The following is a 115,343-nucleotide window of genomic DNA, read 5'->3' on the forward strand; positions in this document are numbered from 1 at the left end:
ACTGTCAGGACGTTACCCACCAGGGTGCCACCCACCGCAGTGGCCCCCTCCGGCAAGTTGTCGAAGGTGTACACCAGGCTGGTCCAGGTCTCTGAACCATCGCCATCACTGATACTCACCGTGTTGGTCAGCAACACCTGTACCGTGCCATCCGTTTCGGTCGCACCCGCATTCAGGGCCTCAGCGTTGAAATCGATGTCACCTTGTGGAGTCACTATCAGCGTCAAGGTTGACGTGACGATATCAGTGCCATCGGTAACCACATAACTCACGGTAGGTACGGCTCCGGAATAATCAGGAGCCGGGGTAAAGGTGAAAGAACCATCACTATTGATGATCAGCGTGCCAATTCCTGTCAGAGTCGACGACACGCCAGCAGGTACGTCTATGTTGCTCCCCCAGCTGTAACTGATGATAGAGGCAGCCTGCGGACCATCGGGGTTGGAACTGTTTGCCAGTAGATTACCGCTTGTAGAGCTATCTTCATCAAGCGAAATGACCTCGCTTTCATCTAGCAGGATATTCTCCAGCGGCTCTGGCTCAAGCAGCGGTTCAGCTGCTTGTTCAGTGTTGATAAACGGCTCGGACTGATAGGTGGTATCAAACCCTGCAGCCGCTATCGTGGCATCGCCAGTTCGATCAATTGTGACGAAACCACCATTACCACTGGCCCCCGCAACCCCACCAATACCGCCACCACCACCGGCCGCTGGAGCTCCACCAGCAGCAGAAGCCTCAAAGTTTTGAGTCGGGTCAACACCTTGCAGAATCGATTCTTGCAATGCGGCAATATCTGAAGGTGCGCCTTCCTGGCTGGCCGCCACTTGCGGTTGAGCAGGTTCAGCGGACTCGGAACCGGCCGGAACATCCGATGCTGGAGTATCGTCATAAGGGGAAAGAGCCAGCTTGGCGTCATCAGCTATGGCCAATTTTGCTCCGGGTTGGAGAATTTCCCCTTTTTGCAGAGGGCGGCTGCTTCCATCAGCCAGCACAATCTCCACATTGCCTTCTATAGCTGAGACAACCACGGACTTGTCGATGATTTGGGTACGCATATCCATTGCTCCAAGGTGACAGATCTTGATGTCTACACCGTAGAAGGAGATAGCGCGCTGTTCCGTTGCAAAAAAGCGTACGTTCGAGAGGAATTCAACAAATAAACGGAAAAAAATCGAAGAGTTGGAATTTATTAATACAAATCAGAACTCTAGGTACAGCCCCATTCAAGACCGACCTTGAGTTGGTTATAGAAAAATGGCGAAAAGAGAAGTGACTGGTATAAAAAAGGCCCCTATCGGGGCCATTTCCAGCATTTAATTCAAGACAATGGGAAGGCGGGATGAACAAATCCCTGGTAACCATCGATATGCAACTTGGAAAGCAGTTCCACTTGATGTTGATCCTCGACACGGGTCGCAATGGTGGTCACACCGGCATTGTGTGCGGCGCGACACACTGCAGCCAGGAATGAGGTGTCAGCCCCCGGCTCCATAACCTGACTGGTATAACCGTGATCAACCTTGACATAAGCCGGCGACAACTCCTCCAGATAGCCCAGAGACTGGAAGTGACGACCATAGTGGTCAACCCCCCACTGGAAACCATGAGCTTGCAAGGTGCCAACCAACGCAGCCACGTTGTCTTTATGTTTCATGATGGCAGCTTCAGGTATTTCAAATAACAACCGCTCTTTGAGCTCTGCATGCTCGGTCAGATAGCGCGTCAGCCAGGTTAAAAACTCATCCGAGCAGAGCGAGCCAGCAGTGATGTTAATCGCCAGTACCAGATCAGACTGTTTTTGCAGTAATGGAACGCAAGCATCAAGCACCGCTTGGTCAAACTCGCCCCCCAATTTGAACTGTTCAATCGCGGGCAAGAACTGACCGGCAAAATAATCAGTACCATCCCGAGAGATAGAAGCAAACAGCTCGGCATGCAACCTTGCTCCATTATCAAACCGGCAAGCTGGTTGGGCTTTGAAGCGCCAAAGTTGTCGTGAAATTGCATCTTGTACCAGATCTCGCCAGGCCAAACGCCCCATCAAACCTTGCTCGGTACCCCCTTCCATCACCACAGCACCACGGCGTTCATTGCGCGCCTTGCCAAGCGCATTATCGGCTTTGGTCAACAAGGCAGAGAGATCATCATTGCCATCACGACCGGCAATACCAATGACGGAGAGCGCATCCCCTTCGCCCATTGGATTCACCACCAGATCGGCAATGCGGCTATTAATCACTTCAGCCAGCTCTTTTAGCTGAGTCAGATCGTCAGTTGGACAGAGCAGCGCATATTCCGTCGCGGAGATCCGTGCCAAGGCTGCGCCATCCCACCCTTTTAATTGCTCTTTCAAAGCCTGAGCTATCGATTTGACCATGTTGTCGCGGGCAGCAAAGCCTTCATCGCGATAGATATCATCCAGCATGTCGACCGCAACCAGCATGACGCCACCTTGGCCTGCCTCCGCTATCCATGCGTTTACCTGACCCACAAAATAGGCTCGGTTGCCAAGCCCCGACACGGCATCGACATAAACCCGCTCACGCAATTTCTCGGCCTCATCGGCTTGCTCTTTAAACTGCAACGCCAACTTGCTTGAGAGGGTGTTGATTGCCTGAACGACCTGCTTCAATTCATGGGTTTTAGGCTCCGGGATTGTATGACCGAAATGGTGCAGCTCAATCTCGACGGCTTGATCACAGATCTGTTTGAGTGGCTTGAGCAAGTAGTTGAGTGCTCTCATCAACAAAATTGTGGTGATCAAAAAGCCGACCAGAAACCAGCTCGCCAGCTCGCTCATCCCCCGCCACAACTCGTAATAAGCCTGGCCGGGGTGACCCACTACTTTTAATTTTCCAAGCTGCAACCAGCCAGATGTCAGAATTGATTCGTTGGATACCTCAGGAAAAAGTCCCAAATTTACAAACCACCGCGGTACCCCCTGAATATTGTTGGTATTTTCCTGCTCGATGACATCCTTTGATGCCAGCAGATCAAGGCGAACCAATCGATAATAGCCGCCATCAAAAATGGCCTGGATCACCGACTCGGCACCGACCTTGTCACCATTTTCCAGATAGGGGGTGAGCGCAAGCCCCAGCGAGGTTGCCGTATTGATGACCGTTGTTTCCTGTTGCTGCGCCAGATAAGTGCGGGTTGAATTGAATTGCACCCAGTATGTGGCCGCAAATAACAATCCAAACAGCAGCAGCATGGTGGCTAATAACTGTCGATAGAGCGTCATAGGTTAATCATCCAAATTCACCACTGGCCGAGCCAATCGCCCCGAGGTCATGCGATTGCGTAAATCATTCCATAATCCCAAGCGGGATGATTGACCAGCCAGTTCCCCTTGGCCTCGTGCCTTCATCAACCACAAGTGACTACCGTTAAAACTGTAAATAGGCACCAGATCACGCCGCTGTGTGGCTGGGCGAATCGAGCCTATCAAATTATCCAAAATAACCGGAACGGAAGAGGGTGTCTCATAATATGCCACCACCATGTGAAACTGGTTGTAATCAAGAGCCTTGACGTACACCATCCGCATTTTATCATCAGGGATCCCAAGCTCGAGCAGCGTAGAGTATTTGGCGATACTGAAATCTTCACAGTCTCCCCCGGCGGCTCCCAAAAATTCCAGCGGGGTTGCCCAATAATCCTTTTTGCGCCACAACTTGATATCGTCAATAAAACGCATCCGATTGAAAAAATTATTAACCCGCTCAAGCTTTTTTTCTTCGCTCAGGGCCCTGCCCTTCGTCTCCATGACCAACATACGCCAACTGGTTACACGCTTGCCAGCTCTGGCGCCATAGGTCTGCTCCGCCCGCTTGATCAAGTTGAGATCTTCCTGTGGCAGAGGCTGGCTGGCACAGAGCAGAAGTGAGAAGGGTAACAGCAGGATCCATAAGGAGTGGCGCAAAGCGCGTAGCGATCGGTATCTCCATTCATTGAGAAGATAACACCATCTGCTACCGGTACCACGCTGGAGTGTCACGTCATATTCCTGCTGCATTATTACTGCTGCACTCCTCAAAGCCCGTACAACAACCTGCGTTAGCCAAACATGGTGACTGCCAGCAGCAGTCACCATGTTGGCGTTCATGATCCCTGCGGGATCATGAACAAACGGTTATTGCCTGGCCTGCCATTCAGCGGGTTGTTTGACGCTAAATGCATTGAGCAGGCTGCCTGTCGCGTTGAGAATGCGATAGTCCGCCAGCAGTGCATCATACTCGGCAGTGATATAGCTGCGACGCGCCTCAAACAGTTCGTTCTCGGTGTTCAATACGTCCAGCAATGTCCGTTGACCCAACCCAAACTGCTTCTTGTACGCCTGTACGGTGTCATAGCTGGCGTCAACATGCTCTTTCAGGAAGGTCTTTTGCTTGGCCAACGACTCTTTCGCGTTCCAGGCCAGACGAGTGCCTTCCTCCACTTGGCGGAACGCATTCAAATGAATGTCTTTCGCCTGAGAGTAGAGCGCCGATGTTGCATTGCTCTCTGCCACATCAGAACCGCCACGGAACAGGTTGTAACGCATCCGCACCATTGCGGTCAGATCATCGTTGCGCCCTTTTACCGCATCGATATCCTCATTCCAGTTCTGATCGACCTCGAATGTTACATTCGGGTAGAAACCGGATTTGGCGCCTTCATGTTGATACTTGGCCGCTTCGATATCCTGCAGGGAAGAGAGCAGGGTCGGGTGGACTTCGGTCGCCGTTTTCAGCGCACTATCGAGGCTGGTCGGGATAAGCTCGGTATTGGGAACCGGCTGAACCAGATCTTTGGGCACCTCGTTCACGACACGAATAAATTCACTCTCTGCGTCGCGATAGTTGTTTTCAGCCGCAGCCTGATTTGAATAGGCCCTGGCAACACGACCTTCAATCTGGGTCTGATCCGCAGTAGAGCCAAGCCCTGAATCAGTCCGCTTGCTGATGTCGCTGCGGATTTGTTCGTGGGTTTCCAGGTTCTGTTTGGAGAGTTCCAAAATCTCCTGCTGACGCAGCATATTGAGGTAGACCTCAGCTACTCGCAGCGCGGTATTTTCAGCTTCGGAGATCATCGCCAGACGCTGGGCATTGGCTTCAGCTTCGGTTCTGGAGACGTTGTTGCTGACATCAAAGCCATCAAACAACATTTGCCGCAGACTGAGTCCAGCCTCTTTGCGAGTCATGGAATCATCAATATTGCTGTTGGCGCTGGCAGCGCGGGTAGAAGGGCTGTCAGTTTTTTCATAGCCTACGCCGCCACGCAGATCGATCGTAGGATAATAGCCCCCCTTGGCTCCATCATGCTGATAGAGTCGTGCCTGATACAGATCAAACGCTTCCTTGATCTTGGGATGCGTAGCAAGTGTCTGTGCCACCGACTCTTCCAGAGTCTGGGCCTGACCCAAACTCGGGATCAGGATGCAGCCACTGACCAGCATGGCAACAATCGTTTTTTTCATGTTATCTCCAGTCATGTTTTGTTTTTAGATTGTTGGCTTATCGTTCTCTCAGTGCCGACTGCTTTGCCCGTAAAATCGGCTTAAGCAAATAGTCTAGGACACTTTTTTTACCAGTAATGATATCAGCACTGGCTAACATACCGGGGATGATGGGAAGTGCGTTAAGCTCATCGCCCAAGTAACTCTTCTCTGTTCGAACCCGAACCAGATAAAAGGAGTTCCCCTCCTCATCCTGGATCGAATCCGCACTTATCTGTTCAACCTTGCCATGCAATCCTCCATAGATTGTAAAGTCATAGGCAGTAATTTTGACGATGGCATCCAGCCCCGGTCGCAGGAAGGCGATATCTTTCGGTGACACCTTGGCTTCTACCAGCAAGGTATCCTCCAACGGCACAATCTCCATCAAATCCATGCCGGGCTGAACCACGCCACCCAGGGTGTTGATCTTGAGTTTCTTGATGGTGCCCTTGAGCGGAGCAATCACGCTGGTCCGGTCAACCCTGTCTCGCAAGCCAACCTGCCCTTCTGATAACTGGCCAAGCCGCCCCTGTTTCTCATTCAGTTCAGTCTGGGAGTCTGCTCTGAACTTCAGCGCAATATCATTACGCTTGGAGATGGTCTCACGCAGTACCGAATTGAGTTTTGGGATCAGCAGACGGTTGCTCTCCAGCTCCCCCTGCATCTCGTTGACCTGCCGCTCCAGCTTGATTAGCTCCACTTGAGGCACTATACCCTCTTTCGCCAACGGACGGCTAATATTCAGTTCCTGTCTGGCCAAATCCACACTGCGATTCACGGTGCGGATCTTGGCATTCAGTTCAATCAGCTCCTGCTCTTTCTGTTCGATTTGCTGACCAAGAATATAGAGCTGGTTCTTCAGGTTATTGAGGCGATCCCGCTGTACAGAGCGCTCACGGTGCGCATATTCGGCAAAGACGGTTTCATAACCATCGGGGAACTGGATTGGCGCTTCGCCTACCACGACCTGCTCACGCCACCCCAGTGCCGGGTCGTTTTTCACCTCGACGCTGGCCATCTCGGCGCGCAGACGGGCCACATCCCCCTTGAGGGTGACCACCTCTTGCTCCCGTTCTCTAAAGTCGGAGCGGAAACGGGTGTCATCAATACGAAGCAGCGGCTGCCCCTTTTCGACGATATCCCCCTCTTTGACGAAGATCTCTTTGACGATCCCCCCTTCCAGGTTCTGGATCACCTGCAGCTGACGGGACGGAATAACCTTGCCCTGACCCACGGTGACTTCATCCAGTTCGGCCCAGGCCGCCCAGACGATGGCACTCATGAAAAAGAGGAAACAGCACCACAACAGGATGCGAGCTCCGGTCGGCGTGGTCAGCAGCACAGCTGCCGCGCCGTCATCGACAAATTCCAGATGCTCGGGTGCTGGCAATACCTCGCCGGAAGGCGTCTTTTTGCTGCGCTTGAACCAGTCCATGAGCCCCTTAACCATGGGACACCTCCTGCACGCGCACCTTGCCTTCCTTCAACTGCTGCAACACCACCTCTTTGGGGCCATCAGCAACGATCTGCCCCTGCTCGATGACGATCACTCGCGATGCCACGTCCAGCATCGAGGTTTTGTGAGTGATGAGGATCAATGTGGTTTCCGGGCCCAGTCTGGCGAGCTCTTGCTTAACCTGCATCTCGGACTGGTTGTCCATGTTGGAGGTCGGCTCATCCATCACCAGAATGGGGGGATCATTGAGCAGGGCGCGTGCCAGCAGGATCGACTGACGCTGACCACCGGAGAGCTGACGGCCACCCTCACCTATCTGCCGATCCAGCCCGTTGGGATCCCGGTTGGTAAAGTTGGTGACACCCGCCCGCTTGGCGGCGCGCAAGACTCTCACATCATCCACCAGCGGATTACCCAGCATGATGTTGTCCCGCACCGAGCCAAAGAAAAGAATGACATCTTGCGGGACACAACCAATATTGCGGCGGATCACCGCAGGTGGCAGTTGATCGAGTTCAAAACCGTCGATACGTACCGAGCCATCGGTCGGTCGATACAACCCCATCAACAGCTTCTCGAGGGTCGTTTTACCCGCCCCAATCCGGCCGATAATCGCCACCTTTTCGCCCGGCTGAATGCGCAAATTGATATTGTGCAGGGTGCTGGTTTCCATTCCCGGATATTTGAAGGAGACATTCTCGAATTCAATTCGACCGGCAATCACCGGATGATGAATATATTGCTTGCCCTCCTCCTGCTCACCCGGGGTTTGCATGATTTTTTCCAGAATATCCAGTGCTGACTTGGCCTGGTTATAACGGGTCGACAACACGGAGAGTTGTACCATGGGCGCAATGGCGCGACTGGAGAGCATCACGGCGGCAATCATGCCCCCCATGGTGACCAAACCTTCGGAGATCTGATAAACACCGACGATCACCAGACCGACCGTCACCACCTGCTGGATATAACTGGCCAGCGAGGACATGGAGTTGGTAATGCGGCGGGTCTGTACACCCCAGGTGGAAATATGGGAGACGGCCTGTTCCCAGCGATGCTGGAACATGCTCTCGGCGCCGAAAATCTTGACGGTTTCCAGCCCGGAAATACTTTCAATCAGGTTGGCGTTCTTCTGGGACGCAAGGCGTGAGCCCTCTTCGATGGACTGCTTGAGGGGCTCTTGAATATAGAAGCTGTAGGCGATGAGGATCAGCATGGCGACGATGGGAACCACCACCATTACGCCTGCAAACATCCAGATAATAAAAAGGAAGAAGACGGCAAAGGGGAGATCGATAAGAGTAGAAACCGTTGCGGAGGTGAAAAACTCCCGCACCGACTCAAATTCCTGCAGATGTTTGGCGAAAGCACCGGTGGAAGCGGGACGAGACTCCATCCTCATGCCCATCACCTTGGCGAAAATCTTGGCGGACAGCAGCACATCAGACTTTTTACCGGCAATGTCGATAAAGTAACTACGCAACTGCCGCATCACAAAATCGAAGGTAAAGACCACCATGGCCCCGACCGCCAGCACCCAGAGCGAATCAAACGCCAGATTGGGCACAATCTTGTCATAAACGTTCATGGTAAAGAGCGGACTGGCGATGGCAAACAGGTTGATCAGAATGGAGGCGATCAGCACATCGCGATAGATGCCGCGGGATTCGAACAAGGTGCTCCAGAACCAGTGTCCATCACGGGTTTCAAGCACCTTGGGCGAGCGTTCGTCAAACTTGAACTGCTTCTTTACATAGAAGAGTCGCCCCAGATATTCATCACCCAACTGGGCTGCGGTCAGCCATTGCGCGGCATCACCGGCCTGCGGGAAAATCACTTTCCCCTGGCTGCGATCTTCGTTCCACTCCAGCAATATGCAGGCGCCACCACTGCGCATCTGCAATACACAAGGCAGCAGCAAGGGAGAGATATCAGCCAGTGGCTGTATCACTTCACGGGCGGATAACCCGCCCCGCTCGGCAGCACGGCAAAAGAGTGCGGTAGTCAGGCGTCCGGAGACCAGTGGCAACCCGGTCGTCAGGGCATCCTGACTGTTGGGCACACCATAAAAACGGGTCAAGAAGACCAGACACTCCAATAACTCATCAATACGACTTGTTTCTGCTTGCATAGCATCCTGTCACTGCATAAATGAGGTAGATAAGAGCGTTCATCGCTCCTATTTCCCTGCTATAGCCACGCTAAAACCGAGTGGCCTTCCCGCTGATGAGACTGATCAGGGGATAAACCTGTCCAGATAGATCGCGACACTCATCCCCAATTTCCCGGCACAGCAGCAATGGCGGCATGATTCGTTATTGGTAAAAATAATCGGCTCATCAACACCATGCTAACACTGCAATCAGGGTGAATGTCGGAGTTAATTGATAATGAAATTTATTATGGCGCACCACTATATCAACCGGCACGTACCAAAACTATAGTTTAGGGTATGAAGTTTTTTATATAACCCTATGTTTTACGTGAAAATAATAATCTGGCGCTCAATTATAGGTCAGGAAGTATGAAGGGTCTGCCCAACGCGTGACCTTGCGGGCCGCTCAATGAGAGTGCTTTGGCAATGTCCGCCATGGCCGTCCAGCGGTTTTCACACCAGGCTGGCGCCAACAGGGTTGGACGGCGCGCGGAGGCCGAAATCCGGTGATACACCACTTCGGGCGGCGTGTGCTGGATCATGGCGACAGCGGCTTCCACATACTGCTCCAGCGTCAATACCTCAAGCCGCCCCGCCTGCCACGCTTTGCCAAGAGTACTGCCCTCTACTACATGAAGCGGATGGAGCTTGATCCCCTCAACACCGGTCTCCACGATGCGATGCAGGGTATCGAGGCTGTCCATCGGCACCTCGCCCGGCAGGCCGACGATCAGATGGGCACATACCTTGATGCCGCGCTGATGGGCACGTCTTACCGCATCCTCATAGGCGGCATAACCATGGCCGCGGTTGATCCGTTGCAGGGTCTTGTCGTTGGCACTTTGCAGCCCGAGCTCCAGCCACACCTCGTAACCCCGGGCCTGATAGCCCGCCAACAGATCCAGCACCGCATCCGGTACGCAATCGGGGCGAGTGCCCACGCAAAGCCCCACCATATCGCTCACCGACAGCGCCTCTTCATACATCCGCTGCAGATATTCGACCTCGGCATAGGTACTGGTATAGGCCTGAAAGTAGGCAAGATAGCGCTTGGCACGGGTGACTTCGTCCCGGCGAGCCAGCAGTTGTTGCACCACTGAGAGTTGCTGAGCCGACTCGTCGGCAAAAGAGGATACATTGCAGAAGGTGCAGCCACCGCGGCCCAGGGTGCCGTCACGGTTCGGGCAGGTGAAGGCCCCATGGATGGAGAGTTTGTGGATCTTCTGACCATGACGCTGCTTGAGATCCTGACCGAATGTATTGACGAGTTCGTGTAACTGCATGACACCTCCGCTAAAGGAGCGCCATTGTACGAGCTTGCGCAAAACAGGGGCTGAGCTGGATCAAGCTAGCGGAGAGGGTAAAACATATAAATACCCGACCAATTTTGAATAAATATAGAGAAAAAGCGCAAAAAAAGGATTTTTACAGTTCTTTGATGATTCAAACAGTAAACATCCATATGAAAATGAGACCTGATAACCCACTGTTGAACAATGAAAAATTCAAAGAGACCCGACAACACACAATTGCAAGCATGGGATATTGAAAATGTGATCCCTTCCGCTGTCGGCCACATCGGGTTGGTAAAATTACTACATTCGCCCATCGTCGCCGAGCGCACCATTGAGCTCGTCAATGGCGATATATTTAACCAACAAAATAAAACAAAACAGAATAAAAACTCCATAACTGCGAGCGAATCCCCCCAATCCGACATTTTGTTATGCGAATGTAACTATGAAGACAAACCTGACCTGCGATTGACCTCGCCAGAAAATCCCATTAGTTTGGAGATTCGCCACGTCAGGCAGACGGAACCACAAGAGCCAATCGCAATTTATGCAGTCAGGTGATGACTGTGCGATGCAAGGCCGAGCAAGGGAGAAATGCAATGTCACTATATGATCCAAAGCTGGAGAGGGATAACTGTGGCTTCGGCCTGTTGGCCCACATGGAAGGGGAAGCCAGCCACAAGCTTGTCCGTCTCGCGATGTCAGCATTGGCTCGCATGCAGCACCGCGGCGGGATCTCCGCCGATGGCAAGACCGGCGATGGTTGCGGTCTGCTGCTGCAAAAACCGGACAGCTTCTTCAGAGCTGTCGCCGAGGAGAAGGGATGGCACCTTGGCCGCAACTATGCGGTCGGCATGCTGTTTCTCAACCCTGACCCCGTATTGGCCCAGCAGACTCGCGACATCATCGACGAAGAGCTGGAAAAAGAGACCCTGAGTCTGGTCGGTTGGCGCAAGGTGCCCGTCGATACCAACGTACTCGGTACCATCGCCAAAGCCTCCCTGCCCAGCATTGAACAGGTCTTTGTCAACGCCCCGCCCGGCTGGGTCGACAAGGATCTCGAGCGCCGTCTCTATATCGTGCGCCGCCGCATCGAAAAGCGCGTCAACGACGACTACTTCTATGTGGTCAGCCTCTCCAACCTGGTCACCGTCTATAAAGGGCTGTGCATGCCGGTGGACTTGCCGCGCTTCTATCTGGATCTCGCCGACATCCGTATGCAGGCGGCCATCTGCGTCTTCCACCAGCGCTTCTCCACCAACACCAGCCCGCGCTGGCCGCTGGCGCAGCCGTTTCGCTATCTGGCCCACAACGGCGAGATCAACACCATCGCCGGCAACCGCCAGTGGGCCAAGGCGCGCAGCTACAAATTTGCGACGCCGCTGATCCCCGATTTGCAGGAAGCGGCTCCCTTCGTCAACACCACCGGCTCTGACTCCTCCAGCCTCGACAATATGCTGGATCTCTTCCTCGCCGGTGGCATGGACCTGTTCCGCGCCATGCGCCTGTTGATCCCGCCTGCATGGCAAAAACACCCGAACATGGATGACGACCTGCGCGCCTTCTACGACTTCAACTCCATGCATATGGAGCCGTGGGATGGCCCAGCCGGTATCGTCATGACCGACGGTCGCTACGCCACCTGCGCACTTGATCGCAACGGTCTGCGTCCGGCCCGTTACGTCATCACCAAGGACAAGTTCATCACCCTCGCCTCCGAGGTCGGCACCTGGGACTACACCCCGGACGAAGTGCTGGAGAAGGGCCGGGTCGGCCCGGGCGAGCTGTTCGTGGTCGATACCAGCAACGGCAAGGTGTGGACCAGCTTCGAGATCGATGACGACCTCAAGAACCGCCACACCTACAAGCAGTGGATGGATAAACATTGCCGCCGACTGGTCCCCTTCGAGCAGATGGACGACAGCCAGACCGGTAGCCGCGAGCTCTCCGACGACCAGCTGAAAACCTATCAGAAGCTGTTTGGCTACTCCTTCGAGGAGCTGGATCAGATCATCCGGGTACTGGGTGAGAACGGTCAGGAAGCGGTCGGCTCCATGGGGGATGATACCCCGATGGCGGTGCTCTCCTCCGGCCCGCGTACCCTCTATGACTACTTCCGCCAGATGTTTGCCCAGGTGACCAACCCGCCCATCGATCCGCTGCGGGAAAACCACGTGATGTCGCTGGCCACCTGTATCGGCCGCGAGCAGAACGTCTTCAACGAGACCTTCGGCCACGCCCACCGGGTGCTGTTCCAGTCACCGATCCTGCTCTACTCCGACTTCCACCAGCTGCTGGCACTGGAAGGTGAGTACTACCGTCATCAGGTGATCAGCCTCAACTTCAAGCCAGAAGAGGGGCTGGAAGCGGCGATCTTGCGCATCTGCGAGGAGGCCAAAACTGCTGCCAGGAGTGGCACCGTGCTGCTGGTGCTGTCGGATCGCGATATCAGCGCCGACACCCTGCCGATCCCGGCCGCCATGGCGGTGGGTGCAGTGCAGCGCACCCTGGTGGACAACAACCTGCGTTGCGACGCCAACATTCTGGTGGAGACCGCAAGCTGCCGCGATCCGCACCACTTCTCGGTGCTGCTGGGCTTTGGCGCGACCGCCATCTACCCCTATCTCGCCTACGAAACCCTGGCCAAACAGGTTGAAGAGGGCGTGCTCACCATGTCCCTGCGCCAGGCCATGGTCAACTACCGCAACGGCATCAACAAGGGGCTCTACAAGGTGATGTCCAAGATGGGCATCAGCACGGTCGCCAGCTACCGCTGCTCCCAGCTGTTTGAAGCAGTGGGTCTGGCCAAATCGGTGGTCGATACCTGCTTCCGCGGCGTATCGAGCCGTATTCAGGGTGCCGATTTTGCCGACATCCAGCAGGATCAGCACAATCTGGCCCGTCAGGCATGGCTGGTGCGCAAGCCCCTCCCCCATGGCGGCCTGCTCAAGTTCGTCCACGGCGGCGAGTACCACACCTACAACCCGGATGTGGTGCAGACCCTGCAAACCGCGGTGCGCTCCGGCAACTATGCCGATTACAAGGAGTACGCCCGTCTGGTGAACGAGCGCCCGGTTGCCACCCTGCGCGATCTGCTGGCACTGAAGAAGGTCGACAATCCGGTCGCGCTGGATCAGGTGGAGCCGGCCGACAAGCTGTTCCCCCGCTTCGACTCCGCCGCCATGTCCATCGGCGCCCTCGGCCCTGAGGCCCACGAGGCACTGGCTGTCGCCATGAACCGCCTCGGCGGTCAGAGCAACTCCGGCGAAGGTGGCGAAGATCCCAAGCGTTTCGGGACAGAGAAGAACTCCCGCATCAAGCAGGTGGCTTCCGGTCGCTTTGGCGTCACCCCCCACTACCTAATGAACGCCGATGTGGTGCAAATCAAGGTGGCTCAGGGGGCCAAGCCCGGCGAGGGTGGCCAACTGCCCGGTGACAAGGTGACTGCCCAGATCGCCCAGCTGCGCTATTCCGTGCCCGGCGTGACCCTGATCTCGCCACCGCCGCACCACGACATCTACTCCATCGAGGATCTGGCCCAGCTCATCTTCGACATCAAGCAGATCAACCCGAGCTGTCTGGTGTCGGTGAAACTGGTCTCCGAGCCCGGTGTGGGCACCATCGCTTGCGGCGTGGCCAAGGCCTATGCCGACTTTATCACCATCTCCGGTTATGACGGCGGCACTGGCGCGAGCCCCCTCACCTCGGTCAAATATGCCGGCTCCCCGTGGGAACTGGGTCTGGCCGAGACCCAGCAGGCGCTGGTCGCCAACGGTCTGCGCCACAAGGTGCGGCTGCAGGTGGATGGTGGTCTCAAGACCGGTCTCGACATCATCAAGGCGGCCATCCTCGGCGCCGAGAGCTTCGGTTTTGGCACAGGCCCCATGGTGGCACTCGGTTGCAAATACCTGCGGATCTGCCACCTGAACAACTGCGCCACCGGCGTTGCCACTCAGGATGAGAAGCTGCGTCGCGAGCACTTTACCGGTCTGCCGGAGATGGTGATGAACTACTTCAAGTTCATCGCCGAAGAGACCCGCGAGCTGATGGCCCAGCTCGGCGTCACCCAGCTGACCGACCTGATTGGCCGCACCGATCTGCTGGAAGCCCTGCCCGGCCTCACCGCCCGTCAGGCCAAGCTGGATCTCTCCGGCATTCTGGCCCGTCCGGTTGCTCCGGCAGGCTCCAGCCTGTTCAGCCAGCAGCACAACCCCACCTTCGACAAGGGGCCGCTCAACCTGAAAATGGTGGAGGATCTGCTGGAAGCGGTGGAAACCTCAAGCGGTGGCGAGTTCCGCTACGACATTCGCAACACCGACCGCTCGGTGGGTGCGCGCCTCTCGGGCGAGATCGTCAAACGTCACGGCAATCAGGGAATGGCGGCGGATCCGGTCAAGGTGCACTTCAACGGCACCGCAGGCCAGAGCTTCGGCGTCTGGAACGCGGGTGGCCTTGAGATGATCCTCACCGGTGACGCCAACGACTACGTGGGCAAGGGGATGACCGGCGGCAAGCTGGTGATCAAGCCCCATGTCGGTGTGGCGTTCAAATCCCATGAAGCGGCCATCATCGGCAACACCTGCCTCTACGGCGCCACCGGCGGCAAACTCTACGCCGCAGGCACTGCCGGCGAGCGTTTCGCGGTGCGCAACTCCGGCGCCCTGGCGGTGGTCGAGGGAATTGGCGACAACGGTTGTGAATACATGACCGGCGGCATCGTCACCGTGCTCGGTCAGACCGGCGTCAACTTCGCGGCGGGTATGACCGGCGGCTTTGCCTACGTGCTCGACGAGTGCGGCAACTTCGCCAAGCGCACCAACCCCGAGCTGGTGGAACTGCTGGACGTGGCGGATCTCGCCATCCATCAGGAGCACCTGCGCGGCATCATCACGGCGCACCTCAATGAGACCGGCAGCTCGCGCGCCGAGGAGATCCTGGCCAACTTCGACTCCTATGTGCCCAAGTTCAGGCTGATCAAACCCAAGTCCAGCGACGTGAAATCGCTGCTGGGTCACACCAGCCGTTCCAGTGCAGAACTCAGAATCCAGGCGCAATAAGGAGGGAACCCTATGAGCCAGAACGTATTTCAGTTTATCGATGTCCAGCGGGTCGACCCGCCCAAGAAGCCACTCAAGATCCGCAAAATCCAGTTTGTGGAGATCTACGAGTCCTTCAATCAGCCGCAGGTACAGATGCAGGCGGATCGCTGCCTCGAGTGCGGCAACCCCTACTGCGAGTGGAAGTGTCCGGTCCACAACTACATCCCCAACTGGCTGAAACTGGCCAAAGAGGGGCGCATTCTGGAGGCGGTGGAGCTCTCCCACCAGACCAACAGCCTGCCGGAAGTGTGCGGTCGGGTCTGCCCGCAGGATCGCCTTTGCGAGGGCTCCTGCACCCTCAACGATCGCTTCGGCGCGGTGACCATCGGCAACATCGAAAAATACATCACCGACAAGGCGTTCGAGATGGGCTGGAAGCCCGATCTCTCGAACGTGGTCAAGACCGGCAAGCGGGTCGCCGTTATTGGCGCGGGCCCGGCGGGTCTTGCCTGCGCCGACGTACTGGCACGCAACGGCGTCACCCCGGTGGTGTTTGACAAGTATCCGGAAATTGGCGGCCTGCTCACCTTCGGCATCCCCTCCTTCAAGCTGGAAAAAGAGGTGATGCAGCGTCGCCGCGAGATATTCCAGGGGATGGGCGTGGAGTTTCGTCTCGAGACCGAGGTGGGCCGTGATGTCACCTTCGCCGATCTGCTCGGCGAGTTCGATGCGGTCTTCCTCGGGGTAGGCACCTACAAGTACATGAAGGGCGGCTTTGCCAACGAAGAGGCGCCGGGCGTCTATGATGCCCTGCCCTACCTCATCGCCAACGCCAACCGGTTGCTGGGCTTTGAGAAGGCGCAAGCCGACTATATCGACTTCGCCGGCAAGCAGGTGGTGGTGCTGGGCGGTGGCGATACCGCCATGGACTGTGTACGTACCGCCATCCGTCAGGGGGCCGCCAAGGTGATCTGTGCCTATCGCCGCGACGAGGAGAACATGCCGGGTTCCAAGCGGGAGGTGAAAAACGCCCGCGAGGAGGGGGTTGAATTCATGTTCAACCTGCAACCGGTAGCTGTCGAGCTGGATGCCCATGGTCGCACCGTCGGCATCAAGGTGGTGAGCACCGAGCTGGGTGAACCCGACGCCAATGGCCGCCGCAATCCGGTGATCATCGAGGGCTCCGAGCAGGTGCTGGCTGCCGATGCGGTGGTGATGGCGTTTGGCTTCCAGCCCAACCCCCAGCCCTGGATGGCGGAGTTCGGCATCGAGCTCGACAACCGGGATCGCATCAAGGCCCGCGAGCAGGCGGAGTATGCCTTCCAGACCAGCAACCCCAAGGTGTTCGCCGGTGGCGACGCGGTACGTGGCTCCGATCTGGTGGTGACCGCCATCTACGAAGGGCGCAAGGCGGCCGAAGGGATCATGGACTATCTGGCGGTCTGATCCGACCGGCCAAGACCCTGATGCACTTTCACTATCAGCCCCGCCAATGCGGGGCTGATTTCTTTGACATGCCGCCAGTGAATAGCGATGGCTAACTCTTTGGCATCGGACAAACCCAAGAACTGCGCCATTCTGGCGCGGCATACTCATCGGGCCAATACTCGGTCTGCTGTTGAATTTTACCTTCCGCAACATGGTGAAATGTGATGGCGCGAGCATTTACGACCCCATCGCTGACCAGCACCTCACTGACCACCTCACTCCCTTGTGCCAGAAGACGGACAATCTCGAAGCGCCACAGGCCAGCTGCGGGGTAGCGACGATTGATCTCAATAAAATTCTCTCGCCCCACAATCCGTTCTCCCGATTGGGGCCAGTCACAGAAAAAATCATCTCCCAGCCAGCTTGCCGCCTTCGCAAAGTCATTGCTCTGCATCTCCTGCCAATAGGCCTCTACCACTGCTTTTGGCTCCATGGTGTTCAATTCCATACTCACTCTCCCTACAAACGCACCACCAGCCACTCCCCCTTGCCGACCGGCACCAGCGAGGTGGCAAAGGCCGGGTCCTGCCCGACCTCGTTCATCCACTCCACCATCTCGCGGTGATGGGAGATGGCGTTATCAACCACCAGCAGGCCACGGGGTGCCAGCAGGCGGCGGATCTGCGGCCACCATGCCCGGTAGTGCTGACGATCCGAATCGAGGAAGATGAGCTGATAGCCGGCTTGCGGCAAGGTCGGTAACAGCTCGCCTGCATCCCCTGCCAGCAAGGTTACCCAGGGGGCCAGCCCTGCCCTCTGAAAGTTGTCATGGGCCAGCACGCGCTTATCCTCATCCAGCTCAATGGTGGTCACGTGCCCCTCCAGCCGACGCACCGCTTCTGCCAGCCAGAGTGTGGAGTAACCATTGGAGGTGCCGATCTCCAGCACCGCCTGCGCCCCACGGGTCTGCACCAATACTGAAAGCAACTCCCCCGTGTCGCGGGTGATATTGAGCAACTTGCGGTGGCGTGCCTGCTGCATGCTGTCATTGCGCTCGCCAAGCTGCTCCAGCTGGCGTTTTAACTGTTCCAGTTCCATCGATATCCCTTTCGTCCTTGCCCAAAACCATTATCCCACACCCTTGGCTTGGTCTTTGGGAGTCAAATGATTGCTTTCAACCACCATTCACACCACAAAGGATGAGAAAAGGACAACCATTTGAGGCAGAATTTGTGACGTCTATCTGTTACACTTCGCGCCCGCCATTTTCCGGCTCACTCTCTGACTTGATGTCAGGCGCAGCCGTCGGTGGTTACAACCTCCGTCTCGCTCATGCCGAGCTAACCAAGCCAAACACAGCCCAGCTGGAACACAGGAACCCATTATGAGATTTGAATCGTTCGATTTTGCCCCCGAGATTTTGCGTGCTGTCTCAGATTGCGGTTATCAGGAGATGACCCCTGTGCAGCAACAGGCGATCCCGGCCATTCGCCGTGGCCGCGATGTGCTGGCCAGCGCCCAGACCGGTACCGGCAAGACCGCCGCCTTCGCCCTGCCCATCTTGCAGCGTCTGGTAGACAATCCGGCTCCGGTCCAGCCTTCCAACGCCCGTGTGCTGATCCTGACCCCGACCCGCGAGCTGGCGGCTCAGGTGGCGAGCAACATCAATGACTTCGCCAAGTATCTCGATATCACCACCATCACCATCGTCGGCGGTGGCAAGCAGGACGTGCAGGCCAAGAAGCTCAAAGCGGGCGCTCACATCATTGTGGCCACCCCGGGCCGTCTGCTGGAGCACCTCACCGCCTGCAACCTCAGCCTCTCTGGCGTCGAGTGTCTGGTGATGGATGAAGCGGATCGCATCCTCGACATGGGCTTCAGTGCCGATGTGCAGAAGATCCTGCAAGCGGTCAACAAGACCCGTCAGAACCTGCTCTTCTCCGCCACCTTCTCCGATGCGGTGAAGAAGCTGGCCAACCTGATGCTGGACAGACCGCAGATTGTCAGCGTCAACAAGCAGAACTCCACCGCCGACACCGTCAGCCACACCGTCTATCCGGTCGAGCAGAAGCGCAAGCGCGAGCTGCTCTCAGAGCTGATTGGCAAGCAGAACTGGCAGCAGGTGCTGGTGTTCGCCAGTACCCGCGAGAGCTGTGATGTGCTGGTCGAGGAGCTGAACCTCGACGGCATCAAGTCCGCCGTTGTCCATGGCGAGAAGGCCCAGGGCAACCGTCGCCGCGCCCTGCGCGAATTCATGGAAGGCAAGGTACGGGTACTGGTCGCCACCGAAGTGGCCGCCCGTGGTCTGGACATTCCGGATCTGGAATACGTGGTCAACTATGATCTGCCGTTCCTGGCGGAAGATTACGTGCACCGCATCGGCCGTACCGGTCGTGCCGGCAAGCGCGGCATGGCCATCTCCTTCGTCAGCCGTGAAGAGGAGCGCACCCTGCTGGAGATCGAGGCCCTGATCGGCCAGAAGATCCGCCGCATCATGGTGCCTGGCTATGAGGTGAGCAGCCGTGACGAGCTGATCAAACAGCTGCAGGAGCGTCGCCGCTTCGGCAAGCGCCCGCAGCGTGAAGATAACGCCGTAGCCCAGGTGATGGCCGAAGCCAAGCTGCAGGGTCAGCGCCTCAAGCGTCTGGCCGCCGCCAAGAAGCCCCGTCAGCCGAAATAAGGCGGGCAGTTGCTCTATTGAACCGCAAAGGCGCCACTGGCGCCTTTGCCATCTCTGTCATCGGTGTTGGCCCCTGGTGGTCAACTCAAGGATTGCTTATGACCTCTCCGACCTACAATCAGGCCCTGCTCGAGATGGCCACCCAGAGCCTGGCCGAACTGGCCCGCACCGCCGAGCAAAAGGCGGGCAAGCGCACTCCGGCGCAAGAGAGCCACTTTCTCTGCACCTGGATGGCCGACTCCCTCAAGGAGAAGCGCTTCTCCCGTCTGGTGATGGAAGATTTGAAAGCTTGGGTGCAGCTTGGCCGCACCCTGGGCGCGGGTGCCGATCTCAAGGGATTGCTGGAGCGCATCGCCTTCCAATACCAGTGCGCCATGACCAATCCGCAGCAATTGGGAGCCAAGCTGGCTGCCCTGCTGGAGGAGCTCTCAGCGGCAGGCTGGCTGGTGCTGACCGAGAGCGAGGTGAACGCCAAGCTGCGCCTGCAATCGGGCGGTCAGGCGAGTCTGGTGGTAAGCCATAGCGAATATGCAGGCCATATCGAGGACGGTGAGCTTGTCAAACCCCTCACCCTCTATGTGCGCGGTGACGAGAAGGTGCTGGCCGAGGCGGCCTTCAAGCACGGCCTGCTGCTGAGCCAGGGCAACAAGAAGACCACCCTGGTCAAACATCACAAGGCCTACCGGCTGATGCCAGACAACGCCCAACCGGCGCTGGCACTGCTGAGCGAGGCTCGCCAGAGCGCCTGATCCCGCCTGTTTTCAGCAATAAAAACGGCAGACCCTTGAGCAGGATCTGCCGTTTTTTATTGTTCGATCTTTGGTGATGAGGTTGGGTAGTCGTTTAGCGGATCTTGATGCCAATCTGGCCCGCGTCACACCACTCGAACATCACCTCCTCGCTCTTGCCGCAGCAACTGCCACCACAGACCCGACTCTCGCGCTTGATGACCCGCCCCTTGCGCATCCAGACGCCGAGCATGGCCTCCACCGCATCTTCCGAGGTGTGGAAATGGCGAGCCAGATCGCGCCGGCTCACCTTCTGCTGCGCGGCGAGGTAATCCCCCAGCTCGCGCAGGATCATAAGGTCACCACCTTGCGGGCGACGATGTCACCGTGACGGCGACCGGCCCACCAGAGCAGTACCAGAGAGAGGCCGTAGCTGGCGATCCAGAACAGGCTCTTCTCCGGATGAGCGGCAAAGGTCGCGACCTGATAGAAGAGGGTCGCGCACATAAAGGCCATATAGTTGCACCAAGCGGCGGTAAAGAGCGCCCACTGACGACCGGTTTCCCGCACCAGCGCGCCCATGGCGGCGGCGCAAGGCATGTAGAGCAACACGAACAATAGGTAGGCAAAGGCACCGGCCGCCCCGTCGAAGTGGGTCTGCATGTTGCCGTAGGTGGAGACATCCACCTCCTGCGCCTCGGCGGCAGCTTTCTGGTCGTCGAGGTTGCCAACATCAAGCCCCATGGGGTCGCTCGGGTTGATCTCCGCCAGATTGGCCGCCACGGCATCGATCGCCTCGTGGAAACTGGCCACCAGCGAGAACTCGCTCTCCTCCTCTTCACCACCACCACCGGCGTAGAGGCTGTTGAGGGTACCGACCACTGCCTCTTTGGCGAAGATACCGGTGACGATACCGACCGTGGCCTGCCAGTTGTCATCGCGTACACCTATGGGGTGCAGCACCGGGGTCACCGCCTGGCTGATTTTGCTCAGCACCGAACTCTCCTGCTCCTGATGGCCAAAGCTGCCATCGGTACCCAGGGAGTTAAGCACGCTCAGCACGGCGACCACCAGTACGATGGTTTTACCGGCGCCAAAGACGAAGGATTTGAGCTTCTGCCAGGTCTTGATGGCAACGTTGACCGGACGCGGCCACTCGTAATCCGGCATCTCCATCAGCATGGAGTCGCTCTTGCCCGGCAGCAGGGTGCTGCGCAGCAACAGGCCGGTGAGCACCGCCACCAGAATGCCGATGAGGTAGAGACCGAACACCAGGTTCTGACCTGACTCGGGGAAGAAAGCCACCGCAAACAGGGCGTAAACCGGCAGACGGGCACCGCACGACATGAAGGGGGCCATGGCGGAGGTCATCAGCCGCTCCCGCTCGGAGTTGAGTGTGCGGGTCGCCATCACCGAGGGGACGGTACAACCAAAGCCCATCAGCATCGGTACGAACGCCTTGCCCGGCAGGCCGAGGCGGCGCATCAGGGCATCAACCACGAAGGCGGCACGGGCCAGATAGCCGGAGCTCTCCAGCACCGCGAGGAAGAGATAGAGGCAGCCAATCACCGGAATAAAGGTGGCCACGGTCTGCAAACCAACGCCAAAGCCGTCTGCCAGAATGGCGCCCAGCCACTCGGGGGCATTGACCAGTCCCAGCAGGTGGTGCACCCCATCGACAAACAGGGCGCCGCCCATGATGTCAAAGAAGTCGATAAAGGCGCTGCCAACGTTGATGGCAAACAGGAACATCAGGTACATGACAAACAGGAAGAAGGGGATGCCAATCCAGCGATTGAGCAGCACCCGATCCAGCCACTCGCTCTGGGCCTCGGTGAGCTTGCCCTTCTGCTGACGAGCCTGTTGTACCCACTGGTGGATATGGCCGTAGCGAATATCCGCCAGCTGCAGGTCGATATCCTGTCCCTGATGGGCGCGAGCCACTACATTGGCGGCGGCCGCCTGCTGACCGGGCAGCAGGGTCTCCTGCATCACCGCATCCTCTTCCAGCAGGCGCAGGGCGCGGCCACGGGTAGTGAGGTGATGCGGGGCGAGCAGGGTCTCCAGCTCCGCCAGATCGGTTTCAAGCGCGTGGCCGTAATCGAGCTGCAAGGCGGCTTGCGGCTGACCGATAAACTGGCGGATCTGCTGCTTGAAGGCGGCAACCTGCTTGCTGTTGTGGGCAGAGAGGGCCACCACCGGGCAACCGAGGGATTTGCCGAGCTTGCTCTCGTCGATGACGATGCGGCGCTTTTGCAGGATATCCAGCTTGTTGAGCACCACCACCATGGGCAGGCCCAGTTCGCGCAGTTGCAGCGTGAGGTAGAGGGAGCGCTCCAGATTGGCGGCGTCGATGACGTTGAGCAGCAGGTCGGGTTGTTGGCCCTGGGCAAAGCGGCTGGCGATCTGCTCGTCCAGACTGCCATCCTGACTGGCCAGGCTATAGATGCCGGGCAGATCCATCAGCTTGAAGTGATGTTCACCCGCGCTGAACTCACCCATCTTCTTGTCGACGGTGACACCACTCCAGTTGCCTACCTGCTGGCGGGCGCCGGTCAGGGCGTTGAACAGGGAGGTCTTGCCGCTATTGGGGTTACCTACCGTTACCAGGGAATAATTCATACCAGCTCTACCTCTATTTTCTTCTGAACCCGCCGCGTGCGTGTGGCAAGCCGCTTTGCAGGTTCGACTTCTTGTCTCTGAACCGCTCCCGGTGACTTTCTTGACCGGAGCGGCAGCCGAACAGGGGGTTATACCGGCTCGACTTCTATTTGCTGGGCCAGACTCTTTTGCATGGAGAGACAGATCCCCTGGCACTGGATCTGGAGCGGGTCCCCCAAGGGGGCGGAGCGCAGATAGATGACTTCAGTCTGGGGCAACAGGCCCATCACCATCAGTTTGCGGCGCAGCGGCCGGGCGAGCTGATTCATATTCTTGATGCGAGCACTCTGTCCCGGTGACAACTGCGTAAGTACCATGACTGACCCCTGAAGTTAAACAATAATAATTCGCTTTTACTTGGGGCATTATAAGCTGTGTCTTCAACTTTTATTTGAGTAAAATCAAACTCCGCTTAGCTAACCCATAAAGTAATGCCATGAGTCACGACAACAACAGCCGCCTCGTTTACAGCACAGATGGCGGCATGATCAAGGAGCAGAGCGCTCCCCAATCCGCCTCCCCCTTCCCCACCGACGGCACCGTGCGCATTCGCCGCGAGACCAAGGGGCGCAAGGGTGCCGGTGTGATCACCATTCATGGCGTACCCGCCGATCAGCAAAAATCCTTGGCCACACTGCTCAAGAAAAAGTGCGGCACCGGTGGCGGTATCAAGAAAGGGGTAATCGAGATCCAGGGGGATAAACGGGACCTGATCAAAACCGAGCTGGAGAAAGCCGGTTTCAGCGTCAAGCTGGTGGGTGGCTGATCCCCTTGTCACTCATGCGGTTTTTCCCTAGAATGCCCGCTCCCATCGAGGGGGAGTAGTCTCGCACGCCGGTGCCATCCATTGCATGAATACCGGTTTGCGACCCTGATCAACATACTTGGTGCCAAATCACCATGGTCAGGGTGATCCATGCCAGCCATGGATTTGACAAGACCTTTGACGGGCCAGTGCCAATACCGGGGACGGATGGCGCAGGCTTGTCTTTGGTTTATAACAATTCCGTCCCCCGGTCATTTTTATGGAAGCCTTGTTAACCTCAACCCTCAGCGTCGCCATTGCCGAAATCGGCGATAAAACCCAGCTGTTGGCGTTGCTGCTCATCTGCCGTTTTCGCAAGCCCTGGCCCATCATCGCCGGCATGCTGGCGGCTACCTTGCTCAACCATGCGGGCGCTGCCTGGATTGGTGAGTTCATCAGCCGCTGGCTCGATCCCAAGATAATGACCTGGCTGGTCGCCATCGCCTTTATCGCCATGGCTATCTGGATTTTGGTGCCGGACAAGATGGATGACGAGGAGAGCTCGCTGGATAAATACGGCCCCTTTATGGCCACCTTCGTGCTCTTCTTCATCGCCGAAATTGGCGACAAGACCCAGATTGCCACCGTGCTGCTGGCCGCCAAATATGACTCTCTGGTGCAGGTCATTACCGGGACGACCCTCGGCATGATGCTGGCCAACGTGCCTGTGGTGCTGATCGGCAAGCTGGGGGCAGACAAGCTGCCGCTCAAGGGGATCCGCATCGCCTGCGCCATCCTCTTCGTCGGCCTCGGGGTGAGCACCCTGATCTTTGCCTGATCGCCTTTTCCGCTGACCAAGCCCTCCCCTGTGGAGGGCTTTTTGTTTGCTGTTTTGTCTATTGCGTAACCCGCTGTCGCAACCACCAGCCGCAGAGCCAAGGGGCAGTGCACGGTTGCGGGTGCCTCATGCCATAATGGGGCAAACCTCGTGGAGTCCCCCCATGCACAACGTATCAAGAGAGACGCTTCTCGAATGGGTCAAACAGGGACGGCTGGCGCCAGAGAAGCTGGCGGACGCCCTGACCCTCGCCGATCTTCCCCCCCATCCGGCGCGCTGGCAGTGGCTGTTTGACCGGCTGCTGCTCTGGCTCGGTGCCCTCTGCATCGGGGCTGGCCTCATCTTCTTCGTCGCCTTCAACTGGCAAGAGCTGGGCCGGGTCTCCCGCCTCGCCCTGCTGGAGGCGCCGCTGCTCGCCATGCTGCTTCTGCTGTGGCGCAAACCGCTGGGGGATACCCCCCGTCAGGCGCTGCTGCTCGCTATCGCCCTCAATATCGGCGCCCTGCTGGCGCTGGTGGGTCAAACCTACCAGACCGGCGCCGATCCCTGGCAGCTGTTCGCCACCTGGGCGCTGATGCTGGTGCCGCTGGCGGCATTTGGCCAAAGCCCCCTGCTCTGGACCTTAAGCTGGCTGCTCGGCCAGCTGGCGCTGGTGCTCTACTGGCGGCTCGGTTTGTTCACGTTCTTCTTTACCTTCGATGAAGAGGGATTGGGCTGGTGCCTTACCCTGCTCAACGCCGCCCTCTGGGGTCTGCTTCTGCTGGCGCCAAACCGCTGGCGCCTGATGCCAAGCTGGCTGGCGGGCCTGGCCGCCGGTCTGGGAGCCACCCTGCTCACACTGCTGGCGCTGTTTGATGCCGCCTCCCCGCTGGTGTGGCCGCTCTGGCTTGGCTGGCTCGCTGCGGCCTATGCCCTGTGGCACCACAGATTTATCGCCGGACTCGCCATGGGGTGCCTCAGTCTGATTGCCGTCATCCTCGCGGCGCTGGGCAAGTGGATGGAGCCCGACATCAACGGCTTCTTGCTGCTGAGCCTGATTGCCATCGGCCTTTCTGTCACCGCCGCCCGCTGGCTGCAACAACAACGGAGGTCTCATGAGTGATCTGACCCTTTGGCAAGCACTGCAACAGGCCAATCTGGTGGAAGGAGATCAGCCCCGTGATACCCACCCCCACTGGTCAAGCCGCTTTCTGCTCGGGCTGGTGGGCTGGATTGCCGCCCTGTTCCTGCTCTTTTTCCTGTTTCTCACCTTCGAGCAGCTGACCCGCGAGGCCAACAGCGCCCTGCTGCTCGGGGCCGTTCTGCTGGCGGGGGCCTACGCCCTCAATCGCAGCCAAAGCGGCGATCTCTGGGATCAGTTCGTGCTGGCCCTCACCCTGGCGGCCGATGCCTGGCTGCTCTATGGCCTGCTCGATCAGCTGGACCTTCATCACGCCCTGCTCTGGTTTGGGTTGTGCCTGCTCTCCCTTGCCATCGCCGTGCTGTTCGATCACTGGCTGGTGCGGCTGTTTCACAGCGTGGCGGCGGCCCTGCTGCTCACCCTTGGCCTCGCTTGCCTCGGGCTGCAACTGCTGGCCCTGCCGCTGGTGATGGCGGCCATCACCTTCTGCTGGCTGCGGGCAGATAGGGATCCAGAGCGTCACCAGCTCTACCACTCCATCACGCTGGGGCTCGCCCTCTCGCTGCTGGTGCTGGGCCGTCTGCACCAACCGCTGTGGGATGGCGGCAGCAGCGTGCTGGACGAACTGGGGCTTTCCCGCCTGCCGATCTGGCTCAATCCCCTGACCTGCGCCGCCCTGCTGCTGGCGGTGATGGTGAAGCTGAGGCTCCCCCTGCTGTTTGGCCTGCCGCTGGTGCTGATCAGCGCCATCATCCCCGGCATGGGGGCGGGCGCACTGGTGCTGATCCTCGGCTTCTATGCCAGCAGTCTGGGGCTGATGACCCTCTCGGCCCTGCTGCTGCTCGGTTATGGCTCGCTCTATTACTACGATCTGGGGCTCACCCTGATGACCAAATCCTGGCTGCTGCTGGGCTCCGGCATCCTGCTGCTGGGGGCCCGCCAGCTGCTCACCACCTTCGCGGCAAGGAGCGACTCATGAAACCTGTGACCCGACAACTCGCCCTGTTGCTGAGCGGCCTCGCCATCCTGGCGGGCATCAATGCCACCGTCTGGCGCTATGAGCACGCCATGAGCAGCGGCGAAGTGGTGCTGCTGCGGCTCGCTCCGGTCGATCCCCGCTCCCTGATGCAGGGGGATTACATGCGCCTCAACTACGAAATTGCCCGCGAGCTGACCAGCCGCGACGCCCAAACTACTCAAAACAAGGGCAGCGACACCCTGGTGATCCGCCTCGATGCCCATCAGGTGGCCACTCTGGTGGCCGATGGCAAACCGGATCGACTCGCCAGCGATGAGCGGCTATTGCAGGTGCACCAGAGTGAGCGGCAGTGGCAGATCGGCCCCGATGCCTACTTCTTTGAAGAGGGCACGGGGGAGCAGTACGAAGCGGCCCGCTACGGCGAGTTCCGGCTGCAGGCGGATGGCAAGACCCTGCTGGTGGGGCTGCGGGATGAGGCCTACCAACCCATCGGGCAGATCCGCGCCCGCTGGTAACGGCAGTGAGTGGCTATTTACGCTGTTCATGGTCACACTCAAGAGAAGGTTGATCGCTAAGGATGTTCCCAATGAGGATATGGCTGATCTGTCATCTGTTGCTGCTCTGCTGGGCCTCGACGGCCCGGGCTGATCTGGGCAAGCTCGAGTACCTCACCGAAGAGTACCCCCCCTACAACTTCAGCGATCCGCAAGGCCAGCCCACCGGCCTTGCGGTCGATCTGCTGCAGATGATCTGGCAACACAGCGGCATGACACCCCAGCCGGTGCGCATCCTGCCCTGGGCGCGAGGTTATTACTTGCTAACCCAGAAGCCCAACGTGGTGCTCTTCTCCACCGCCCGCACCCAGGCGCGGGAGGATCTCTTCAAGTGGGTCTGCCCCATCGGCTACTCGGAGTACATACTGCTCGGCCGCAAAGCGCAGAACATCACCCTGACCGCCTTCGAACAGATGAGCCAGTACAAGATCAGCGCCGTGCGCTCGGATGCCGCCGAGCAGTTGCTGCTCAACAACGGCATGGATGACAACAACATCATCCCGGCCAACCGCCTGTCGCAAGGGTTGAAGATGCTGCTCTCCGGCCGCGCAGACCTGCTCGCCACCAGCAAGCTGGCGGGATATGACGCCATCCGCGAATTGAAGCTCAATAGCGACGACTTCAATGTGGCCATGGTGCTGAGCGCAGAGCAGCTCTGCTACGCCTTCAGCCGTCAGGTGCCCGACAGCGAGATCACCCTCTTTCAGCAGGGCCTGACCCGCGCCCTCGCCTCGGAAGAGTTTCGCAAATTGCAGGCCAAATACCTGCCGGTGCGCTGAGCACTCACTCACCCGACGGGCAGCGGTTCGCTGCCCATTTTATTGATGAAAGATGCAATAGAGGTGGCTAGCTATTCCCGCCGCAAGCAGTCAAACTGGGCTACATAGTTGATTGCGAAGGATCTTTCCCGTGCGGACATGGCACCTACCTCATCTGCTACTGCTCTTGTGGGCCACCTTCGCGCAGGCCGATCCGGGCAAACTCGAGTATCTGAGCGAAATCTCTCCCCCGTTTAATTTCAGCGACCAGCAAGGGATGCCGACCGGATTGTCGGTAGAGCTGATGCAGCTTATCTGGAAAGCGCGGGGCGTGTCGCCCCAGCCAATCCGCATTCTGCCTTGGGCCCGGGGCTACAACCTGCTGCAACAAAAACCCAATGTGGTGCTGTTTGCCACCGCCCGCACCCCGCAGCGGGAAGCGCTCTTCAAGTGGGCATGCCCCATCGATCACTCGGAGTTTGTGCTGCTGGGGCGCAAGGCGGACAACATCACCCTAGGCTCGGAGGCCGAGATCAGCCGCTACAAGGTCGGCGTGGTGCGCTCTACCGTCTCCAAGCAGCTGCTGCTCGAACGCGGTATCGATGAGCGCCAGCTGATGCTGGCCAACCGCCTCACCCAGGCGGCCAAAATGCTCACCTCAGGTCGCGCCGATCTGTTTGCGACCAACAAGCTCGCGGGCTATCAAACCCTGCAGCAGCTTGGCTTCAAGCCGGATGACTTTCATGTCGCCTTCGTGCTGGATGCCAGACCGCTCTGCTACGCCTTCAGCCGTCAGGTGCCCGACAGCGAGGTCGCCCTCTTTCAGCAGGCGCTGACCCAGGTTGTCGCCTCGGCGGATTTCTCGGCCCTGCAAGCCAAATACCTGCCGCTGCGCTAACGCCCTGATCGCCGCCGACATTGGGCGCGGGATGGGACTGTGCACCCGCGCTTTTTTGCCAAACATGCTCCGTCGCCTTGGCGAAATCGGCCAGCTTGGTCACACTTGAGCAGATATTCCCTTGATCAGGATGGCAAAAATGAAACCATGGATTGGATTGGCCGGGGCGCTGCTGGCCACCCTCGCACAGGCGAGTCCTGAGCTCGGCAAACTGCACTACATCACCGAAGAGTACAAACCCTACAACTACGCCGATGCCAGCGGCGCCCCCACCGGCCTCGCAGTCGAGCTGCTGCAACTGGTATGGAAAAAGACCAATACACCGGCGCAGCCCATCACCATCATGCCATGGGCGCGCGGTTACTACCTGCTGACCCAAAAGCCCAATGCGGTGCTCTTCTCCACCGCCCGCACCCAGGCGCGCGACCCCCTGTTCAAGTGGGCCTGCCCTATCGGGTATGCCGAGATCGTGCTGGTGGGGCTAGCCGATCGCAATATCACCATCACCAAGCTCGACGATGCCAAGGCATTCAATATCGGGGCGGTACGAGCCGATGTGGGGGAGCAACTGCTGCTCAACAACGGCTTTGACGAGACCAAACTGATGGCCGCCAACCGGCTGGCACAGGCGCTCAAGATGCTCACCTCAGGCCGGGTCGATCTGGTCTCCACCAACAAGACCACCATGGAGCAGCTGATCGTCGAGCAAAAACTCGACCCCGCCCGCTTCAAGGAGCAGTGGGTGCTGAGCTCGGAGCAGTTCTGCTTCGCCTTCAGCCATCCGGTGAGCGACGAGCTGGTCAAGGAGTTCCAGACCGGCTTGACCCAGGTGCTGGCGAGCAGCGAATACCCGCTGCTGCACAGCAAATACTTCCCTACCCCCGCCACCAAATAGCGGCGTCGAGCGCCAACAACAAGGGGCCCACAGTGGGCCCCTTCGCTTTTTCCGTTTGCGCCCCCCTCTTTTTACCGTTTGCACGCCGCTCGCGGCGTCACCCCACCGCCCTGCCACTGCCAAGCCCCGACAACCAACAACTAATCACCAATTAATAAAAGTTTGTGCCAGCGCAAAAATTCACTCTTTTCTGATAGTTAGTCCATCAAAACCATAGATAAGACCACTCTGGCTCCGTAATATGGCGACGGGCGTCTGTTGACCCCTTTTCCGAGATTAATGGTCAACGGCGCAATCTGGTAGCGAGAGTCAGGGGCGGTAGCCACTTTAGCGTAGGGTCGATTAGCGAAGCGTAATCGTCCGCGGTAACCGTCCCCTCTCCCCTTGCGGGAGAGGGCTAGGGTGAGGGGGGTCGGTAACGTCATTACATGGCGGAATATCGCCAGCCTAAATGGCATGGCTTCGCCATGCAGGACACGAGGACTCCGTCCTCGACGGGGTTTCGCCGCCGCTGCGCGGCTTGGCGAGTGACTTTGGAAAGACCCGCTCTCTTTGGCAAATAACACCAAAAGTCTTATCCCCCACTTGTTCGCCCTCCTGCTTCGGGTTCCCTCGGTTCACCCGTTTGTCCCAGGGCACGCGGCCTGGACAAACGGACTCACCTCGGCGAACAACAGGGGGCAACACCCGACCCATAGCCCCGAGGAAAATATCAGATACAGGATTCATGCCGATCTGAGATAGAGGTGTAATTCACTTCGTTCATTACATCCTACGATATACACCGATTTCCATTGCATTATTTCCTATCAGACAAGATACATTTTCGAGATTTATATGAGCGACACCCTAATTGATAATTTGAAATCGTTTAACCGAAAAGAGCGGTTTTACCTAATTGGTCAAATGCTGGGAAACCCAGAATTTCGCATGGATGACAACCAGCTTGATAAGATATCAAACCTAATCGGTCTCACTATCCCCAGAAAATACTTTGCTGCAATGGATTACCACCTTGACTGGATCTATGCCAGCTTGTACCTCACTAAAAAAAACACTGCGAGCTGCGTAAAACGCAATTTCATAGAAGAAAATGGAATTGCAATTGACTATCAAATATCAGGCACTCAAGAGGATGTCGATTTTCTTATTGCCTTCGTTGATCACGAAAACACAACCCATATAGTGATGATTGAAGCTAAAGGTGATAGCACCTTTAGTAACGCTCAATTACAGAGTAAAAATGAGCGTTTTAGGGCCATCTTCTATGAGCCAGAGGTTTCAGCTACGCACAGTCATACAAAGTGGAAAAGTGTCAAAGCACACTTTTTACTCTGTAGTCCCAAAAAACCTAGAAAAATTGAGATAACAAATCCAGTTTCATTTATGAAAAGTGATAAATTAATGAATTCTTGGTTAAAGCTGGATATGGGTGAAGATAAAATTAAAGTAACGCGGTGCGGTAAAAATGATAGTGGTTCATACTCCCGCTGGGTGATTGAGAAACGAACAATATCCAAGTGATATCAATTCTAAATAAGGATATACAACATGAATGCTACCATTAATTTCAGTAAAAGTGCTTTTTTTGAATTATTAATGTCTGCTGTTGAAGCATACACAATAAAACATAATGAGAGTAAGGTTATCGCAGTTGAGACATATGCTCACCTTTGGGGTAAAATAAATAAAAGAATGCCATTAACATGTACTGTTAATCACGTGTCAATAGAGACATCAGCAATAAGAAGCAGAAGTTCCGTAAGCACTTACCGTAAGTCTCTAGAAATAAAAAAAGAAATATCAAATATATTTGGTGATGACTACGCCCATATTGGAAGTATGCATACACACCCGTGGATAAAAGGTGAGGAGTATGGAAATGAAATTATCGAAGGCCCAGAATGCATACGAAAAAACAAACTTTTCCATTTAAGTAGCACTGACCATGAATCAGAGTATGGAAGCTATTTTGAAGTTAACGGCAAGAAATTTTCTGTTGCTGTAGTGATGACTCTATTCTCAACGCAGAAAGCTAATGATAAGAAAGATAATTACGTCTGCAATGATGGAACTATAGAGTTTTCTATTGGTAATCTTAAGATTTGGCTGTTCGCTCAAGCATTTCAACACATAGAAAAATCACGTCTTACTCAGCAACAAATTCAGGATTCTTATCGCTTTTATTTAAAACTATCCAACTACACTGACGATGATTTAATTCCAATCCCAATAACTACAGACCTTAATGGTTTAGATATAATGGACTGGGTGCTTTTTAAGCCATTTGGTAGAATTAAAATTGAAGATAATGATGCTGAATATGTTGAAAGAAAATCATCTGAGAAAAGATATTATTATTAACTGACAATATTCACTGAACAAAAACCGCAGCCCAAGGGCTGCGGTTTTTTATTGGCTCAACCTGTTGGCACCAGACGCCAACAAGGCCCACCGACCTTAGGCACGGCGCCAGCTGGTCTTACCAGCGCTGTCTTCCAGCACTATGCCCATCTCGGTGAGACGGTTGCGGGCGGCGTCAGCGGCGGCCCAGTTCTTGTCGGCGCGGGCCTGATTGCGCTCGGCGATCAGGCGTTCGATTTCGGCAACCTCTTCATCCGCTTCGTCACCCTTGAGGAAAGCCTCGGGGTCTTGCTGCAGGATGCCGAGCACGGCGCCCAGCTCGCGCAGACGGGCGCCCAGCGCGGCGGCAACATTGATGTCTTCACCCTTCTGGCGGTTGATCTCGCGCACCAGATCAAACAGGGCGGAGTAGGCTTCCGGGGTGTTGAAGTCGTCGTCCATCGCTTCCTTGAAGCGAGCCACCTGCTCGTCGCCACCGGCAGCAGCGGCCACAGGCAGATCGCGCAGAGCGGTGTACATGCGCTCCAGCGCGGCGCGGGCTTGCTTGAGGTTATCTTCCGAGTAGTTGAGCTGGCTGCGGTAGTGGCCAGACATCAGGAAGTAACGGACGGTTTCGGCGTCGTAGTGAGCCAGCACATCGCGGATGGTGAAGAAGTTGCCAAGGGATTTGGACATCTTCTCTTTATCCACCATCACCATGCCGCTGTGCATCCAGGTGTTGACATAGTCGCCACCGTGGGCGCAGCAGGACTGGGCGATCTCGTTCTCGTGGTGCGGGAACTGCAGATCGGAGCCACCGCCGTGGATGTCGAAGTGGTTGCCAAGGTGCTTGGAGTTCATGGCGGAGCACTCGATGTGCCAGCCAGGACGGCCCGGGCCCCAGGGGCTTTCCCAGGTCGGTTCGCCCGGTTTGGACATCTTCCACAGCACGAAGTCGAGCGGATTGCGCTTGGCATCGACCACGTCAACGCGGGCACCGGCTTGCAGCTGCTCCAGATCCTGACCGGAGAGCTTGCCGTAGTCGGCGTAGGATTCGACGATAAACATCACATCGCCGTTATCCGCCACGTAGGCGTGCTCTTTTTCCAGCAGGGATTGCACCAGCTCGATGATCTCTTCGATGTGCTGGGTGGCGCGCGGTTCGATATCCGGGCGCACCATGCCGAGGGCGTCGAAGTCGGCGTGCATGTCGCCAATCAGACGCTCGGTCAGCTCGTCGCAGGTGACGCGGGTTTCAGCGGCACGCTTGATGATCTTGTCATCCACATCGGTGATGTTGCGCACGTAGGTGAGGTCATAACCGGCGTAACGCAGGTAGCGAGCGACCACATCAAAGGCGACGAAGGTGCGGCCGTGGCCGATATGGCAGTGATCGTAGATGGTGACACCACACACATACATGCCCACCTTGCCCGGGTGGATAGGTTTGAATTCTTCTTTTTGACGAGTGAGTGTGTTGTATATCTTCAGCATCTTCTAACCACTGCCTGTGAGTAAAATGGTTGGTCATAATACCCCGTTCGGGGGCAGAAAACGAGGCAGAAAAGCGGGCCAATCCCGCCTGCCAGCACGGTTACGGCGCCAGAGAGACTATGCCGCCAGCCCCTGATGGGCTAGAATTGCCACCACTTTATGCCATACACCTGCGGGCACTTCGTCGTCCGCATCAAATGAAAGGACATATCATGGTCACTCTGCACACCAATCACGGCGACATCACCCTCACCCTGAATGCTGAAAAAGCCCCGGAAACCGTGGCCAACTTCCTGCAATACTGCCGTGACGGTCACTACGACAACACCATCTTCCACCGCGTCATCGACGGCTTCATGATCCAGGGCGGCGGCTATGCCCCGGGCTTTGAAGAGAAAGACACCCGCGCCCCCATCAAGAACGAAGCGGCCAATGGTCTCTCCAACAAGATCGGCACCATCGCCATGGCCCGCACCATGGAGCCGCACTCTGCCAGCGCCCAGTTCTTCATCAACGTGAACAACAACGACTTCCTCGACTTCAAATCCGCCACCACTCAGGGCTTCGGCTACTGCGTATTCGGTGAAGTGACCGCCGGTATGGACGTGGTCAACAAGATCAAGGGCGTCAAGACCGGTAACTACGGCCGCATCCACCAGGACGTGCCGGTAGAAGATGTAGTGATCACCAAGGTGACCCTTGCTGACTGATCTCTGCCGACTCGGCACTGACAAAACTGCGGCCCCGGCCGCAGTTTTTCCATCTGCCTCCCCCACTGCCAGCCCAAACTGGCGCCGCCTCGACTATCTGGCCCACGGCAACCCGCGTCAGCGCTCGGCCCATACCCTGCTCACCGCCGGTGTGTGGGATGAGCTGGCCGCACAGTGCGCCGATCTGGCGCTGGTGAGCACGCTCGCCATCGGCCTCGATCGGCCGGGCAGCGATCTCGATATCCTCTGCCAGCATCCAGATCCCGCCGAGTTTGCCGCTATTTTTGCAGAGCAAGGCTGGCAGGCGAGCCCCAAGGGCGACAATATCTGGTTGCTGGAGCGCATCTTTGCCTGCCTCGACCAGCACAGTGTCGATAGCAGTTGCGACAAGAGCGAGGCCAGCTGGCCAGTGGAGCTGTACGTCACCGCCGCCCCCATCGAGACGCTGAATGGCTGGCGCCACCTCACCCTGATGGCCGCGTTGCTCAAGCGGTTTGGCGATGCTTTCTACCGCGAAGTGCTGCGTCTGCGCCTTGAGGAGGGATTGAAAGGGGAAGCGGCCATGTGCCGGTTGCTGGGGCTGGCGGGCGATCCTTACGCCGCCCTGCTGACGCTGGAGGGACGCAATCTGGCCGAGCTGTCATGGCAGCCGCCATCCCGTGACGATATCCATACCTCAACTGGCGCGGCGGCGCCCGCAGCGCACTATTCGTCCCCAGTTGTTTCTACTATCTCTGCCACCCCTGTTTGCCCTGTTTCGACCGAGAGCCCGACCCCCACATCATGAGCACCCTCTTTATCAGTGACATTCACCTCTCTGCCCAGCGGCCCGATATGACCGCGGCACTGGTGCGCTTTCTCGAGCACGACGCCCCCGGCGCCGATGCCCTCTATGTGCTGGGGGATCTCTTCGAATTCTGGATTGGCGACGATGATCCAAATCCGCTTCATCAACAGATGGCCGATGCCTTTTTGGCCCTGAGCCAGCAGAACGTGCCCATCTACTTTATCCACGGCAACCGTGACTTTCTGCTGGGGCAACAGTTTGCCAAGCGCGCGGGGATGACATTGCTGGGTGACCCCTGCGTCATCGACCTCTATGGGGAGCGGGTAGTGCTGAGCCACGGCGATCTGCTCTGTACCCTGGATGAGGGGTATCAGAAGTTTCGCCGCATCACCCAGCTCAAGTGGCTGCGCTGGCTCTTTTTGCGGCTGCCGCTCGCCCGCCGTCAGGCCATCGCCTGCAAGATGCGCGGCCAAAGCCAGATGGAAAATGCCCACAAGAGCCAGATCATCATGGATGTGACGCCCGCGGCGGTGGACGACACCTTGCGCGCCCACGACTGCCGAATGATGATCCACGGCCACACCCACAGACCCGCCATCCACGACTTCACCCTCGATGGCCACCCCGCCCGCCGCATCGTGCTGGGAGACTGGTTCGAGCAAGGCTCGGTGCTGATCTGCCGCCCCGGCGAGCAGCGGCTGGAAATGCGGGCGCTGGCAACGATCGACCCCGCCGCTCATCCATCCGTCTGACATCCCCCCTGTGCGGGTTGCAGGCAAAACCTGCGGCCCAGCATCCCCTGTTAACCCGGTGAAGCGACTCATTACAGTGAGCTCAGGCTGGTATGGCCTGTGCTGATGGGGTGCTCGCCCCATCCCTATCGGTTCTGCTGCGCCAGCAACACCAAATACGGCAAAAGCCGGCCAAAAAAACATCCAAGATGCTGAAAATAAAGCAAAATGACCATTCAATCAGCGTTGAAATAAGCAAGGCAGCTCATTAGACTACCGACTCCCCTACCCGTCGTAACACAAGGAACGTATCAAACAATGAAAAAGACGGTTCTCACCCCCTTACTGGCGCTGTTGATCACAGGCTGTGGCGGCGGTGATGGCGAACAGGAAGAGACCCCTATCCGCCCCCCTGTCACCCCCAACTATTTCGAGGCATCCAGCCAGAGCAGCGCGGGCGGACAGTTGAACCCCACCAGCCTGCGGTTGGCGGCGGGTGAACAGGGGCGCTTCTCGGTACAGACTGACAGCGGTTACCTCCTGACCGAGATAAGCGGATGTGATGGCTCCCTGGACGGCCTCACCTATACCACTGGCCCCATGCGCAGCGATTGCCAAATCTCGGCCAGCTTCACGCAGGAGATTGCCGCCGTCTATTTCAACGCCACCTCTCAAGCTTCTCAGGGGGGCGCACTCAGCCCCGACGCACTGCGTCTGAACGTCGGTGAACAGGGCCGTTTCACCGTGCAGCCCGAGAGTGGCTTCGTACTGGCGCAGATCGCTGGGTGTGAGGGCACCCTGACGGGTAATACCTACACCACAGCCCCCATGCGCGCCGATTGTCAGATCTCGGCCCGCTTTATCAGCGATGCCGCCAATGCGATTGCCCGGGAAGATCATACCCTTGCCAGCGAGCAATCCCTGATCGCCCATGCCCGTGCGACGATTGCCGACAGTGAGGCGCACCGCACCGAACTGGTTCGCAGCCTCTATCAGGGAATGGCACAGATCAGCTGGAACCCGAGCCACGACTCCATCACCTTTTCTAGCTTCCAGCCGGAGAGCACGGTGACCCTGCTCCCCTCCAACATCAATGGCAAGGGGGAGAGCGAGATCCGGGGTCTGGTGATGCTCTCCGAGCAAGCCGATTACCGTCAGGCCGCCATGGGGGCGAACCTGTTTTCCGTTGACCGCACAGCACAGAGCGAGGCGCTGCTCAAGGGGCTGATTGGCTGGCTGACCCGGGGCAAGGATAGCGATGGCCTGCGCATCATTACCACCCAGATGCCCAGCCGCGCCGATAGCGTCTATTTTCCCCATAACGAAGGCGTGCGGGACTGGCTCAAGGCGATCTATCCCGACAAGCACAGCATCAACCCGGCCAATACCTGCGATTATCAGGCGCTGAGCGACTGCATCGACACCATGGCGCCGGAGCTTATCGTGATCAGCGATATCGACCGCCAGGGGCTGGGGTATCAGGGGATCGCACAGGGGATCGCCAAGGCCAAAGCGGCCGGGATCCCGCTGCTGCTCTCCAACTATCGACGCGATGCCAGCCCGCTGCTAAGCCCCCTCTATCTCGATATGGGGCTGGTCACCTGGGGCAACTACTGGCCAAAACTCAGAGCCAGCGATCTGGCAGTGAACACCATCATGGCACCCGACACCCAGCTGATGGCGGTCGATACCCTGCTTGGCAACCTTCAGGATCGCAACTTCACTACCCAGTGGCTCGATAGCTGCGGCGGCAACTTTATCAATTGCGGTGGCTCGGAGAGCTTCAACCAGCAGTTCAAGCTGGGGGCCGACTGGCTGAGAAATGCGGCCATCACCCTCGACAAGGCCGGGATCAGTCCCTTTGCCCGTGACGGCATGACACTGTTGCCCGCCACCCTGCTGCTGGCCGACAAATACAGGGCCGCCATCGACTACCCGATTGCCTGGGATGAACATCAATCCTGGCAGCAGGCGATGTTTGCCGACTGGCTGGTGAGCTATGCCCGCACCCGTACCCCGGCCCAGCCCGATCTGGGGGAGTACGTCACCGATCGCAACAAGGTGGTGAAGGGACAAGCAGCTCACTACGCCTATCCCGCGACGCTCACCGACAGTCGGCGCATTGTGGTTCCCTACAGCGGGCAGTGGACCACCACCGGCTGGTATGCCCTGCCGGGACAGACCATCACCCTGAGACGCACCGATAACGCCGATGTGTCTGCTACCGTCCGACTCAACTACCACAGGCCCAACACCAATCGCGCCTATGAGCAGAAGATCTATCGAGCCCCGCTGGAGCTGACCACCGGGCGACTGATCTTGGCCAAGGGGGGCGGTGTCACCTTCACCTCTCCTTATGGCGGCCCTATCTACCTCTATCTGGAAGGGGGGGCAGCATCGCTGGCCGTCCAGGTAAGCGCCACGGGCGTCACCCGTCATCCGGCCATCATGGATTTCAGTGATGAGCAGCAGATACGCGAGTTCAACGAGCGGCTGGAACAAACCGAGCTGCCCCATATCGATCTGCGGGCCGATGGCGCCGAACAGCATCTGCGCCGGGATCGCTTCACCAAGGCGGTGGGTGGCGTCATCCCCGACACCAATGCCCTGCTCGACAGCATCGCCCGGGATCACATCAATGGCGTCTACACCCTGGCGGGCCTGAAAATTCAGGGCAAGGGGCTCGAAGAGTCGCTGCCGGCAGATGTTAAAAACGCCTGCGTGGCACTGCTGGGGGAGGGTTGTCTCGATGAGTCGATTCATACCCGCACCATCATCCAGCATGCCAACTATGACCAGAATGCCCATTGCGGCAGCGGTTGCAGTGGCAACCCGTGGGACTCTTCCGGCAGCATCAGCCCGACCGGCTGGCTCGACAATCACGAACTGGGCCACAACCTGCAGACCAACCGGTTGAACGTGCAGTACGCTGCGGCAGGCGATGCCGACAACTGGAGTGGCTACGGCAGCCGGGCGGGGGAAAACTCCAACAACATCTTCCCTTATGTGGTGAAGTGGCGCGCCCATTATCTGAGGGATGGCAACACGGCCCCCATCAAGGATGGGCACATGAATCACAAGGATCTCTTCTATGTGTTCATGTCTGATGCGGCGCAGGTACGGGACAGGAGTGGCAACCGCGTCGTGCTCGGGGCCAACTGCCAGGTGCTCGATACCGGCGAGAGTCGCTACGAAGCCCCATGGAAGAGCAATGCCTACGCCGTCCACAACGGCTATCGCATGGCGTTTTATATCCAGATGGCATTACGCGCCCACGGTATGATCCTGACTGATGGCACCCGTCTGAACGATGGCTTCACTATCTTCACTCTGCTCTATCAGCATTCACGGATCTTCGGCGCGGCAGCCGACAGTGAAGCGCAGTGGAATGCCAACAAGGATACGCTCGGCTTTAGCCTGTTCCCCTACTCGGGGCATGCGGTCTATGGCGGCAAACGGGTGCGCGACATACCGGGCAATGACTTTATGCTGGTTGCACTCAGTCGGCTCACCGGTTGGGACTGGCGCAATCACTTCGATCTGCTTGGCCTGCGTTACTCCAGCCTCGCGGTCGCTCAGGTGCAGGCCAACCAGCGTTATGGCAGCCTGCCGATGGGGATGTATGTGCTGGAGGATGACCTGCCCCCTGCCAACATGAGCGAAGGCGTCACATTCCTGCCGCTCTCTGAAAGCGACGGATCCACCCTCTGGCCCCGCAACAGCGGCTCGCCAAGCGCCTGCCCAACACCCTGAATAGGGTCATCGCGATAACCACAACAAGCGCCCGGCTGGGCGCTTGTTGTTTATCCGGCCTCTGGCCCCGTTGTTGATGATGTAAAGAGGGTGGGATAAGTGGCGATTGCTCACAGATCAGCAAAGCAAACCTGCACACCTCCCTCAGTCCCCAGGTTGTGTGAACCCCGTCACCTTGCCCCTTGCCAATTGAGAGGATGATGGCGCTCAGGCAGAAATGTCTTTCTCGCCAGCTATTTCAACAAGTTGAGGTTTATATGCCTGACAGCAATGCGGTCGCTCACCCGTTCGATGCCAAGAAGATCAATGTCAACGATCCCTATGAGATGAAGCAGTGGATCAAAATGTTCGAGTGCACCGAAGTCCAGCTGAAACGGGCGGTCAAGGCAGTCGGCACCTCAGGCAAGGCGATCCGAAAACACCTCAAGAAGTGAGGGCACCACCCCGTCACAAACCCGGCCCCGATTGCGGGGCTTTTCTCATCTTGGCCTTTACGTGGGCCATCCCCGCCCCTGTTTGGCGGCGCACATACCGCCATTCAACCGCTCATAACCGGACTGTGCAGCCCGACCAGCGCCGGCCGCCGTCCGACAGCTTGTGACCAGCCAGCGCCGTCCGGCCCTTCGCATCCCGCCATCCCTGCCTATAATGCGGGCTCAAACACACAGAGAGGATTAATCCATGGGCTTTATCAGCTGGATCGTATTGGGACTGTTGGTGGGTATTCTGGCGAAGTGGATCATGCCGGGTCGCGACGGTGGTGGCTTCTTTATGACTGCCCTGCTGGGGATTGTCGGTGCCATGGTTGGCGGCTATGTGGGTACCCTGCTGGGGCTGGGCTCGGTGACCGGTTTCAATATCCCGAGCATCGCGCTGGCGACCGTGGGCGCCCTTATCGTCCTGTTTGTCTTCAACAAGATCCGCAGCTGACCCCCAACGCCATCTATGTGTAGATAAACAGGGCACCGCGAGGTGCCCTCTCTTTTTTATCGCCCTCACGATGTTGCCAGCGGCAAGATCAACCTCACCAACAAGCCCCCCAGCTGGGTTGCCGGCAGCAACACCACTTCGCCGTGGTGGTAGTGGGCGATATCGCGCACCAGCGCCAGACCCAGCCCCGCTCCCGGCTGTTCACTCCCCTGCTCGAGGCGCTGGAACGGCTGCCAGACTCGCTCCGCCAGCTCGGGGGCGATGCCGGGGCCGCTATCCTCTACCTCCAGCCAGATCTGCCCGTGGCTTCGCACCACCCGCGCCGTCACAGTGCCGTGGGGCGGGGTGTATTTGATGGCGTTGTCGAGCAGGTTGGCGCACAGCTCCCCCAGCAGCAGCGGCTCCCCCGCCACCATGATGGCGGACTCCTCCCCCTCGTAACCGAGATCGATCCCCTTGCTCCGCGCCTGCGCCAACCGTGACAGACAGGCCTGCTGCACCAGCGCCGTCATCTCGATGGGCTCACGCTGGCGCAGCCCGGAGCACTCGTCCGATTTGAGCCGGGCCAGCAGCAGTAACCGCTCGGTCAGGGCGATGGTGTGATCGAGCCGCACGGCCATGGCATCGAGGCTTTCGCTCATCAGGGCCGGATCGCCACTGCCGCGCGCCACCTCCACTTGTGTTTTCAAAATGGTGAGCGGGGTGCGCAGCTGATGGGCGGCATCGGCGCTAAAGCGCTCCTGCCGGGCCACCAGCTGGCGCAATCGGGCCAGCTGACGATTGAACGCCTGCACCAGCGGCCGGGTCTCCTGCCAAGGGAGCAAATCCGGCAAGGGGGCAAGATTGGCGGCGTCGCGGCGCAGGATCTCCCGCGACAGACGGCGCATCGGGGTGAGCAGCCGTTTGAGCAACAGATAAGCGAGCAGCAGGGTGAGCACCACCAGCGCCCCCTGAGTCAGCAGGGCCGACCAGAGCAATTGCTCCGCCAGCTGCTGGCGACCGAGCAGGGTTTCCGCCACCGTGATGCGGGCCATGCCGTTGACGCCCCCTCACCCACCGGTTGCAGCAGCATCACGGCGCGGATTGGCGCCTCCTGATAGAGCCCGTCGTAGAAGTAGGCGAGCGCCGGATAGCGGTCGGTCAGTGGCGTACCGTCCGGCATGGGGGGCAAATCGTCAAAGCCGGAGATGACCCTATCGTCGATGCCGCGCACCTGATAGAAGAGGCGATCGCGCATGTTGCGCTCGAAGCTGTCGAGCACCACATAGGGCACATCCACCCTGAGGCTGCCTTCGGCTGCCGTCAGCCGCTCGGCAACTGTGCGGGCCGAGGCGAGCAGGGTGCGATCATAAGCCGAGGTAGCCGCCGCCAGTGCGCCGTAGTAGCTGTACCAGGCCGAGGCAGCCCAGAGGATCAGCAGTGGGCCCCCCAGAAACAGCAGCAGTTGATGGAGCAGGGAGCGGCTAATGGGAGGCCTCCGGTGCCGCTTCCAGCAGATAGCCGAGACCGCGCAGTGTGGTGATCACCACCCCGCTGCCCACCAGCTTTTTGCGCAGCCGGTGGATGTAGAGATCGATGCTGTCGAGCCCCACCTCGTCATCGAGGTTGAACACCTGCTCGAACAGTTGCCCCTTGGCAACCGGCCGCCCGTGGCGGTACATCAGCGCTGTCAGCAGCGCCAGTTCGCGCGGAGTCAGGGCAAGGCGGGCATCGGCCAGCAGAAAATAGCCGTCGGGGTGCAGGGTCAGGCGACCCAGCCGCAGCTCGGCACCACCGCTTTCGCTGCGCCGCAGCAGGGCTCGCAACCGGGCATCCAGCTCCCCCAGATCGAACGGCTTGGCCAGATAGTCATCGGCTCCGGCATTGAGGCCGCAGATCCGCTCCTCCACCGCGCCGCGGGCGGTGAGCAGCAGCACCGGCACTCCCTGCCCCCGACTGCGCAACCGGCCGAGTACCGCCAGCCCGTCGAGCTTGGGCATCTCGATATCGAGCACCGCCAGCGCGTACTGTTCGTGGCGCAGCAAGTGATCAGCCTGGGCTCCGTCAGCCACCCAATCCACCGCGAAACCGGCGCTGGTGAGTGCCCGCGACAGCCAGTGGGCCAGTTCGTGATTATCTTCTGCCAACAGCAAGCGCATCCCTTTCCCCTTGTTCCTAACCACGGCATTCAGCCGCACTGCTTCAACTGCATCCCTTCGTCACTGCCATTGCGGGAGAAGGTGCGATCAGGGTCACACTCCCGGCTCTTGGTCAGCGATTGAAAGGTGAATGAAAGGTTGTTGTTTTAACAATTCCGCATCACTTCGTCTATCGACGGAGTCACACCCAGGAAAAACAACGACAAGATGGAGCACACAACCATGAAGCAACGCACACGTCATGCCCTCGCCCTGCTGACCCTGCTCGGCGCCCTGCCACTGCAGGCGGCCGAAAGTGCCACGACCCCGAGCCGTACCGAATGTATCGCACCGGCCAAACCGGGCGGTGGTTTCGATCTCACCTGCAAGTTGCTGCAGGTGAGCCTGCAGGAAACCGGCACCATCGACAAGCCGATGCGAGTCACCTATATGCCGGGCGGGGTCGGCGCCGTGGCCTACAACGCCATCGTGGCCCAGCGCCCTGCCGAAGCGGGGACCGTGGTCGCCTTCTCCGGTGGCTCCCTGCTCAACCTCTCACAGGGGAAATTTGGCCGTTACGGGGTGGACGATGTGCGCTGGCTGGCGGCGGTGGGGACCGATTACGGCATGATCGCGGTGCGCCACGATGCCCCCTATCAGAACCTCAAGGAGCTGGTGAGCGCCATGGAGCGCGATCCCAACAGCGTGGTGATAGGGGCGGGTGCCTCCATCGGCAGTCAGGACTGGATGAAGACGGCGCTGCTGGCCAAACAGGCCGGGGTTGACCCCCACAAGATGCGCTACGTCGCCTTTGAAGGGGGCGGCGAGCCGGTCACCGCGCTACTGGGCAACCATGTGCAGGCGGTCTCTGGCGATCTGAGCGAGATGGTGCCCTATATCGGCGGCGACAAGCTGCGGGTGCTGGCGGTGTTCTCTGCCGAGCGGCTGCCCGGCAAGCTGGCCACCATCCCCACCGCCAAGGAGCAGGGTTATGACCTGGTATGGCCGGTGATCCGCGGCTTCTATGTCGGCCCCAAGGTGAGCGACAGCGAATACCAGTGGTGGAAGCAGACCTTCGATCAGCTGGTGAAGACCGACACCTTCAAGGCTCAGCGGGATCTGCGCGGTCTGTTCGAGTTTGACCTCACCGGCGAGGCCCTCGACAGCTACGTCAAGGAGCAGGTGGCGCAATATCGCGAACAGGCCAAAGCCTTCGGTCTGGCCAAATAGGAGCCGCTGCCATGAGCGATCGCATCTTCGCCGCCATCTGGCTGCTGCTCTGTCTGGCAGGCGCCGCCATCGCCTGGCAGATCCAGAGCGAATACAGCTATGAGCCGCTGGGGCCACGCCCCTTCCCGCTCGGCATCATCGGCCTGATGGCGCTCTGCGCCCTGTTGCTGCTGCGCCGCCAGCCGGACACCGTCAGCTGGCCGCCGCTGCGTACCCTGCGCCACCTCGCCATCATGGTGGTGGCGCTGGCCGGGTACGGTGCCAGCTTCGAGTGGCTGGGCTTTCCGCTGGCCACCACCCTGCTCACCTTTGTACTGGGGCGCCTGTTTGGCGCCTCTGCCAAGGCAGCCCTGCTCTCCGGCGTCGTCGGCGGTCTGGTGCTCTATCTCGCCTTCGACCGGCTGCTGGATGTCACCCTGCCCCTCGGCGTCTGGTTCTCTTAAGGAGTCAATATGGATACCTGGATGTACCTATCCCAGGGCTTTGCGGTGGCACTCACCCCGGAGAATCTGGTGATTGCCCTCATCGGCTGCTTTGTCGGCACCGTGGTCGGTCTGCTGCCGGGCCTTGGCCCCATCAACGGGGTCGCCATCCTGTTGCCGCTGGCCTTTGCCCTGAAACTTCCCCCCGAATCAGCGCTCATTCTGCTCGCCACCGTCTATATCGGTTGCGAGTATGGCGGGCGGATCTCCTCGATCCTGCTCAACGTGCCGGGGGATGCCGCCGCCATCATGACCGCGCTGGATGGCTACCCCATGGCCCAGCAGGGCAAGGCGGGAGTGGCCCTCTCCATCTCGGCGGTCAGCTCCTTTGTCGGCTCCATGCTCGCCATCGGCGGGATCATTCTGTTCGCCCCGGCGCTGGCGCGCTGGTCCCTCGCCTTCGGCCCGGCGGAGTATTTCGCCCTGATGGTGTTCGCCATCGCCTGCCTTGGCAGCATGATGAGCCAGAACCCGCTCAAATCCTTTATGGCCGCGCTGATTGGGCTGGGGCTCGCCACCGTCGGGGTGGATGCCAATACCGGCGTCTATCGCTTCACCTTCGACAGCGTTCACCTCTCGGACGGGGTGCAGTTTATCGTGGTGGTGATCGGTCTCTTCTCGGTGAGCGAAATCCTGCTGATGCTGGAGCACACCAGTGGCGGCGGCAAGCTGGTGCGCACCACCGGACGGATGCTGTTCAACTTCAAGGAGCTGGTCCATTGCACCGGCACCATGTTGCGCTCCTCCACCATCGGCTTCTTCGTCGGAATTCTGCCCGGCGCCGGTGCCACCATCGCCAGTGCCATCACCTACATGACCGAGAAGCGACTGGCGGGGCCCAATGCCAAATTCGGCGAGGGGGACATTCGCGGCGTTGCCGCACCGGAAGCGGCCAACAACGCCTCAGCCTGTGGATCCTTTATCCCCATGCTGACCTTGGGGGTGCCGGGGTCGGGCACCACAGCGGTGATGATGGGGGCGCTGACCCTCTACAACATCACTCCGGGCCCCACCATGTTCACCGAACAGCCCGATGTGGTGTGGGGACTGATCGCCGCCCTCTTGCTGGCCAACGTCATGCTGCTGGTGATGAACATCCCCATGGTGGGGCTCTTTACCCGCATGCTCTCCATCCCGCTCTGGTTTTTGGTGCCCGCCATCGCCAGCGTCTCGGCAGTGGGAGTCTATGCGGTGCACAGCACCACCTTCGACCTGTTGCTGATGGTGGCCCTCGGGGTCTTTGGCTACCTGCTGCGCAAGATGCACTTCCCCATGTCACCGCTCATTCTGGGCTTCGTGCTGGGTGAAATGCTGGAGCAGAACCTGCGCCGCGCCCTCTCCATCAGCAATGGCGACACCGCCATCCTGTGGAGCAGCGGCATCAGCCAGACCCTGCTGGTACTGGCCATTGCAGTGATCACCCTGCCCCCGCTGGTACGCCTGCTGCGCCGCCGCAAAGCCGATCCGCTGATCCCGGACGCCCGCCCGGAGCAGGGTGCCTGATCCCCTCTGAACAGAAAGAGGCACGCCAGCAAACTGGAGTGCCGTTAACGAACAAGGGCCCCACACAGTGGGGCCCTTGTTTATGAATGGCGTGTTGACGCCATCCCGCGATTCAAGTCAGTAGGTCACTGCGCATCCGGCTGGTTGGCGGGGGCCGCCTTGATAAAAGCTTGCAGTTGTTCGCAGTTGGCGACGATGCGGCGGATGGTGGGGTAATCGTCCAGGGTCATGTCGTAGCGGCGGGCGTTGTAGACCTGGGGCACCAACATGCAGTCGGCCAAGGTCACTTCGTTGCCGACGCAGTAGACACCGGCGGTGGTCATCAACAGCTGTTCGAGGGCGGTGAAGGTCTCGTCAATCCAGTGGCGATACCAGCGGGCCTCCTGCTCGTTGTTGGCCCTGAAGTGCTCTTCCAGATAGTTGAGCACCCGCAGATTGTTGAGCGGGTGGATATCGCAGGCGATCATGTTGACGATCTGGCGCACTCGGGCCCGCGCGTCGGGGGAAGAGGGCATCAGAGAGTAGGCTGGATAGGTCTCGTCAAGGTACTCCATGATGGCGACCGACTGACCGATCTGCACATCGCCATCCACCAGAAACGGCACCAGCCCTTGCGGGTTGATCCGGCGATAAGCCTTCTCGCTCTGCTCGCCTTGCCGCAAATTGATGGGATGCTGCTCGTAGGCGAGCCCCTTGAGCTGCAACACGATCCGCACCCGAAAACTTGCCGACGAACGCCAATAGCCAAACAACTGCAACATAATCTGTCCCTGCATCTTATCTGGGCCCAAAGCCCGGCAGGTGCTCACCACCTGCCTCCTTGTGTATCCGGCACCGGTTGAGGGCTCGTCGTGATCCGGACATATCCCGAATATCCTTGCCGCCAACCGGCGCTGGCCATCAACCTCCCTGACCGCTCGCTGGCACCACCTGTTGAGAGATGGTGCCAAACAGGTTTTGGCCAGAGCGATCTTCCATCGCGATCGACACTCTATCACCAAACTGCAAATAGGGGGTTATAGCTTGATCACAATCAAGAATTTCCAGCATGCGGCGCTCGGCGATGCAGGATGAACCGGCGCTGCGATCGTAGTTGGAGACGGTGCCGGAGCCGATGATGCATCCCGCACCAAGGGGGCGGGTCTTGGCCGCATGGGCAATCAGCTCGAAGAAGTTGAAGGTCATGTCCACCCCGGCTTCGGGCGCACCAAACAGCGCACCGTTGAAGTGGGTCAGAAGCGGCAGATGCACTTTGCCATCACGCCAGTCATCGCCCAGCTCGTCCGGGGTGATGGCCACCGGTGAGAAGGCGCTGGACGGTTTGGACTGGAAGAAGCCAAATCCCTTGGCGAGCTCCCCCGGAATGAGGTTGCGCAGGCTCACGTCATTGACCAGCATCAGCAATTTGACGTGGCGGGCTGCCCCCTGCGGGCTCACCCCCATCGGCACATCGTCGGTGATGATGGCTACCTCCGACTCGAAATCGATCCCCCACTCCTCGGAGCCCATGACAATCGGCCCACGGGGGGCGAGGAAGCTGTCGGAGCCCCCCTGATACATCAACGGATCGTGCCAGAAACTCTCCGGCATCTCGGCGCCGCGTGCCTTGCGCACCAGCTCCACATGGTTGACGTAGGCGCTGCCATCGGCCCACTGATAGGCGCGCGGCAGCGGAGAGAGGCAAGACGCTTCGTCAAAGGGGAACGCCTCGGCCACGCGGCCCTCGTTAAGCTGCTGATAGACAGCCTCCAGCCTGGGGGCAACCTCGGCCCACTCATCTAGGGCGGCCTGCAAAGTCGGGGCAATCTCGCTCACCCGCACCACCCGGGTCAGATCCCGGCTCACCACCACCAAAGCGCCATCGCGCTTGCCATTGTTCAATGTTGCCAATTTCATAAGCGATTCCTTATTTGCCGGCTGCCGCGTCCGGGCGCTGCCAGCTGGAGACATACCGGGTGTTCTCGATCCCTTCACACAGGCTGCCGATGTTCAGCGCATCGCGGGTGTCGAGCATCACCGCTACCTCGTCGGTGAACTTCTTGGCATACGCCTGCCCTGCCGCAAACGCCTTGGGATGGGGGCCGTGGGTGAAACCGGCGGGATGGAAGGTGACCATGCCCCGCTCGATATTGTCCCGGCTGAAGAAGTCCCCTGCATGGTAGAAGAGCACTTCGTCGTAATCGTCATTGCTGTGATAGAAGGGCACCTTGAGGGCGCCGGGGTCACTCTCGATGGGGCGCGGTACGAAGGTACAGATGACAAAGCGGCTCGCCACAAAGGTCGAATGAGCCGATGGCGGCAGATGGTAGCGGTGGCTCATCAGCGGGCGGATATCCCGCCAGTTGAGGCGCACCACGCACAAGTCGCCGTGCCACCCTTGTGCATCCAGCGGGTTGAAGGGCCAGGTGATGACCGACACCTGATCGTGGCGCTTCACCTGCAGAGACCAGGGATTCTCATCCTGCTGGGCCAAAAAGCGCTCGTTGATGGCGGGCACATCCAGCGCCGCCGGGTCGAAGATGGCGTGATTGCCCACCAGCCCCTTGTCCGGTAGCTGATAGCTGTCGTTGGTCGCCTCGATCATCAGGATGAACATGGGTGCGCTGGGTTCGATGCGCCACATGGTGCCACGGGGGATCACCACATAGTCGCCGTCCCGCAGAGTCAGATGGCCATAATCGCAGAAGAACTCGCCGCCCCCCTCGTGAATAAAGAGCAGCTCGTCACCGTCGGCGTTGCGCACCAGAAACGGCATCGCCTCGGAGAGCCGCCAGATGCGATAGCGGCAGTGGGGGTTGCTGAGAATGTCGGGGGCCACCCAGGGGGAGAGGGAACTCACCTCTTCCTGGAGGGCATTCAAGTCAAACAGCCGTGGCCGCAGCGGCCCCTCCCAACTGCTCCAGTCGGTAGGGGCATGCTTGTGGTGCATGTGGGTGGCGGGGCCGAAAAAGCCGCTGCGCCCCAGTTCGCGCTCATAGATGGCCTGCTCCGGCAGGTCGGCATGGGCTTGCCGGGAGTGGGTCCCCTCCCGATGGGGGAAGTTAATCCAGTTACGCATCGCTCGCTCCCTCTTTGCGGGCACCCTTCTCATCCTCGGCGCCACCCAGCACGCCGCGGCGGATCTGGTCCAGCTCTATCGATTCAAACAGCGCCTTGAAATTGCCCTCACCAAACCCTTCGTTGCCCTTGCGCTGGATGATCTCGAAGAAGACCGGCCCTATCACGGTATCGGTGAAGATCTGCAGCAAGATGCCATCCTTGGTGGGGGAGCCGTCGATGAGAATGCGCAGCTCTTTGAGGGCCGCCAGATCCTCCTGATGCCCCTCGACCCGGCTATTCACCTTCTCGTAGTAGGTATCGGGCGTCGGCATAAAGCCGGTACCGCGGCTGCGCAGGGTGCGGATGGTGTGGTAGATATTGCTGGAGGCCATGGCGATGTGCTGGATCCCCTCCCCCTTGTACTGGCGCAGATACTCCTCGATCTGGGACTTGTCATCCGCCGACTCGTTGATGGGGATGCGGATCTTGCCACAAGGCGCGGTCATGGCACGGGAGTGCAGCCCGGTCAGCTTGCCCTCGATATCGAAGTAGCGAATTTCACGGAAGTTGCCGATCCGCTCGTAGAAGTTGGACCAGACATCCATATTGCCGCGATGGACGTTATGGGTCAGGTGATCGATCTCCATAAGACCGGCATCCACCTCCGCCATCCGGGCCTGCCAGTCGGGGTAGAAGACAAAATCCACGTCATAAATGGAGCCCTTGTCGCCATAGCGGTCGACAAAGGAGAGCGTGCTCTCGCCGATACCGTAGATGGCGGGAATATTGAGCTCCATCGGCCCAATCTTGCCGACAAAAGGCTTGGCCCCCTTGGCGATGGCGTACTGCTGAGCTTTGCCCGCATCGCTCACCCGAAATGCCATGCCGCAAACGCTCGGCCCGTGCAGGCTGGCAAACTGCTCCGCCTGGGAGTGAGGCTCGGCATTGACCACAAAGTTGATATCCCCCTGCCGGTAGAGCCAACACTGCTTGTGTTTGTGCTTGGCGACCTCGGCAAACCCAAGCGAAACGAACAGGCTCTTGAGGGCAGCAATCCCCTTGGCATCGGGGGCCGTGTACTCGACAAACTCGAAACCGTCAGTGCCTAACGGATTGATGGTGTGGGTGGCGGAAGAGGTGGCATTCATGGGGCGCTCCTTGCTCTTGATTCGGTTAAAACGGATTGCAGCACCCAGCGGTGCGGCAAGTGTTAACAACTTGTTTCATTAGAAGCAGGGCGTAGCAGGAAGAGAAGAGGCGGGTTGCAGATAGTTTTTCGCAGCTGGCAGCAAAAGATGTAAATGGATTGTGACATTCAAGCCACAGCCTTGCGGGTCAAACGGTGACGACCCGCAGGACTGTCAGCTTTGCCTTACAGTTGCCAGTTTTTGATCATCAGATGGGGCAAGCAGGCCCGGGCCTTTTGCAGTCGCGTGGGCGTCGGATTGATCAACCACGCCTCTTTCCCCAACCCCAGCAGCGGCAGATCGTGCAGGCTGTCGCTCAAGGCCAGCTCGGCATCGAGGGCGCAAATCTCCGGCAGCAGCTTGTGCTGTCCGTGGCAATAGAAGCGCGGCATCAGGCCACCAAAACGGTAGTGCATCTGCGAGCCAATGATCTGGTGGGGCAACTGGCCGGGCAGTTGCTGATAGAGCTGGGCTCGCACCAGCGCGCAGGGACTGGCGGAGATCACCCAGCAGCGCGCCCCCTCGTGTTGCAGCAGATCGCGAGCCTGACAAAACAGTCCCGGCCTGGTGCGGCAATAGGCGCGCACCAGCTTGCGCCAGTCCAAAGGGGAAAGCCCCAGCGTGATGGCCCACCAGATAAGGGAGATACCGCGCCGCCGCTGGTTGGGAGCAAGATAGACCAAGCCACCGAGCGCAATTACTGGCAACAGCAACAACGGCCAGATCCGGCGGCGCAGGATATAGCGCAGCAGACCGGCGTGGCTGTCGCCTGGAGCCAGAGTGTCGTCAAAGTCGGCCAGGATCCAGCTTGGTGCACGTCCGTCAGGAGCACGCTCTTTCGCTGAATGGATCATGGCGTCAGGCGCAGGGCGCATCAGCATCAGGGCGCAAGGGCAGCAATGGCTGCCGTGAGCTCGGGGGTGACAAATTCACTCCCCACATCGGGCGGGCAGACAAAGTCGAACGGCTCGCCCGCAAGGGTAAAACTCAGTCGCCAGGCGTGCAGATAGCCGCGATCGGCTGGCGTACCGCCATAGCGTTCATCCCCGAGAATAGGGGCACCGATGCTTTTGAGGGCAACCCGGATCTGGTGGGTCTTGCCGGTCTGGGGCTTGATGCGATAGAGCCGCAGCCCCTCGCGCACCGACACCGAATCAAACCAGCTGATGGCAGGATTACCCAGCGTGCGCGCCAGCATCCAGCTGCCGCCGCGCCCCTTTTGCATATCCCCCTTCACCCAACCCTGCTTCTTCTTGGGTTTGCGATCGGAGAGCGCCAGATACTGCTTGCTCACCTCACGGGCCGCAAAAGCCATGCTCAGCTCACGGTTCGCCTCTGGGGTGCGGGCAAGCAGTACCAGCCCGGAAGTCATCTTGTCGAGCCGATGCACCGGATAGAGGGTCAGCCCGGTATCGGCCTTCACGCGATTGACCAGCCCCGAATTGACCGACTCCCCGTCGCCCTTCTCGTCGTGCATGCCGATACCGGGCTGCTTGTCGATAACCAGGAAAGCGGGATGCTCAAACAATATCCGGTACATAAAACCTCGGGAACTGGGGAATAAGGCATGCAGCCAACGACTGGCGGCGCTCGGGAGTGCTGCATTCTCCCTGCTCGGCCGCAATTTGGCAAACCGGGCGGGCAGAGGCTGAAGATAAAAAATGGCCCCGCCTGCAACAGGCGGAGCCATTTTCGCTCATCTTGGCAGGTCAACCCTTACACATTGCGCGGGCGCAGGTGGGCGTGCCAGCGCGCTTCCCACTTTTTGAATAGCCAGACGATGACAAAGGTGAGCAGCATATAGAGCAGCCCTGCGGTCAAAAAGGCCTCGAACGGACTGTAGTAGCGAGAGTTGATGATCCGCGCCGCGCCGGTCAGATCGACGATGGTGATGATGCCCGCCACCGCCGAGCCTTGCAGCATGAAAATCACCTCGTTGCTGTAAGCCGGCAGTGCCCGACGAAACGAGTTGGGCAAAATGATCCGGGTCAGAGTCTGCCAGCGGGTCATGCCAAAGGCGTTGGCTGCCTCAATCTGGCCGCGCGGCATATTGTGCACCGCCCCGCGCACGATCTCGGCGGTATAGGCGGCGGTATTGAGGGTGAAAGCCAGCAGCGCACAGAACCAGGCTTCGGAGAAGAGCGACCAGGCGGCACTGTTCTTCAGCCACTCCCACTGGGCAGCGCCGTAGTAGATGATAAAGAGCTGCACCAGCAGCGGGGTGCCGCGAAAGAAGTAGATATAGGCCCAGATTGGCCCCTTGATCAGCCAGTTGCGGCTATTGCGCAGGATGCCCATGGGCACAGCCAGCATCAACCCAAGGATCAGAGAGAGGGCCACCAGCCAGACGGTGGTATAGAGCCCCTCCCAATAGGTGGGCCACTCTTTGAGAATGATTGAGAAATCCATGGCTTACCTCGTCTTGATGGCATAGTGACGCTCGGCCCATTTGAGCGCCGAGGTGGAAACTGCGGTGAAGATCAGGAAGATCAGCGCCACCGCCATGTAGAAGGTGAAGGGTTGCTGGGTCGAGCCCGCCGCCAACGAGGCTTTGCGCACCATGTCATCGAGGCCGATGATGGAGACCAGCGCGGTGGTTTTCAGCAGCACCAGCCAGTTGTTGCCAAACCCGGGCAGAGCGTGTCGCATCATCTGGGGGAAGAGGATCCGCACAAACACCTGGGTTGCCCGCATGCCAAAGGCCCGTGCTGCCTCCAGCTCGCCTTTGTCCACCGCCAGAATGGCGCCGCGAAAGGTCTCGGTCATGTAAGCGCCGAAGATAAAACCGATGGTCGCGACACCGGCCACAAAGGGGCTGATGTCGATATAGTCCGGGAGCAGGGAGACCCACTCCTGATTGGGATTGCTTTCCAGCAACCAGTTGTTGTAAGCCTCGTTGACCCAGGTGCAGATGCCGTTGATCAGCACCTGGCCGCCAAAGAAGAGCAGCATCATCAGCACCAGATCGGGGATACCGCGAATAATGGTGGTGTAGCCGGTGGCGATGGCCCGGGCCCACTTGTAGGGAGAGAGTTTGGCCAGCGCCCCCAACATCCCCAGCAGCAACGCCAGCAGCAGGGAGGCCAGCGCCACTTCCAGGGTGACCCAGGCGCCCTCCAGCAGCGAGGCTTCGTATCCTTTCAAATCAAACATATGCAGCTCCATCGCCACTGAATCTTCACGCACCTGCTAACCAGAAGGCTCCATAGCAGTCCGAATGAAATATGTGCAGCTCCATTGCAATCAATGCGGGCCCGTAAACTCCCTCAGGGAGGTGACGGGCCCGATGACGACTGACGAGGTGAGCCGGTCGGCCTGTTATTCGCTATCTATGTGGCGAATGACTCACCGTACACGGCTCCGGCTTTTACTCGCCGTAAACGTCGAACTCGAAGTACTTGTCGTTGATTTCCTTGTACTTACCGTTGGCACGCAGCGCCAGAATGGCGGCGTTGAATTTCTCTTTCAGATCCTTGTCAGCCTTGCGCACCGCAATACCGGCACCCTCGCCAAACCACTTGGGATCGGTCAGTTTCGGGCCGACGAATTCGAAGGCATCACCCCCCTCTTTCTTCAGCAGACCGTCGGTGATGGCGGCAGAGTCGGCCAGCACATAGTCCACACGACCGGATTTCAGATCGAGATAGGCTTCATCGGCGGTGCCGTAACGCTTGATGGTGGCATTGGGGAAGTTGTCGGTAATAAAGGTATCCATGGAGGTTGCACGCTGCACCGCGACGGACTTGCCTTCCATAAAGGCTTTGTCGAGCTGCACATCAGTGCCCTTCTTGGCGGCAAAGCGGGCCGGAATGTGCTGGTACTTCTGGGTGAAGTCCACCTTCTTCTTGCGCTCTTCTGTGATGTCCATGGTGGCGATGATGGCGTCAAACTTGCGTGACAGCAGCGCCGGAATGATGCCGTCCCAGTCCTGCTTGACCAGGGTGCACTTCACTTTCATCTCTTCGCACAGGGCGTTGGCGATGTCGATATCAAAGCCTTTCACCTCGCCACTGGGCTCGGTCCAGGAGAAGGGGGGATAGGCACCCTCAACCCCGATCCGGACCTCTTTCCACTCCTTGGCCATCAGGCTACCGGACGCGAGGGCAGTAACTACGGCTGTCGCCAGCATCAGCTTGTTCATGTATCTCTCCTTGATAAAACAGTTGATTGGGTAACCAGGCATCCCGCCATCAGTAGATGGAGGAGATGAATTGCTTGAACCGCTCGGATTTGGGATGGGCGAAAATCTCCTTGGGGTTGCCCTCCTCTTCCACCCGCCCCTGATGCAGAAACATCACCTTGTTCGATACATCCCGGGCAAACGACATCTCGTGGGTCACCACCAGCATGGTGCGCCCCTCTTCAGCCAGCTCGCGCATCAGGCCGAGCACCTCTCCCACCAGCTCGGGATCCAGCGCCGAGGTGGGTTCATCGAACAGCATCACCTCGGGCTCTACCGCCAGCGCACGGGCAATGGCGGCCCGCTGCTGCTGACCACCGGAGAGGTGGCCGGGATAGTAGTCACGCCGCTCCCAGAGTCCAACCCGGTTGAGCAGTTGCTCCGCCTTGGCCAGTGCTTCGGCGCGAGGCACCTTGAGCACCTGGATCGGCACTTCGATGATGTTCTGCATGATGGTCATGTGTGACCAGAGATTGAAACTTTGAAACACCATGGCCAGTCGGCTGCGGATCCGCTCCACCTGACGCATATCCTCGGGCAACCGCTCGCCGGCGCGGCTGGTTTTCATCCGGATCAACTCGCCATGGAGCGAGACGGTGCCGGATGAGGGGGTTTCGAGCAGATTGATACAGCGAAGAAAGGTCGACTTCCCCGAGCCGGAGGAGCCGATAAGGGAGATCACATCCCCCTTGTGGGCGGTCATGTCGATGCCCTTGAGCACTTCGTGGGTGCCAAAATATTTGTGCAGATCACGTACTTCCAGTGCGGCAACGTCGCTCATCCATTACAACCTTGTCTGTCCCTAGACGCCGCAGGGGGCGTGACTCAACCATCGTCTATTTAACAAAAAGTTAACCGATGGCAACCTTCAGCGAAAATATCACCCGGATAGTGAAAAAACAATACAGAACGAGGGTCTTCAGGGGATTCGCTCTATTTTTATTCGCTCTTTGCGTATTTTTCAGCACTTTGTTTGCATAAACAGCCGTTTCAATGGCTATTCCGATAACGCCTTTTTATACCCCAATCATATCAGTGGCAAGAGAAAAGCGTGATGTGTGCCAAACCGGCACCAAAATGGCTTTATGCACCCCCTTGCCGAGCGAAATATCGCCTCCCCGATCGGATCAACTTGATTTCATTGGTGCACTCGGGCTCGCACAGAACCTTATCAAACAGAGAGGTTGTGGCAAAAAAGTAACAATCTGCCCCCAAAAGGGCTGTTTTCGGCCATGAAAGCGAGAGATATGTGACACAGAGCCAATAAGTAATGATAAGGTGGTGTTTTTATCAGTTTTTGTGATCGAGGCCTCGATGCTGCTCAATGTGTTGCTGATCCTGTTGCCACTGGCAATCGGCTATCTGGTTCCCCTTTCCTCTGCCCGGCTGATCAAGCTGGTCAACCAGAGTCTGGGCAAGATGGTCTACCTCATTCTGTTTCTGATGGGGCTCGGGCTTGCCTATGTGGAGAACCTGGGCAGCAATCTGGCGGTGATCTTCAAGGTCGCAGGGGTGATGCTCACCGCGATCACGCTCTGCAACCTGCTGGCCCTCTGGTGGCTCGACAAGCGCACACCGCCGACCCATGAGGCGAGCGATGCGAAGATGCCGGGCAAGCTGCACCTATTGTGGGAATCCCTGCAGCTCTGCTTTGTGGTGCTCGGCGGTGTGCTGCTCGGCCTGCTGGTGGATCTGCGCGCCCTGCCCATCGACAAGTGGAGCGAGTGGGCCCTGATGCTGCTGCTGTTTCTCATCGGGGTGCAGATGCGCAACTCCGGCATGCGGCTGCGCCAGATCCTGCTCAACCCCTGGGGGATGAAAATCGCCGCCACCGTCATCCTCAGCAGCTGGCTGGGCAGCCTGCTAGCGGCCCAATTGCTGGGGATGCCCTTTGCCCATGGTCTGGCGATGAGCTCGAGCTTCGGCTGGTATTCGCTCTCCGGCATTCTGGTGGCCGACAAACTGGGGCCGGTGCTCGGTTCTGCTGCCTTTATCAACGATCTTGGGCGCGAGCTTATCGCCATTCTGATCATCCCGATCCTGATGCGCCGCCACCCCTCGGCGGCCATCGGTTACGGCGGCGCCACGGCACTGGACTTCACCCTGCCGGTTATCCAGAAATCAGGGGGTATTCAGGTGGTGCCGGTGGCCATTGTCTCCGGCTTTATCCTGAGCCTGCTCGGCCCCATCCTGATCCTCGGGTTTCTGGCGATCTAAGCCTGATTTCCACACTGCAGATAAAAAAGCCCGACCTTGTTGTCGGGCTTTTGCTGGTTGGAGCAACCACGCACTCGCACTGGCTGCGATATTGCCCGCAGCCTTATTCGCGCCACTGGCCGCCACTCATCACCCGTTCGATAGCAAACGTCCGGTCGTGCACCAGCAGCAGATCCGCATCCTGTCCGACCCCGATACGCCCCTTGCTGCCGAGCCCCAGCGCCTGCGCCGGATTGCTCGTCACCGCGGCCAACGCCCTCTCCAGCGAGACACCGAGCCGGGTCGCGCGCACGCACTGCAGCCACAGGCTGGCAATCTGACCGCAGCGCATCTCGATTAGCCGCCCTTCCCCATCAAAACGCGGCAGGCTGGCGTTGGCATCCGAGCTGAAGGTGATGCGCTCGGCAGGCACATTGGCGGCCAGCAGCTCAGCCAGCCCATCGGCGGCAAGCCGCTCGCCATCCTCCAGCAGATCGGGAAAGCTCGAGGTGGTGAGGTCGACCCAACCTCCCGCCTTGCCCCACTCGATGGCCTCGGCAAAGAGCCAGGGGTTGCGGTTGCAGTGAGTGGGATAGAGCTGGCGCAGCGGAATGTCGGTCTCATCGCGAAGAGCCCGCAGGGGGGCCAATGCCCCCTTGCCATCCCCGACATGAAAGAAGCTGACCCCGCTCTTGCCCGCAAGTAGCCCGGCCACCCGCGCCTCGCTGGCAAGCCTGGCCAGCTCATCGTGGGTCGGCGCGCTGGATCTGTGGTCACTGATGGCCACCTCCCCCACCCCCAATACCTCGGGGATCAGGATGATGTCCGACTCCACCGTGCCGGTCAGGGTCTTGACCGGCAGATGGTAGGAGCCGGTATACATAAAAGCGCTCACCCCGGCGGCGCGAAACTCGCGCACCTTGCCGAGCACCTGCGCGGGAGTGCGGGTCAGGCTGTCGGTGCCAAGCGCCGCCACCAGGGTAGTGACACCGGCCCTGAGCGCCTCGCTCGCCGCCAGTTCCGGGGTGCGAAAGGCAAAGCCCCCCTCACCGCCGCCCCCGGTGATATGGGCCAGCGGATCCACCAGCCCAGGCACCAGATAGCGGCCACGACCATCGACACGATACAGCGGCCAGTTTGTGGGCACCGTCAACCCCTTGCCCATCCAGGCGATACGGCCATCAGCCACCAGCAGATCCTGCTGGCCAAGGTGGGTGGGGCTGAAGATCTCGGCCCCCTCGAACAGGGTCAACATGGCGATCCTCCTTGCACGATTGTCGCTTGCCCAATGAAAAGAGAGGGAGCAAGCTCCCTCCCCCCGTCAACCACCATATATATCGTACTTGAAGTACTTCTGGTTGATCTGCTGATAGGTGCCGTTGGCACGCAGGGCCTTGATCGCCTCGTCCAGCTTGCCCTTGAGCTCCTTGTCGCTCTTGCGCACGGCGATCCCCATGCCATCACCAAACCACTGGCGATCGGTCAGGGCGGGCCCCACATAATCGAACTTGTCGCCCCCCTCTTTGCCAAGGAGCCCCTGCTCAATGGCAGAGGCATCGGCCAGCAGGGCCAGCACCCGACCCGCTTTCAGATCGAGATAGGCCTCATCGGCATTGCCATAGCGGACTATGGTGACATTCGAGCCAAAATTGTCGGTCAGGTACTTGTCGTGGGTGGTGGCACGCTGCACTCCGATGCGCTTGCCCGCCATGCCTTCCGGGGTCAGCGTCAGCTCGGTCCCCTTGGCCGCCACAAAGCGATTGGGAATATGGGCATATTTCTCGGTGAAGTCGACCTTCTGGCGCCGCTCGTCGGTGATCGACATGGCGGCGATGATGGCGTCGTATTTGCGCGACAGCAGGGCCGGGATCATGCCGTCCCAATCCTGCACCACCAACTCGCACTTGACCGCCATCTGCTTACAAAGGGCGTTGGCGAGGTCGATATCAAACCCCTTGATCTCGCCCGACGCATCGGTCCAGGAGAAGGGCGGGTAGGCCCCCTCCACCCCGAAGCGCACGGTTTTCCACTCCTTGGCCATGGCGGGGGTGGCCAGCAGGCTGGCAACAAACAGGGCTGAGAGGGTCAGTCTGATCTTCATCATGAGTACTCCATTACATAAAAAGCGCACAGGCGCGGACAAGGCATCGCAGGCGAATACATGCGATGACCAAAAGCGGCAAAATCTGGATGAGCGAGATCACGCCCGAGCGGGCGTCAGTGAACTGCTCCAGAGGTTCGATCTATTCGTCGAACCACTCGGAGAGATAGAAAGGCTTAAAGTAGAAGGCCAGAAAAAAGCCTCTGGCTTTGCGCATCATGGTGGTTTGTCGCGTCCTGTGACAAAGATGGCATCACCTTAGCACGCCCGAATTTTGCCCGGCAAGAGGCAGCCGCCGGGCAGTAGCAAAATCCCGGTCATGGTCAAGGCGGGCGGGATCCGTTAGGCTCGAAGCACTTTGCCATCCCATAACAGACCCACAGCGACCGATGAATTTTCTGGCCCATCTCCATCTGGCTGCCCACACCCGAAGCTCTCTCACCGGCAATCTGCTCGGCGATTTCGTCAAAGGCCCGCTGCCCACGGGGCTTGCCGCCCACTTCGATGAGGGGATCTGGCTACACCGCAAAATTGACGCTTTCACCGACAGCCACCCCGAGCACAAGGCGGCCGTCGCCTGTTTCGAGGCCCCCTGGCGCCGCTTTGGCGGCATAGTGGTTGATATGATCTACGACCACTGGCTGAGCCTGCACTGGGGACTGTTCAGCACCGAGCCCCTGCCCCGCTTCCTGCAACGCAGTTATGAGCAGCTATTGGCGGATCACCCACGCCTGCCGGACGGACTGCCACTCCCCCTCAAACGGATGGCCGAGCAGAACTGGATCGCCTCCTACCGCCACAGGGAGGGGCTGGGGCAAGCGCTAAATGGCATAGGTCGCCGACTGCGCCGCCCGGTACAACTGGGAGAGGCGCTGCTGACCCTCGATGAGTCGCAGTGGCAAACATGCGAGGCGGGATTTCTGCGCTTCTATCCCCAGCTGATGGACTTTAGCCAGCAGCAGCTGGCCCAATATCGGGAAGCCCAAGGGGCACAGTGATCCCTCTGGATAGAGCAGCTTCCCCATAAAAAACGCCCCTTGCGGGGCGTTTGTCATCAGTTGGCTTCGTCTTTCTTCTTGCGAATGCTTAAGCCAAGTTCCCGACCACGCAGTCGGGCGTAATAGATGGTGCCGACAAAGGCGAGAGTGGTGAAGACCAGCTCCACCACCGCCAGCCACCGCTCCCCCTCATCCGTGGTGATCAGGGTGAGGGCGTGGAGGAAATAGGGCATCAACACGAAGTTGCCCCAGGCGTGGGTGTAGGGGTTGCCCTGCACTATCCCCTTGAGAGGGAAGAGCAGCGGCACCGTCCAGATCACCGGCAGCAGCCAGGGGTTGAGGTCCGGATGAGGCGACAGCCACAGATGCCAGAGGATGACCCAGCACAGCAGGCCGAAGAAGCCGACCAGAGTCAGCCAACGTGCGAAGCGGGTGCTCACTTGAGGATCTCCAGCACCTGCTCCGGCGGGCGACCAATGCGGGCCTGGCCATTCTTGATGACAATGGGGCGCTCGATCAGCTTGGGATGCTGGTGCATGGCGCGAATAAGGGCATCACCGCTGACATCGGCCAATCCCAGCTCCTTGTAGAGCTCCTCCTTGGTACGCATCAGCTGGCGGGGATCGCTAAAACCGAGCAGAGAGAGCAGGTTGCGGATCTCATCTTCGCTTGGGGCCTGCTCCAGATAGAACACCACATCAGGGGCGATCCCGTGCTGTTCCAGCAGAGCCAGGGTTTCGCGACTCTTGGAGCAGCGCGGATTGTGGTAGATTTGGGTCTCGCTCATGGTAACTCCCTGATTAATCGCAAGATGGGACTAGAAACGGCGCTATTGTAGGGGAAAGTGATGGTCAGGGTAAGCGGCAGTGGAAAGGAATTGAAACGAATTTGTTGGCTGATTGTGGCTGGCCTGCTGGGCGCTTGCACGCCCGCCCCCGAATTTACCGATGCCACAGGGCAGTCGGTCAGCCTGCGCCACTTTGCCGGCAAGCCGATCCTGGTCAACTACTTCGCCCCCTGGTGCGCTCCCTGCCTGCGGGAGATGCCGCGCCTCAACGGGCTGGCAGCGGAGGGCCAGATCACAGTGGTGGCCATCAACTACGACCCGACCACGCCAGCAGAGCTGGACAAGCTGGCTGCGCAGTATCACATCAAGGTGCCGCTCCTTATTGCCAATGAAGATGCCAGGCTCCCCTTCCCTCGCCCAAGCGGCCTGCCCACCAGCTATCTGCTCGATAGCGAGGGCAAGCTCAAGCAGACGCTGGTCGGCGAGCTCGACCAGCAGCAGATCGAGATGCTCAAGGCGACCGCCAGCAGCATGAGTCACTAGCCCATCGCTGCTATCACCGTCCCCCACCTCAACGCCACCGCCATAAACAACAAGGGCGCACCAGAGTGCGCCCTTGTTTGATAGGTTTTGTTAGCCCTTGAGGCTGTCGAGATCCTTCTTGGCCCGCTCCAGCTCGGTGATGCGCGCCTCCAGACGAGCCAGGGTCATCCGGTCGCTGGTGGTACCGCGTGCCACGATCAGCTCGTCGATGGCCGCCTGATAATCCCCGCGCAGTGCGAGCATCTCGGCCCGCGCCATATGCAGCTCGGTCATTCTGCCTGCCTTGCGATAGGCATCGGCCAGCAGGTTCCAGGCCAGATTGTTCTCCTCATGGGCACGGGCATAGGGGTCGAGGATGGCGATGGACTTCTTGTAGTTGCCGCTCTCGAGGTAGGCGTTGCCGAGGTTGACCACCACCACTTCGTTATCCGGCATCCGGCTGCGGAACTTCTCGAGGCGCGCGATGGCCTGGGCACTGCGCCCCTTGGCCAGATCGATGTCGGTCTGGGCATCGACGATAAAGAGATCTTCCGGATGACGGGCCGCCAGCTCCTGCATCAGGGTATCCGCCTCGTCGGTGCGCTTGAGCTGGATCAGCGCCAGCGCCTTGCCATAGATGGCGGCATCCTTGAGCGGATAATCCCCCTTCTGGATCCGGCTATCGAAGTAGCTCAGCAGTCCCTGAGGGGTATCGGTACCAAAACGCACCTGAATCCGCACCTTGGCCAGCCAGAAGTCGAGGCTGGGCGGCAAGTCGCGGCGGCCATAGCTGCCTGCACGGGCGCGTGCCTCGCTGATCCGGGTCTCCGGCAGCGGGTGAGTGAGCAGCATTTCCGGCGGCTTGCTGGCGTAACGGTATTCGGCAGCCAGTTTCTGGAAAAAGTTGGCCATCCCCATGGGGTCGAAACCGGCATCATAGAGGGTCTTCATGCCAATGCGATCCGCTTCATATTCGTTGTCGCGGGTGTAGTTGATGGCCGACTGCATGGAGAGGCCCAGCGTGGTCTGCAGCGCGGCGATACCGGCAGTCGGATTGATCACTGCCAGCGCGATGGAGCCCACCAGACCAGCCAGGGTCACTGCCGAGCTGCTCGCCTGCGCTTCCATATAACGGGCGATATGGCGCTGGGTCACGTGGGTGATTTCGTGGGCCAGTACCGAGGCCAGCTCACTCTCGCTGTCGGCGTAGAGGAAGAGGCCGGTGTGCACCTTGACTCGCCCGCCGAGGAAGGCGGCCGCGTTGATGCTGGGATCATTGATGAGGAAGAAGGTAAACGGGAAACGCACCCCATCGGCGTTGGTCAGCAGTCGCTGACCCAGATCATCAATGTACTGGCTCAGCACCGGATCATCGATGATCGGCAGACCCGCACGGGCAAAGCGCATAAAGGCGTTGCCGTAACGCACTTCCTGCTCGATGGGCAGGGCAGCAACCCCGGCCGTGCCGATGTCGGGAAGCTGATTGTTGGCCTCGGCATGAAACGTGGCGCCCATCAGGGAAGCCAGCAGGGGAAGCGATGCCATCAGGGGGGAAAAACGTGCCACGTTATCTCTATCTCCATCAGAAAGGGCCTCGGCAGAATACCCTTGCCCATCAAGGGCTACAAGCGTTGTTTCATGCTCTTATCACGGCCATAATAGCGGCCACCTGCCTGATGGAGCCCCCATGGAAATTCTCGACCTGACCCCCTGGCGTTGCCCCGAGCCGCTGATCCGGCTCAAGCTCTGGTTAAGGGAGGCCCAAAGCGGTCAAACCGTCACCATCCGGCTGGCCGATGCGGGCTCCCGGCAGGATATTCCGGCCTATCTGCACCGTCAGGGCCACCATGTCGAGATGCAGCAAGAAGCGGACAAAACCCTCTCTTTGCAGTTGGTTGTCGGGGCGAAACAACCATCTTGAGCCCCAGTGATGTAAGGATGCCGTCATGTTAGAAGTATTGAAGCGCTGGTATCAGACCCGTTTTTCCGATCCCGATGCCGTTACCCTTTTCCTGTTGCTGGTGTTCTGCTTCACCATCATTTGGCTGTTTGGCGATCTGCTGGCCCCCCTGCTGGTGGCGCTGGTAATGGCCTATCTGCTGGAGTGGCCGGTCGCCCGGCTGCAAAAAGCGGGGCTGTCGCGCACCTTGGCCACCAGCGTCATTCTGATCCTCTTTATTGCGGTAGCAGTCGCCTCCTTGCTGGGTCTTATCCCGACGTTGGTCAGTCAGGGGATCAATCTGGCCAAAGAGGCGCCGGCCATGCTGACCCACGCTCAGGATTATGTCCGCACCCTGCCGGACAAATACCCCGAGCTCATCGACATCAGTCTGGTGGAGACCGTCATCGACAATATTCGCCAGCGCATCCTCAGTGGCGGCGAGCATCTGGTGAGCGCCTCCCTCAGTTCGCTGGTCAACGTGGTCGCCATCATGATCTACCTCATTCTGGTACCGCTGATGGTCTTCTTTATGCTCAAAGACAAGCGGGTACTGATGGGCAGCCTGCGCCGCTTCCTGCCGCGCAACCGCACCCTGGTCAACCGGGTGTGGGTGGAGATGAACAACCAGATCATCAACTACATCCGCGGCAAGGTGATCGAGATCCTCATCGTCGGCATCGCCACCTATGTTCCCTTCGCCCTGATGGGACTGCGCTACTCGGTGCTGCTGGCGGTCGCGGTCGGCTTCTCGGTGCTGATCCCTTATATCGGCGCCGCCGTGGTGACGGTTCCGGTAGCCATGGTCGCCCTGTTCCAGTGGGGGCTCACCCCCGAATTCGCCTGGCTGATGGTGGCCTATCTGGTCATTCAGGCCCTCGATGGCAACCTGCTGGTGCCGGTGCTTTTCTCGGAAGCGGTCAACCTCCATCCGGTGGCCATCATCATCGCCGTGCTGGTCTTCGGCGGCTTGTGGGGATTCTGGGGAGTCTTCTTCGCCATTCCCCTCGCCACCCTGGTCAAGGCGGTGATCAATGCCTGGCCAAAACGCGAAGAGATGCCCAGTGCCGCAAAATAACCTGCTTCCCCTGCAATCGTGACAACGGAGTGTCCATGACCTTTTTTCGTCAAATCAGAGCGGCAGGGCTGACGGCCCTGCTCCTCGCTGCCGCCATGTCCGTCCGCGCCGATATCGATCTTGGCGCCATGGATCTGCTCACCAGCGACAGTCCTACCAGCCCGGTGCCACAGGGCTTTGTCGCCGGTGCAGCGCTCATCGGGGGACAGGCCCGTTATGAAGCACAAGATAACAGCCTCTACGCCATCCCCGGCTTTATCTATTTTGGCGACCAGTTCATGTTTCTGGGGGATCGGGCCCGCTACTACTTCCACAAGGATGAGAACGTGGCCCTCTACGGCTATGGCCGGGTCCGTTTTGGCAATCTGGATCCCGAGGACTCTCCGGCCTTTACTGGCATGGAGCAGCGAAAATGGCAGCTGGAAGGCGGGATCGGTGGCAACATCATCACCCCCTACGCCCTGCTGACCGTGCGGGCCAACAGCGATGTCACCGGCCGCAGCAAGGGGCAGGAACTGCTGCTGTGGGCCGACTTCCCCATCCTGCGCGACAACCTGCTGATCATGCCGGGGATGGGGCTGATGCTGCGCAGCGACAAGATGGCCAACTACTACTTCGGCGGCATCTCCGAGAGCGAGGCGACTGCCCAGCGGCCCGCTTGGGATACCGGTACCACCCTATCCCCGATGGCGGCCCTCATCACCAGCTACCGCTTCAGCCCCAACTGGATTGGCATGTTTGCCATGAACTACGAATGGTATGATCGGGACATCAAAAACAGCCCCATCGTCCAGCACGATGGCGAGCTCTATGCGGGTTTTGCGCTGGGCTATATCTGGTAACGGTTATGAGTCTTGAACCGTGAGACACGACCAAACAAAAGGGAGCCCTTGGCTCCCTTTTTCACGGCCATCATCAGGCTGGTAGTACAGCCTGCTCAGGCGTCCAATTCAGGCTTACAGCGTCGCCAGAAACTCGGTCAGCTGCTGATTGACGAAGGCCGGATTTTCCAGCGACGAGATGTGGCCAGCCATCGGGATCTCCCTGAACGGGCAACCCAGCACCTCGGCCATCAGATAGCCCTCCAGCACCGGACGGGCCTTGTCCTCGCAGCCGGTCATCACCAGTGCGGGAGTGGTGATCTCCTCCAGCCACTCGATACGATCTTCGCGGGTCACAAAGCTGCGGCCCACCGCCACCATGGCGGCAATCTTCTCCTTTGGCCAGGCGGCAAGACGCGCCTTGAAACCGCTCATCAGCGCCTCATCAGGCTGATTGGCAAAAAAGAGCGGCGCCACCTGTTCGACGATGGGCGCCGGCACGGTGCCAAGCTGCTCGATCATCGCCAGCATGCCGAGGTAGCGCTCGCAGGTGATCTGCGGCTCGAGGCCGACAAAACTATCCATCAGCACCAGACCCTTAAGGCGGTTTGGCACCATGCGCGCCAGCTCCACACCCCACATGCCACCGATGGAGAGGCCCACCAGTACGAACTCGTTGACCCCGAGGGCATCGAGCAGCGCCAGGTGATCCCGCGCCAGCGTCGCCAGGGTGCAGCCACCTTCGGGGAGCAGGTCGGAATCACCGTGGCCCCACAGCTCGGGAACGATGCAGCGATAGCTGCCCTTGAGCGCCTCAATTTGCGGCGCCCACATGGCGCTGTCCCACAGATAGCTGTGACCAAACAGCAGTACCGGCCCTTGTCCTTCATCCAGATAGGCCATCCGGCGGCCCGCTATCTCCATAAAATGCTTCATGTTATCTCCTGTTGCCAGCGATGGGCGGGCAGTGTATCACGTCCCCCTTGGCAGGTGACGCCTCCCTGGTGCAAGCTGACAGTGACTCAAAGCAGTCACCCATGAAAGGATGCCAAAAGGAGAAGCCTATGGCGAAGGAGAAGAGCAAGAAGCGGCCGCGTCTGGACAAGAAGTGCTACGAGCACCACCTTGCCCATCTGCAGGAGGAGCTGGTCAAGCTGCAGGAGTGGGTCAAGCAGGAGGGGTTAAAGGTAGTGGTACTGTTCGAAGGACGGGACGCCGCCGGTAAAGGGGGCGTCATCAAGGCGATTACCGAACCGCTCAACCCCCGGGTCTGCCGGGTCACGGCGCTGCCCGCCCCCTCCGATCGGGAGCGATCCCAGTGGTACTTTCAGCGTTATGTGGCCCACCTGCCCGCCGCTGGCGAGATGGTGCTGTTTGACCGTTCCTGGTACAACCGGGCCGGAGTCGAGCGGGTGATGGGATTTTGCAGCGACGCCGAGTATCGCGAGTTTCTGCGCGCCTGCCCCGAGTTTGAGCGGATGCTGATCCGCTCCGGCATCACCTTGATCAAATACTGGTTCTCGGTCAGCGATGAGGAGCAGGAGAAGCGCTTCAAGGAGCGGATAAATACGCCCATCAAGCGCTGGAAGTTCAGCCCGATGGATTTGCAATCCCGGTCACGCTGGGTGGAATACTCCCGCGCCAAGGATGACATGTTCACCTACACCGACACCGAGGATTGCCCCTGGTTCGTAGTGGAGGCAGATGACAAACGCCGTGCCCGGCTCAACTGCATCGCCCATCTGCTGAGCAAGGTGCCCTACGAGGCGATCCACTACGAGCCTATCAAGCTCCCCCCCATCAAGACCGAAGGGTATGAGCGCCCGCCGCTGGCCAGCCAGACCTTTGTGCCCGATATTACCGCCGAACTCGAGGCTTGAACCGGGCTACCTTGCCTATCTGCATGTTCCAATCGCAGGCAATAAAAAGCCGGTCTGACGACCGGCAAAAAGGCATTGATTATTAAGAAAGGAAAACCAGCACAACAAAAAATCAGGTACGGATATATTTGGCGGTACGGGGGAACGCCTGCTCCTTGGCATCGAACAGGTAGCAGGCTTCGGCCGGGATACCCACGCTGTAGGTCTGACCGGTCGCCACATCCACATCCGAGGTGGCCTTGACGGTAAAGTCGTGACCATCCACATCCATATAAACGAAGGACTCGGCGCCCAGGTGCTCGGCCACCTGCACGATCCCGCTCACCTTGCTGTGCGCATGGGGGTGATCCAGCGGCATCAGGTGCTCGGGGCGAATACCCAGCTCCACCTTGTCACCCACAGCGCCACTGCGGGCATCGACCCGAGCCCGCACGGTATCGCCAGAGGTCAACTTGACCAGGCACTCCTGCTCGCCAATCTCCAGCAACTCGCCCGCCAGGAAGTTCATCTTGGGAGAGCCGATAAAGCCCGCCACGAACTTGTTGTCCGGGTTGTGGTAGAGATCCAGCGGTGAACCGAACTGTTCCAGGTTGGTGGCAGCTTCGGCCTTGAGCGGGCTCAGCACAACAATCTTGTCGGCCAGGGTCATCGCTTCCACCTGATCGTGGGTCACGTAGATGATGGTGGAGTTAAGCTCTTTGTGCAGCTTGGCGATCTCGATCCGCATCTTGACCCGCAGCGCGGCATCCAGGTTGGAGAGCGGTTCGTCAAACAGGAACACCTGCGGCTGCTGCACGATGGAGCGACCGATGGCGACCCGCTGACGCTGACCACCGGAGAGCGCCTTGGGCTTTCTGTCCAGCAGCGGCTCAAGACCCAGGATCTCGGCGGCGCGCATCACCCTCTTGTGGATGTTCTCCTTGTCCATTTTCTTGAGCTTCAGACCAAAGGCCATGTTCTCGTAGATGTTCATGTGCGGATAAAGGGCGTAGGACTGGAACACCATGCCGACGTTGCGCTCTACCGGCGGTACGTCGTTCATGTAGCGACCGCCGATGGTCAGCTCACCGCTGGTGATGTCTTCCAGACCCGCGATCATCCGCAGCAGGGTGGATTTGCCACAGCCGGACGGGCCGACGAAGACAATGAACTCCCCTTCCTTGATGGAGAGGTTGATGTTGCGCAGGGTGTCCTTGTGAACAGCCGGATCGTAATTTTTGCGAACGTTGTTGAGTACTACTTCAGCCATGACGAGCTCCGCTCTTGAATCTTTGCAAATCGTGATAGCGGGGGGAGTCAGCTCCCCCGGCCATAAACTTAACCTTTCACACCACCGGCGGTCAGACCGCCAACCAACCAGCGCTGTGCCAACAGGAAGACCACTGTGATGGGGAAACCGGAGAGCACTGCAGCCGCCGCGAAATCACCCCACAGATAATTCTGCGGATAGAGGTACTGCTGGGCCCCGACCGCCAGGGTCAGATTGTTCACATCCTGCAGCAGGATGGAGGCCATGGGCACCTCGGTAATGGAGCCGATAAAGGCCAGAATAAACACTACCGCCAGGATGGGCACCGACAGGGGCAACAGGATCAGACGGAATGCCTGCCACGGGGTCGCACCGTCGATGGCCGCCGCCTCCTCCAGGGAGGAGTCGATGGTCTCGAAGTAGCCCTTGATGGTCCAGACGTGGAGGGCGATACCACCCATGTACGCCAGGATCAGGCCACCGTGGGTATTGAGACCCAGCCAGGGGATGTAGTCACCAATCTTGTTAAAGAGCGCGTAGATGGCTACCAGTGCCAGCACTGCCGGGAACATCTGGAAAATCAGCATGCCCTGCAGGATGGTGGACTTGCCACGAAAACGCAGGCGGGCAAAGGCGTAGGCACAGGTGGTGGAGAGCGTCACGATCATCAGGGCAGTGATGCCGGCGATCTTGATGGAGTTCCACAACCAGGTCAGCACCGGGAACGGCGGCGGCGTGATGCTGCCGTCGGCGTTGGTGATAGACATGCCCAGCGCCAGCTTCCAGTGATCCAGCGTCGGATTGGAGGGGATGATCTCCCCTACCGCGAAGTTACCGTTACGGAACGAGATGGCGATAACCATGATCAACGGGAAGATGATCAGCGCCAGGAAGCCCCACATGACCAGGTGGGTTGCCCACACCCGGTATTTGACTGATTTGGGTTGTACGATTGCCATGTTGAAGCCTCCTTACAGCTGCTTGTCGGCTTTGGACAATTTCAGGTTGAGCAGCGCCAGCGCACCTACGATGAGGAAGATGGCGGTGGCGATGGCACTGGCCAGACCGTAGTCCTGACCACCCGATCCCTGGAACGCAATCCGGTAGGTATAACTCACCAGCAAGTCGGTGGTACCGGCCGGGGTGCTGGCGCCGATGATGTCGGGCGCACCGTTGGTCAACAACTGGATAAGCACGAAGTTGTTGAAGTTGAAGGCGAACGAGGCAATCAACAGCGGTGTCAGCGGCTTCATCAGCAGCGGCACGGTGATCTTGAAGAAGTTCTGTACCGGGCCGGCACCGTCCATGGCTGACGCTTCATAGAGATCTTCCGGAATGGCTTTGAGCAGGCCCATGCAGAGGATCATCATGTAGGGGTAGCCGAGCCAGGTGTTGACAATCAGGATCATCACCTTGGCCAGGAAGGGGTTGGTATACCAGTCCGGTTTGATGCCAAACGCAGCTTCCAGGAACATGTTGATCTCACCGAAGTTCTGGTTGAACAACCCCTTGAACACCAGGATGGAGATAAACGCCGGAATCGCATAGGGCAGGATCAACATGACCCGATAGAAACCGCGCCCCTTGAGCTCTTCCCACTGCACCAGACAGGCCAGCACCATGCCGATAGCCAAGGTGAAAGCGACGGAGCAGGTTGAGAAGATCACAGTCCAGATGAAGATCTGCAGGAAGGGTGACTGGATGCCCGGATCGGTGACGATGCGCGCGAAATTCTTCCAACCGACGCTCACCACAAAGCCCGGAGCAATACCCTTGCCGACAAACTGACCCTGTTCGTCGATGTACTGATAGAAGCCGGTCTCACCATTGGGCAGCATCAGCTCGCCATTCTGGGTATCACGCAGCAGGTTGCTGTCTTTGATCACCACGCCGGACTTGAGCACGGCACCATCCATCAGACGGGTGTAGTGCTGCTTCTGGGCGGCAAACTTGCGCAGGCTGCTCAGGGTCAGGTGGGTACCGCCATCCGGCAGTACCAGATCAAGGTCACTCAGGTGAGTACGATGCTCAACAATGGCGCGGATCGGTGCGGCCTTGCTGGTCGCTTCGCCAGTGAAGGGCTGCAGCTCGACCACTTGCTGGGTGTTCTGCACACGGCCCTCGCGGGACGCCAGCTCACGGGCCTTGTTGGTCATCAGGGAAACAGGTTGGCTGATAAAGGATTGATCATCCTGTGTCAGCAGCAGCTGGAACTGGCCGTTGTCGCCACCCAGCAGGGTAAAATCGAATTCACCGCCCGCCACCTTGTAGGTTTTCTTCAGGTGGTAGTCCCGCGCCTGCTCCACGGAGAGCAAGTTGGACCCCGAATAGTTGGTGAAGGCAATGCCAATGGTGTAGGCAAGAGGGAAGATGATAAACACAACCATGCCCGCAACACCCGGAAAGATGTAGCGATGGGCATAGGTCTTCTTGTTCATGAAGACATACAGACCGACGGAAACCACCACCAGATCCAGCAGCGCGAATACCCACTCGCCACTGGCGTACATCATCACGGCTGCGTAGCCGTTGAGGATGGCAACCAGGGCCGCTATGGTCCACTTAAGCCAGGTGTGCTTATCCTTCGGACCGGCATAGGACTCAACAGAAGGTACTACTTCCATGCCAATTAACCTTTATAACGCCAAGAGAGATTTGAGAGAGTGGGAGGCCATGACGGCCTCCCGGGTAGTGCGTGCTTACTGAACGATACGCTTGGCAGCGGTATCCAGAGCTTCGTCAACACCCTGACGACCGGAGGTCACGTTCTTGAGGGCAGTTTCGAAGGAAGACCAGAAACGGCTCATCTCGGGAACGGATGGCATCGGCTCGCCAGCTTGGGCGTTCAGCATGGTGGCCTTGATGTGCGGATCGGATTCCAGGGTCTTCTGGAAGGATTTCAGCGCAACGGCACCCAGCGGCTTGTCGGCGTTAACCGGCGCCAGACCGGCATCAGTCAGCAGGTAGTTTTCCAGGAACTCGATAGCCAGATCCTTGTTCGGGCTGGCGGCGTTGATGGTGGCACCCAGTACGCCAACGAAGGCTTTGGCCGGCTTGCCGTTCAGGGTCGGCAGCGGCGCTACGCCGTACTTGATGCCGCTCTTGTCCAGGTTGCTCCAGGCCCAGGGACCATTGATCATCATGGCCACTTCGCCCTTGTTGAACTTGGCGTCCATCACACCGTAGTCGATGCCTTTTTCCAGGTGACCGGACTTGATCATCTCGGAGATGTAGCCCACGCCCATCTTGGCACCTGCGTTGTTCACGCCGGTATCTTTGACGTCATAACCGGTAGCGGTTTTCTTGAAGGCGTAACCACCGTTGGCAGCCACCAGCGGATAGCTGAAGTACGGGGTGTCATAAGCCCACATGATGGCGCGCTTGCCGTTTTTCTTCAGAGTCTCGTCAATCTTGGCGATCTCTTCGAAGGTTTTCGGCGGCTCGGGCAGCAGGTCCTTGTTATAAATCAGGCTGACTGCTTCCATGGCAACCGGGTAGCCATAGGTTTTGCCATCAACAGTCATGGCATCCCATGCCAGCTGTTCAAATTTGGCTTTGGTGGCAGCGTTCGGCGTTACCGGAACCAGCAAACCGGCTTTGACCCACTCACCGTAACGGTCGTGAGCCCAGAAGAAGATGTCCGGGCCGTTGCCAGTGGCGGCGGCTTGCTGGAATTTCACTTCAACCTGATCCGGGTGAGCCACAGTAACCTTGATGCCGGTTTCTGCTTCAAACTTCTTACCCACTTCAGCCAGACCGTTGTATCCCTTGTCACCGTTGATCCAGATGGTCAGCTGGCCTTCATCGATGGCAGCAGTAGCAGAGCAAGCGACGCCAAGAGTGGCCAGACCGATCAGGGATGACAGCAATTTCTTTTTCATGAGCCTTTCCTTGTATTAGTTCCGCGCTGTAAGAGCATTGTGTGCGAGATGAATATTATCCCAAGCGGCAAACGGCTCACATGACGCAACTCGCATTTTTGAAATGCAATTACGTATTTCCTTCCAGAAAGTTTTGAAAACATTTTCTTATTTCAGGGAATTACGGCCATTTATCGGCTTAATTCCAGACAACCACAGAATAATAATTACCAAAATGAAATAAAATTTCATGAATGAAAGGGTTTTCACCTCAATGAAAACCCTTTCAGGTGGTTTATTTTGTTTGATTTGTTAACAAAGTACCGCGCCAGTTTCGAGGTCTGCCCAGGCGCGATAAAAAAAGAGACCCCGCCGGGGCGGAGTCTCTTTTTGCCAGAAATGACGAGTTGATCACACTCGGGAGCATGACTACGACTGGCGCAGCAGCTGATCCTTGAGATTGGGCGGCACACCCTTGATGGTCAGGGTGTCGGTCTGGGGATCGTAAAAGATCCGGCTGTTCAACAGCTTCTGCTCAAAGCTCAGAGTCAGACCGCCGCCGGAGCCAACAAACTTGGTCAAACCACGCAGGGTAGACCGATCCGCCGGGAAGCGCTCTTCCAGCTCATACTCCTGACCGATAAAGCTGTAAAAATCGAGGTCACCGTCACCAGGCAATTCTGCAGACAGCTCCTTGATTTCGATCTCTTCACCGGCGCTCGCCTGTTCGGTGCAATATTTGAAGACCTGCTTTTTATAGTCATTGCGCTCGGTCGGTTCGAGCTGACGACTGTCGCAATAATCTTCGACCGCCTGCAGCAAGCCTTTATTTTGTACCTTGGCATCCATGCCCTCGCGGGCACCCAGCAGATCCATAAAGAAGTCGCCCAGTTTGCGACCAATGCGCCCCTTGCTGAAGGTGATATAGCGGCGCGAATCAGGTTGGGTTTTCCATTCGGTCAAATCAATGCGGGCCACCAGATTGAGTTTGCCGATATCCAGATACTGGATATGGCGTAATTCCAGCGCTTCGCTGACGGTGACGCTCTCCTTGCCCTCCAGCAGGGCAATCAGCAGATAATCGACCCCGACGTAGTTATATTTGGCAAACAGCAGCACCCCCTGCTCATCGAGGGCGTGCTCCACCAGCTGCTTGACCAGCATCTGGGTCACAGTGACCGAGAAGGGGACGAATTCGGTCTGCTCGTCGAGCAGCTGTTCGAGGGCGATACGAAACGCGGGTGAAGGCTGCTTGGGAGCCTCTTCACCGTCGGCCAGCTCGGCGACGGCGGCCTCGGGGTCGGCAAAGAAGCCAAAGCCCTTGCCGCCCTTGCCGTTGTAGATCCGATGCAGTTCCGCCATCAGTCCCTGTACCGCCTCATCAGGGGGCAGGGTCTGGCTGCGGGTATCGGCGTGGGGTTGACCATCGCCGCCCTGGCGCAAGGAGTGAAGAATGATCTTGTCGATATCGAGACTCATGTCACAAAGCCATAGTGTTAGCCGAAAGGGTGAAGTATTATAAGGCGCTTTGAACCGAGATGAACTGAAGATTATGCCTATCGTATCAAAGTACAATAACGAGCAATTTGACGCCCTGATGAACGACCTGATCACCGCGCTGGAAAAGCATAAAGCGCCGGTAGATCTCAGCCTTATGGTGCTTGGCAATCTGACCACCAATATCATCAACGGTATGGCACCGGCCCAACGCCAGGCCATCACTGAAAAGTTTGTCCAGGCCCTGACCGCATCGGTCGATAATCGCCACGACGCACACTGAGTCCCCGACTCTGTTGATTTGACGTTTCTCAACGCAGATGGATCACTATGGTCGAAACCGGTAACCCCTATCGTGATAATGTCTCTCGCCTGATCACCTGGGGGCATTGGTTCTCCTTCTTCAACATTATTCTGGCCATGCTCATCGCCACCCGTTATCTGGGTGCCATCAGCTGGCCATCGACCACGCTTGGCGTGATCTATCTCGTTGTAAGCTGGATTGGCCACTTCTCGTTTCTGAGTTTTGTCACCTACCTGTTGACGATCTTCCCGCTCAGCTTCGTGCTGCCCAAGGAGAAGTCGTTGCGGTTCATCTCGGCCATCATCGCTACCCTGGCGCTGGTGCTGCTGCTGATCGACACCCAGGTATTCCGGCTGTTCAAGTTCCACCTCAACAGTCAGGTATGGCAGTTGCTGCTGGATCAGGCGCAAACCGAAGAGGGCTCAATCTGGAGCATCATCTTCGTTGCCGTGCCCACCATCTTCCTGCTGCAACTGCTGCTGTCGGCCTATGTCTGGCGCAAGATCAACAAGCGCAAGCGCCGCCAGTACGGCAATCAGGTGGGGCTGGCCCTGCTGATCTGCTTTATTCTGACCCACGTGGTTAACAGCTGGGCGGATGCGACCCTCTATCAGCCGATCACCATGCAGAGAGCCAACTTCCCCCTCTCCTACCCCATGACGGCCCGCTCCTTCCTGGCCAAACATGGCTGGCTGGATCTGGATCAGTACGAGAAGCAGGCGGCCTCCCAGGGTGATAACAGCGACAGCCGGATGCACTACCCGCTGCGCCCGCTTAACGTCAACGCCCCCCTGACTCACAACAATCTGCTGATTGTGGTGGTCGACTCATTGCGTTTTGACATGCTCAACAACATCAACATGCCCAATCTGCAGCGCTATGCGGATCAGCATCTGACGTTCCGCAATCACCTGAGTGGCGGCAACGACGACCTGATGGGCATGTTCAGCCTCTTCTACGGGTTGCCCGGTCACTACTACAAGGACATCAGCAGCGACAAGCGTCCGCCGGTGCTGTTCGACGAGATGCTGCGCCAGGATTACCAGTTCGGGCTGTTCGGCGCGATGGAAGATGCCCAGAAGTATCGCAAGAGCATCCTCGCCGGTCTGCGCAAACAGGTGTTTGTCTCCGAGCAGAGTGACGATGGCAAGCTGCTGACCGACTGGCAACAGTGGCTGGAGAAGCGCTCTCCCGAGCGTCCCTGGTTCTCGCTGGTCTATCTCTCGAGCCCCGGCGACTACCAGTTACCCGCCACCATGAAGGGGCCGTTCCAACCGGAGCTTGCCAACTTCAATCCGGCGACCGCCTATCGGGCGGAGAACCTGCAAAAACTGGAAAACCGCTACAAGAACTCGGTCTTCTATACCGACCAGTTGCTTGAGCAGATGCTGACCAAATTGCAGTCGCAGGGGATGGACAGCAACACCATCGTCGTCATCACCTCCAACCACGGTCAGGAGTTCAACGACACCCGCAGCAACAGCTGGGGCGCAGGCAGCAACTACTCACCCTATCAGGTGCAGGTACCGCTGGTACTGGCCTGGCCGGGGCGCGGCAGTGACGTTCGGGAACAACCAAGCAGCCATTTTGATCTGGCGCCGACCCTGATGCAGGGGATGCTGGGCGTGCGCAATCCGGCGCGCGATTACAGCGTTGGCCGCTCGCTGTTTGATACCAGCCCGCGCAACTGGCTGCTGGCCGGGGATCAGAACGACTTCGCCATCTATGAAGGGGAGACCATCACCCACTTCAACAAGCAGGGTGACTTCGAGCTGCTGGAGCGCAACAGCTATCGCCCGCTCAAGCACGGCACCCCGGATATGGGCGCCATGATCCAGGTGATGAACGAGCTGAACCGCTTCTATCGCAACCAGTGAAGCGCCCGTTGATGGCTTGATACCATAAAAAACGCCCCGAATTCGGGGCGTTTTTCGTTGTATATCCGGGCCACATTTACGACTGTTAGCCACCCCACCCTTGCGGGTACTTGTAGCCGACGAAGCGCTTGGCTGCATAGGCTTTGAAAGTCGCCGAGTTGTAGGCCGCCGCCACATCTTTGGCAAAAGGCTGATCCGCATCTGCGCTTTTCACCACCACCCAGTTGATAAAATCGTAGCTGCGCTCCAGAAACAGTCCTTCACTGAACGGGATTCCGCTGGAGGCGGCAAAATTACCGTTGATCACCGAGAAGTCCACATCCTCCCGCGAGCGGGGCAACTGCGCGGCTTCCAGCAGTACCAGCTTGAGATTGTGCGGATTGTTCACCACATCAAACTCGCTCGCTTTTAGCGGGTTTATCCCCTCCTTGAGAGTGAGCCAACCAAGATCCTGCAGCATCAACAACGCCCGCGCCTGATTGGTGGGATCGTTGGGGATGGCCACCGTGCTCCCCTCTTTCACCTTGTCGAGTGCTGCCAGCTTGCCGGAGTAGAGTCCCATCGGACCGGTTGGCACCTGGGTAATGGGCGCCAGCGACAAGCCGCGATCTTTGGCAAAACTCTCCAGATAGGGTTTGTGCTGGAAGCAGTTCACATCCAGTGATCCGTCAGCCAGAGCAATATTGGGGGTCACATAATCGGTGAACTCCACCAGCTTGACCTTGTACCCCTTGGCCTCCAGCTGCGGCTTGATGGAGTCGGTCACCATGTCGGCGAAATCCCCCACCGTGGTACCAATCACAATCTCCTGTTTGGTCGGTATGGACGCATCGGCGGCAACCGCGGAAAAAGAGAGGCTCCCGACCGCCATCGCGGCAATAAAGGTGCTGGCGCCAGCAGTGGCGCGCAAGGAAGCAGTCAAAGGAGAAGATAAGAAGGAACGAAACGGCATAGGGACTCCCTGTCAGGTACGCATCAAACTATGGGACTACGGCGGGGTGGCTCTCAGAGATTAAGCCCCTCAAGCCACAGCAATCCAGCCATCCAAACGGCTATTTTGGTTACCATAACAGAGCCATCCACCGCCGCCAAGCAATAAACCGCTGGTTCCACCTCATCACCCTTGCTGTCACCCCCGAATGCATAGCTGCACTCACGTTGGCACACACAACCATGCCGCTCACGTTCAAGAGCGCACAAGCTCCCCTCGGGATTGCCCCGAATCGAGATGGCTGCGGCGAAGGAGAGTCGCGAGAGGAGTGAATTACAGATAAAAAGATCAGTAGCGAGCGGTGAGAACCATTCTCAATAAAACACATAACCAGCGTCATTGGAATACCTACCATAAACCAGATCGGATTTCTTTGAACCTCATTGCGTTTTTTGAAAATGGCTCTTTTTGAACCCCTTTCACCCGTGTATAGATTTCCGTCGCACTCAGGATGAGTGCGATCCAAGATGGAGTTAAAAAAATAATGAAGCAAACATCGTTAGCACTGGCGATCACAGCACTGCTGTCGACCCTGCCCAGTGCGCTCGTTCAGGCAAATGAAGGTTGTGCGCCGCTCACCGGCAAGGAGAGCGGCATGGATATCGGACGCAGCAGCACCGAGCGCTGCCTGCCAGGTGCCAATCCCCTGCAGGATCAGCAGTGGTATCTGCTCAACAGCGGCCAGGATGGATTCAGCGCCCGTGGCGGTATAGCGGGCAATGATCTCAACCTCTGGTGGGCTCATCGCACCGGTGTGCTGGGCCAGGGAGTCAATGTGGCCGTGGTGGATGATGGCTTGGCTATCGCCCACCCGGATCTGGCGGAGAACGTCCGTCCGGGCTCAAAAAACGTGGTGACCGGTAGCGATGACCCGACACCGACCGATCCGGATACGGCCCACGGCACCTCGGTCTCCGGCATTATTGCGGCGGTAGACAACGCCATCGGCACCAAGGGGATTGCCCCGCGAGCCCAGTTGCAGGGGTTCAACCTGCTGGATGACAACAGCCAGCAGTTGCAGAAAGATTGGCTCTACGCCCTTGGCGACAGCGATGCCAGCCGCGACAACCGGGTGTTCAACCAGAGCTACGGCATGAGTGTGGTGGATCCCCGCTCTGCCAACTCTCTGGATCAATCCCAGCTTGATCGCCTGTTTGAACAGCAGACCCTCAAGGCGCAGGGCGCGGCCTATATCAAGGCCGCCGGCAACGGCTTCAACAAGATAGCGGCGGGCGGCTATGTGCTTAACCGCACCGGCAATGGTCCCAAATTGCCGTTTGAAAACAGCAACCTCGATCCCTCCAACAGCAATTTCTGGAACCTGGTGGTGAGCGCGCTCAATGCCGATGGCGTCAGATCCTCCTACTCCAGCGTCGGCAGCAACATCTTCCTGAGTGCGACCGGCGGCGAGTACGGTACCGACTCTCCGGCGATGGTGACCACGGATCTGCCCGGCTGCGACATGGGTTACAACCGCACCGACGATCCCAGCACCAACCGGCTGCACGGCAACCCGCAACTGGATGCCAGCTGCGACTACAACGGCGTGATGAACGGCACCTCCTCCGCCACCCCCAGCACCTCCGGCGCCATGGCGCTGCTGATGTCCGCCTACCCGGATCTGTCGGTGCGGGACCTGCGGGATCTGCTGGCGCGCAGCGCAACCCGGGTCGATGCCACACAGAAACCTGTGATGGTCAGCTACACCAGCAACACCGGCAAGGTGCGTGATGTGAAAGGGCTGGAAGGGTGGGAGCGCAATGCCGCCGGCATGTGGTTCAGCCCGACTTACGGTTTTGGTCTGATCGACGTCAACAAGGCCCTTGAGCTGGCAGCCAATCACCAGCCCCTGCCCCCGCTGGTGCAACTGCCATGGCAGAAGATCAATGTTAGCGGCAGTGCCGCCGCCATTGCGGATGTGGGCAACAGCCCGACCATCTCGACAACCCGCATTGCCACACCGTTGACGGTAGAAGCGGTTCAGGTGATGGTGAGCCTGGATCACCAGCGTCTGCCCGATCTGCTGATCGAACTGGTCTCCCCCGCTGGCACCCGCAGCATCCTGCTGAGCCCCTTCAACAGCCTGGTCGGCCAATCTCTCGACCAGCAGCAACTGGGCTTTGTGCGAACCAAGGGATTGCGTGACATGCGGATGCTATCCAACAAGTTCTACGGCGAATCGGCGCAAGGCACATGGCGACTGGAAGTAACCGATGTTGCCAACGGTACCCGTCAGGTCTCTCTGCTCAATCGCGAGACCCGTGAGCGTACCACCCTGACCGAGCGCAACAATCGCCAACCGGGCAAGCTGATCTCATGGTCCCTGCGGGTCCTGGGTCACGATGCCAACCGCAGCTAACACGCTAGGAGTATTACCATGAACAAACCTGTTACCTTGCTTCTGGCAACCCTGCTGGCCCCCCTCTCTGGACAGCTCTGCGCCCAGGAGTCCGTCACCATGGATGGCAAGCAGTACAGCACCATAGAGGTGAACGGCCAGACCTACCTCATTCCTGACAACGGCAGCAAGAAGCGGGTCGCCCGCAGCCTTGACAGCAAGGTCCCGCAACAGACCCTGCGCCGCGGCGACGTGTTGATGCAAGGGGCCGCTAGCCCGGAGCTGACTGTAAGCGGCACCCTGCTGGTGGAAGCTGACGATGCCAGCGCCAAGGCGCTGGCGACTCGCCACGGCCTGAACTTCAAACAGAGCAGCGGTGGTATCGCCCTGCTGGAGGCCAAACCGGGCACCGATCTCAACGCCATCGCCACCAAGCTCCAGAGCGAGGGGGTGAAGGTACAGATCGAGCTGTCGGGGGCCGAACAGCAGCCGAAATAGGTCGCGACACACAGATAACAAAGGGGGCCATTATGGCCCCCTTTCTGCTGCTCATTTTGATAGTGGCTTACTTGGCGCCATGCTGCTCCGCCAGATAGAGCCAGGTATCGACCACGGTATCGGGGTTGAGTGACACCGAATCGATCCCCTGCTCCACCAGCCAGGCAGCAAAGTCCGGATGATCAGATGGGCCCTGACCGCAGATCCCCACATACTTGCCCGCCTTGCGCGCGGCCTGAATCGCCATCGACAGCAGCGCCTTGACCGCATCGTTGCGCTCGTCGAACAGGTGGGCGATAAGCCCCGAGTCCCTATCAAGTCCAAGGGTGAGCTGGGTCATGTCGTTGGAGCCGATGGAGAAGCCGTCCACGTGCTCGAGGAACTTGTCTGCCAAGAGGGCGTTACTCGGGATCTCGCACATCATGATCACCTTGAGCCCCCGCTCGCCACGGCGCAGACCGTTTTCGGCAAGGATGTCGATCACCTGCTCCGCCTCGCTCACGGTGCGCACGAAGGGGATCATCACCTCGACGTTGGTCAGCCCCATGACATCACGCACCCGCTTGATCGCCTCGCACTCGAGGGCAAAACAGGGGCGGAAGCTGTCGGCGATGTAGCGCGACGCGCCACGAAAACCGATCATCGGGTTCTCTTCGTGAGGCTCGTAGCCACGGCCGCCCACCAGGTTGGCGTACTCGTTGGACTTGAAGTCCGACATCCGCACGATCACCCGCTCCGGCCAGAAGGCGGCGGCCAGGGTGGCGATGCCCTCGGTCAGCTTGGCAACGTAGAACTCCCGCGGGCTCTCGTAACCGGCGATCATCTTGCCGATGGTGGCCTTGAGCTCGGGACTCTGGCTGTCAAACTCCAGCAGCGCCTTGGGGTGCACCCCGATCATCCGGTTGATGATGAACTCGAGACGGGCCAGCCCGACACCGGCATTGGGCAACTGGGCAAAATCGAACGCCCGATCCGGGTTGCCGACGTTCATCATGATCTTGATGGGCAGACGCGGCATATTGCCCACCTCGGTGACCGCCACGTCGAAGTCGAGTTCGCCGTCGTAGATGAAACCGGTATCCCCTTCCGCGCAGGAGACGGTGATAAGCTGGCCAGCCTCGATGCTATCAGTGGCATTGCCACAGCCCACTACCGCCGGAATGCCCAGCTCGCGGGCGATGATGGCGGCGTGACAGGTACGGCCGCCCCGGTTGGTGACGATGGCAGAGGCCCGCTTCATGATGGGCTCCCAGTCCGGGTCGGTCATGTCGGTGACCAGCACATCGCCGGGTTGTACTTCGTCCATCTGGCTGATGGATGAGATGACCCGCGCCGGGCCCGCGCCAATCTTGTGACCGATAGCCCGCCCCTCGATCAGCACCTTGCCCGCTTGCTTGAGGGCAAAACGCTCGAGGGTGTTAGCCTCCTGGCGGCTGCGCACGGTTTCCGGGCGGGCCTGCACGATATAGAGTTGGCCATCCTGACCATCCTTGGCCCACTCGATATCCATCGGTCGACCATAGTGCTGCTCGATGATGAGGGCCTGTTTCGCCAGCGCCATCACCTCCTCATCGGTGATGCAGAAGCGGCTACGCTCGGCCTCATTGGTGTCGACAATCTTCACCTGACGGCCGTGACCGGCATCGTCCGAGTAGGTCATCTTGATAAGCTTGGAGCCGAGAGTCTTGCGTACCACCGCCGGGCGGCCCCCCTTGAGAGTCGGCTTGTGCACATAGAATTCATCCGGGTTGACCGCGCCCTGCACCACCATCTCGCCAAGACCATGGGCCCCGGTAATAAAGACCACATCGTTGAAGCCGGACTCGGTATCCAGAGTAAACATGACGCCGGAGGCGGCAAGATCCGAGCGCACCATCCGCTGTACCCCGGCCGAGAGGGCAACGCCCTTGTGGTCGTAGCCCTGATGCACCCGATAGGAGATGGCGCGATCGTTGAACAGGGAAGCAAACACATGCTTAACCGCCGTCATGACGGCATCGATGCCACGTACGTTGAGGAAGGTCTCCTGCTGACCGGCAAAGGAGGCGTCCGGCATATCCTCGGCGGTGGCGGAGGAGCGCACCGCAAACGAGGCCTCGACACCGGCACTCAACTTTTCATAGGCAACCCGGATAGCCTGCTCCAGCTCGGGCTGGAAAGGGGCTTCGATCACCCAGTCGCGGATCTGCTGACCGACCCGGTTGAGGGCGGCGATATCGTCCACGTCGAGATTGTCGAGCAGATGGTGGATCTTGCCGTTGAGGCCGCTTGACTCCAGAAACTCGTTAAACGCAAAGGCGGTGGTGGCAAAGCCCCCCGGCACGGATACGCCAGCGCCAGAGAGGTTGCTAATCATCTCGCCAAGGGATGCGTTCTTGCCGCCAACTCGTTCTACGTCCTGCATTCCGAGTTGTTCGTACCAGAGCACGTACTGTTGCACTTGGATGTCTCCAGGTTGGTGGGCACCGATGCCATAGCACCTCGTGCGCCCGATTTAATCGATGAGGTTATGGGTAAGTCAGGTGTGTTATTGTCTGTTTCTTTTGTTGCCAACGACCATGAAAACGTTTTCTATTGGTTTTCAAAAAAATCCCCGAGCAAGCGTTGGGGATGGTCGAATGACCGGAACATTCTACAATGGCGACACAAAAAGATAACGATTCAGGTTTGCAAGCCACTTCACAACTTGGGCACAGCAGACCGGTTGACAAAACTGGTATGGTTTCGGGAGATACTTCTCACCCCTTACCCCATGCGACCCCACCCGCGGTATCACAGGAGCCCTACGTGCACACCGTATTTTATGTTTCAGACGGCACCGCCATCACCGCCGAAGTGTTCGGCCACGCGGTACTGAGCCAGTTTCCGCTGGCCTTCGAGCAGATCACTATCCCCTTTGTGGAGACACTGGAGAAAGCCCGTCAGGTACGGATGCGGATCGACGAGCAGTTCCGCCAGACCGGGGTACGCCCCATCCTGTTTCACACCATCGTCGACCCGCTGGTACGGGAAGAGGTACTGAAATCGGAAGCGTGCGGCCACGACTTTCTCAATACCTTCGTCAGCCCGCTGGAGCAGGAACTGGGGGTAAAAGCCGAGCCCCGCCTCCACCGCACCCACGGCATGGAGAACCGCAAGCTCTATGACGATCGCATCGAGGCGGTCAACTTTGCGCTGGCCAACGACGATGGCATCACCACCAAAGAGTACGATGAGGCGGACATCATCCTGATCGGGGTCTCCCGCTGCGGCAAGACCCCCACCAGCCTCTATCTGGCGCTGCAGTTTGGCATTCGCGCCGCCAACTACCCCTTTATCGAGCAGGACATGGGGATGCTGGAGCTGCCCGCCCCCCTCAAGGCCAACCGTCACAAGCTGTTTGGCCTCACCATAGCGCCGCAGCGGCTACACGAGATCCGTAACCAGCGCCGTGCCAACAGCCGCTACTCCTCCATCGAACAGTGCGAGCAGGAGCTGGCCTGCGTGGAGCGACTGTTTCGCCAGGAGGCGATACGCTTCCTGGATACCAGCTCCCACTCGGTGGAGGAGATCAGCGCCAAGGTTCTCGAGGCAACCGGTCTGCGCCGTCAGCTCTGTTAAGCCAGCTTGACAGCTATCGGCATCAACAAAAGATAAAAATTACAGTGTCGCGGCGAAAGTCAGCTGTGGCGAACTGCAATTCACATAGATGACAGTGAAAAGCGTGGGTAAAAAAGGGATAAGCACCACAAATGCTTATCCCTCTTCTTGTCGACCTTGCCGTTGTGCCCTTGTCACCCGCTGCCAGTTAGCCGCTATTCGATTCCGTTCTGCTGCGCTCGGCAAACAGCCAGCGTTCACTAACGATTGAGCTCAGGGTTGTTCATCAACCGAGCATAGAAGGCCAGCAAACCGTGGCGCAGGCGAACCCGCTCCGCCAGCCAGCCGCCAACGAGCGCCCCCGTTACCCCACCCACCAGCAACAGCGGCTGCCAGTAGTGCAGCAACTCCTGATCACCGAGTAACAGCCAACCCAGCAACATAATCGCGGCCACCAGCAACAACAGCGGACTGGCGGCAATCCCTAACCAGAGCGCCACCAGTACACCCTGGGCAACCCCTTGTTGCAGCACGCTTTCGCGCTTTCTGTACTCCAACTCCCTGCACTCTTCCCTGTACTCTCGCTTGTTTGGCATCATTTGCATCCATTTGTGGCTTGGCACCACAAAAGAACACCAACAAGACAAAATGTCAATAAAACAGAATTCGATTGCACAAACATCAACCAAAAACTACTAAGAAGCCTCTGCAGATCATGAAAAAGCTGCCTTTGGTACAAAAGACGGCCATTAGAGATGGAAAACAGGTGCATTCATGGCGGATTATCACTATTCTGCTTCGGTTGCCAGCCAACAGTAAAAATTGAAAATTGCATGTCGTAACGAAATAAATACAGCTTTCGTCAGGTTTTGGCTACGCACTGCGGCCTGCTCAGGATGAGCCCAACACCGACCAGAGACAACAGAGACGTAAGGACAGACCCATGGATTTGAAACAAGACGGTGAGGAGCTGAAGCGCGGCCTTAAAAACCGCCACATTCAGTTGATTGCTTTGGGCGGCGCCATCGGCACCGGCCTCTTTCTGGGCATTGCCCAAACCATCAAGATGGCAGGCCCCTCAGTCCTGCTGGGGTATGCCATCGGCGGCTTTATCGCCTTCCTGATCATGCGCCAGCTCGGTGAAATGGTGGTGGAAGAGCCGGTAGCTGGCTCCTTCAGCCACTTTGCCTACAAATACTGGGGCGAGTTTGCCGGTTTTGCGTCCGGCTGGAACTACTGGGTGCTCTACGTGCTGGTGAGCATGGCCGAGCTGACCGCAGTGGGCATCTATGTCCAGTACTGGTGGCCCGAGATCCCGACCTGGATGTCGGCAGCCTTCTTCTTCGTGCTTATCAACGCCATCAACCTCTCCAACGTCAAAGCGTTTGGCGAGATGGAGTTCTGGTTCGCCATCATCAAGGTAGTCGCCATCATCGGCATGATTGGCTTTGGCGGCTATCTGCTCCTCTCCGGTGCCGGCGGACCCGAGGCGAGCGTCACCAACCTGTGGGCTCAGGGCGGTTTCTTCCCCAACGGCATCAGCGGTCTGGTGATGGCGATGGCGGTGATCATGTTCTCCTTTGGCGGTCTGGAGCTGGTGGGCATTACCGCCGCCGAAGCGGATAACCCCGAGAAGAGCATTCCCAAGGCCACCAATCAGGTGATCTACCGCATCCTCATCTTCTACATCGGCGCTCTGGCTATCCTGATGTCCCTCTACCCTTGGGGTAAAGTGGTGGAAGGGGGCAGCCCGTTCGTGATGATTTTCCACGCACTGGACAGCAATCTGGTCGCCACCGTGCTCAACATCGTGGTGCTGACGGCCGCACTGTCGGTCTACAACAGCTGCGTCTACTGCAACAGCCGGATGCTGTTCGGTCTGGCCAAACAGGGCAACGGCCCGAAAGCCCTGCTCAAAACCAACAAGAGCGGCGTGCCGCTGGTTGCACTCTCGGTCTCGGCCATCGCCACCCTGCTCTGCGTGCTGATCAACTACCTGATGCCGGGCAAGGCGTTCGGCCTGCTGATGGCGCTGGTGGTCTCCGCACTGGTGATCAACTGGGCGATGATCAGCCTCGCGCACCTCAAGTTCCGCAAGGCCAAGGTCGCAGAGGGTGTCCAGCCCAAGTTCAAGGCGTTCTGGTATCCCTTCGGCAACTACCTCTGCCTCGCGTTCATGGCTGGCATCCTGGTGATCATGTATATGACCCCCGATTTCCGCATCTCGGTCGAACTGATCCCAGCCTGGCTGGTGGTGTTGGGCATTGGCTTTGTCATCAAGCGCAAAGGACAAGCCCAAAGCAAGGTCGCAGCCAATCTGGGTTAATGCCCGAATCTAGCGACATCAATGCAAAACGCCGATCACATGATCGGCGTTTTTTTATTGCGCGCAGCGCAACTGACCGCACTACTAGCAGCCATAGCCCTCAGGAAGGCAGCTCTTGCCTTTGATCTTGCCGATGCTCCGGGCTGTTGACGCAACACTCATCGCGGAAAAAGGCGATGATCTCCTCCAACACCGCGTATTGAGAGACGCAAAGCAGGGTGCGACTCTCCCGGTTTTGCTTCACCAGCCCCACCGAGACCAGCGCCGCAATATGGTGGCTGAGGGTGGAAGCGGGGATCGCCAGCTGCTTTTGCAGCTCACCCACCGGCAGCCCCTGCTCTCCCGCCTTGACCAGATGCTTGAAGATAAACAGCCGGGTCGGATGACCCAGCTCTTTCAATGCCTTGGCGACCTCTTCCAGTTGCATCTCTGCGCCCTCCACAAATTTGATATTTCGATAATACCAGAAATATCTTGACCGGCCATTCATTTCGATTATTTTGGAAATATAGAAACCATGTGAGGGTACGACAATGAATGAGTGGTTAACCATGCTGACCGATGCAGCCCAGATGTTCCTGTTTCTGGCTGTCGAGCTGTCGGTGCTGTTTCTGGTCATTAGCGCCGGGGTCAGCCTGATCCGTCAGAAGATCCCCGACGAGAAGATCCAGCGGATGCTGGGGGCGAGACATGGCAAGGGCTATCTGCTCTCAGCCCTGCTCGGTGCCGTCACCCCCTTTTGCAGCTGCTCCACCATCCCCATGCTGAGAGGGCTGCTCTCGGCCAAGGCTGGCTTTGGCCCCACCCTCACCTTCCTGTTTATTTCGCCACTGCTGAACCCCATCATCGTCGGCTTGATGTGGGCCACCTTTGGCTGGAAAGTGACCCTGCTCTACGCCGTAATCGCCGCCAGCGTCTCCGTCATGGCGAGCATGCTGCTCGACAGATTGGGGTTCGAGCGCCATGTCATCGACCCCAAAGAGGCCACCCCCTCTTGCGGTAGCGGCTGTGGCCCGGCGACCCGCGCCACCACTCAAGCACATTGCAGTGACAACCAACGCAGTACCATTAGCGCAATCAAACAACTCAAGGGAGCGGCGTGCTGCCCGGCACCGCAACCAGAGATGGCAAAACAGGCCACCCTCTCCTGCTGCGGCGATGGCACGGCAGCCCTGACCCGTGCACCACAGCTCCCCACCGCCTGGGTCAAAGCTCGCATCGATGCCTGGCAGCAGTTCAAAGCGGTATTGCCCTTCCTGCTGCTGGGGGTGCTTATCGGCTCATTTATCTACGGCTTTATTCCGGCCGAGTGGATCGCAGCCCATGCTGGTGCCGACAACCCGCTGGCCATCCCCTTCAGCGCCATCGTCGGGATCCCGCTCTACATCCGTGCCGAGGCCGTGATCCCGCTGGCGTCGGTGCTGCTGGGCAAAGGAATGGGGATGGGCGCCGTCATGGCGCTGATCATCGGCAGTGCCGGCGCCAGCCTGACCGAGGTGATCCTGCTCAAATCGATGTTCAGAACACCGATGATTGCGGCCTTCCTTACCGTGATACTCGGCATGGCGATCCTGATGGGCTACCTGACGCAACTGCTGTTTTAAGTCGCCCATCATTAAACAGACAGGGTGTTAAGCCAGCAGAGTGTGAAACCATCCGGCACCTCATAGACAAAACGCCGATCAACTGATCGGCGTTTTGTCTATTCCGTACGGCAGTCAATTTGAGACAGCCAAAGGATGAGGGGTTTGCTGCTCTCCGGGCCATGTGACTTGGCCTGCCTCCCCTCACCGAACTGTGCTGTCAAAATGTGAGACCCATCCCGTCCCCACGCAGTAGCACAAGAGTTAATGTGCAACAACACAATAAATGAACATCCTCTGCCATACTCAAACGAAGTATTCCGTTACGCCGAAACCGGAGCCTGATCATGGTAACCAGCTCGCTTCACACCACAGATACCGAGGTTGAATTTGCCGACGATATCCAGTTGGTATCGACGACCGACCTCAAAGGGGACATCACCTACGCCAATCCGGCGTTTTGTCAGGTGGCAGGCTATCGCCTGGAAGAGATGTTGGGGCAGCATCACAATCTGGTGCGCCACCCCGACATGCCCAAGGCAGCGTTTGCCGATCTCTGGGCCCACCTGCAGGCAGGCAAACCATGGCGAGGCATGGTAAAAAACCGCTGCAAAGATGGTCGTTATTATTGGGTTGATGCCTATGTCACCCCGATTTATGAAGATGGCAAGATGGTGGGTTACCAATCCGTCCGCTGCCGTCCCGCAGCAGAGCACAAAGCGCGTGCCAGCAAGATGTACAAAACCCTTAAAGCCCGTGAAACCGGCTCTGCCATTCACATGGGCCTGCGTCAACTCACACCGGCCATGATGACCATCCCCCTGCTGCTCGTCAGCGTGATCAGCGCGCTCTGGCTGCTCTCACCGCTGCAGGCGCTCTGGGTCATCATTCCCCTCTTGGCAGCCATCTGGTTCAATCGCCACCCTCTCTTCCTCACACCGCGATTCTTGCAGCAGCTCGAACAGGATTACGACAGCATCAGCCGCCTTATCTTCTCGGGGGATGCCCCCCACAGCATTGCCGATTTCCATATCAAGCTCGGGCAAGCGAAGATCCGTACCGTACTCGGCCGGGTGGATGACACCACCGCGTCGCTCAATGCCATGGCCAATGACCTGCGCGGCTCCGCCTCGCTGGCCAGCCAGGATATCTCTTCGCAAGACACGCAGATCCAGCAGATTGCCACCGCCGTCACCCAGATGGCTTCGGCCGCCGAGGAGATCAACCGCAATATTCAAGACAGCAACAGCCAGATTGAAGAGGCCCGCCGCCACTGCATCACCACCAGTACCCAACTTTCAGAAGCGGGAGAAGAGATGTCGGCGCTGGCCACCCAGGCGGAGCAAGCCTTTCAGTCAGCCGTCGAACTGGCGAGCGAATCCGAGCGGATCGGCACCATCATGAGCGAAATTCGCGGCATTGCAGATCAAACCAACCTGCTGGCGCTCAATGCCTCCATCGAAGCCGCACGGGCAGGCGATCAGGGGCGTGGCTTTGCAGTGGTGGCGGACGAGGTTCGCAGCCTGTCGACCAGAACCCACAAGGCGACAGAGCAGATCCAGAACAGCATTGGCCATATCCAGCAAACCCTGGGGGGATGGAAAGAGATGATGCATCTCAATGTGACCAGAACCAACGCCTGCCTCGCCACCACCCGGGCAAGCACCGGCAACCTGAATCAGGTTGTGGTCGAGATAGACAAGGTCTCTGATTTTTCCAACCAGATCACCGCCGCGGCCACCGAGCAACAAGCGGTCATCGAGGAGATCAGTCGCAATATCAACCAGATATCCTCGCTCTCTCACGATAACAGTCTCAAAATCGATCAGGTGAGTGAAACCAGTGCCAACTTGCAGAGCAAAGCGAGCCAGCTCAAGGACTTAAGCCGGACGTTTGGATAGCAGCATGCAGATAAAGTCCATGTAAACGAAGGGCCACCCGTCTGGGTGGCCCTGTTGTTTATAAGGCTTAACTGTAGCTCCTAAACGCCACTTATTTGGCGTAATCCTCAGTCGGGATACAGGAGCAGAACAGGTTGCGATCGCCGTAGACATCGTCGATGCGGTTCACAGAGGGCCACAACTTGGCGGCGCGCACGGCGTCGGACGGGAAGACCGCCTCGGCGCGGCTGTAGCCACGGGACCACTCTGCATCCATCACATCATCCTGGGTGTGCGGCGCATGGACCAGCGGGTTGTCGGCGAGGCTCCACTGCCCCTCCTGCACCTTGGCAATCTCGGCGCGGATGGACGTCATCGCCTCGACGAAGCGATCCAGTTCGCGCTTGGATTCCGACTCGGTCGGCTCGACCATCAGGGTGCCCGCTACCGGGAAGCTCATGGTCGGTGCGTGGAAGCCGTAGTCCATCAGCCGCTTGGCCACGTCCATCTCGCTGATGCCGGAAGTCTCCTTGAGCGGACGGATATCCAGGATGCACTCGTGGGCCACCCGACCGTTGCGGCCAGAGTAGAGCACCGGGAAGGATTCGCCCAGCTTCTTGGCCAGATAGTTGGCGTTGAGGATGGCAACCTGAGTGGATCTCTTCAGTCCCTCGTCACCCAGCATGGCGATATACATCCAGCTGATGGGCAGGATGCTGGCCGAACCGAACGGTGCAGCCGACACGGCGCCGTTATCACGGCTCTCCTTGTCGGTCTTGACTACGGCGTGACCGGCCACGAACGGTGCCAGATGCTTCTTCACGCCGATGGGGCCCATGCCCGGGCCGCCACCGCCGTGAGGAATGGCGAAGGTCTTGTGCAGGTTGAGGTGAGAGACGTCCGCCCCGATAAAGCCCGGCGCCGTCAACCCGACTTGCGCGTTCATATTGGCGCCGTCCAGATAGACCTGACCACCGTGCTGGTGAACGATGTCGCACACCTCCTTGATGGTCTCCTCATACACCCCGTGGGTGGAGGGGTAAGTCACCATCAGACAGGAGAGTTGATCCCCCGCCTCGGCGGCCTTGGCGCGCAGGTCGTCGAGATCCACGTTGCCGGACTTGTCACAGGCGGTGACGATCACCTTGAGCCCCGCCATCTGGGCAGAGGCCGGGTTGGTGCCGTGGGCAGAAGCTGGGATCAGGCAGATGTCGCGATGCCCTTCACCACGGGATTCATGGTACTTCTTGATGGCGAGCAGACCCGCGTACTCCCCCTGAGCACCTGAGTTGGGCTGCATGCAGACCGCATCGTAACCAGTCACCTTCACCAGCCAGTTTTCGAGGTCGGCCAGCAGCAACTGGTAGCCCTTGGCCTGTGCCAGCGGGGCGAACGGGTGCAACTTGCCAAACTCGGGCCAGGTCACCGGGATCATCTCGGCGGTGGCGTTGAGCTTCATGGTGCAGGAGCCGAGCGAAATCATGGCGTAGTTGAGCGCCAGATCCTTGGCTTCGAGACGGTGGATGTAGCGCAGCATCTCGGTTTCGGAGTGGTACTTGTTGAACACCTCGTGGGTCAGCACGGCGTCGGTGCGCAGCAGATCCTGCGGGATAGCGTGATGAGCCTGAGCCGCCTTGTCGAGAGCCTCGATATCAAGCCCGTGACCTTGACCGAGGAAGAGCTCAAACAGCTCGGCCACATCAGCGCGGGTGGTGGTTTCAGAGAGGGAGACCCCTACCGCACCGTCGAGGTCTGCACGCAGGTTGATGCCGAGCCCCTCGGCCTTGGCAATGAGTGCTGCTTTATCTGCCGTCTGCACGGTCAGGGTATCGAACCAGCTGGCATGCTTAAGGGCTACCCCCTTGGCCTGGAGGCCGAGCGCCAGAATGGTGGTGAGACGGTGCACACGGGAGGCGATGGTTTTCAGCCCCACCGGGCCGTGATAGACGGCGTAGAAGCTTGCCATGTTGGCCAGCAGCACCTGAGCGGTACAGATGTTGGAGTTGGCTTTCTCGCGGCGGATATGCTGCTCGCGAGTCTGCATCGCCATACGCAGCGCGGCCTTACCGCGGGCATCCTTGGAGACACCGATGATGCGGCCCGGCATGGAGCGCTTGTAGGCATCGCGGGTGGCGAAGAAGGCGGCATGGGGGCCACCGTAGCCCATAGGCACGCCAAAACGCTGGGCAGAGCCCAACACAACATCGGCGCCCAGCTCGCCCGGGGATTTGAGCAGCAGCAGAGAGAGCAGATCGGCGCTGACGCAGGCCAGCCCTTTCTGGGCCTGTACGGCGGCAATCAGGGCGCGCAGATCTTTCACTTCCCCTGTGGTGGTGGGGTACTGGAACAGGGCACCGAACACCTCTTCGCTCACTGCATCGCTCGCGGCGCCAACCGCCACGTCGAAACCGAAGTGAACCGCGCGCTCCTTGACCACGTCGATCACCTGCGGGTGCACGTCATCGGCCACGAAGAAGAGGTTGGATTTGGACTTGGCCATCCGCTTGGCCAGCGCCATCGCCTCGGCGGCGGCGGTCGCTTCATCCAGCAGGGAGGCGCTTGCCAGATCCATGCCGGTCAGATCCAGCGTCAGCTGCTGGAAGTTGAGCAGGGCTTCGAGACGGCCCTGTGCCAGCTCGGGCTGATAGGGGGTGTAGGCGGTATACCAGCCCGGATTTTCCAGCACATTGCGTAAAATGACGTGGGGCACATGGGTATCGTGATAACCCATGCCGATATAGCTCTTGGCAATCTTGTTCTGAGCGGCATAGCCCTTGAGCTTGGCCAGCGCCTCCACTTCGGTCATGCCGGCACCGATCCCAAGCGGGCCCGGCAGGCGAATGGCGGCGGGCACGGTCTGTTCAATCAAATCGTCCAGGCTTTCGGCCCCGACGGTCGCCAGCAGCTGGCGCAGCTCTTCCTCGCCCGGGCCGATATGGCGGCGGACAAAATCGGTTTTTTGCTCAAGTTCAAACAGTGACTGGGTCATTTCCCTATTTCCTGATAAATAAGTCCTGGCATGACATCCTGATAACCACGACCTGATGTTCCTGATCGTCGGCTGATACCGACGCCACTCATGTTCTGGGTCCCGCAGACAGGGTGCGGCACCGGATGCTGCGGCAGCATCAAGAGGGGATCGCCTTGTTTCGAACCCGCCCGTTTGCCCCCTAGGCACCTAGGCTGGTAAACGGCAGGCGTGGGCGACTTCACCCTTCCACCGGCCGGTGCTTGCACGGCTGGCTGTCATACAAAGGGGCCCTGCTGTGTTGGCAGGGCCCGGGGGCATTACTCTTCGTCCACCACGTTCTGGTAGCCTTCGGCATCCAGCAGGTTGGCCAGCTCGCTCTCGTCATCGAGCTTGATGCGGAACAGCCAGCCAGCGCTGTAGGGGTCGGAGTTGACCAGCTCGGGGCTCCCTTCCAGCTCTTCGTTGACGGCGATGACCTCGCCGCTCACCGGGCTGTAGATGTCGGAGGCCGCCTTGACCGACTCGGCCACGGCGCAGTCGTCACCGGCACTGACCTGCTTGCCCACTTCCGGCAGCTCGACAAACACCATGTCACCCAGCAGCTCCTGGGCGTGCTCGGTGATACCGACCACGGCCTCGCCGTTGGCTTCAACACGGATCCACTCGTGGGAAGTGGCATATTTCAGTTCGCTCGGGATATGGCTCATTTGTGCTTCCTTTGATCTTTGAGTCGCGTTTAAAAACGAATATGAAAAGCGATGGGGGAGGCACTGCCCTCCCCCAAAACGGTATTAAACCAGCTTCTGGCCGTTACGGACGAAAGCGGGCTTGGTGACCTTCACGGTGACCAGCTTTTTGCGGATCTCCACCTCGGCCAGCTCACCGATATCGCGGGGCACCCGCGCCAGGGCAATACTGTAGCCCAGGGTGGGCGAGAAAGAGCCGGAGGTGATCACACCTTCCCGCTTCTCACCATTTGCCGCGGTGAAGGTGACCGGCATACCGGCACGCAGCACCCCTTTCTCTTCCATCACCAGACCCACCAGCTTGGGCTGATTGCCCGCCGCTTTCTGTGCTTCCAGCACGTCGCGGCCGATGAAGTTGCGATCGCTCGGCTCCCAGGCGATGGTCCAGGCCATGTTGGCGGCCAGCGGAGAGATTGACTCGTCCATATCCTGACCATAGAGGTTCATCCCTGCTTCGAGACGCAGGGTATCGCGGGCTCCGAGGCCGCACGGGGCGACGCCGTTATCCAGCAGCGCTTGCCACAGCTCGCAGGCTTTCTCTTGCGGCACCACGATTTCATAACCATCTTCGCCGGTGTAGCCGGTAGTGGCGATAAAGAGATCGCCAGCCTGCACGCCGAAGAAGGGTTTCATCCCCACCACGGCGGTACGCTGAGCGGCGCTCAGCACGGCCGCAGCCTTGACCTTGGCGTTGGGGCCCTGCACCGCAATCATCGCAAGCTCCGGACGCTCGGTCACTGTGATATCGAAATCGATGGCGTGATGGCGGATCCAGGCCAGATCCTTCTCGCGGGTAGCGGAGTTGACCACCAGCCGGTAGAAGGTATCGGTCAGGTAATAGGTGATGAGGTCATCGATGACGCCGCCTTCCGGATTGAGCATGCCGCTGTAGAGGGCCTTGCCGGGGGCAGTGAGTTTGGCCACGTCGTTGGCCAGCAGGTGTTGCAGAAAGGCTTTGACCCGTTCGCCGGTCAAATCGACGATGGTCATGTGGGAGACATCGAACATACCGGCATCGCTGCGCACCGCGTGGTGCTCTTCCAGCTGGGAGCCGTAGTTGATGGGCATTTCCCAACCGTGGAAGTCCACCATCTTGGCGCCGGCTTCCAGGTGTTTGGGATGCAGTACAGTAGTCTGGATCATCGCATTCTTTCCTTAGCAAAAAGCCTTTTCGCTTTGGCGACCACCCTTGCGACCCGCGCCACCGCTCTGACTGCAATACGTACAGCAAAAAGCGACCGGATCCAAAAGTGTGTGCTCGCTCCTGCCCTTGCCAGGCAAGAGGGATTCCTTGAACGGAGCGGATTATATGACAAGCAGGCGAGCGTGCCGCTCAAAAAAAACTAATCCCCTCCCGTAAAACTGACTCCAGACACTAAGATAAATGCAGTGATAAAAACAGCCATAAGCCGACTCAGGCGAGATTAAATTTTGATTTTTACCGTTTCGTCACAATTTGCAGAAAAACGTTTCGCTCCAGAGCAAAATTAAAGGCTGACACCCAAAACGGGTCATCAGCCTTGTCGGATTACTTTTGTTGTCAAAAACGGCGAGTAATATTAGTTTTTTTCACCCTTGGCCTGCATGGCACTGCCCTTGGTCGCAGCAACAGCCCAGTCAGGACGGGCCAATGCGGGCAACTCTCCCTCCAGCCCCATGGCGGCGCGGATCACCCCCTCCTTGAACGGAGTCAGCAGATTGGCCGCGCGCAATCCCACGCCCCGCACCAGCTTCTTGAGCGGGTTGGCCCCGCTGAACAGCCGCTTGAGCCCCTCCATTGCCGCCAGCATGCGAGCCGCTTCGCTCTTGCGCCAGCGCTCGTAGCTGCGCAGGTTGGCGAGCAGGCCGATATCCTCGCCCGCGGCATGATTTTGCAAGATCTGCTCCGCCAGCGCGGCAGCATCCAGCAGGCCAAGGTTGACCCCCTGCCCCGCCAGCGGGTGGATGGTATGAGCGGCATCCCCCACCAGCACCAGCCGCTCGCGAGCAAAGTCGCGGGCATAGCGGGCGGTAAGAGGAATCGCGCTGCGCGGCCCCTCCACCTTGCACAGACCGAGCCGGGCATCAAAGGCGGTGGTGAGCTGGCGATTGAACTGCTCGTCATCGCAGGCGCAGAGCGCCTCGGCGCGGGCCGCAGGCAGCGACCAGACGATGGAGCAGAGATTCTCTTGCCACAGCGGCAAAAAGGCGAGCGGGCCATCCGGGGTGAAGATCTGGCGAGCAACAGCTTCATGGGGTTCGGCGCAGCGCACCGTCGCCACCAGGGCGTGGTGGCCATAATCCCAGCTGGTAAGCGGGATATCAGCCTGACGGCGCACCCAGGAGTGGGCGCCATCGGCAGCCACCACCAGTTTGGCCGAGATGGCCTGACCATCTTCAAGGAGCAGCAGGGCGCCCGCCGGGCCGCTCTGCAGGCTCTTGGCTCTGGCGGGGGTCAGCAACTGGATATTGCTGGCACCTTCAATTGCCTCAAGCAGCGCCAGCTGGATCACCCTGTTCTCGACAATATGGCCGAGGTTGGCCTGACGCAGGCTGGCGGCATCGAAGTCGATATGGCCGAAACTGTCTTGCTCCCACACCGCCATCTTGTCGTAGGCCTGCAGGCGGCGCGCTTCAATGCCGTCCCAGGCGCCGACATGGCGCAGGATCTGCTGGCTGGCCAGACTCAGGGCGCTGACCCGATTATCGGCCACCTCCCCCAGCTGCGGATCGGGCAGTTGTCCCTCCACCACCAGCACCTTGAGGGCGCTATGTTTCAAGGCCGCAGCGAGCCCCAGCCCCACCATGCCGCCACCGACAATCACCACATCCACATTTTGCATCTGCATCATCTCATCCTTTCAGGGCTGACCGGCTGGCCAGCGAGGGGACGCCCGCAGGCATCACCTCTTTATTCAATAGATTTTGATCAACGAATGGTGGTCAACAGGTTCCACTCAACAAGTGCTGGCTAGTTGCCGCACACATCAGCGACAAAGCCCAGGGTGCGCGAGGCAAGCGGCGCCTTGAGGCACGGGAATCGCCCCATCAGGGTGAGCGCCAGATTGCGCCCCGCCACCAGCGGATCGTGACCATTGGAGAAGAGCTGGGCCAGCGAGGAGGTGAGCCAGACGGTCTGCTCCTGATCGCGCTGACGCTGCTGCCAGTAGCCATTCAGTACCTTGAAGCTGCCAATATCCTCCCCCTCTGCCAACGCCTTGGCTACGGCGCCGGTAAGCAGGTCCAGATCCCGCATCCCGAGGTTGAAGCCCTGTCCGGCAATGGGGTGCAGGGCATGCGCGGCATTGCCCACCAGCACGGTGCGTTGGGCCAGCGGGTAGTCACAGGCGGTCAGAATGAGCGGATAGACGTGACGCACGCCGCATCGCTCGAAGCGACCGAGCCGCCAGCCAAAGGCCTGCTGCAGACGGGCAAGAAACGCCGCCTCATCGAGGGACATCAGCTCATCCACCTCATGCTGCCCGACGCTCCACACGAGCGAGGAGAGCCCCTCCTGCATCGGCAGCAGGGCCAGCGGCCCCCCTTCGGTAAAACGCTCGAAGGCGCGTCCCTCAGGGTCTTGCGCCGTTTTGACCGTGGCGATGATGGCGTGCTGCTCAAAGTCGTGGCGGGTCACCGGCAACTTGAAGTGCTGACGCACAAAGGAGTTGCCGCCGTCTGCCGCCACCAGCAGGCGGGTCTCAATCTGTTCACCGCTCTCGAGAGTGAGGGTCACCTTCTTCTCATCGGGCGCAATCTCGCTCACCCGGGCCGGACAGCAGACCCGGATATTGGGAGAGGCCGCCATCGCCCGTTGCAGCTCATGACCGGCAGCTGCAAGCTCGATCACATGGCCCAGCGCGGGCAGACCGTATTCAGCGGCCGACAGGCGAGCCTGACCGAAGTGGCCCCGATCCGAGACATGAATCTGGGTAATGGGAGCGCAATGGGGGGCAAACAGCGGCCAGAGTCCGCGTCGCAACAGCGCATCACAGGTACCGGCCGAGAGCGCAATGGCGCGGGCGTCGAACCCTGAATGGGTGTGCTGTTCGGGGACGCTTGCCTCCAGCAGCAGGATCTCGAGGGGGCAGCCATCGGATCGAAGCTGGGCTGCCAGCGAGAGGGCCAGCACGGCGCCGCTCATTCCACCGCCGACCAGGGTGACATCGACCTGTCGCACATCAGATTGAGACATAAGCAGAGAGGAAGAAGTGAAAAAGGTGGCCTCATGCTATCACAAAGCCGCTGGCCGAATGCGAGGTCACCGGCAAAAAACCGGTTGCGCCTCACAGGGTTAGCCACCACAAGGGAATAAAAAAGAGCGCCATCAGGCGCTCTTGCAGATTCAGTAAGGGTCGCGTTGACCCGCACCTCAATGCAGGGTCGGCGGCGCGCTCGGGGTATCGGGGCGCTTGCCAAACTCTTCGAAGGCCATCATGACACCCAGTTTGACGTGTTCGTAGAGCACCAGGAAAGAGGCTTCGTTCTCGTCATCTTCCTGATCGAACTCGGCGGAGACCTGAGTGATGCTGGCGATATCCTGGATCATCTCCTGCAGCTCTTCCGACGCGCGGGAGAGCTCCTGCTGCACCACGCCAAAACCGGCCAGAAATGCCTGTGACCAGTCCACCAGCGAATCGATGCGCTCGTCGAGGGGAGCATCATCGCTTGGCAGCAACAGCTCGACGCCCTTCTGGGCCATCAGGCTCTCGACCACATTGTGATAAAGATCGGTCATCACCTGGCGCACCGGGGCCGGCAGGCCGAAACCGTCGTTCACCAGATCGTTGAAATGGGGCAGCCAACTCTTGTCGTCCAGTGCCACACCGCCGCACACCAGACCGCAGATCACACCATGGGCCTCTACTGCGCTGGCCATCAGCTCATGTTGTTCCATGATGTCGGCCACTGCCGCATATTTAAGGGGGTTCGTTTTGCTCATCGAGGATCCGCTCAAAGTTCAGTCAAATTTGCAGAATTAATGGTCAGGATCCTAGCATTCTCCCTCTTGCAGAGCCAGCAAGGCCTTGAAACTTATGCATCTGCGCTATATAGTCCCGCCCAGTTGTCCACGTGGATAAAGGCGGAAATCAGCTCCGCCGTATTGAGGAAGGCATGAGCACAGAGGCCGTAGAAATCGTCATTTTGGGACGTCCCTACAAGGTATCCTGTCCCTTGGGACAGCAGGATGCCCTGCGCCAGGCCGCCGAGCAGCTGACCGACAAGTTGATCGACCTGCGTCAACGCTCCAGAGTCTCCAGCAACGAGCAATTGGCTATCATGGCGGCGCTCAATTTCTGTCATGAGCTCTGCCTTGAAAAAGAGAAGAACCACCAATACTCTGAGACCATGGACAAGCGGATCAAGATGCTGCAGCGCACCATCGAAGCGGCCCTGATCGAGCACGGACAATATGGTGATTCCAGCGAAGAGGGGCAACAGCCCTAATCGCAAACCGTTTTAAAATTCCCTGGGATGTTTGTCAGCCGGTTCAAGTCCCCGAGCCGATATTCATACCAAACAGGGGATCTGCCTTCTGGCTATTGCGCATGCTCGGCACGACCGAGAAGCCTGCGGTCAGATCCGATCCCCGCCTTGAACCGACGGTTCAAGGGCCCAAACCGGCAACGGCATCTCGGGGTACCAACAGCAAAAGCCCGTCACCAGCGTGACGGGCTTTTTCTTTGCCTGATGATCAACGAACTGTCCCGTCCTGAATATGGTTTACACCTTTCCCCCCAATAAATGGAGAACCCGATGGGACAAGGTGTGAAACGGACACAGCCATAACGACAAAGCCCGCCAAACAGGCGGGCTTTGTTTTGCAACTGGCAAGCAAATTTAGATGGCCATCTGCTCGTGGGGGGAGCCGTGGTGACGCAGCCAGACAAAGCTCAGCGCCACGATCAGCACCATCAGGGTCATGATGGCCCCCAGGGTCACCTGTCCGGTCATCGGGAAACCGGCGGCCAGCAGGGTCACCACACCGGCACCCAGATTCTGCATCCCGCCGAGAATGGCCCCCGCGGTGCCGGCCTGACCCGGGAAAGGCTCGATGGCGCAGGAGGTGGCGGTCGGGTAGAGAATACCGCTACCGATGAAGTAGACAGCCGCACCACCAACCAGCGAGGCGGCACTCACCACCCCGAACAGCCCCGGCACCAGAATGATGAGGGAGCCGAGCGCCAGAAAGGCGATCCCCAGACGCATCAGCTTGCCCTGAGTCAAACGGAAGCTCAGCTTGGCAGAGAGCCAGGCCCCGAACAGATAGCCGGGCAGCGGCAGCACGAACAGCACGCTCACGGTACGGGCGCTCAGTTTCAGCACATCGCCCAGCAGCACACCGGCCGCAGCCTCGAACACAGCCAAACCGGCAAAGGTCGCCATCAGGCAAAGCAGGTTGCCCTGAAACTTGGGGTTGCCCAGCACATGACGATAGGCAGCACCGACGCGCAGCGGCTGACGAGCAGCAGCAGGCAGCGTCTCACCAAACCAGGCCATGATCGCCAGAGTGGCTACGGCACCAAAACCGAACAGGAACCAGTAACCGGCGCGCCAGTTGAACAGCTCGGTCAGCCAGCCACCCAGCACCGGGGCCAGCAGCGGGGAGAAGATCACCCCCATGCTCACCAGACTGTTGGCGCGGTTGAGCTCGGCGCCGTTGTAGCGATCGCGCATCACGGTACGGCTCATGGCGCCACCGGCACCGGTACCCAGCCCCTGAATAAAGCTACCCACTAGCAGGGCGGCAAAATGGGGGATGACCTGAATGATCAGGGTGCCCACCAGAAACACCATCATGCCGACGATCAGCACCGGGCGACGACCGATACGATCCGACAACGGCCCATAGACAAACTGGGAGAGGCCATAGGGGATCAGGTAACAGGCCATCACCGCCTGCAACTGGCCCGAGGCCACATTGAAGTCCCCCGCCATCATGGGAATGGAGGGAACATAAAGGGTCTGGGTCATCTGGCCCACAGCGACCATCAGAATGGTCAGTAAAAACAACGGATAAAAACTGTGCCGATCCATATCAGTCCCAAAAAATCGAAAAAATGCTGCCGCCCCTCTGGCACAAAATGGCCCAGAGGAATCTGATCACAGAGGCTGTGATGCAATCAAAAACAGTGTTGGAAACAGTAGGCGGGGAGCCCGCCAAGCCACCGCACAGGACGCTTGGTGGTATGGGGGCATCATAGTGATTCAGCTCACAAAAAACGAACGAATCTTTATAATCGGCTTGCCTTAGTTTTTCTAATATTACGGGGCATTTCGCCCCGTCAGCAGTTAAAAATCAACGCGTTACCATCTGTTGCGCCTGCTTGATCAGCTCATCGGGCTGCTCCTTGCGCGGCGGTATGGTGATCCCCTTCTGGCAGGCTGGCTTCTCTGCCATGCGATCCATCCAGGCTTGCAGATGGGGCAATCCCTCGATGGAGATACCGCTCCAGTCATAAATACGCACCCAGGGCCAAGTGGCGATATCGGCGATGCTGTACTCGTCCGCCAGATATTCATGATGGGCCAGATGGCTATCGAGCACCTCGAACAGGCGGCGCCCCTCCTTCTGGTAGCGTTCGATGGCGGCGGGGATCTTCTCGGGGAAGTAGCGGTAGAAGACGTTGGCCTGCCCCATCATGGGTCCTACCCCGCCCATCTGGAACATCAACCACTGGATGGCCTGAGAGCGTCGTTTGGGATCGGCTGGCAACAATTTGCCTGCTTTCTCCGCCAGATAGATGAGGATGGCCCCCGACTCGAATACGGCGAAATCGTCGTTATCCCGATCGACGATAGCCGGAATACGGCCATTTGGGTTGATGGCGAGAAACTCGGGCTTCTTCTGATCCAGCGCCGAAAGATCGAGAGGAATGACCCGATAGGGCAACCCCAGCTCTTCGAGGGCGATCGCCACTTTGAAACCATTGGGGGTCGCGGCGGTGTAAAAGTCGATCATGATTCACTCCTTGTTGGTCATAGCCAGATTGCACGGTTGGAACAGGGCGCAACACCATAGCCGCCTCATCTTGCAACAAGTGACCGGCTCCAGACCATTAAAAAGCGGCGCACCGTAGGCCAAACAAGGCCACAGTGCGCCGCTGATGCGCTCTGGCAATGGTAGATATTAGTTAATCACGGCGACCGGCTTGCGCTGGCGCAGCATGATCAGGCGGGAAAGCAGCGGGAAGTAGGACTCCAGCTTGCGCAACAGCACCCGGCTGCAGGCAGGCTCGGCCAGCTCCGACTCATCCAGCACGATGCCGTTTGAGACAAAATAGAAACGGGGGTCACGCACATCCGGCCCGCAGACCGTCAGCTCCTTGTCTCCCTTGCGGATCAACAGCGGCAAGACCGGCAAACCGATCGTCTCATCCTCTCCCCGGGCAAATCCGGCATCCTGCCAGGGCGCATCGCCGTCGATCAGCAGGATCGCCGCCTCCGTCTTGGCCGGTTGCCACTGGGCCAGGGGGGTCACGGTGATGTGGGCAAAGTGATAACCATACTCGGGTGATGACCGCAAGATGGCCAACAGTCCCTCGCTGGCCGCTGACACGTTCTGACTCACTTATGACAAATTCATGGTTCACATCCCTATGCTCATGACAGCCTGTATCCGGCTGCTGGGATAAGACTAGCGCAGATCTGGTCTATATTGGAGCCGTCAAATCTGGCAGTGGTAATCAATTAGTCGTAGGGGGATAACAGTTGCCATCGCACAAAATACTGGTATCATACCGCGTCCTTTTATCCCCCGTTCTTTAACATCCAGTGGTGAACCTATGCATCCGATGCTGAATATCGCCGTGCGCGCTGCGCGCAACGCCGGTCAAGTTGTAGTAAAAGCCTTCTCCCAGCCTGAGAACATTGAGGCTATCCAAAAAGGCAGCAATGACTTCGTGACCAACGTTGACCGTGAAGCCGAAGCGGCCATCATTCACACCATCAAAAAATCTTACCCGGAGCACAGCATTGTTGCTGAAGAGTCTGGTGAGATTGCCGGAACCAATCCGGACTACCAATGGATCATTGACCCACTGGATGGCACGACCAACCTTGTCAAAGGCATTCCGCACTTTGCCGTTTCCATCGCCCTGCGTGTGAAAGGCAAAACCGAACAAGCCGTTGTTTACGATCCCATCCGTGACGAACTGTTTACTGCTACCCGTGGTAGCGGCGCCCAGCTAAACGGCTACCGTATCCGTGTCGGCAAAGCCAAAGAGCTGGCTGGCACCGTACTGGCCACAGGTTTCCCCTATAAGCAAAAGCACCACATCGAGTCCTACCTGAAGATGTTCCAGAGCATGTTCATCGAATGTGCCGACATCCGTCGCTCCGGCTCTGCCGCACTGGATCTGGCCTACGTGGCAGCCGGTCGCGTCGACGGTTTCTGGGAAATCGGCCTGAAACCCTGGGACACCGCTGCCGGTGAACTGCTGGCCAAAGAAGCTGGCGCCATCGTCACCGACTTCGTAGGTGGTCACAACTACGAAAACTCCGGCAACATCGTGGTTGCCAACCCGCGCGTCCTGAAAGAGATGCTCGGCAAGATCCGCGAAGAGCTGCCGGAGTCTCTGGCCAAATAAGCCAGCTCCCCAGCCTTCACCAATATAAAAAAACCGGCGCAAGCCGGTTTTTTTGTTTCTGTTATCCGAACACCAAGGCAGACATCTGCAGCTGATTTAAAAGAGTTAGCGATGCATCCCCACTTGCCACTCAACATCCACTTCAGTCATTTGCAGACAACCCCTCTTGCCCCCCGCCTTTGGCTACCGATAAGATTCCCATGTGTTTGCCTGGATAAACTCTTTCCAGATTTTCAGATAGCGGCAATCGCCTTGCAGGCATGGACAAGGGGCGGCCGAGTGGATGTAATGCCATTATCCGCTTTGCTCACCTTGAGGCCATGCCATGGACCATCTCTCAGCTCTTCCTCCGTTATCCTGGTCACAGCAACTGCGTAGCCAGATGCAAAGCCGCCCACTCACTGCACTCGGCCTCTTTATCGCACTGGCTGCCGTCTTGTTGCTGCTGTTGCAAAGTCTCATCATGCTCGCTACCGGCGAGGTAACCAGCGGCGTGCGCTATGGCCTTGTCGGTGGTGCTGCCGGGTTTGCCGCCACCGCCATCGGCGCCCTGCCCGCCCTGTTCCTGCGAGCGGTACCGCAAAAAGTGGAGGACACTATGCTCGGTTTTGCCGCAGGCATGATGCTGGCGGCCAGCGCCTTCTCCCTGCTGCTGCCGGGGCTGGAGGCCGCCGAGGGGATCACCGGCAACGGCTTTAGCGCCGCTGCCGTGGTGGTGGTCGGCATGACCCTCGGGGTGCTGTTGATGCTGGGACTGGATCAGTTCACCCCGCACGAACATGACAAAACCGGCCCCTGCGGTCCCGGCCACGAGAGCTGCTCTCGGGTCTGGCTGTTCGTCTTTGCCATCGCCCTGCACAACCTGCCGGAGGGGATGGCCATCGGGGTCAGCTTCTCGCAGGGGGATATGTCGGTGGGGCTGCCGCTCACAACCGCCATCGCACTGCAGGATATTCCCGAAGGACTGGCGGTGGCGCTGGCCATGTGCGCCGCCGGTTTTCGCCCCTCTGTCGCCGTGCTGGTCGCCATCGCCAGCGGCCTGCTCGAACCGATTGGCGCCCTGCTCGGGGTGGGGCTCTCCAGCGGCCTTGCCATCGCCTACCCCATCGGACTTGGGCTCGCCGCCGGCGCCATGCTGTTTGTGGTCTCGCACGAGGTAATTCCGGAGACTCACCGCAACGGTCACCAGACCTATGCCACCCTCGGCCTGATGGCAGGCTTTGCCCTGATGATGACCCTCGATACCGCGCTCGGCTAAAGACAATAGCCCCTCTCTCATCAATGCTTTTTGTCACCTGCGGCGCTCCCATATGGAGCGCCGCGTTTCATCTCTCCTTTCGCTTGTGCCTCTCGGCGCCGACGCCATCTTTTGTTATGATCTACAGCAACTTAAATTCAGCCACACGGCTATCAAGACGAGGTCAGCAATGAAAGTAGGTATTATCGGCGCCATGGAGCAAGAAGTGGCCCTGCTGCGCAGCCAGATGAGCAACCCCACCACCCTGCAACTGGGCGGCTGCGAGTTCTATCAAGGGATGCTGGCAGGCAAAGAGGTGATCCTGACCCGCTCCGGTATCGGTAAGGTCGCCGCCAGCGTGGCCACCAGCCTGCTGCTGGAAAAATTCGCCCCCGACTGCGTCATCAATACCGGCTCTGCGGGCGGCTTTGCCCAGGATCTGCACATCGGTGATGTGGTGATTGCCAGCGAGATGCGTTTCCACGATGTGGACGTGACCGCCTTTGGTTACGAGATGGGCCAGATGGCGCAGCAACCCGCCGCCTTCCCCTGCGACGAGAAACTCATCGCGGTCGCTCAGGATTGCATCGCCGAGCAGGGCAAGCACCAGACCAAGGTCGGCCTTATCTGCACCGGCGATCAGTTCATGTGCAAACCGGACGCCATCGCCAAGGCTCGCGCCGATTTCCCGCAGATGCTGGCGGTCGAGATGGAAGGTGCCGCGATCGGTCAGGTGTGCCACATGTTCAAGGTGCCCTATCTGGTGGTGCGTGCCATGTCCGATATCGCTGGCAAGGAACAGGTTGAATCCTTCGATGCCTTCATCGAAGTGGCCGGCAAGCACTCCGCCGAAGTGATCATCAAGATGCTCGGCAAGCTGTGATCGAGACCGGCTCGCTTGATTTGATGGCCGACCCCCTCCTTTCGACGACGGCGGCCATTCTGGTAGGTGCTGCTCTGCTGGAGGCGGTGATCCCGTGGCCATCCCATCTGCGTCTTTCGGCCGTCACGCTCCTGCTGACCCGGCTGGGGCACAAGGTGCACAGACCCGATGGTTCACCCGGCCAGCAAATGCAGGCCGGACTGCTGGCGATGCTGGTAGTCTGGCTCCCCTGCGCCGCCGGGCTCTGGTCGCTGCGCAATCTGGCCCTGAGCGAGCCGATCTTCGACCTGCTGTTTCTGCTGTTGATGATCGAATCTCGTCCACTGCGCGAACTCGCCCATGCCACCCGCTCGCTCGCCACGCAGGAGACCCTGCCGCTGGCAAGATTGCAGTCTGCCCCCTGGCTTAAGCGGGAGACCGGTAAACTCTCGACCATGGGGCTCGCCAAAGCAGTGACGGAGAGCTGCGCCCTGCGTCTGGTCGGCCAATGGGCTGGCCCGCTGCTGGGATTTGCCCTGGCTGGCGTACAGGGCGCCCTGCTCTGGCGGCTGGTGCAGCTGATGAATCAGAGCTGGAGTCGCAAAGATCCCGCCTTCGACCACTTTGGTCGCGCCGCCAGCGCCCTCTATCAGGGGCTCAATGCCTCCGTCATTTTGCTGCTGGGGCTGCCACTACTGGCAAGCCGTCTCAAACAGGCCGCACAGCTGCTGCGCAATGGTGCGCTCTGGCCCCATCCCGCCATGGGGATGCTGCTCACTCTGCTGGTAGACAAGTGCCGGATCCGCCTTGGTGGTCCTCGCTACTATCAGGGGGCTCTCCAGCGCTGGCCAGTCATCGGCACGGGTGCTGAGCCAGATAGCGAGACTCCGCGCAAGGTGCTCAATATTCTGCAAGGAATTGGCTGGGGCTGGTTGATGCTGGCGCTGCTTGTCACTGTGGCGGGGTTACTTCATGGTTAGATGGTTGCGATTGCCGCTCTGGCTGCCCTGCGTACTGATTGCCTGGTTGCCCGGTGCCCTGCAGGCCGCAACGCCGACCCGGGTGGTGAGCATAGTACCCCATCTTACCGAGCTGCTTTATGACATCGGCGCCGGTGACAAGCTGGTGGCCATCGACGATGCCTCAGACTATCCCCCCGAGGTCAAAACCAAGCCAAAGGTGGCAAATTATCGCAGCATTAACGTCGAGGCAGTACTGGCGCAAAAGCCGGACCTCATTCTCGGCTGGCGCTCGGCTCAGTCACGGATGCTGGCTCCGCTGGAGCAGCTGGGTATCCCGGTTTTCTACTCGGAGCCCACCAATTTTGCCTCGCTGGCGACCGAAATGCGGGCGCTGGGCAAATTGCTTGGGGTGGAGAAGAGTGCCAACGAAGCCGCCGATCGCTATCTGGCACGCCTGCATTACCTGCAACAGCGCTATGGCCAACCAACCGGTGTCAAGGTGTTCTACCAGCTCTGGTACCCACCGCTCACCAGCGTCAGTGGCAATGCCTGGCCGGCTCAGGCCATCGAGCTTTGCGGCGGGATCAACATCATGGCGAATGCCAAGACCCCTTACCCTCAAGTGGACATGGAACAGGTGATCAGAGCCAACCCATCGCTGATCCTGGCAGGGAGTCAAGATCCTGACGCCCTGCTTCACTGGCGAAAGTGGCCAAATCTCGACGCGGTGCAGCATCAGCGACTCGATTTGATCAACTCGGATGAGCTGCACCGCTTCACCCCGAGAGCCCTCAATGCGGTGGAGCAGGTTTGCCGAGCCATTGCCCAACGCAGCAGCAAATAGCCAAAAAACAGCCATTCAGATCACGCCTTCCAATTTACGTCTGCAAATGGCATAAAAAGTGCTTTAGAATTCCATAGATACCAATCTTCATCATGGGACACCGTCATGTTTAATGGAAAAACAATCTTGGTTACCGGTGGCACAGGGTCATTTGGCAAAAAATTCATCGCAACCGTGCTATCCCGCTACCAACCGGCACGACTGATCGTCTACTCCCGTGATGAGCTCAAGCAGTTTGAAATGCAGCAGCGTTTCAACCATCCCTGCATGCGCTATTTTATCGGCGATGTTCGCGATGCCGAGCGCCTCGACATGGCGATGCGCGACGTCGACTTTGTGGTGCATGCCGCTGCGCTCAAGCAAGTGCCAGCTGCCGAATACAACCCGATGGAGTGCATCAAGACCAACGTTGGAGGAGCCGAAAACGTCATCAAGGCCGCTCTCAACAATGGCGTGCAGAAGGTCATTGCACTCTCAACCGACAAGGCTGCCAACCCGATCAACCTTTACGGGGCAACCAAGCTCTGTTCTGACAAGCTCTTTGTCGCTGCCAACAATATGGCGGGCAAGAACCCGACCATATTCTCGGTGGTACGTTATGGCAACGTGGTCGGCTCAAGGGGCTCAGTAGTTCCCTTCTTCGACAATCTGATCAAGAGCGGCGCCAGTACGCTGCCTATCACCCACCCCGAGATGACCCGCTTCTGGCTGACCTTGCAGCAAGGCGTAGATTTTGTTCTTAGCAACTTCCAGCGTATGCGCGGTGGCGAACTGTTCGTGCCGAAAATCCCGTCGGTCAAGATCACCGATCTGGCGGCAGCCATGGCTCCGACCCTTAAGCTGGAGATCATCGGCATCCGTGCGGGGGAGAAGCTGCACGAGGTGATGTGTCCGGCTGACGACTCTTTCCACACTTATGAGTTCAACGATTACTACGTGATTGCCCCCAGCATCAGCTTCACCAGCCGCAACAATGATTTCAGCGTTAATGCTCTGGGTGAAACAGCCACACTGGTTGCACCGGGCTTTGAATACAATTCCCTAAATAATCAGCACTTTCTGTCGATAGCCGAACTACAGAGCATGAACCAGCAGGTATTGTCCGAATGATCCCTTATGGCCGCCAATCGATCAGCGATGCCGATATAGAAGCCGTCGTTGCCGTACTGAAATCTGATTATCTGACCCAAGGCCAAGCTGTTCCCGCTTTCGAACAAGGACTGGCCGATTACTGCCAAGTGCCGCATGTGGTTGCTTGCAGTAACGGCACCACTGCGCTTCATCTGGCCTGCGCAGTTCTGGATATTGGCGCCAAAGATACAGTTTGGGTTTCTGCGGTCAGTTTTGTTGCCTCGGCGAACTGCGTTCGATACTGCAATGCCAACGTTGATTTTGTCGACGTTGACCCTGCTACCGGTAACCTCGATGTAGTGGCACTGGATAAGAAACTGCAGCAAGCTGTGCGCACCCACTCCCTTCCAAAAGCGCTGATTGCTGTACATCTGGCCGGACAGCCCTGCGATCTCGAAGAGATCGGTGCGCTCTGTCGCCAGTACGGAATCGTTCTGATCGAGGATGCCTGCCATGCACTGGGTGCCCACTATCAGGGGTCACCTATCGGTAGTTGCCGTCACAGCGATATGACGGTCTTCAGCTTTCATCCGGTCAAACCGATTACGACCGCAGAAGGAGGCGCTGTCACCACCCTGGATCAGGTGCTGGCCGACAAATTGCGACTCTATCGCAGCCATGGAATCACTCGCGATCCGCAAGCGCTGCTCATGCCCTCTCCCGGAGAGTGGTATTACGAGCAACAACTTCTGGGCTTCAACTATCGCTTGACCGACATTCAGGCGGCACTAGGGCTGAGTCAGTTGAGCCGTCTTGATCAGTTCATTACCCAGCGTCGTGAACTTGCCAGGCGATATGACGCGCTGTTATCCCTCTTGCCAGTCCAGCCGTTGCCGCAGAGTAATAATCGCCAGAGCGGTTATCACCTCTATGTCATTCAGGTGGCTGAACGCGATCAGGTGTTTGCCCGCCTGCGTGCTGCCGGCATTGGCGTCAACGTTCACTATATTCCTATCCCAGCCCAGCCCTACTACCGTGGGCTGGGACATGACCCAGCAGCCTATCCGGGCGCACAAGCCTACTATCAGGGAGCAATCTCTCTTCCACTGTTCCCGGCTCTGACTCTCTCAGAGCAGCAACAGGTCGTAGATGCGCTGGAGCAGGCACTATGCGGCTAGCTCTGGGCACAGTGCAATTCGGTCTGGATTACGGGATCAGCAATCACGACGGACAAGTCAGCGATGAGGAACTCGACGCGATCATTGCGTTAGCTCGTCAAGCAGGTATCGATACCCTGGATACGGCGCAAGCCTATGGCAATGCCGAGCAGAGGCTGGGGCAAAGAGATATCACCGACTTCACTCTCATCGACAAGCTGGCACCAGGGCTACCGCTGTCCGATGTTAAGGCAGCGCTCAACAACAGCTTGCATTGTCTGGGGCGAAAACGGCTCGATGGTTTGCTGCTGCACCGTAGCCAAGATGCCTCACCTGCTTTGTTCGAGTTACTTACCGATTTGCAGCAACAGGGCGCGATCGGAAAACTCGGGATCTCCGTCTACTCCCCGGAGGAGCTCGATACCTGGAGCGCAGCTGGCTATCCTCTGGAACTGGTGCAATTACCTGCCAATTTGCTCGATCAACGCTTTTTACGCACTGGATGGCTCGACAAACTGGTAGATATAGGGTGTGAAATCCATGTTCGCTCGCTCTTTTTACAGGGCCTGTTATTGATGCAACCAGCGCAGCGACCTGACTATTTTCAGCGTTTTGCTACCGCACTTGAACGGTTTGACCACTGGCATCCCTCGGTGGCCCCGCTTGACAGAGCCCTCTCCATCATGACAGCCCTACCACAGGTAAGCCGCTTTGTTGTCGGTGTTTGTCATGCCCAAGAGCTGGCCGCCATCGTTGCGGCCAGTCAAGTACAGCACGAGTGCTACGAGGCCGATATCGCACACCTGGCGTCTATGGAACAGGAACTTATCAACCCCGGACTCTGGAGAACACGATGATCTTGGGTATTCTACAAGCCAGAACCAGTTCTTCCCGCCTGCCCAACAAGGTACTAAAGGAACTGCTGGGCGAACCCATGCTGGCAAGGCAGATTGAACGGTTGCAACAGAGTAAGCTACTGGACAAGCTGCTGGTTGCCACCAGCGATCAGTCGGAAGATCGCGCCATTGCCGAGCTGTGCAAGAGGTTGAATATCCCCTGTTTCTGCGGTCCTCTTGACGATGTGTTGCTGCGTTTCTATCTGGCGGCCCAACCCTACAGTCCGACCCATGTTGTGCGTCTCACTGGTGACTGCCCACTGGCTGACCCTATGGTAATAGACGAGCTGATAGCCCTCCATCTCTCGGGCAAGTTCGACTACAGCAGCAACTGCGGCAACCCCAGTTATCCGGATGGGCTGGATGCCGAGATCATGAGTGGAGCGACTCTGGCAACCTTGCAGGAAAAGGCCGCCACGCAGACCGAGCGGGAACATGTCACCTATTACGTTCGCTGTCATTCCGAACAGTTTTCTATCGGCGAACTGCAGCGCTCGCCTTCGCTGGCCCACCTGCGCTGGACTGTCGATGAGCCTGCCGACTTTGAACTGGTAGAGCGAATTTATCAGGCTCTCTATCCTGCCAACCCAACCTTTACGACCGACGATATCCTCGCCCTGCTGGCGCAGCAGCCGGAGCTGACAACACTTAATACCCGGCACAAGCGCAACGAAGGATTGGCTAATTCGCTGGCCAAGGAGAATCATATATGACCTCACGTTATCAACATTCACTCGCTCTCTCGGCACGTGCGGAACAGAGCATTCCACTCGGCTCCCAAACCTTCTCCAAAAGTCGCCTCTGTTTCCCCTATGGCGCCGCCCCACTCTTTATCGAGCGCGGCAATGGGGCGCATGTTTGGGATGTAGATGGCAACGAGTATCTTGATTTTGCCAGCGGCCTACTGGCCATCAGTCTTGGATATTGCGATCCGGATGTGAATGAAGCGGTAATGGAGCAACTCAGTCTTGGTTCGATCTTCTCCCTTCCCCACCGGCTGGAAACTGAAGTCGCTGAACAGCTCATTGAGCTCATCCCCTGCGCCGAAATGGTTCGCTTTGGCAAAAACGGGACTGATGCCACCTCAGCCTGTATCAGGCTCTCCAGAGCCGTCACAGGCCGCGAGCGGGTAGCCGTCTGTGGCTATCATGGCTGGCAAGACTGGTACATCGGCTCAACCACCCGCCATTTGGGGGTCCCCGAGTGCGTGAGAGAGCTGACCCACAGATTTGACTACAACGATCTTGCCTCGCTGAAGTGCCTGCTGGAAGCTCACCCGGGCGAGTTTGCAGCCGTCATTCTGGAACCGATGAATGTAACCTGGCCAACCCCGGATTTTCTGCCTGGTCTGCGCCAACTCTGCGATGCCCATGGCGCACTACTTATCTTTGATGAGACCATTACCGGTTTTCGCTACCACTTGGGCGGGGCACAGAGCCTCTTTGGTGTGACGCCGGATCTTGCTGCGTTCGGCAAAGGCATGGCCAATGGTTTCCCGATTTCCGCCGTTGTTGGCCGCCGCCAATATATGAAACGGATGGAAGATATCTTCTTCTCCGGCACCTTCGGCGGGGATGTAATTGCCCTCGCTGCGGCCAACGCCGTCATCAAAAAGATGCGGCGACTGGATGTACCAAAGAGGCTTGCAGAGCGGGGACAACAGGTACTGGATGGGCTCGATAGCTTGCTAAAAGAGATCGATGCCCCGGACTGGCTGCATACCGCCGGACATCCGAGCTGGAGCTTTCTGCTGGTTGCGGATTCAGTAAACCACTCTACCTGGCTTCTCAAGAGCTATCTGATCCAGGAGTTGTGCAAGCGAGGGATCCTCACCCTTGGCAGTCACAATATGAATCTGGCCCACAGCGAACAGGATGTGGCCGCTTTGCTGGCCGCCTATCGCGACATACTGCCAGTGCTCATTCGTCACGATAGAGATCTGACACTGGCCAGTGCGCTTGATGGAGAACCTATTCAACCTGTATTCAAGGTGAGATAATTGCTACCACTATGGATATTTACCGAAGGAGATCTACAGCGCGGCATGGGACATATAAGCCGCTGTAGTGCCTATGCATGCGCATGGAAACAAAGAGGTGGTGACGTCTATTGGATAATAGATGGGGATTCATGTGCGCAGAATTTTATTCCAGATGAAAATATCTCCTGGATATGCTGGCAAGATAATCCGGGGGTAGTTAATAGCATCACTGGCTTTGCACTTATTGATAGTTACTATGCATCACCACCTGTTTTAAAAAAGATTTCTGATTGTTTTTTACAAACTGTGTATCTTGATGATACTTTCCGATTGAATTATCCAAATGGATTAGTAGTTCACTGTATACCAGAGCAAAAACCTGATCATCTTGTTGATGCAAAATGGCTTATGGGTATTGAGTGGCAACCATTGAGGCCAGCTTTTTGGAATACTGCTGTGAGGGAAAAATCGACCAGCGACATTATTAATATTTTAATTATTATGGGTGCAACAGATATCAGAAATCTGACTGAGCGTATATTCAACCTAGTTATTGCCATGTTTCCAAACGCACATATAAATATTATTTCAAACAATCAAGATGTTGCGTTTAATAAAGAGTGCACCATCTACAAAAATATTAATGACATTGAGATGTTGCAATTGATGTCTCAATGTGACCTTGCCATTAGCTCGGCGGGACAAACCATGTTTGAACTTGCTAAATGTGGCTTACCTAGCATTTTGGTTTGTGTTGTTGACAATCAAGAAAAACAATTTAAATGGAGTCAGGAAAATAGCTTATTCCCAGATGGGATATATTGGGATGATCCATTTTTTGATGAAAAAATAGCCGCTCAGTTAACGAAAATGTCATCCCCCATATATAGAGATTCAATTGCCAAACATGCACAATCACTCATCGATGGGCAGGGCGTTAACAAATTAATTAATGTGCTGATAGGTTCTTAAATGAAGATATCAATAATTTGTTCCGAGAGTAACCACCCTGTAAATAGTTGGATTCACACTTGGGCGAACAATATAAGTGAACGACACGAGATCAACATAGTAACTAAATCAAACCAGTTAACCACTGGCAACATTCTCTTTTTAGTTTCTTGCCATGAAATAATAGATAAAGAAACAAGAGACAATTTCGATTACACACTAGTCCTCCACGCAAGTAATCTGCCTTATGGTAGGGGCATGTCTCCTCATATTTGGCAAATAGTTGAAGGGAAAAACCGTATTCTCCTAACACTTTTAGATGCAGAAGACAAACTAGATTCTGGGAAAATATGGAAACAAAAAGAAATATTCTTTGATGGTAGTGAGCTTTTCGATGAAATAAATAATAAAATTTTTTCATCCGAAATAGAGTTGATGTCATGGGCAATAAAAAATATTTACACATCATCTCCATTTGAACAAGTTGGTGAACCAACTTTCTACAGAAAGCGAACGCCTGAAGATAGTAGAATTGATATCAAAAAGACCATTGATGAGCAATTTAACTTGCTACGCGTGGCCGATCCAGAACGCTATCCCGCTTTCTTTGAAAGAAATGGTCACACGTATAAAATAAAAATTGAAAAAATCATAAAATAATTTACTTCGAGTAAGTAATACATAGCAAAAAGCAATGTAGTCAATTTTTATGATGGTAACTGTTTATTTGACAGATTGCCTGCAAAAATGAATACTTCAACTATGATCACATGTTAAGCAAGTAGGACACCATGTCATATTTTTCTATTGATGGAAGAGAGATTGGGCATCACAAAAAACCCTTCATTATTGCGGAGCTATCAGGTAATCATAATGGGAGATTAGAAAATGCACTAGCGCTCATCGATGCAGCTGCGGATGCTGGTGCTGATGCCATAAAATTACAAACCTATACTGCTGATACAATGACATTGGATATCGATTTGCCAGAGTTTCATATTCAAGGTGGATTATGGGATGGGTATACACTGTATGATTTATATCAACAAGCCCATACGCCGTGGGAATGGCATCAAGCACTTTTCGAGCGAGCAAAAACTAGAGGACTAATTATTTTCTCGACACCATTTGATGAGAGTGCTGTCGATTTTTTAGAGAGTCTAGGCACACCTGCATACAAGATTGCCTCATTCGAAATCACAGATCACCCTTTGATAAGGTATGTGGCCAAACAAGGAAAACCAGTCATTATTTCTTCAGGAATGTCTAGTGAAACCGAAATAGCCCAAGCTCTGACCATTTTACGTGAGAACGGATGTACACAGATTCTATTACTTCATTGTGTAAGCGGCTACCCGACACCACTTGCCGATATCAACCTCAAACGAATCACTCGTTTGGCCGAGACCTTTTCAGTACCCGTTGGTCTGTCTGATCATACATTGGGCAATACCGCCGCTCAGTTGGCTGTCGCCTTGGGCGCTGTAGCCATCGAGAAGCATGTGACTCTGGCTCGTGAAGATGGCGGACCTGATGCTGAATTTTCTTTAGAGCCAGATGAATTGAAAGCACTATGTGACCAGACCAACCTCTGTTGGCAAACATTGGGAACCGGTGAAAGTGGTAACAACCAAGCTGAAGAATCCAGCTTAATATTTCGTCGCTCTCTTTATTTTGTCTCTGATATACAGGCTGGAGAAATCATCAAACCGGAGCATATTCGAAGGATAAGGCCTGGCTATGGACTGCCACCCGAAGCTTTACCAAAGATACTGGGAAGAAAAGCTCGTCATGATATTCATCGAGGTAAATCTGTCCATTTTGATGACGTTTTATAATACCTTAAATGACATTTCTGATAACTTGCAATAAAGGGGTATTTACATGATACAGAAAAACATCTTCATGCAAGAAGAGGCTGATGCATGGTATGAGAGAAATAAGTTCTGCATCAATCAAAAATCTCTGAGTAATGACCCCATATTCACAGCACTACAAAATATCGGCTACCAACCGAAACGAATCCTTGAAATTGGCTGTGCCAATGGTTGGCGATTAGCACAACTGGCTAACCATTATGGTGCCACCTGCTATGGTATAGATCCCTCACAAGCAGCTATTGAGGATGGAGCTAAGAGCTATCCCGCATTAAATCTAAGTGTTGGAACTGCAGATGGTTTACCTGACTTTGAACCTGTCGACCTGATTATTTTCGGTTTTTGTTTATATCTATGCGATCCACAGGATTTATTCACAATTGCGGCTAATAGTGACAGATTGCTCGCAGACAAGGGGGTAATGGCTATTTACGATTTTTGTCCTCCCACAGGACACTATCGAAATGACTACCAGCATCATGCCAACCTTTTTAGCCATAAAATGAATTACAGTAGTATGTTCAGTTGGCACCCAAGTTATTGTCGAGTGTTTGAGCACGTCATGCATCATGATGGTACTCACGAGCTGGAACCAGATGCATTGGTTTCTGTTCAACTATTGAAAAAAGACTCGCAGCTTCTTAATGCAAAAAATCCATATCCCCACCCAAATTAATAATAAAAAAGGGAGGTATTAGCCTCCCACAAAAAGAATAATGCATTGTTCACTACATCAGAAACATCATTATTTTCTAAAAAATGACATAATTTCATTATCAACCATATCAACACTATCGAAAGCTCTTGGATACATCTCTTTTACTTTCGCCAAAAAGTCTAACCATAAGCTGATTGCTGGCCTCATCAGCGCCATCGTTTTTTCCTCTCCATCAAAAGAATAGAGAATTGAACTCAATATGGTAAACACATAGTTCATTGAGCCAATCATAATTTGAGATATATGTTTTTGCCGAGTTGCTGCAATCTGTGCGAGATAACCAAAATTACGCAACATTAATTGATTAATCTCATTTCTAGATGAGAACTTCTGTTGCCACTCACCCATCATTTTATCGATTAAAACATCGAAAAACTCAACATCAAGATATGGTTTGAAGTCTTCTTTTGACAGAGGGATCGGGGTTGATAGCTGTGTAATTTGGTGAATCAGCTCAGCTTTATCTATGACTCCTGAAAAACTGATCTCACTATCAGGCAATGGCCTTGCTTTTGCAATTTTAGCCCCGTCGCTGCAGTTAAAACACTGAACATGTTCATTCGCAGCTAATACTTGCTCAATAACTTTTCGAGATGTATTAAACATGGCGTTACTTATTACAACACCACCAAAATTACCTTCATGCTGCCACTGGCTGTCTCCATACATCAACTCACCTAGTACCTCAGCACCTTTATCACTGTTATAATAAGCACTAAATTTCGAGTGATGATGCCCTTTGTTTTTATAACCATTATCGAGGCCAAATAAATATATATTTTTAAAACCAAGATGAATAGGTGCACTCACCCCGATATTCCCGACTAAAGGGTTTACCCCTCCCAATGCAGCATATTTGGGAAGATGAGGGAAGTTAACATGATAGAGGATAACTCCAGGCTCACTAAGTTTAAACATTAATGCTGATTTGTCGAACAGCGTTGAGCAATAGGGGTGAATAACATCCGTGCTTAGGAAAAGTATATCTCTAAGATAATCT

106 protein-coding genes and 1 other RNA gene (1 of these 107 running past the window's edge) are annotated in these 115,343 nt (G+C 57.9%); 56 read left to right on the forward strand and 51 right to left on the reverse strand.

Annotation, left to right across the window (positions count from 1 at the left end):
- The 7 genes from AB5Y67_RS06635 to AB5Y67_RS06665 all read right to left on the reverse strand — a co-directional run.
- A partial coding sequence (locus AB5Y67_RS06635; RefSeq protein WP_368207589.1) for a retention module-containing protein occupies window positions 1–1,055 on the reverse strand: 1,055 nt, incomplete at its 3' end.
- A 263-nt stretch (window positions 1,056–1,318) separates the two neighbouring features.
- Window positions 1,319–3,244, reverse strand: a complete 1,926-nt coding sequence (locus tag AB5Y67_RS06640) for an EAL domain-containing protein (RefSeq protein ID WP_042056178.1) — start codon at window positions 3,242–3,244, stop codon at window positions 1,319–1,321.
- Between the two features lie 3 nt (window positions 3,245–3,247).
- On the reverse strand, window positions 3,248–4,000 hold the full coding sequence (locus AB5Y67_RS06645; RefSeq protein WP_005350994.1) for a transglutaminase-like cysteine peptidase: 753 nt from the start codon (window positions 3,998–4,000) through the stop codon (window positions 3,248–3,250).
- 135 nt (window positions 4,001–4,135) lie between these two features.
- Window positions 4,136–5,461: a TolC family outer membrane protein gene (locus tag AB5Y67_RS06650; protein ID WP_005359768.1), complete on the reverse strand. Its 1,326-nt coding sequence runs from the start codon at window positions 5,459–5,461 to the stop codon at window positions 4,136–4,138.
- A gap of 37 nt (window positions 5,462–5,498) precedes the next feature.
- Window positions 5,499–6,932: an HlyD family type I secretion periplasmic adaptor subunit gene (locus tag AB5Y67_RS06655; RefSeq protein WP_005350982.1), complete on the reverse strand. Its 1,434-nt coding sequence runs from the start codon at window positions 6,930–6,932 to the stop codon at window positions 5,499–5,501.
- A complete protein-coding gene (locus AB5Y67_RS06660; protein ID WP_005350980.1) occupies window positions 6,925–9,069 on the reverse strand; it encodes a type I secretion system permease/ATPase in 2,145 nt (714 codons plus the stop codon). Before AB5Y67_RS06660 ends, AB5Y67_RS06655 begins: the two co-directional genes overlap by 8 nt.
- Before the next feature lie 377 nt (window positions 9,070–9,446).
- Window positions 9,447–10,376, reverse strand: coding sequence for a TIGR01212 family radical SAM protein (locus tag AB5Y67_RS06665; RefSeq protein ID WP_005337371.1), 930 nt, complete (start codon window positions 10,374–10,376; stop codon window positions 9,447–9,449).
- A 213-nt stretch (window positions 10,377–10,589) separates the two neighbouring features.
- Between AB5Y67_RS06665 and AB5Y67_RS06670 the strand changes: the two genes are divergently transcribed.
- From AB5Y67_RS06670 to AB5Y67_RS06680, 3 genes are read left to right on the forward strand one after another with little or no spacing between them, the layout of a single operon-like run.
- Window positions 10,590–10,949, forward strand: coding sequence for a hypothetical protein (locus AB5Y67_RS06670; RefSeq protein WP_199428583.1), 360 nt, complete (start codon window positions 10,590–10,592; stop codon window positions 10,947–10,949).
- 38 nt (window positions 10,950–10,987) lie between these two features.
- Window positions 10,988–15,445: a glutamate synthase large subunit gene (gene gltB, locus AB5Y67_RS06675; RefSeq protein ID WP_064341966.1), complete on the forward strand. Its 4,458-nt coding sequence runs from the start codon at window positions 10,988–10,990 to the stop codon at window positions 15,443–15,445.
- Between the two features lie 12 nt (window positions 15,446–15,457).
- Window positions 15,458–16,873: an FAD-dependent oxidoreductase gene (locus AB5Y67_RS06680; protein WP_064341967.1), complete on the forward strand. Its 1,416-nt coding sequence runs from the start codon at window positions 15,458–15,460 to the stop codon at window positions 16,871–16,873.
- 91 nt (window positions 16,874–16,964) lie between these two features.
- Here AB5Y67_RS06680 and AB5Y67_RS06685 read toward each other — a convergent pair whose 3' ends face one another.
- Window positions 16,965–17,363 carry a nuclear transport factor 2 family protein gene (locus AB5Y67_RS06685; RefSeq protein WP_064341968.1) on the reverse strand — a complete coding sequence of 133 codons (399 nt, stop codon included), beginning with the start codon at window positions 17,361–17,363 and terminating at the stop codon, window positions 16,965–16,967.
- A gap of 11 nt (window positions 17,364–17,374) precedes the next feature.
- Entirely contained in the window at window positions 17,375–17,953 is a 579-nt protein-coding gene (locus AB5Y67_RS06690; RefSeq protein ID WP_368207591.1) for an O-methyltransferase, read from the reverse strand.
- 286 nt (window positions 17,954–18,239) lie between these two features.
- Here AB5Y67_RS06690 and AB5Y67_RS06695 point away from each other — a divergent pair, with 286 nt between their 5' ends.
- Window positions 18,240–19,535, forward strand: a complete 1,296-nt coding sequence (locus AB5Y67_RS06695; RefSeq protein ID WP_005337380.1) for a DEAD/DEAH box helicase — start codon at window positions 18,240–18,242, stop codon at window positions 19,533–19,535.
- Window positions 19,536–19,633: 98 nt separating this feature from the next.
- Window positions 19,634–20,284: a DUF2913 family protein gene (locus tag AB5Y67_RS06700; RefSeq protein ID WP_127006442.1), complete on the forward strand. Its 651-nt coding sequence runs from the start codon at window positions 19,634–19,636 to the stop codon at window positions 20,282–20,284.
- Between the two features lie 94 nt (window positions 20,285–20,378).
- On the opposite strand, the gene AB5Y67_RS06705 is transcribed toward AB5Y67_RS06700, so the two are convergent.
- The 3 genes from AB5Y67_RS06705 to AB5Y67_RS06715 form a co-directional block, all read right to left on the reverse strand.
- The gene (locus AB5Y67_RS06705) at window positions 20,379–20,618 is read right to left on the reverse strand and encodes a FeoC-like transcriptional regulator (RefSeq protein ID WP_005350974.1); all 240 of its coding nucleotides are present in this window, start codon (window positions 20,616–20,618) and stop codon (window positions 20,379–20,381) included.
- Window positions 20,615–22,885 (reverse strand): Fe(2+) transporter permease subunit FeoB, encoded by a 2,271-nt coding sequence (gene feoB, locus AB5Y67_RS06710; RefSeq protein ID WP_199428582.1) that lies wholly within the window; start codon window positions 22,883–22,885, stop codon window positions 20,615–20,617. Before feoB ends, AB5Y67_RS06705 begins: the two co-directional genes overlap by 4 nt.
- Window positions 22,886–23,013: 128 nt before the next feature.
- A complete protein-coding gene (locus tag AB5Y67_RS06715; RefSeq protein ID WP_005337384.1) occupies window positions 23,014–23,241 on the reverse strand; it encodes a FeoA family protein in 228 nt (75 codons plus the stop codon).
- Between the two features lie 119 nt (window positions 23,242–23,360).
- Here AB5Y67_RS06715 and AB5Y67_RS06720 point away from each other — a divergent pair, with 119 nt between their 5' ends.
- From AB5Y67_RS06720 to AB5Y67_RS06765, 10 genes are all read left to right on the forward strand, one after another.
- A complete protein-coding gene (locus AB5Y67_RS06720; RefSeq protein ID WP_368207592.1) occupies window positions 23,361–23,690 on the forward strand; it encodes a translation initiation factor in 330 nt (109 codons plus the stop codon).
- Between the two features lie 259 nt (window positions 23,691–23,949).
- A complete protein-coding gene (locus AB5Y67_RS06725; protein ID WP_005337386.1) occupies window positions 23,950–24,507 on the forward strand; it encodes a TMEM165/GDT1 family protein in 558 nt (185 codons plus the stop codon).
- A 163-nt stretch (window positions 24,508–24,670) separates the two neighbouring features.
- Window positions 24,671–25,609: a DUF2157 domain-containing protein gene (locus AB5Y67_RS06730; protein WP_139433667.1), complete on the forward strand. Its 939-nt coding sequence runs from the start codon at window positions 24,671–24,673 to the stop codon at window positions 25,607–25,609.
- Window positions 25,602–26,606, forward strand: a complete 1,005-nt coding sequence (locus tag AB5Y67_RS06735) for a DUF4401 domain-containing protein (protein ID WP_199428581.1) — start codon at window positions 25,602–25,604, stop codon at window positions 26,604–26,606. The genes AB5Y67_RS06730 and AB5Y67_RS06735 overlap by 8 nt, the downstream gene beginning before the upstream one ends.
- Window positions 26,603–27,121 (forward strand): GDYXXLXY domain-containing protein, encoded by a 519-nt coding sequence (locus AB5Y67_RS06740; RefSeq protein ID WP_042056215.1) that lies wholly within the window; start codon window positions 26,603–26,605, stop codon window positions 27,119–27,121. Before AB5Y67_RS06735 ends, AB5Y67_RS06740 begins: the two co-directional genes overlap by 4 nt.
- Window positions 27,122–27,192: 71 nt before the next feature.
- Entirely contained in the window at window positions 27,193–27,939 is a 747-nt protein-coding gene (locus AB5Y67_RS06745; protein WP_150389310.1) for an ABC transporter substrate-binding protein, read from the forward strand.
- A gap of 130 nt (window positions 27,940–28,069) precedes the next feature.
- The gene (locus AB5Y67_RS06750) at window positions 28,070–28,816 is read left to right on the forward strand and encodes an ABC transporter substrate-binding protein (RefSeq protein WP_042056220.1); all 747 of its coding nucleotides are present in this window, start codon (window positions 28,070–28,072) and stop codon (window positions 28,814–28,816) included.
- 139 nt (window positions 28,817–28,955) lie between these two features.
- Window positions 28,956–29,711 (forward strand): ABC transporter substrate-binding protein, encoded by a 756-nt coding sequence (locus tag AB5Y67_RS06755; RefSeq protein WP_150389311.1) that lies wholly within the window; start codon window positions 28,956–28,958, stop codon window positions 29,709–29,711.
- A gap of 837 nt (window positions 29,712–30,548) precedes the next feature.
- On the forward strand, window positions 30,549–31,235 hold the full coding sequence (locus AB5Y67_RS06760) for a hypothetical protein (protein WP_150389312.1): 687 nt from the start codon (window positions 30,549–30,551) through the stop codon (window positions 31,233–31,235).
- A gap of 27 nt (window positions 31,236–31,262) precedes the next feature.
- Window positions 31,263–32,075: a hypothetical protein gene (locus AB5Y67_RS06765; protein WP_150389313.1), complete on the forward strand. Its 813-nt coding sequence runs from the start codon at window positions 31,263–31,265 to the stop codon at window positions 32,073–32,075.
- A gap of 96 nt (window positions 32,076–32,171) precedes the next feature.
- On the opposite strand, the gene cysS is transcribed toward AB5Y67_RS06765, so the two are convergent.
- Window positions 32,172–33,548 carry a cysteine--tRNA ligase gene (cysS, locus tag AB5Y67_RS06770; RefSeq protein WP_150389314.1) on the reverse strand — a complete coding sequence of 459 codons (1,377 nt, stop codon included), beginning with the start codon at window positions 33,546–33,548 and terminating at the stop codon, window positions 32,172–32,174.
- Window positions 33,549–33,760: 212 nt separating this feature from the next.
- On the opposite strand from cysS, the gene AB5Y67_RS06775 reads away from it, so the two are divergent.
- The 6 genes from AB5Y67_RS06775 (at window position 33,761) to AB5Y67_RS06800 (ending at window position 40,459) form a co-directional block, all read left to right on the forward strand.
- The gene (locus tag AB5Y67_RS06775; RefSeq protein WP_005337417.1) at window positions 33,761–34,258 is read left to right on the forward strand and encodes a peptidylprolyl isomerase; all 498 of its coding nucleotides are present in this window, start codon (window positions 33,761–33,763) and stop codon (window positions 34,256–34,258) included.
- The gene (locus AB5Y67_RS06780; protein WP_199415691.1) at window positions 34,248–35,045 is read left to right on the forward strand and encodes a DUF4269 domain-containing protein; all 798 of its coding nucleotides are present in this window, start codon (window positions 34,248–34,250) and stop codon (window positions 35,043–35,045) included. The genes AB5Y67_RS06775 and AB5Y67_RS06780 overlap by 11 nt, the downstream gene beginning before the upstream one ends.
- Window positions 35,042–35,797, forward strand: a complete 756-nt coding sequence (gene lpxH / locus AB5Y67_RS06785) for a UDP-2,3-diacylglucosamine diphosphatase (RefSeq protein ID WP_199415692.1) — start codon at window positions 35,042–35,044, stop codon at window positions 35,795–35,797. The genes AB5Y67_RS06780 and lpxH overlap by 4 nt, the downstream gene beginning before the upstream one ends.
- Before the next feature lie 297 nt (window positions 35,798–36,094).
- On the forward strand, window positions 36,095–39,529 hold the full coding sequence (locus AB5Y67_RS06790) for an ImpA family metalloprotease (RefSeq protein ID WP_199428023.1): 3,435 nt from the start codon (window positions 36,095–36,097) through the stop codon (window positions 39,527–39,529).
- 257 nt (window positions 39,530–39,786) lie between these two features.
- Window positions 39,787–39,963: a DUF3606 domain-containing protein gene (locus tag AB5Y67_RS06795; RefSeq protein WP_019445078.1), complete on the forward strand. Its 177-nt coding sequence runs from the start codon at window positions 39,787–39,789 to the stop codon at window positions 39,961–39,963.
- Between the two features lie 247 nt (window positions 39,964–40,210).
- Window positions 40,211–40,459: a GlsB/YeaQ/YmgE family stress response membrane protein gene (locus AB5Y67_RS06800; protein WP_005350930.1), complete on the forward strand. Its 249-nt coding sequence runs from the start codon at window positions 40,211–40,213 to the stop codon at window positions 40,457–40,459.
- Window positions 40,460–40,524: 65 nt separating this feature from the next.
- Here the strand turns inward: AB5Y67_RS06800 and AB5Y67_RS06805 are convergent, their stop codons facing one another.
- Genes AB5Y67_RS06805 through tctD form a run of 3 tightly spaced genes read right to left on the reverse strand, consistent with a single transcriptional unit; the run spans window position 40,525 to window position 42,597 of the window.
- Window positions 40,525–41,493: a sensor histidine kinase gene (locus tag AB5Y67_RS06805; protein ID WP_368207593.1), complete on the reverse strand. Its 969-nt coding sequence runs from the start codon at window positions 41,491–41,493 to the stop codon at window positions 40,525–40,527.
- A complete protein-coding gene (locus AB5Y67_RS06810; protein ID WP_368207666.1) occupies window positions 41,415–41,957 on the reverse strand; it encodes a sensor histidine kinase N-terminal domain-containing protein in 543 nt (180 codons plus the stop codon). The genes AB5Y67_RS06805 and AB5Y67_RS06810 overlap by 79 nt, the downstream gene beginning before the upstream one ends.
- Window positions 41,923–42,597: a transcriptional regulator TctD gene (tctD, locus tag AB5Y67_RS06815; protein WP_005350926.1), complete on the reverse strand. Its 675-nt coding sequence runs from the start codon at window positions 42,595–42,597 to the stop codon at window positions 41,923–41,925. Before tctD ends, AB5Y67_RS06810 begins: the two co-directional genes overlap by 35 nt.
- 222 nt (window positions 42,598–42,819) lie before the next feature.
- On the opposite strand from tctD, the gene AB5Y67_RS06820 reads away from it, so the two are divergent.
- From AB5Y67_RS06820 to AB5Y67_RS06830, 3 genes are read left to right on the forward strand one after another with little or no spacing between them, the layout of a single operon-like run.
- Window positions 42,820–43,806: a tripartite tricarboxylate transporter substrate binding protein gene (locus AB5Y67_RS06820; protein WP_005350924.1), complete on the forward strand. Its 987-nt coding sequence runs from the start codon at window positions 42,820–42,822 to the stop codon at window positions 43,804–43,806.
- Between the two features lie 11 nt (window positions 43,807–43,817).
- On the forward strand, window positions 43,818–44,249 hold the full coding sequence (locus tag AB5Y67_RS06825; protein WP_005350923.1) for a tripartite tricarboxylate transporter TctB family protein: 432 nt from the start codon (window positions 43,818–43,820) through the stop codon (window positions 44,247–44,249).
- 9 nt (window positions 44,250–44,258) lie between these two features.
- Window positions 44,259–45,791 carry a tripartite tricarboxylate transporter permease gene (locus tag AB5Y67_RS06830; protein WP_019445074.1) on the forward strand — a complete coding sequence of 511 codons (1,533 nt, stop codon included), beginning with the start codon at window positions 44,259–44,261 and terminating at the stop codon, window positions 45,789–45,791.
- 125 nt (window positions 45,792–45,916) lie between these two features.
- Here the strand turns inward: AB5Y67_RS06830 and maiA are convergent, their stop codons facing one another.
- The 10 genes from maiA to AB5Y67_RS06880 form a co-directional block, all read right to left on the reverse strand.
- Window positions 45,917–46,552 carry a maleylacetoacetate isomerase gene (gene maiA, locus AB5Y67_RS06835; protein WP_005361400.1) on the reverse strand — a complete coding sequence of 212 codons (636 nt, stop codon included), beginning with the start codon at window positions 46,550–46,552 and terminating at the stop codon, window positions 45,917–45,919.
- 139 nt (window positions 46,553–46,691) lie between these two features.
- Entirely contained in the window at window positions 46,692–47,687 is a 996-nt protein-coding gene (locus AB5Y67_RS06840) for a fumarylacetoacetate hydrolase family protein (RefSeq protein WP_199428024.1), read from the reverse strand.
- 10 nt (window positions 47,688–47,697) lie between these two features.
- Window positions 47,698–48,849: a homogentisate 1,2-dioxygenase gene (locus AB5Y67_RS06845; RefSeq protein ID WP_325793648.1), complete on the reverse strand. Its 1,152-nt coding sequence runs from the start codon at window positions 48,847–48,849 to the stop codon at window positions 47,698–47,700.
- On the reverse strand, window positions 48,842–49,978 hold the full coding sequence (gene hppD / locus AB5Y67_RS06850; RefSeq protein ID WP_199428026.1) for a 4-hydroxyphenylpyruvate dioxygenase: 1,137 nt from the start codon (window positions 49,976–49,978) through the stop codon (window positions 48,842–48,844). Before hppD ends, AB5Y67_RS06845 begins: the two co-directional genes overlap by 8 nt.
- A gap of 224 nt (window positions 49,979–50,202) precedes the next feature.
- Window positions 50,203–50,871 (reverse strand): HAD family hydrolase, encoded by a 669-nt coding sequence (locus AB5Y67_RS06855; protein WP_199415712.1) that lies wholly within the window; start codon window positions 50,869–50,871, stop codon window positions 50,203–50,205.
- Between the two features lie 26 nt (window positions 50,872–50,897).
- The gene (locus tag AB5Y67_RS06860; RefSeq protein ID WP_064341990.1) at window positions 50,898–51,557 is read right to left on the reverse strand and encodes a TIGR01621 family pseudouridine synthase; all 660 of its coding nucleotides are present in this window, start codon (window positions 51,555–51,557) and stop codon (window positions 50,898–50,900) included.
- Between the two features lie 176 nt (window positions 51,558–51,733).
- Complete coding sequence (locus tag AB5Y67_RS06865) at window positions 51,734–52,426, reverse strand: ABC transporter permease (RefSeq protein ID WP_005337302.1); 693 nt, start codon at window positions 52,424–52,426, stop codon at window positions 51,734–51,736.
- Window positions 52,427–52,429: 3 nt separating this feature from the next.
- Window positions 52,430–53,170, reverse strand: a complete 741-nt coding sequence (locus AB5Y67_RS06870) for an ABC transporter permease (protein ID WP_042053114.1) — start codon at window positions 53,168–53,170, stop codon at window positions 52,430–52,432.
- A gap of 214 nt (window positions 53,171–53,384) precedes the next feature.
- Window positions 53,385–54,158: an ABC transporter substrate-binding protein gene (locus AB5Y67_RS06875; RefSeq protein WP_005337307.1), complete on the reverse strand. Its 774-nt coding sequence runs from the start codon at window positions 54,156–54,158 to the stop codon at window positions 53,385–53,387.
- Between the two features lie 49 nt (window positions 54,159–54,207).
- Window positions 54,208–54,978 (reverse strand): ABC transporter ATP-binding protein, encoded by a 771-nt coding sequence (locus tag AB5Y67_RS06880; protein WP_005337310.1) that lies wholly within the window; start codon window positions 54,976–54,978, stop codon window positions 54,208–54,210.
- Window positions 54,979–55,511: 533 nt separating this feature from the next.
- On the opposite strand from AB5Y67_RS06880, the gene AB5Y67_RS06885 reads away from it, so the two are divergent.
- On the forward strand, window positions 55,512–56,414 hold the full coding sequence (locus tag AB5Y67_RS06885; RefSeq protein ID WP_199428042.1) for a lysine exporter LysO family protein: 903 nt from the start codon (window positions 55,512–55,514) through the stop codon (window positions 56,412–56,414).
- Between the two features lie 103 nt (window positions 56,415–56,517).
- Here the strand turns inward: AB5Y67_RS06885 and iadA are convergent, their stop codons facing one another.
- A complete protein-coding gene (iadA, locus tag AB5Y67_RS06890; protein WP_199428028.1) occupies window positions 56,518–57,648 on the reverse strand; it encodes a beta-aspartyl-peptidase in 1,131 nt (376 codons plus the stop codon).
- A gap of 66 nt (window positions 57,649–57,714) precedes the next feature.
- Complete coding sequence (locus AB5Y67_RS06895; RefSeq protein WP_325793653.1) at window positions 57,715–58,494, reverse strand: ABC transporter substrate-binding protein; 780 nt, start codon at window positions 58,492–58,494, stop codon at window positions 57,715–57,717.
- A 389-nt stretch (window positions 58,495–58,883) separates the two neighbouring features.
- Here AB5Y67_RS06895 and AB5Y67_RS06900 point away from each other — a divergent pair, with 389 nt between their 5' ends.
- Window positions 58,884–59,492, forward strand: a complete 609-nt coding sequence (locus tag AB5Y67_RS06900; RefSeq protein ID WP_199428029.1) for an ACP phosphodiesterase — start codon at window positions 58,884–58,886, stop codon at window positions 59,490–59,492.
- A gap of 56 nt (window positions 59,493–59,548) precedes the next feature.
- On the opposite strand, the gene AB5Y67_RS06905 is transcribed toward AB5Y67_RS06900, so the two are convergent.
- Window positions 59,549–59,932: a DUF2069 domain-containing protein gene (locus AB5Y67_RS06905; protein WP_005352922.1), complete on the reverse strand. Its 384-nt coding sequence runs from the start codon at window positions 59,930–59,932 to the stop codon at window positions 59,549–59,551.
- The gene (gene arsC / locus AB5Y67_RS06910; protein WP_199428030.1) at window positions 59,929–60,279 is read right to left on the reverse strand and encodes an arsenate reductase (glutaredoxin); all 351 of its coding nucleotides are present in this window, start codon (window positions 60,277–60,279) and stop codon (window positions 59,929–59,931) included. The genes AB5Y67_RS06905 and arsC overlap by 4 nt, the downstream gene beginning before the upstream one ends.
- A 60-nt stretch (window positions 60,280–60,339) precedes the next feature.
- Between arsC and AB5Y67_RS06915 the strand changes: the two genes are divergently transcribed.
- On the forward strand, window positions 60,340–60,822 hold the full coding sequence (locus AB5Y67_RS06915) for a TlpA disulfide reductase family protein (RefSeq protein ID WP_139435558.1): 483 nt from the start codon (window positions 60,340–60,342) through the stop codon (window positions 60,820–60,822).
- Between the two features lie 90 nt (window positions 60,823–60,912).
- Here the strand turns inward: AB5Y67_RS06915 and AB5Y67_RS06920 are convergent, their stop codons facing one another.
- The gene (locus AB5Y67_RS06920) at window positions 60,913–62,367 is read right to left on the reverse strand and encodes a M48 family metalloprotease (RefSeq protein WP_005333848.1); all 1,455 of its coding nucleotides are present in this window, start codon (window positions 62,365–62,367) and stop codon (window positions 60,913–60,915) included.
- A 121-nt stretch (window positions 62,368–62,488) separates the two neighbouring features.
- Between AB5Y67_RS06920 and AB5Y67_RS06925 the strand changes: the two genes are divergently transcribed.
- Genes AB5Y67_RS06925 through AB5Y67_RS06935 form a run of 3 tightly spaced genes read left to right on the forward strand, consistent with a single transcriptional unit; the run spans window position 62,489 to window position 64,660 of the window.
- A complete protein-coding gene (locus AB5Y67_RS06925; RefSeq protein ID WP_150997600.1) occupies window positions 62,489–62,722 on the forward strand; it encodes a sulfurtransferase TusA family protein in 234 nt (77 codons plus the stop codon).
- A gap of 25 nt (window positions 62,723–62,747) precedes the next feature.
- Complete coding sequence (locus AB5Y67_RS06930; protein WP_199428031.1) at window positions 62,748–63,818, forward strand: AI-2E family transporter; 1,071 nt, start codon at window positions 62,748–62,750, stop codon at window positions 63,816–63,818.
- Window positions 63,819–63,853: 35 nt separating this feature from the next.
- Window positions 63,854–64,660 (forward strand): MipA/OmpV family protein, encoded by an 807-nt coding sequence (locus AB5Y67_RS06935; RefSeq protein ID WP_199428032.1) that lies wholly within the window; start codon window positions 63,854–63,856, stop codon window positions 64,658–64,660.
- Between the two features lie 114 nt (window positions 64,661–64,774).
- Here the strand turns inward: AB5Y67_RS06935 and AB5Y67_RS06940 are convergent, their stop codons facing one another.
- A complete protein-coding gene (locus AB5Y67_RS06940) occupies window positions 64,775–65,575 on the reverse strand; it encodes an alpha/beta fold hydrolase (RefSeq protein WP_199428033.1) in 801 nt (266 codons plus the stop codon).
- Window positions 65,576–65,703: 128 nt separating this feature from the next.
- Here AB5Y67_RS06940 and ppk2 point away from each other — a divergent pair, with 128 nt between their 5' ends.
- A complete protein-coding gene (gene ppk2 / locus AB5Y67_RS06945) occupies window positions 65,704–66,519 on the forward strand; it encodes a polyphosphate kinase 2 (protein ID WP_005361444.1) in 816 nt (271 codons plus the stop codon).
- A gap of 112 nt (window positions 66,520–66,631) precedes the next feature.
- Here the strand turns inward: ppk2 and AB5Y67_RS06950 are convergent, their stop codons facing one another.
- The 5 genes from AB5Y67_RS06950 to yejK form a co-directional block, all read right to left on the reverse strand.
- Entirely contained in the window at window positions 66,632–67,768 is a 1,137-nt protein-coding gene (locus tag AB5Y67_RS06950) for an ABC transporter ATP-binding protein (protein ID WP_005333867.1), read from the reverse strand.
- 68 nt (window positions 67,769–67,836) lie between these two features.
- Window positions 67,837–68,727 carry a maltose ABC transporter permease MalG gene (malG, locus tag AB5Y67_RS06955; RefSeq protein ID WP_005333868.1) on the reverse strand — a complete coding sequence of 297 codons (891 nt, stop codon included), beginning with the start codon at window positions 68,725–68,727 and terminating at the stop codon, window positions 67,837–67,839.
- A gap of 12 nt (window positions 68,728–68,739) precedes the next feature.
- On the reverse strand, window positions 68,740–70,392 hold the full coding sequence (malF, locus tag AB5Y67_RS06960; RefSeq protein WP_199428034.1) for a maltose ABC transporter permease MalF: 1,653 nt from the start codon (window positions 70,390–70,392) through the stop codon (window positions 68,740–68,742).
- A 75-nt stretch (window positions 70,393–70,467) separates the two neighbouring features.
- Window positions 70,468–71,649, reverse strand: a complete 1,182-nt coding sequence (gene malE / locus AB5Y67_RS06965) for a maltose/maltodextrin ABC transporter substrate-binding protein MalE (protein ID WP_199428035.1) — start codon at window positions 71,647–71,649, stop codon at window positions 70,468–70,470.
- Between the two features lie 408 nt (window positions 71,650–72,057).
- A complete protein-coding gene (yejK, locus tag AB5Y67_RS06970; protein WP_005333872.1) occupies window positions 72,058–73,107 on the reverse strand; it encodes a nucleoid-associated protein YejK in 1,050 nt (349 codons plus the stop codon).
- A 73-nt stretch (window positions 73,108–73,180) separates the two neighbouring features.
- Here yejK and AB5Y67_RS06975 point away from each other — a divergent pair, with 73 nt between their 5' ends.
- Window positions 73,181–73,408 carry a YejL family protein gene (locus AB5Y67_RS06975; protein ID WP_005333874.1) on the forward strand — a complete coding sequence of 76 codons (228 nt, stop codon included), beginning with the start codon at window positions 73,181–73,183 and terminating at the stop codon, window positions 73,406–73,408.
- A 47-nt stretch (window positions 73,409–73,455) separates the two neighbouring features.
- Entirely contained in the window at window positions 73,456–75,306 is a 1,851-nt protein-coding gene (locus AB5Y67_RS06980; RefSeq protein WP_199428036.1) for a DUF3413 domain-containing protein, read from the forward strand.
- Between the two features lie 85 nt (window positions 75,307–75,391).
- On the opposite strand, the gene AB5Y67_RS06985 is transcribed toward AB5Y67_RS06980, so the two are convergent.
- Window positions 75,392–76,177: a MetQ/NlpA family ABC transporter substrate-binding protein gene (locus AB5Y67_RS06985; RefSeq protein WP_199428043.1), complete on the reverse strand. Its 786-nt coding sequence runs from the start codon at window positions 76,175–76,177 to the stop codon at window positions 75,392–75,394.
- A 604-nt stretch (window positions 76,178–76,781) separates the two neighbouring features.
- Between AB5Y67_RS06985 and AB5Y67_RS06990 the strand changes: the two genes are divergently transcribed.
- Both AB5Y67_RS06990 and AB5Y67_RS06995 read left to right on the forward strand, forming a co-directional pair.
- Complete coding sequence (locus AB5Y67_RS06990; RefSeq protein WP_199428037.1) at window positions 76,782–78,656, forward strand: S8 family serine peptidase; 1,875 nt, start codon at window positions 76,782–76,784, stop codon at window positions 78,654–78,656.
- Window positions 78,657–78,674: 18 nt separating this feature from the next.
- Window positions 78,675–79,133 (forward strand): hypothetical protein, encoded by a 459-nt coding sequence (locus tag AB5Y67_RS06995; RefSeq protein ID WP_167567278.1) that lies wholly within the window; start codon window positions 78,675–78,677, stop codon window positions 79,131–79,133.
- A 67-nt stretch (window positions 79,134–79,200) separates the two neighbouring features.
- Here AB5Y67_RS06995 and ppsA read toward each other — a convergent pair whose 3' ends face one another.
- A complete protein-coding gene (gene ppsA / locus AB5Y67_RS07000; protein WP_199428038.1) occupies window positions 79,201–81,573 on the reverse strand; it encodes a phosphoenolpyruvate synthase in 2,373 nt (790 codons plus the stop codon).
- Between the two features lie 347 nt (window positions 81,574–81,920).
- Between ppsA and AB5Y67_RS07005 the strand changes: the two genes are divergently transcribed.
- The gene (locus AB5Y67_RS07005) at window positions 81,921–82,733 is read left to right on the forward strand and encodes a pyruvate, water dikinase regulatory protein (protein WP_005344832.1); all 813 of its coding nucleotides are present in this window, start codon (window positions 81,921–81,923) and stop codon (window positions 82,731–82,733) included.
- A gap of 239 nt (window positions 82,734–82,972) precedes the next feature.
- Here the strand turns inward: AB5Y67_RS07005 and AB5Y67_RS07010 are convergent, their stop codons facing one another.
- A complete protein-coding gene (locus AB5Y67_RS07010) occupies window positions 82,973–83,308 on the reverse strand; it encodes a hypothetical protein (protein WP_199415715.1) in 336 nt (111 codons plus the stop codon).
- 347 nt (window positions 83,309–83,655) lie between these two features.
- Here AB5Y67_RS07010 and AB5Y67_RS07015 point away from each other — a divergent pair, with 347 nt between their 5' ends.
- Window positions 83,656–85,038, forward strand: a complete 1,383-nt coding sequence (locus tag AB5Y67_RS07015; protein WP_005352966.1) for an amino acid permease — start codon at window positions 83,656–83,658, stop codon at window positions 85,036–85,038.
- Window positions 85,039–85,138: 100 nt separating this feature from the next.
- Here the strand turns inward: AB5Y67_RS07015 and AB5Y67_RS07020 are convergent, their stop codons facing one another.
- A complete protein-coding gene (locus tag AB5Y67_RS07020; RefSeq protein WP_005344826.1) occupies window positions 85,139–85,465 on the reverse strand; it encodes a helix-turn-helix transcriptional regulator in 327 nt (108 codons plus the stop codon).
- 106 nt (window positions 85,466–85,571) lie between these two features.
- Here AB5Y67_RS07020 and AB5Y67_RS07025 point away from each other — a divergent pair, with 106 nt between their 5' ends.
- Together AB5Y67_RS07025 and AB5Y67_RS07030 are read left to right on the forward strand one after the other, a co-directional pair.
- A complete protein-coding gene (locus AB5Y67_RS07025; protein WP_199428039.1) occupies window positions 85,572–86,642 on the forward strand; it encodes a permease in 1,071 nt (356 codons plus the stop codon).
- Between the two features lie 326 nt (window positions 86,643–86,968).
- Window positions 86,969–88,522, forward strand: coding sequence for a PAS domain-containing methyl-accepting chemotaxis protein (locus AB5Y67_RS07030; RefSeq protein ID WP_144715601.1), 1,554 nt, complete (start codon window positions 86,969–86,971; stop codon window positions 88,520–88,522).
- Between the two features lie 91 nt (window positions 88,523–88,613).
- Here the strand turns inward: AB5Y67_RS07030 and gcvP are convergent, their stop codons facing one another.
- The 3 genes from gcvP to gcvT form a co-directional block, all read right to left on the reverse strand.
- Window positions 88,614–91,490: an aminomethyl-transferring glycine dehydrogenase gene (gene gcvP / locus AB5Y67_RS07035; RefSeq protein WP_144715599.1), complete on the reverse strand. Its 2,877-nt coding sequence runs from the start codon at window positions 91,488–91,490 to the stop codon at window positions 88,614–88,616.
- A gap of 299 nt (window positions 91,491–91,789) precedes the next feature.
- A complete protein-coding gene (gene gcvH / locus AB5Y67_RS07040; RefSeq protein WP_144715597.1) occupies window positions 91,790–92,179 on the reverse strand; it encodes a glycine cleavage system protein GcvH in 390 nt (129 codons plus the stop codon).
- 84 nt (window positions 92,180–92,263) lie between these two features.
- On the reverse strand, window positions 92,264–93,361 hold the full coding sequence (gcvT, locus tag AB5Y67_RS07045) for a glycine cleavage system aminomethyltransferase GcvT (protein ID WP_058056652.1): 1,098 nt from the start codon (window positions 93,359–93,361) through the stop codon (window positions 92,264–92,266).
- On the opposite strand from gcvT, the gene AB5Y67_RS07050 reads away from it, so the two are divergent.
- On the forward strand, window positions 93,338–93,565 hold the full coding sequence (locus AB5Y67_RS07050; RefSeq protein ID WP_021230880.1) for a hypothetical protein: 228 nt from the start codon (window positions 93,338–93,340) through the stop codon (window positions 93,563–93,565). The two genes, gcvT and AB5Y67_RS07050, sit on opposite strands and share 24 nt — an antisense overlap.
- A 212-nt stretch (window positions 93,566–93,777) precedes the next feature.
- Here the strand turns inward: AB5Y67_RS07050 and AB5Y67_RS07055 are convergent, their stop codons facing one another.
- From AB5Y67_RS07055 to AB5Y67_RS07065, 3 genes are all read right to left on the reverse strand, one after another.
- A complete protein-coding gene (locus AB5Y67_RS07055; RefSeq protein ID WP_144715626.1) occupies window positions 93,778–95,046 on the reverse strand; it encodes an FAD-dependent 2-octaprenylphenol hydroxylase in 1,269 nt (422 codons plus the stop codon).
- Window positions 95,047–95,168: 122 nt separating this feature from the next.
- Window positions 95,169–96,392 (reverse strand): 2-octaprenyl-6-methoxyphenyl hydroxylase, encoded by a 1,224-nt coding sequence (gene ubiH, locus AB5Y67_RS07060; protein WP_199415704.1) that lies wholly within the window; start codon window positions 96,390–96,392, stop codon window positions 95,169–95,171.
- 177 nt (window positions 96,393–96,569) lie between these two features.
- Complete coding sequence (locus AB5Y67_RS07065; RefSeq protein ID WP_005333908.1) at window positions 96,570–97,139, reverse strand: UPF0149 family protein; 570 nt, start codon at window positions 97,137–97,139, stop codon at window positions 96,570–96,572.
- A gap of 173 nt (window positions 97,140–97,312) precedes the next feature.
- Between AB5Y67_RS07065 and zapA the strand changes: the two genes are divergently transcribed.
- On the forward strand, window positions 97,313–97,645 hold the full coding sequence (gene zapA / locus AB5Y67_RS07070; protein WP_144715595.1) for a cell division protein ZapA: 333 nt from the start codon (window positions 97,313–97,315) through the stop codon (window positions 97,643–97,645).
- A gap of 16 nt (window positions 97,646–97,661) precedes the next feature.
- Window positions 97,662–97,843: non-coding RNA, 6S RNA (ssrS, locus tag AB5Y67_RS07075), on the forward strand.
- Window positions 97,844–98,038: 195 nt separating this feature from the next.
- On the opposite strand, the gene emrD is transcribed toward ssrS, so the two are convergent.
- From emrD to AB5Y67_RS07090, 3 genes are all read right to left on the reverse strand, one after another.
- A complete protein-coding gene (gene emrD / locus AB5Y67_RS07080) occupies window positions 98,039–99,235 on the reverse strand; it encodes a multidrug efflux MFS transporter EmrD (protein ID WP_005333920.1) in 1,197 nt (398 codons plus the stop codon).
- A 262-nt stretch (window positions 99,236–99,497) separates the two neighbouring features.
- On the reverse strand, window positions 99,498–100,160 hold the full coding sequence (locus AB5Y67_RS07085) for a glutathione S-transferase family protein (protein WP_005333923.1): 663 nt from the start codon (window positions 100,158–100,160) through the stop codon (window positions 99,498–99,500).
- Between the two features lie 168 nt (window positions 100,161–100,328).
- On the reverse strand, window positions 100,329–100,769 hold the full coding sequence (locus tag AB5Y67_RS07090) for a hypothetical protein (protein WP_368207594.1): 441 nt from the start codon (window positions 100,767–100,769) through the stop codon (window positions 100,329–100,331).
- 214 nt (window positions 100,770–100,983) lie between these two features.
- Between AB5Y67_RS07090 and suhB the strand changes: the two genes are divergently transcribed.
- The 14 genes from suhB (at window position 100,984) to AB5Y67_RS07160 (ending at window position 114,301) form a co-directional block, all read left to right on the forward strand.
- Entirely contained in the window at window positions 100,984–101,787 is an 804-nt protein-coding gene (gene suhB, locus AB5Y67_RS07095; RefSeq protein WP_005352992.1) for an inositol-1-monophosphatase, read from the forward strand.
- A 325-nt stretch (window positions 101,788–102,112) separates the two neighbouring features.
- The gene (locus tag AB5Y67_RS07100) at window positions 102,113–103,045 is read left to right on the forward strand and encodes a ZIP family metal transporter (RefSeq protein WP_042083757.1); all 933 of its coding nucleotides are present in this window, start codon (window positions 102,113–102,115) and stop codon (window positions 103,043–103,045) included.
- A gap of 169 nt (window positions 103,046–103,214) precedes the next feature.
- A complete protein-coding gene (gene mtnN / locus AB5Y67_RS07105) occupies window positions 103,215–103,907 on the forward strand; it encodes a 5'-methylthioadenosine/S-adenosylhomocysteine nucleosidase (RefSeq protein WP_040067225.1) in 693 nt (230 codons plus the stop codon).
- Window positions 103,904–104,866 carry a cobalamin biosynthesis protein gene (locus tag AB5Y67_RS07110; RefSeq protein WP_064342012.1) on the forward strand — a complete coding sequence of 321 codons (963 nt, stop codon included), beginning with the start codon at window positions 103,904–103,906 and terminating at the stop codon, window positions 104,864–104,866. The genes mtnN and AB5Y67_RS07110 overlap by 4 nt, the downstream gene beginning before the upstream one ends.
- Entirely contained in the window at window positions 104,859–105,692 is an 834-nt protein-coding gene (locus tag AB5Y67_RS07115; RefSeq protein ID WP_042083762.1) for a cobalamin-binding protein, read from the forward strand. The genes AB5Y67_RS07110 and AB5Y67_RS07115 overlap by 8 nt, the downstream gene beginning before the upstream one ends.
- A gap of 105 nt (window positions 105,693–105,797) precedes the next feature.
- On the forward strand, window positions 105,798–106,802 hold the full coding sequence (gene pseB / locus AB5Y67_RS07120; RefSeq protein WP_064342013.1) for a UDP-N-acetylglucosamine 4,6-dehydratase (inverting): 1,005 nt from the start codon (window positions 105,798–105,800) through the stop codon (window positions 106,800–106,802).
- Window positions 106,799–107,941, forward strand: coding sequence for a UDP-4-amino-4,6-dideoxy-N-acetyl-beta-L-altrosamine transaminase (gene pseC / locus AB5Y67_RS07125; RefSeq protein WP_199428040.1), 1,143 nt, complete (start codon window positions 106,799–106,801; stop codon window positions 107,939–107,941). The genes pseB and pseC overlap by 4 nt, the downstream gene beginning before the upstream one ends.
- A complete protein-coding gene (locus AB5Y67_RS07130; RefSeq protein WP_064342015.1) occupies window positions 107,932–108,777 on the forward strand; it encodes an aldo/keto reductase in 846 nt (281 codons plus the stop codon). Before pseC ends, AB5Y67_RS07130 begins: the two co-directional genes overlap by 10 nt.
- Complete coding sequence (locus AB5Y67_RS07135) at window positions 108,774–109,529, forward strand: NTP transferase domain-containing protein (protein ID WP_064342016.1); 756 nt, start codon at window positions 108,774–108,776, stop codon at window positions 109,527–109,529. The genes AB5Y67_RS07130 and AB5Y67_RS07135 overlap by 4 nt, the downstream gene beginning before the upstream one ends.
- Window positions 109,526–110,815, forward strand: coding sequence for an aminotransferase class III-fold pyridoxal phosphate-dependent enzyme (locus AB5Y67_RS07140; protein WP_064342017.1), 1,290 nt, complete (start codon window positions 109,526–109,528; stop codon window positions 110,813–110,815). Before AB5Y67_RS07135 ends, AB5Y67_RS07140 begins: the two co-directional genes overlap by 4 nt.
- Entirely contained in the window at window positions 110,816–111,769 is a 954-nt protein-coding gene (locus AB5Y67_RS07145; RefSeq protein WP_150389343.1) for a hypothetical protein, read from the forward strand.
- Complete coding sequence (locus tag AB5Y67_RS07150) at window positions 111,770–112,408, forward strand: formyltransferase family protein (RefSeq protein ID WP_064342019.1); 639 nt, start codon at window positions 111,770–111,772, stop codon at window positions 112,406–112,408.
- Between the two features lie 131 nt (window positions 112,409–112,539).
- A complete protein-coding gene (pseI, locus tag AB5Y67_RS07155; RefSeq protein WP_080768685.1) occupies window positions 112,540–113,586 on the forward strand; it encodes a pseudaminic acid synthase in 1,047 nt (348 codons plus the stop codon).
- Between the two features lie 46 nt (window positions 113,587–113,632).
- The gene (locus tag AB5Y67_RS07160; protein WP_081253343.1) at window positions 113,633–114,301 is read left to right on the forward strand and encodes a trans-aconitate 2-methyltransferase; all 669 of its coding nucleotides are present in this window, start codon (window positions 113,633–113,635) and stop codon (window positions 114,299–114,301) included.
- 69 nt (window positions 114,302–114,370) lie between these two features.
- On the opposite strand, the gene AB5Y67_RS07165 is transcribed toward AB5Y67_RS07160, so the two are convergent.
- A protein-coding gene (locus tag AB5Y67_RS07165) for a 6-hydroxymethylpterin diphosphokinase MptE-like protein (RefSeq protein ID WP_064342020.1) crosses the window boundary here: on the reverse strand, window positions 114,371–115,343 show its final stretch. 1,115 nt of this gene lie beyond the right edge of the window; only the last 973 of its 2,088 coding nucleotides appear in the window; its start codon lies off the right edge, out of view; its stop codon occupies window positions 114,371–114,373.

The organism is Aeromonas sp. s12, from assembly GCF_040907925.1.
Taxonomy (GTDB): domain Bacteria; phylum Pseudomonadota; class Gammaproteobacteria; order Enterobacterales; family Aeromonadaceae; genus Aeromonas; species Aeromonas veronii.

Coding starts and splice junctions, on each gene's coding strand:
- AB5Y67_RS06640 (WP_042056178.1), bottom strand. CDS start 3,244: ATGACGCTCTATCGACAGTTATTAGCCACCATGCTGCTGCTGTTTGGA.
- AB5Y67_RS06650 (WP_005359768.1), bottom strand. CDS start 5,461: ATGAAAAAAACGATTGTTGCCATGCTGGTCAGTGGCTGCATCCTGATC.
- AB5Y67_RS06655 (WP_005350982.1), bottom strand. CDS start 6,932: ATGGTTAAGGGGCTCATGGACTGGTTCAAGCGCAGCAAAAAGACGCCT.
- AB5Y67_RS06660 (WP_005350980.1), bottom strand. CDS start 9,069: ATGCAAGCAGAAACAAGTCGTATTGATGAGTTATTGGAGTGTCTGGTC.
- AB5Y67_RS06665 (WP_005337371.1), bottom strand. CDS start 10,376: ATGCAGTTACACGAACTCGTCAATACATTCGGTCAGGATCTCAAGCAG.
- AB5Y67_RS06670 (WP_199428583.1), top strand. CDS start 10,590: ATGAAAAATTCAAAGAGACCCGACAACACACAATTGCAAGCATGGGAT.
- gltB (WP_064341966.1), top strand. CDS start 10,988: ATGTCACTATATGATCCAAAGCTGGAGAGGGATAACTGTGGCTTCGGC.
- AB5Y67_RS06680 (WP_064341967.1), top strand. CDS start 15,458: ATGAGCCAGAACGTATTTCAGTTTATCGATGTCCAGCGGGTCGACCCG.
- AB5Y67_RS06685 (WP_064341968.1), bottom strand. CDS start 17,363: ATGGAATTGAACACCATGGAGCCAAAAGCAGTGGTAGAGGCCTATTGG.
- AB5Y67_RS06690 (WP_368207591.1), bottom strand. CDS start 17,953: ATGGAACTGGAACAGTTAAAACGCCAGCTGGAGCAGCTTGGCGAGCGC.
- AB5Y67_RS06695 (WP_005337380.1), top strand. CDS start 18,240: ATGAGATTTGAATCGTTCGATTTTGCCCCCGAGATTTTGCGTGCTGTC.
- AB5Y67_RS06700 (WP_127006442.1), top strand. CDS start 19,634: ATGACCTCTCCGACCTACAATCAGGCCCTGCTCGAGATGGCCACCCAG.
- AB5Y67_RS06705 (WP_005350974.1), bottom strand. CDS start 20,618: ATGATCCTGCGCGAGCTGGGGGATTACCTCGCCGCGCAGCAGAAGGTG.
- feoB (WP_199428582.1), bottom strand. CDS start 22,885: ATGAATTATTCCCTGGTAACGGTAGGTAACCCCAATAGCGGCAAGACC.
- AB5Y67_RS06715 (WP_005337384.1), bottom strand. CDS start 23,241: ATGGTACTTACGCAGTTGTCACCGGGACAGAGTGCTCGCATCAAGAAT.
- AB5Y67_RS06720 (WP_368207592.1), top strand. CDS start 23,361: ATGAGTCACGACAACAACAGCCGCCTCGTTTACAGCACAGATGGCGGC.
- AB5Y67_RS06725 (WP_005337386.1), top strand. CDS start 23,950: ATGGAAGCCTTGTTAACCTCAACCCTCAGCGTCGCCATTGCCGAAATC.
- AB5Y67_RS06730 (WP_139433667.1), top strand. CDS start 24,671: ATGCACAACGTATCAAGAGAGACGCTTCTCGAATGGGTCAAACAGGGA.
- AB5Y67_RS06735 (WP_199428581.1), top strand. CDS start 25,602: ATGAGTGATCTGACCCTTTGGCAAGCACTGCAACAGGCCAATCTGGTG.
- AB5Y67_RS06740 (WP_042056215.1), top strand. CDS start 26,603: ATGAAACCTGTGACCCGACAACTCGCCCTGTTGCTGAGCGGCCTCGCC.
- AB5Y67_RS06745 (WP_150389310.1), top strand. CDS start 27,193: ATGAGGATATGGCTGATCTGTCATCTGTTGCTGCTCTGCTGGGCCTCG.
- AB5Y67_RS06755 (WP_150389311.1), top strand. CDS start 28,956: ATGAAACCATGGATTGGATTGGCCGGGGCGCTGCTGGCCACCCTCGCA.
- AB5Y67_RS06760 (WP_150389312.1), top strand. CDS start 30,549: ATGAGCGACACCCTAATTGATAATTTGAAATCGTTTAACCGAAAAGAG.
- AB5Y67_RS06765 (WP_150389313.1), top strand. CDS start 31,263: ATGAATGCTACCATTAATTTCAGTAAAAGTGCTTTTTTTGAATTATTA.
- cysS (WP_150389314.1), bottom strand. CDS start 33,548: ATGCTGAAGATATACAACACACTCACTCGTCAAAAAGAAGAATTCAAA.
- AB5Y67_RS06775 (WP_005337417.1), top strand. CDS start 33,761: ATGGTCACTCTGCACACCAATCACGGCGACATCACCCTCACCCTGAAT.
- lpxH (WP_199415692.1), top strand. CDS start 35,042: ATGAGCACCCTCTTTATCAGTGACATTCACCTCTCTGCCCAGCGGCCC.
- AB5Y67_RS06790 (WP_199428023.1), top strand. CDS start 36,095: ATGAAAAAGACGGTTCTCACCCCCTTACTGGCGCTGTTGATCACAGGC.
- AB5Y67_RS06795 (WP_019445078.1), top strand. CDS start 39,787: ATGCCTGACAGCAATGCGGTCGCTCACCCGTTCGATGCCAAGAAGATC.
- AB5Y67_RS06800 (WP_005350930.1), top strand. CDS start 40,211: ATGGGCTTTATCAGCTGGATCGTATTGGGACTGTTGGTGGGTATTCTG.
- AB5Y67_RS06805 (WP_368207593.1), bottom strand. CDS start 41,493: ATGGCCCGCATCACGGTGGCGGAAACCCTGCTCGGTCGCCAGCAGCTG.
- tctD (WP_005350926.1), bottom strand. CDS start 42,597: ATGCGCTTGCTGTTGGCAGAAGATAATCACGAACTGGCCCACTGGCTG.
- AB5Y67_RS06820 (WP_005350924.1), top strand. CDS start 42,820: ATGAAGCAACGCACACGTCATGCCCTCGCCCTGCTGACCCTGCTCGGC.
- AB5Y67_RS06825 (WP_005350923.1), top strand. CDS start 43,818: ATGAGCGATCGCATCTTCGCCGCCATCTGGCTGCTGCTCTGTCTGGCA.
- AB5Y67_RS06830 (WP_019445074.1), top strand. CDS start 44,259: ATGGATACCTGGATGTACCTATCCCAGGGCTTTGCGGTGGCACTCACC.
- maiA (WP_005361400.1), bottom strand. CDS start 46,552: ATGTTGCAGTTGTTTGGCTATTGGCGTTCGTCGGCAAGTTTTCGGGTG.
- AB5Y67_RS06840 (WP_199428024.1), bottom strand. CDS start 47,687: ATGAAATTGGCAACATTGAACAATGGCAAGCGCGATGGCGCTTTGGTG.
- AB5Y67_RS06845 (WP_325793648.1), bottom strand. CDS start 48,849: ATGCGTAACTGGATTAACTTCCCCCATCGGGAGGGGACCCACTCCCGG.
- hppD (WP_199428026.1), bottom strand. CDS start 49,978: ATGAATGCCACCTCTTCCGCCACCCACACCATCAATCCGTTAGGCACT.
- AB5Y67_RS06855 (WP_199415712.1), bottom strand. CDS start 50,871: ATGATCCATTCAGCGAAAGAGCGTGCTCCTGACGGACGTGCACCAAGC.
- AB5Y67_RS06860 (WP_064341990.1), bottom strand. CDS start 51,557: ATGTACCGGATATTGTTTGAGCATCCCGCTTTCCTGGTTATCGACAAG.
- AB5Y67_RS06865 (WP_005337302.1), bottom strand. CDS start 52,426: ATGGATTTCTCAATCATTCTCAAAGAGTGGCCCACCTATTGGGAGGGG.
- AB5Y67_RS06870 (WP_042053114.1), bottom strand. CDS start 53,170: ATGTTTGATTTGAAAGGATACGAAGCCTCGCTGCTGGAGGGCGCCTGG.
- AB5Y67_RS06875 (WP_005337307.1), bottom strand. CDS start 54,158: ATGAACAAGCTGATGCTGGCGACAGCCGTAGTTACTGCCCTCGCGTCC.
- AB5Y67_RS06880 (WP_005337310.1), bottom strand. CDS start 54,978: ATGAGCGACGTTGCCGCACTGGAAGTACGTGATCTGCACAAATATTTT.
- AB5Y67_RS06885 (WP_199428042.1), top strand. CDS start 55,512: ATGCTGCTCAATGTGTTGCTGATCCTGTTGCCACTGGCAATCGGCTAT.
- iadA (WP_199428028.1), bottom strand. CDS start 57,648: ATGTTGACCCTGTTCGAGGGGGCCGAGATCTTCAGCCCCACCCACCTT.
- AB5Y67_RS06895 (WP_325793653.1), bottom strand. CDS start 58,494: ATGAAGATCAGACTGACCCTCTCAGCCCTGTTTGTTGCCAGCCTGCTG.
- AB5Y67_RS06900 (WP_199428029.1), top strand. CDS start 58,884: ATGAATTTTCTGGCCCATCTCCATCTGGCTGCCCACACCCGAAGCTCT.
- arsC (WP_199428030.1), bottom strand. CDS start 60,279: ATGAGCGAGACCCAAATCTACCACAATCCGCGCTGCTCCAAGAGTCGC.
- AB5Y67_RS06915 (WP_139435558.1), top strand. CDS start 60,340: ATGGTCAGGGTAAGCGGCAGTGGAAAGGAATTGAAACGAATTTGTTGG.
- AB5Y67_RS06925 (WP_150997600.1), top strand. CDS start 62,489: ATGGAAATTCTCGACCTGACCCCCTGGCGTTGCCCCGAGCCGCTGATC.
- AB5Y67_RS06930 (WP_199428031.1), top strand. CDS start 62,748: ATGTTAGAAGTATTGAAGCGCTGGTATCAGACCCGTTTTTCCGATCCC.
- AB5Y67_RS06935 (WP_199428032.1), top strand. CDS start 63,854: ATGACCTTTTTTCGTCAAATCAGAGCGGCAGGGCTGACGGCCCTGCTC.
- AB5Y67_RS06940 (WP_199428033.1), bottom strand. CDS start 65,575: ATGAAGCATTTTATGGAGATAGCGGGCCGCCGGATGGCCTATCTGGAT.
- ppk2 (WP_005361444.1), top strand. CDS start 65,704: ATGGCGAAGGAGAAGAGCAAGAAGCGGCCGCGTCTGGACAAGAAGTGC.
- AB5Y67_RS06950 (WP_005333867.1), bottom strand. CDS start 67,768: ATGGCTGAAGTAGTACTCAACAACGTTCGCAAAAATTACGATCCGGCT.
- malG (WP_005333868.1), bottom strand. CDS start 68,727: ATGGCAATCGTACAACCCAAATCAGTCAAATACCGGGTGTGGGCAACC.
- malF (WP_199428034.1), bottom strand. CDS start 70,392: ATGGAAGTAGTACCTTCTGTTGAGTCCTATGCCGGTCCGAAGGATAAG.
- malE (WP_199428035.1), bottom strand. CDS start 71,649: ATGAAAAAGAAATTGCTGTCATCCCTGATCGGTCTGGCCACTCTTGGC.
- yejK (WP_005333872.1), bottom strand. CDS start 73,107: ATGAGTCTCGATATCGACAAGATCATTCTTCACTCCTTGCGCCAGGGC.
- AB5Y67_RS06975 (WP_005333874.1), top strand. CDS start 73,181: ATGCCTATCGTATCAAAGTACAATAACGAGCAATTTGACGCCCTGATG.
- AB5Y67_RS06980 (WP_199428036.1), top strand. CDS start 73,456: ATGGTCGAAACCGGTAACCCCTATCGTGATAATGTCTCTCGCCTGATC.
- AB5Y67_RS06985 (WP_199428043.1), bottom strand. CDS start 76,177: ATGGCGGTCGGGAGCCTCTCTTTTTCCGCGGTTGCCGCCGATGCGTCC.
- AB5Y67_RS06990 (WP_199428037.1), top strand. CDS start 76,782: ATGAAGCAAACATCGTTAGCACTGGCGATCACAGCACTGCTGTCGACC.
- AB5Y67_RS06995 (WP_167567278.1), top strand. CDS start 78,675: ATGAACAAACCTGTTACCTTGCTTCTGGCAACCCTGCTGGCCCCCCTC.
- AB5Y67_RS07010 (WP_199415715.1), bottom strand. CDS start 83,308: ATGCCAAACAAGCGAGAGTACAGGGAAGAGTGCAGGGAGTTGGAGTAC.
- AB5Y67_RS07015 (WP_005352966.1), top strand. CDS start 83,656: ATGGATTTGAAACAAGACGGTGAGGAGCTGAAGCGCGGCCTTAAAAAC.
- AB5Y67_RS07020 (WP_005344826.1), bottom strand. CDS start 85,465: ATGCAACTGGAAGAGGTCGCCAAGGCATTGAAAGAGCTGGGTCATCCG.
- AB5Y67_RS07025 (WP_199428039.1), top strand. CDS start 85,572: ATGAATGAGTGGTTAACCATGCTGACCGATGCAGCCCAGATGTTCCTG.
- AB5Y67_RS07030 (WP_144715601.1), top strand. CDS start 86,969: ATGGTAACCAGCTCGCTTCACACCACAGATACCGAGGTTGAATTTGCC.
- gcvP (WP_144715599.1), bottom strand. CDS start 91,490: ATGACCCAGTCACTGTTTGAACTTGAGCAAAAAACCGATTTTGTCCGC.
- gcvH (WP_144715597.1), bottom strand. CDS start 92,179: ATGAGCCATATCCCGAGCGAACTGAAATATGCCACTTCCCACGAGTGG.
- AB5Y67_RS07050 (WP_021230880.1), top strand. CDS start 93,338: ATGCAGTACAGTAGTCTGGATCATCGCATTCTTTCCTTAGCAAAAAGC.
- gcvT (WP_058056652.1), bottom strand. CDS start 93,361: ATGATCCAGACTACTGTACTGCATCCCAAACACCTGGAAGCCGGCGCC.
- AB5Y67_RS07055 (WP_144715626.1), bottom strand. CDS start 95,046: ATGCAGATGCAAAATGTGGATGTGGTGATTGTCGGTGGCGGCATGGTG.
- ubiH (WP_199415704.1), bottom strand. CDS start 96,392: ATGTCTCAATCTGATGTGCGACAGGTCGATGTCACCCTGGTCGGCGGT.
- AB5Y67_RS07065 (WP_005333908.1), bottom strand. CDS start 97,139: ATGAGCAAAACGAACCCCCTTAAATATGCGGCAGTGGCCGACATCATG.
- zapA (WP_144715595.1), top strand. CDS start 97,313: ATGAGCACAGAGGCCGTAGAAATCGTCATTTTGGGACGTCCCTACAAG.
- emrD (WP_005333920.1), bottom strand. CDS start 99,235: ATGGATCGGCACAGTTTTTATCCGTTGTTTTTACTGACCATTCTGATG.
- AB5Y67_RS07085 (WP_005333923.1), bottom strand. CDS start 100,160: ATGATCGACTTTTACACCGCCGCGACCCCCAATGGTTTCAAAGTGGCG.
- suhB (WP_005352992.1), top strand. CDS start 100,984: ATGCATCCGATGCTGAATATCGCCGTGCGCGCTGCGCGCAACGCCGGT.
- AB5Y67_RS07100 (WP_042083757.1), top strand. CDS start 102,113: ATGGACCATCTCTCAGCTCTTCCTCCGTTATCCTGGTCACAGCAACTG.
- mtnN (WP_040067225.1), top strand. CDS start 103,215: ATGAAAGTAGGTATTATCGGCGCCATGGAGCAAGAAGTGGCCCTGCTG.
- AB5Y67_RS07115 (WP_042083762.1), top strand. CDS start 104,859: ATGGTTAGATGGTTGCGATTGCCGCTCTGGCTGCCCTGCGTACTGATT.
- pseB (WP_064342013.1), top strand. CDS start 105,798: ATGTTTAATGGAAAAACAATCTTGGTTACCGGTGGCACAGGGTCATTT.
- pseC (WP_199428040.1), top strand. CDS start 106,799: ATGATCCCTTATGGCCGCCAATCGATCAGCGATGCCGATATAGAAGCC.
- AB5Y67_RS07130 (WP_064342015.1), top strand. CDS start 107,932: ATGCGGCTAGCTCTGGGCACAGTGCAATTCGGTCTGGATTACGGGATC.
- AB5Y67_RS07135 (WP_064342016.1), top strand. CDS start 108,774: ATGATCTTGGGTATTCTACAAGCCAGAACCAGTTCTTCCCGCCTGCCC.
- AB5Y67_RS07140 (WP_064342017.1), top strand. CDS start 109,526: ATGACCTCACGTTATCAACATTCACTCGCTCTCTCGGCACGTGCGGAA.
- AB5Y67_RS07150 (WP_064342019.1), top strand. CDS start 111,770: ATGAAGATATCAATAATTTGTTCCGAGAGTAACCACCCTGTAAATAGT.
- pseI (WP_080768685.1), top strand. CDS start 112,540: ATGTCATATTTTTCTATTGATGGAAGAGAGATTGGGCATCACAAAAAA.
- AB5Y67_RS07160 (WP_081253343.1), top strand. CDS start 113,633: ATGATACAGAAAAACATCTTCATGCAAGAAGAGGCTGATGCATGGTAT.